This is a genomic window from Actinomadura latina NBRC 106108, assembly GCF_001552195.1.
GTDB lineage: Bacteria > Actinomycetota > Actinomycetes > Streptosporangiales > Streptosporangiaceae > Spirillospora > Spirillospora latina.
In genome coordinates, this window is sequence record NZ_BCQS01000026.1 from 1 (window position 1) to 112,982 (window position 112,982).

At 69.5% G+C, this 112,982-nt stretch carries 112 protein-coding genes, 1 tRNA gene, 5 CRISPR repeat arrays and 1 riboswitch (1 of these 119 running past the window's edge); of the genes, 51 read left to right on the forward strand and 62 right to left on the reverse strand.

From position 1 onward, the window contains the following. Positions 1-118 precede the first annotated feature (118 nt). Positions 119-436: direct repeats of the CRISPR family, unit length 36 nt; unit sequence GTCGCAGCCCGCCACAAAACCGCATCGGATTGAAAC. Between the two features lie 284 nt (positions 437-720). Continuing rightward, positions 721-1,770 carry a hypothetical protein gene (locus AL2_RS27020; RefSeq protein WP_067638379.1) on the forward strand — a complete coding sequence of 350 codons (1,050 nt, stop codon included), beginning with the start codon at positions 721-723 and terminating at the stop codon, positions 1,768-1,770. Positions 1,771-1,818: 48 nt separating this feature from the next. On the opposite strand, the gene AL2_RS27025 is transcribed toward AL2_RS27020, so the two are convergent. The 10 genes from AL2_RS27025 to AL2_RS27070 all read right to left on the reverse strand — a co-directional run bounded on the left by AL2_RS27025 (position 1,819) and on the right by AL2_RS27070 (position 10,300). Continuing rightward, positions 1,819-2,244, reverse strand: coding sequence for a hypothetical protein (locus AL2_RS27025; protein WP_157438396.1), 426 nt, complete (start codon positions 2,242-2,244; stop codon positions 1,819-1,821). Further along, complete coding sequence (gene cas6 / locus AL2_RS27030; protein ID WP_067638383.1) at positions 2,241-3,044, reverse strand: CRISPR system precrRNA processing endoribonuclease RAMP protein Cas6; 804 nt, start codon at positions 3,042-3,044, stop codon at positions 2,241-2,243. Before cas6 ends, AL2_RS27025 begins: the two co-directional genes overlap by 4 nt. Before the next feature lie 64 nt (positions 3,045-3,108). Continuing rightward, complete coding sequence (locus AL2_RS27035; protein WP_067638385.1) at positions 3,109-3,396, reverse strand: hypothetical protein; 288 nt, start codon at positions 3,394-3,396, stop codon at positions 3,109-3,111. After that, the gene (locus AL2_RS27040; protein ID WP_067638386.1) at positions 3,393-3,674 is read right to left on the reverse strand and encodes a CRISPR-associated endonuclease Cas2; all 282 of its coding nucleotides are present in this window, start codon (positions 3,672-3,674) and stop codon (positions 3,393-3,395) included. Before AL2_RS27040 ends, AL2_RS27035 begins: the two co-directional genes overlap by 4 nt. 4 nt (positions 3,675-3,678) lie before the next feature. Next, positions 3,679-4,692 (reverse strand): CRISPR-associated endonuclease Cas1, encoded by a 1,014-nt coding sequence (gene cas1, locus AL2_RS36780; protein WP_168444553.1) that lies wholly within the window; start codon positions 4,690-4,692, stop codon positions 3,679-3,681. A gap of 1 nt (position 4,693) precedes the next feature. Then, on the reverse strand, positions 4,694-5,452 hold the full coding sequence (locus AL2_RS27050) for a reverse transcriptase domain-containing protein (protein WP_168444554.1): 759 nt from the start codon (positions 5,450-5,452) through the stop codon (positions 4,694-4,696). Positions 5,453-5,785: 333 nt separating this feature from the next. Further along, positions 5,786-6,746: direct repeats of the CRISPR family, unit length 36 nt; unit sequence GTCGCAGCGCTCAACAAAACCGCATCGGATTGAAAC. A 50-nt stretch (positions 6,747-6,796) separates the two neighbouring features. Continuing rightward, positions 6,797-7,693, reverse strand: a complete 897-nt coding sequence (locus AL2_RS27055; protein ID WP_168444555.1) for a HesA/MoeB/ThiF family protein — start codon at positions 7,691-7,693, stop codon at positions 6,797-6,799. Beyond that, positions 7,690-8,214: a hypothetical protein gene (locus AL2_RS27060; RefSeq protein ID WP_157438398.1), complete on the reverse strand. Its 525-nt coding sequence runs from the start codon at positions 8,212-8,214 to the stop codon at positions 7,690-7,692. The genes AL2_RS27055 and AL2_RS27060 overlap by 4 nt, the downstream gene beginning before the upstream one ends. After that, a complete protein-coding gene (locus tag AL2_RS27065; protein WP_067638395.1) occupies positions 8,214-8,828 on the reverse strand; it encodes an E2/UBC family protein in 615 nt (204 codons plus the stop codon). Before AL2_RS27065 ends, AL2_RS27060 begins: the two co-directional genes overlap by 1 nt. A gap of 878 nt (positions 8,829-9,706) precedes the next feature. Further along, positions 9,707-10,300 (reverse strand): hypothetical protein, encoded by a 594-nt coding sequence (locus tag AL2_RS27070; protein ID WP_067638397.1) that lies wholly within the window; start codon positions 10,298-10,300, stop codon positions 9,707-9,709. A gap of 280 nt (positions 10,301-10,580) precedes the next feature. Between AL2_RS27070 and AL2_RS27075 the strand changes: the two genes are divergently transcribed. The 3 genes from AL2_RS27075 to AL2_RS27085 all read left to right on the forward strand — a co-directional run bounded on the left by AL2_RS27075 (position 10,581) and on the right by AL2_RS27085 (position 14,773). Continuing rightward, positions 10,581-11,579 carry a helix-turn-helix transcriptional regulator gene (locus AL2_RS27075; RefSeq protein ID WP_157438399.1) on the forward strand — a complete coding sequence of 333 codons (999 nt, stop codon included), beginning with the start codon at positions 10,581-10,583 and terminating at the stop codon, positions 11,577-11,579. A gap of 30 nt (positions 11,580-11,609) precedes the next feature. Further along, positions 11,610-13,403, forward strand: a complete 1,794-nt coding sequence (locus AL2_RS27080) for a S9 family peptidase (RefSeq protein ID WP_067638401.1) — start codon at positions 11,610-11,612, stop codon at positions 13,401-13,403. Positions 13,404-13,516: 113 nt separating this feature from the next. Continuing rightward, positions 13,517-14,773, forward strand: coding sequence for an MFS transporter (locus tag AL2_RS27085; RefSeq protein ID WP_083946951.1), 1,257 nt, complete (start codon positions 13,517-13,519; stop codon positions 14,771-14,773). A 54-nt stretch (positions 14,774-14,827) separates the two neighbouring features. On the opposite strand, the gene AL2_RS27090 is transcribed toward AL2_RS27085, so the two are convergent. Next, positions 14,828-15,223: a VOC family protein gene (locus AL2_RS27090; RefSeq protein ID WP_067638405.1), complete on the reverse strand. Its 396-nt coding sequence runs from the start codon at positions 15,221-15,223 to the stop codon at positions 14,828-14,830. Between the two features lie 66 nt (positions 15,224-15,289). Then, on the reverse strand, positions 15,290-15,811 hold the full coding sequence (locus AL2_RS27095) for a DUF6933 domain-containing protein (RefSeq protein ID WP_210747767.1): 522 nt from the start codon (positions 15,809-15,811) through the stop codon (positions 15,290-15,292). 162 nt (positions 15,812-15,973) lie between these two features. On the opposite strand from AL2_RS27095, the gene AL2_RS27100 reads away from it, so the two are divergent. Continuing rightward, the gene (locus AL2_RS27100; protein WP_067638407.1) at positions 15,974-16,537 is read left to right on the forward strand and encodes a hypothetical protein; all 564 of its coding nucleotides are present in this window, start codon (positions 15,974-15,976) and stop codon (positions 16,535-16,537) included. Between the two features lie 44 nt (positions 16,538-16,581). On the opposite strand, the gene AL2_RS27105 is transcribed toward AL2_RS27100, so the two are convergent. Both AL2_RS27105 and AL2_RS27110 read right to left on the reverse strand, forming a co-directional pair. Next, complete coding sequence (locus tag AL2_RS27105; RefSeq protein ID WP_067638409.1) at positions 16,582-16,791, reverse strand: helix-hairpin-helix domain-containing protein; 210 nt, start codon at positions 16,789-16,791, stop codon at positions 16,582-16,584. Then, the gene (locus AL2_RS27110; protein WP_067638411.1) at positions 16,781-17,038 is read right to left on the reverse strand and encodes a hypothetical protein; all 258 of its coding nucleotides are present in this window, start codon (positions 17,036-17,038) and stop codon (positions 16,781-16,783) included. The genes AL2_RS27105 and AL2_RS27110 overlap by 11 nt, the downstream gene beginning before the upstream one ends. 279 nt (positions 17,039-17,317) lie before the next feature. Between AL2_RS27110 and AL2_RS27115 the strand changes: the two genes are divergently transcribed. From AL2_RS27115 to AL2_RS27150, 8 genes are all read left to right on the forward strand, one after another. Continuing rightward, complete coding sequence (locus AL2_RS27115) at positions 17,318-17,650, forward strand: hypothetical protein (protein ID WP_067638413.1); 333 nt, start codon at positions 17,318-17,320, stop codon at positions 17,648-17,650. 45 nt (positions 17,651-17,695) lie between these two features. Beyond that, positions 17,696-19,459 carry a relaxase/mobilization nuclease domain-containing protein gene (locus AL2_RS27120; RefSeq protein WP_067638415.1) on the forward strand — a complete coding sequence of 588 codons (1,764 nt, stop codon included), beginning with the start codon at positions 17,696-17,698 and terminating at the stop codon, positions 19,457-19,459. Between the two features lie 133 nt (positions 19,460-19,592). Next, positions 19,593-19,886 carry a hypothetical protein gene (locus AL2_RS38160; protein ID WP_067638417.1) on the forward strand — a complete coding sequence of 98 codons (294 nt, stop codon included), beginning with the start codon at positions 19,593-19,595 and terminating at the stop codon, positions 19,884-19,886. Between the two features lie 80 nt (positions 19,887-19,966). After that, positions 19,967-20,800: a DUF2637 domain-containing protein gene (locus tag AL2_RS27130; RefSeq protein ID WP_168444557.1), complete on the forward strand. Its 834-nt coding sequence runs from the start codon at positions 19,967-19,969 to the stop codon at positions 20,798-20,800. Then, complete coding sequence (locus AL2_RS27135; protein ID WP_067638421.1) at positions 20,797-22,785, forward strand: toprim domain-containing protein; 1,989 nt, start codon at positions 20,797-20,799, stop codon at positions 22,783-22,785. The genes AL2_RS27130 and AL2_RS27135 overlap by 4 nt, the downstream gene beginning before the upstream one ends. After that, entirely contained in the window at positions 22,782-23,663 is an 882-nt protein-coding gene (locus tag AL2_RS27140) for a hypothetical protein (RefSeq protein WP_067638423.1), read from the forward strand. The genes AL2_RS27135 and AL2_RS27140 overlap by 4 nt, the downstream gene beginning before the upstream one ends. A gap of 18 nt (positions 23,664-23,681) precedes the next feature. After that, the gene (locus AL2_RS27145) at positions 23,682-23,963 is read left to right on the forward strand and encodes a superinfection immunity protein (RefSeq protein ID WP_067638425.1); all 282 of its coding nucleotides are present in this window, start codon (positions 23,682-23,684) and stop codon (positions 23,961-23,963) included. 748 nt (positions 23,964-24,711) lie between these two features. After that, on the forward strand, positions 24,712-25,161 hold the full coding sequence (locus AL2_RS27150; protein ID WP_067638427.1) for a hypothetical protein: 450 nt from the start codon (positions 24,712-24,714) through the stop codon (positions 25,159-25,161). A 259-nt stretch (positions 25,162-25,420) separates the two neighbouring features. Here the strand turns inward: AL2_RS27150 and AL2_RS27155 are convergent, their stop codons facing one another. Further along, positions 25,421-25,624: a DUF397 domain-containing protein gene (locus AL2_RS27155; protein WP_067638429.1), complete on the reverse strand. Its 204-nt coding sequence runs from the start codon at positions 25,622-25,624 to the stop codon at positions 25,421-25,423. Continuing rightward, a complete protein-coding gene (locus AL2_RS27160; RefSeq protein WP_067638431.1) occupies positions 25,621-26,487 on the reverse strand; it encodes a helix-turn-helix domain-containing protein in 867 nt (288 codons plus the stop codon). Before AL2_RS27160 ends, AL2_RS27155 begins: the two co-directional genes overlap by 4 nt. A gap of 822 nt (positions 26,488-27,309) precedes the next feature. Between AL2_RS27160 and AL2_RS27165 the strand changes: the two genes are divergently transcribed. Next, positions 27,310-28,041, forward strand: a complete 732-nt coding sequence (locus AL2_RS27165) for an ATP-binding protein (protein ID WP_157438401.1) — start codon at positions 27,310-27,312, stop codon at positions 28,039-28,041. A 146-nt stretch (positions 28,042-28,187) separates the two neighbouring features. Next, a complete protein-coding gene (locus AL2_RS27170) occupies positions 28,188-28,745 on the forward strand; it encodes an SUKH-4 family immunity protein (protein ID WP_157438402.1) in 558 nt (185 codons plus the stop codon). A 123-nt stretch (positions 28,746-28,868) separates the two neighbouring features. Continuing rightward, positions 28,869-29,754: a CRISPR direct-repeat array (repeat unit 30 nt; unit sequence GTTGCGAACCCTCGCAGGGGCGATGAGGAC). Between the two features lie 350 nt (positions 29,755-30,104). On the opposite strand, the gene AL2_RS27175 is transcribed toward AL2_RS27170, so the two are convergent. From AL2_RS27175 to AL2_RS27270, 20 genes are all read right to left on the reverse strand, one after another. Further along, complete coding sequence (locus AL2_RS27175) at positions 30,105-30,344, reverse strand: hypothetical protein (protein ID WP_067638438.1); 240 nt, start codon at positions 30,342-30,344, stop codon at positions 30,105-30,107. Positions 30,345-30,774: 430 nt separating this feature from the next. After that, positions 30,775-31,269, reverse strand: a complete 495-nt coding sequence (locus tag AL2_RS37725; protein ID WP_067638440.1) for a hypothetical protein — start codon at positions 31,267-31,269, stop codon at positions 30,775-30,777. A 3-nt stretch (positions 31,270-31,272) separates the two neighbouring features. Continuing rightward, positions 31,273-32,076: a phosphotransferase family protein gene (locus AL2_RS27185; protein ID WP_067638445.1), complete on the reverse strand. Its 804-nt coding sequence runs from the start codon at positions 32,074-32,076 to the stop codon at positions 31,273-31,275. 18 nt (positions 32,077-32,094) lie between these two features. Then, entirely contained in the window at positions 32,095-32,649 is a 555-nt protein-coding gene (locus AL2_RS27190) for a glycine-rich domain-containing protein (protein WP_067638447.1), read from the reverse strand. A 121-nt stretch (positions 32,650-32,770) separates the two neighbouring features. Further along, complete coding sequence (locus AL2_RS27195) at positions 32,771-33,649, reverse strand: carbon-nitrogen hydrolase family protein (RefSeq protein WP_083946953.1); 879 nt, start codon at positions 33,647-33,649, stop codon at positions 32,771-32,773. Continuing rightward, the gene (locus AL2_RS27200; protein WP_067638451.1) at positions 33,577-35,991 is read right to left on the reverse strand and encodes a site-specific integrase; all 2,415 of its coding nucleotides are present in this window, start codon (positions 35,989-35,991) and stop codon (positions 33,577-33,579) included. The genes AL2_RS27195 and AL2_RS27200 overlap by 73 nt, the downstream gene beginning before the upstream one ends. Further along, entirely contained in the window at positions 35,988-36,317 is a 330-nt protein-coding gene (locus AL2_RS27205; protein ID WP_067638453.1) for a helix-turn-helix domain-containing protein, read from the reverse strand. The genes AL2_RS27200 and AL2_RS27205 overlap by 4 nt, the downstream gene beginning before the upstream one ends. Then, the gene (locus tag AL2_RS27210; RefSeq protein ID WP_245666971.1) at positions 36,314-37,363 is read right to left on the reverse strand and encodes a tyrosine-type recombinase/integrase; all 1,050 of its coding nucleotides are present in this window, start codon (positions 37,361-37,363) and stop codon (positions 36,314-36,316) included. Before AL2_RS27210 ends, AL2_RS27205 begins: the two co-directional genes overlap by 4 nt. A gap of 251 nt (positions 37,364-37,614) precedes the next feature. Beyond that, positions 37,615-38,550, reverse strand: coding sequence for an endonuclease/exonuclease/phosphatase family protein (locus AL2_RS27215; RefSeq protein WP_067638455.1), 936 nt, complete (start codon positions 38,548-38,550; stop codon positions 37,615-37,617). Positions 38,551-38,651: 101 nt separating this feature from the next. Continuing rightward, complete coding sequence (locus AL2_RS36790; protein ID WP_083946954.1) at positions 38,652-40,043, reverse strand: BldC family transcriptional regulator; 1,392 nt, start codon at positions 40,041-40,043, stop codon at positions 38,652-38,654. Continuing rightward, positions 40,040-41,404 carry an acyl-CoA dehydrogenase family protein gene (locus tag AL2_RS27225; protein ID WP_245666973.1) on the reverse strand — a complete coding sequence of 455 codons (1,365 nt, stop codon included), beginning with the start codon at positions 41,402-41,404 and terminating at the stop codon, positions 40,040-40,042. Before AL2_RS27225 ends, AL2_RS36790 begins: the two co-directional genes overlap by 4 nt. 83 nt (positions 41,405-41,487) lie before the next feature. After that, complete coding sequence (locus tag AL2_RS27230; RefSeq protein WP_067638459.1) at positions 41,488-42,069, reverse strand: GAF domain-containing protein; 582 nt, start codon at positions 42,067-42,069, stop codon at positions 41,488-41,490. After that, positions 42,066-42,707 (reverse strand): GTP-binding protein, encoded by a 642-nt coding sequence (locus tag AL2_RS27235; protein WP_067638461.1) that lies wholly within the window; start codon positions 42,705-42,707, stop codon positions 42,066-42,068. The genes AL2_RS27230 and AL2_RS27235 overlap by 4 nt, the downstream gene beginning before the upstream one ends. After that, positions 42,697-43,101 (reverse strand): DUF742 domain-containing protein, encoded by a 405-nt coding sequence (locus AL2_RS27240; RefSeq protein ID WP_083946956.1) that lies wholly within the window; start codon positions 43,099-43,101, stop codon positions 42,697-42,699. The genes AL2_RS27235 and AL2_RS27240 overlap by 11 nt, the downstream gene beginning before the upstream one ends. A gap of 29 nt (positions 43,102-43,130) precedes the next feature. After that, the gene (locus AL2_RS27245) at positions 43,131-43,565 is read right to left on the reverse strand and encodes a roadblock/LC7 domain-containing protein (RefSeq protein WP_168444558.1); all 435 of its coding nucleotides are present in this window, start codon (positions 43,563-43,565) and stop codon (positions 43,131-43,133) included. A 108-nt stretch (positions 43,566-43,673) separates the two neighbouring features. Beyond that, the gene (locus AL2_RS39875) at positions 43,674-45,170 is read right to left on the reverse strand and encodes a sensor histidine kinase (RefSeq protein ID WP_157438403.1); all 1,497 of its coding nucleotides are present in this window, start codon (positions 45,168-45,170) and stop codon (positions 43,674-43,676) included. Then, on the reverse strand, positions 45,167-45,997 hold the full coding sequence (locus AL2_RS27255) for an SAM-dependent methyltransferase (protein WP_067638467.1): 831 nt from the start codon (positions 45,995-45,997) through the stop codon (positions 45,167-45,169). Before AL2_RS27255 ends, AL2_RS39875 begins: the two co-directional genes overlap by 4 nt. Then, a complete protein-coding gene (locus AL2_RS27260) occupies positions 45,994-46,830 on the reverse strand; it encodes an SAM-dependent methyltransferase (protein ID WP_067638468.1) in 837 nt (278 codons plus the stop codon). The genes AL2_RS27255 and AL2_RS27260 overlap by 4 nt, the downstream gene beginning before the upstream one ends. Next, entirely contained in the window at positions 46,827-47,045 is a 219-nt protein-coding gene (locus AL2_RS37735) for a hypothetical protein (protein ID WP_157438404.1), read from the reverse strand. The genes AL2_RS27260 and AL2_RS37735 overlap by 4 nt, the downstream gene beginning before the upstream one ends. A 215-nt stretch (positions 47,046-47,260) precedes the next feature. Beyond that, positions 47,261-47,509 (reverse strand): hypothetical protein, encoded by a 249-nt coding sequence (locus AL2_RS27270; RefSeq protein ID WP_067638470.1) that lies wholly within the window; start codon positions 47,507-47,509, stop codon positions 47,261-47,263. A 67-nt stretch (positions 47,510-47,576) separates the two neighbouring features. Here AL2_RS27270 and AL2_RS27275 point away from each other — a divergent pair, with 67 nt between their 5' ends. Both AL2_RS27275 and AL2_RS27280 read left to right on the forward strand, forming a co-directional pair. Next, positions 47,577-48,032: a hypothetical protein gene (locus AL2_RS27275; RefSeq protein WP_067638697.1), complete on the forward strand. Its 456-nt coding sequence runs from the start codon at positions 47,577-47,579 to the stop codon at positions 48,030-48,032. A 24-nt stretch (positions 48,033-48,056) separates the two neighbouring features. Beyond that, positions 48,057-49,406, forward strand: a complete 1,350-nt coding sequence (locus tag AL2_RS27280) for an NsdA family TPR-like regulatory protein (protein WP_210747768.1) — start codon at positions 48,057-48,059, stop codon at positions 49,404-49,406. A 129-nt stretch (positions 49,407-49,535) separates the two neighbouring features. On the opposite strand, the gene AL2_RS27285 is transcribed toward AL2_RS27280, so the two are convergent. Continuing rightward, entirely contained in the window at positions 49,536-50,111 is a 576-nt protein-coding gene (locus tag AL2_RS27285; protein WP_245666975.1) for an NUDIX hydrolase, read from the reverse strand. A 537-nt stretch (positions 50,112-50,648) separates the two neighbouring features. Further along, a CRISPR array of direct repeats spans positions 50,649-51,673; the repeat unit is 30 nt; unit sequence GTTGCGAACCCTCGTAGGGGCGATGAGGAC. Positions 51,674-52,400: 727 nt separating this feature from the next. Between AL2_RS27285 and AL2_RS27290 the strand changes: the two genes are divergently transcribed. The 8 genes from AL2_RS27290 to cas2 all read left to right on the forward strand — a co-directional run bounded on the left by AL2_RS27290 (position 52,401) and on the right by cas2 (position 60,344). Next, positions 52,401-52,901 carry a CRISPR-associated endoribonuclease Cas6 gene (locus AL2_RS27290; RefSeq protein ID WP_245666977.1) on the forward strand — a complete coding sequence of 167 codons (501 nt, stop codon included), beginning with the start codon at positions 52,401-52,403 and terminating at the stop codon, positions 52,899-52,901. A 58-nt stretch (positions 52,902-52,959) separates the two neighbouring features. After that, entirely contained in the window at positions 52,960-54,381 is a 1,422-nt protein-coding gene (locus AL2_RS27295; protein WP_067638475.1) for a hypothetical protein, read from the forward strand. Then, positions 54,378-55,433, forward strand: a complete 1,056-nt coding sequence (gene cas7i / locus AL2_RS27300) for a type I-B CRISPR-associated protein Cas7/Cst2/DevR (RefSeq protein WP_067638477.1) — start codon at positions 54,378-54,380, stop codon at positions 55,431-55,433. The genes AL2_RS27295 and cas7i overlap by 4 nt, the downstream gene beginning before the upstream one ends. Positions 55,434-55,517: 84 nt before the next feature. After that, positions 55,518-56,171, forward strand: a complete 654-nt coding sequence (gene cas5, locus AL2_RS27305) for a CRISPR-associated protein Cas5 (RefSeq protein ID WP_067638479.1) — start codon at positions 55,518-55,520, stop codon at positions 56,169-56,171. 17 nt (positions 56,172-56,188) lie between these two features. Continuing rightward, positions 56,189-58,594 carry a CRISPR-associated helicase Cas3' gene (gene cas3, locus AL2_RS27310; RefSeq protein WP_210747770.1) on the forward strand — a complete coding sequence of 802 codons (2,406 nt, stop codon included), beginning with the start codon at positions 56,189-56,191 and terminating at the stop codon, positions 58,592-58,594. Then, complete coding sequence (locus tag AL2_RS36795; RefSeq protein ID WP_083946957.1) at positions 58,591-59,088, forward strand: CRISPR-associated protein Cas4; 498 nt, start codon at positions 58,591-58,593, stop codon at positions 59,086-59,088. The genes cas3 and AL2_RS36795 overlap by 4 nt, the downstream gene beginning before the upstream one ends. A gap of 1 nt (position 59,089) precedes the next feature. Beyond that, complete coding sequence (cas1, locus tag AL2_RS27315; RefSeq protein WP_067638483.1) at positions 59,090-60,070, forward strand: CRISPR-associated endonuclease Cas1; 981 nt, start codon at positions 59,090-59,092, stop codon at positions 60,068-60,070. Between the two features lie 10 nt (positions 60,071-60,080). Next, entirely contained in the window at positions 60,081-60,344 is a 264-nt protein-coding gene (cas2, locus tag AL2_RS27320) for a CRISPR-associated endonuclease Cas2 (protein WP_067638485.1), read from the forward strand. Between the two features lie 150 nt (positions 60,345-60,494). Next, positions 60,495-61,987: direct repeats of the CRISPR family, unit length 30 nt; unit sequence GTCCTCATCGCCCCTACGAGGGTTCGCAAC. A gap of 66 nt (positions 61,988-62,053) precedes the next feature. Here the strand turns inward: cas2 and AL2_RS27325 are convergent. From AL2_RS27325 to AL2_RS27395, 15 genes are all read right to left on the reverse strand, one after another. Next, positions 62,054-63,526: a hypothetical protein gene (locus tag AL2_RS27325; RefSeq protein WP_157438405.1), complete on the reverse strand. Its 1,473-nt coding sequence runs from the start codon at positions 63,524-63,526 to the stop codon at positions 62,054-62,056. 24 nt (positions 63,527-63,550) lie between these two features. After that, the gene (locus AL2_RS27330) at positions 63,551-63,934 is read right to left on the reverse strand and encodes a hypothetical protein (RefSeq protein ID WP_067638489.1); all 384 of its coding nucleotides are present in this window, start codon (positions 63,932-63,934) and stop codon (positions 63,551-63,553) included. 120 nt (positions 63,935-64,054) lie between these two features. Beyond that, entirely contained in the window at positions 64,055-64,819 is a 765-nt protein-coding gene (locus AL2_RS27335; protein WP_067638491.1) for a hypothetical protein, read from the reverse strand. Positions 64,820-64,824: 5 nt separating this feature from the next. After that, positions 64,825-65,136 carry a hypothetical protein gene (locus tag AL2_RS27340; protein WP_067638493.1) on the reverse strand — a complete coding sequence of 104 codons (312 nt, stop codon included), beginning with the start codon at positions 65,134-65,136 and terminating at the stop codon, positions 64,825-64,827. Between the two features lie 234 nt (positions 65,137-65,370). Beyond that, positions 65,371-66,219, reverse strand: a complete 849-nt coding sequence (locus AL2_RS27345; RefSeq protein ID WP_067638495.1) for a hypothetical protein — start codon at positions 66,217-66,219, stop codon at positions 65,371-65,373. 55 nt (positions 66,220-66,274) lie between these two features. Beyond that, positions 66,275-67,099, reverse strand: a complete 825-nt coding sequence (locus AL2_RS27350; protein ID WP_067638497.1) for a hypothetical protein — start codon at positions 67,097-67,099, stop codon at positions 66,275-66,277. 44 nt (positions 67,100-67,143) lie between these two features. Beyond that, complete coding sequence (locus tag AL2_RS27355) at positions 67,144-67,941, reverse strand: hypothetical protein (RefSeq protein WP_067638499.1); 798 nt, start codon at positions 67,939-67,941, stop codon at positions 67,144-67,146. Then, on the reverse strand, positions 67,938-68,351 hold the full coding sequence (locus tag AL2_RS27360) for a DUF4913 domain-containing protein (RefSeq protein WP_067638501.1): 414 nt from the start codon (positions 68,349-68,351) through the stop codon (positions 67,938-67,940). The genes AL2_RS27355 and AL2_RS27360 overlap by 4 nt, the downstream gene beginning before the upstream one ends. Before the next feature lie 78 nt (positions 68,352-68,429). Beyond that, positions 68,430-70,235 (reverse strand): type IV secretory system conjugative DNA transfer family protein, encoded by a 1,806-nt coding sequence (locus AL2_RS27365; protein WP_067638503.1) that lies wholly within the window; start codon positions 70,233-70,235, stop codon positions 68,430-68,432. Next, a complete protein-coding gene (locus tag AL2_RS27370; protein ID WP_245666979.1) occupies positions 70,232-71,677 on the reverse strand; it encodes a putative type IV secretion/conjugal transfer ATPase in 1,446 nt (481 codons plus the stop codon). The genes AL2_RS27365 and AL2_RS27370 overlap by 4 nt, the downstream gene beginning before the upstream one ends. A 14-nt stretch (positions 71,678-71,691) precedes the next feature. Beyond that, on the reverse strand, positions 71,692-73,167 hold the full coding sequence (locus AL2_RS27375; protein WP_067638505.1) for an SCO6880 family protein: 1,476 nt from the start codon (positions 73,165-73,167) through the stop codon (positions 71,692-71,694). After that, on the reverse strand, positions 73,157-74,623 hold the full coding sequence (locus AL2_RS27380; protein WP_168444559.1) for a TrbL/VirB6 family protein: 1,467 nt from the start codon (positions 74,621-74,623) through the stop codon (positions 73,157-73,159). Before AL2_RS27380 ends, AL2_RS27375 begins: the two co-directional genes overlap by 11 nt. Next, entirely contained in the window at positions 74,554-75,294 is a 741-nt protein-coding gene (locus AL2_RS27385; RefSeq protein ID WP_157438406.1) for a DUF8175 domain-containg protein, read from the reverse strand. Before AL2_RS27385 ends, AL2_RS27380 begins: the two co-directional genes overlap by 70 nt. Next, positions 75,291-75,626, reverse strand: a complete 336-nt coding sequence (locus AL2_RS27390) for a hypothetical protein (RefSeq protein WP_210747771.1) — start codon at positions 75,624-75,626, stop codon at positions 75,291-75,293. Before AL2_RS27390 ends, AL2_RS27385 begins: the two co-directional genes overlap by 4 nt. Beyond that, on the reverse strand, positions 75,626-76,114 hold the full coding sequence (locus tag AL2_RS27395) for a hypothetical protein (protein ID WP_083946958.1): 489 nt from the start codon (positions 76,112-76,114) through the stop codon (positions 75,626-75,628). The genes AL2_RS27390 and AL2_RS27395 overlap by 1 nt, the downstream gene beginning before the upstream one ends. A 219-nt stretch (positions 76,115-76,333) precedes the next feature. On the opposite strand from AL2_RS27395, the gene AL2_RS27400 reads away from it, so the two are divergent. The 6 genes from AL2_RS27400 (at position 76,334) to AL2_RS27420 (ending at position 80,416) form a co-directional block, all read left to right on the forward strand. Beyond that, positions 76,334-76,624 carry a helix-turn-helix domain-containing protein gene (locus AL2_RS27400; protein ID WP_067638514.1) on the forward strand — a complete coding sequence of 97 codons (291 nt, stop codon included), beginning with the start codon at positions 76,334-76,336 and terminating at the stop codon, positions 76,622-76,624. A gap of 30 nt (positions 76,625-76,654) precedes the next feature. After that, on the forward strand, positions 76,655-77,632 hold the full coding sequence (locus tag AL2_RS27405) for a C40 family peptidase (protein ID WP_157438407.1): 978 nt from the start codon (positions 76,655-76,657) through the stop codon (positions 77,630-77,632). A 15-nt stretch (positions 77,633-77,647) separates the two neighbouring features. Further along, a complete protein-coding gene (locus AL2_RS27410; RefSeq protein ID WP_210747772.1) occupies positions 77,648-78,586 on the forward strand; it encodes a phosphoadenosine phosphosulfate reductase in 939 nt (312 codons plus the stop codon). 65 nt (positions 78,587-78,651) lie between these two features. Next, positions 78,652-78,933 carry a helix-turn-helix domain-containing protein gene (locus tag AL2_RS27415; protein WP_210747773.1) on the forward strand — a complete coding sequence of 94 codons (282 nt, stop codon included), beginning with the start codon at positions 78,652-78,654 and terminating at the stop codon, positions 78,931-78,933. Between the two features lie 147 nt (positions 78,934-79,080). Next, positions 79,081-79,257 carry a CopG family ribbon-helix-helix protein gene (locus AL2_RS40165; RefSeq protein ID WP_083946961.1) on the forward strand — a complete coding sequence of 59 codons (177 nt, stop codon included), beginning with the start codon at positions 79,081-79,083 and terminating at the stop codon, positions 79,255-79,257. After that, positions 79,235-80,416 (forward strand): site-specific integrase, encoded by a 1,182-nt coding sequence (locus AL2_RS27420; protein ID WP_067638516.1) that lies wholly within the window; start codon positions 79,235-79,237, stop codon positions 80,414-80,416. The genes AL2_RS40165 and AL2_RS27420 overlap by 23 nt, the downstream gene beginning before the upstream one ends. Positions 80,417-80,518: 102 nt before the next feature. Here AL2_RS27420 and AL2_RS27425 read toward each other — a convergent pair. Further along, a tRNA-Pro gene (locus AL2_RS27425) sits at positions 80,519-80,592 on the reverse strand. 309 nt (positions 80,593-80,901) lie between these two features. Here AL2_RS27425 and AL2_RS27430 point away from each other — a divergent pair. From AL2_RS27430 to AL2_RS27475, 10 genes are all read left to right on the forward strand, one after another. Next, a complete protein-coding gene (locus AL2_RS27430; protein ID WP_174550887.1) occupies positions 80,902-81,570 on the forward strand; it encodes a hypothetical protein in 669 nt (222 codons plus the stop codon). Between the two features lie 209 nt (positions 81,571-81,779). Then, positions 81,780-83,639 carry a PP2C family protein-serine/threonine phosphatase gene (locus tag AL2_RS27435; RefSeq protein WP_245666981.1) on the forward strand — a complete coding sequence of 620 codons (1,860 nt, stop codon included), beginning with the start codon at positions 81,780-81,782 and terminating at the stop codon, positions 83,637-83,639. A gap of 452 nt (positions 83,640-84,091) precedes the next feature. Continuing rightward, positions 84,092-84,247, forward strand: a riboswitch (cyclic di-AMP (ydaO/yuaA leader). A gap of 12 nt (positions 84,248-84,259) precedes the next feature. After that, positions 84,260-85,006: a CHAP domain-containing protein gene (locus AL2_RS27440; RefSeq protein WP_067638521.1), complete on the forward strand. Its 747-nt coding sequence runs from the start codon at positions 84,260-84,262 to the stop codon at positions 85,004-85,006. Positions 85,007-85,230: 224 nt separating this feature from the next. After that, complete coding sequence (locus AL2_RS27445; RefSeq protein ID WP_067638523.1) at positions 85,231-88,152, forward strand: bifunctional glycosyltransferase/CDP-glycerol:glycerophosphate glycerophosphotransferase; 2,922 nt, start codon at positions 85,231-85,233, stop codon at positions 88,150-88,152. Next, a complete protein-coding gene (locus AL2_RS27450; RefSeq protein WP_067638525.1) occupies positions 88,136-89,368 on the forward strand; it encodes a glycosyltransferase in 1,233 nt (410 codons plus the stop codon). Before AL2_RS27445 ends, AL2_RS27450 begins: the two co-directional genes overlap by 17 nt. 24 nt (positions 89,369-89,392) lie before the next feature. Next, positions 89,393-90,649, forward strand: coding sequence for an acyl-CoA dehydrogenase family protein (locus AL2_RS27455; protein WP_067638527.1), 1,257 nt, complete (start codon positions 89,393-89,395; stop codon positions 90,647-90,649). Then, positions 90,646-91,425, forward strand: coding sequence for an SDR family oxidoreductase (locus AL2_RS27460; protein ID WP_067638529.1), 780 nt, complete (start codon positions 90,646-90,648; stop codon positions 91,423-91,425). Before AL2_RS27455 ends, AL2_RS27460 begins: the two co-directional genes overlap by 4 nt. A gap of 26 nt (positions 91,426-91,451) precedes the next feature. Further along, positions 91,452-92,069 (forward strand): TetR/AcrR family transcriptional regulator, encoded by a 618-nt coding sequence (locus tag AL2_RS27465; protein WP_067638531.1) that lies wholly within the window; start codon positions 91,452-91,454, stop codon positions 92,067-92,069. 38 nt (positions 92,070-92,107) lie between these two features. Further along, positions 92,108-93,262, forward strand: a complete 1,155-nt coding sequence (locus AL2_RS27470; RefSeq protein WP_067638533.1) for an acetyl-CoA C-acetyltransferase — start codon at positions 92,108-92,110, stop codon at positions 93,260-93,262. 50 nt (positions 93,263-93,312) lie between these two features. Continuing rightward, a complete protein-coding gene (locus tag AL2_RS27475; protein WP_218003715.1) occupies positions 93,313-94,473 on the forward strand; it encodes an NADH:flavin oxidoreductase in 1,161 nt (386 codons plus the stop codon). 70 nt (positions 94,474-94,543) lie between these two features. Here the strand turns inward: AL2_RS27475 and AL2_RS27480 are convergent, their stop codons facing one another. From AL2_RS27480 to AL2_RS27490, 3 genes are all read right to left on the reverse strand, one after another. Next, positions 94,544-96,196, reverse strand: a complete 1,653-nt coding sequence (locus AL2_RS27480; protein ID WP_067638535.1) for a glycerol-3-phosphate dehydrogenase/oxidase — start codon at positions 96,194-96,196, stop codon at positions 94,544-94,546. A 73-nt stretch (positions 96,197-96,269) separates the two neighbouring features. Then, on the reverse strand, positions 96,270-97,787 hold the full coding sequence (gene glpK, locus AL2_RS27485) for a glycerol kinase GlpK (protein WP_067638537.1): 1,518 nt from the start codon (positions 97,785-97,787) through the stop codon (positions 96,270-96,272). Between the two features lie 37 nt (positions 97,788-97,824). Further along, positions 97,825-98,088: a hypothetical protein gene (locus tag AL2_RS27490; protein ID WP_067638539.1), complete on the reverse strand. Its 264-nt coding sequence runs from the start codon at positions 98,086-98,088 to the stop codon at positions 97,825-97,827. Positions 98,089-98,228: 140 nt separating this feature from the next. On the opposite strand from AL2_RS27490, the gene AL2_RS27495 reads away from it, so the two are divergent. Continuing rightward, positions 98,229-98,996, forward strand: a complete 768-nt coding sequence (locus AL2_RS27495; RefSeq protein ID WP_067638541.1) for an IclR family transcriptional regulator — start codon at positions 98,229-98,231, stop codon at positions 98,994-98,996. A gap of 39 nt (positions 98,997-99,035) precedes the next feature. Beyond that, on the forward strand, positions 99,036-100,562 hold the full coding sequence (glpK, locus tag AL2_RS27500; protein WP_067638543.1) for a glycerol kinase GlpK: 1,527 nt from the start codon (positions 99,036-99,038) through the stop codon (positions 100,560-100,562). Here glpK (AL2_RS27500) and AL2_RS27505 read toward each other — a convergent pair. Beyond that, positions 100,559-101,704: an acyl-CoA dehydrogenase family protein gene (locus AL2_RS27505; protein ID WP_067638717.1), complete on the reverse strand. Its 1,146-nt coding sequence runs from the start codon at positions 101,702-101,704 to the stop codon at positions 100,559-100,561. The genes glpK (AL2_RS27500) and AL2_RS27505 overlap by 4 nt on opposite strands. Before the next feature lie 90 nt (positions 101,705-101,794). On the opposite strand from AL2_RS27505, the gene AL2_RS27510 reads away from it, so the two are divergent. The 6 genes from AL2_RS27510 (at position 101,795) to AL2_RS27535 (ending at position 107,767) form a co-directional block, all read left to right on the forward strand. Further along, positions 101,795-102,493 carry a GntR family transcriptional regulator gene (locus tag AL2_RS27510; protein WP_067638721.1) on the forward strand — a complete coding sequence of 233 codons (699 nt, stop codon included), beginning with the start codon at positions 101,795-101,797 and terminating at the stop codon, positions 102,491-102,493. A 48-nt stretch (positions 102,494-102,541) separates the two neighbouring features. Beyond that, positions 102,542-103,318, forward strand: a complete 777-nt coding sequence (locus AL2_RS27515; RefSeq protein WP_067638545.1) for an enoyl-CoA hydratase/isomerase family protein — start codon at positions 102,542-102,544, stop codon at positions 103,316-103,318. Positions 103,319-103,330: 12 nt separating this feature from the next. Further along, positions 103,331-104,506 carry an acyl-CoA dehydrogenase family protein gene (locus tag AL2_RS27520; RefSeq protein ID WP_067638547.1) on the forward strand — a complete coding sequence of 392 codons (1,176 nt, stop codon included), beginning with the start codon at positions 103,331-103,333 and terminating at the stop codon, positions 104,504-104,506. Positions 104,507-104,509: 3 nt separating this feature from the next. Continuing rightward, positions 104,510-105,772, forward strand: a complete 1,263-nt coding sequence (locus AL2_RS27525) for a CaiB/BaiF CoA transferase family protein (protein WP_083946963.1) — start codon at positions 104,510-104,512, stop codon at positions 105,770-105,772. A 25-nt stretch (positions 105,773-105,797) separates the two neighbouring features. After that, positions 105,798-106,649 (forward strand): helix-turn-helix transcriptional regulator, encoded by an 852-nt coding sequence (locus AL2_RS27530; RefSeq protein ID WP_067638549.1) that lies wholly within the window; start codon positions 105,798-105,800, stop codon positions 106,647-106,649. 107 nt (positions 106,650-106,756) lie between these two features. Continuing rightward, the gene (locus AL2_RS27535) at positions 106,757-107,767 is read left to right on the forward strand and encodes an aldo/keto reductase (protein WP_067638551.1); all 1,011 of its coding nucleotides are present in this window, start codon (positions 106,757-106,759) and stop codon (positions 107,765-107,767) included. A 20-nt stretch (positions 107,768-107,787) separates the two neighbouring features. On the opposite strand, the gene AL2_RS27540 is transcribed toward AL2_RS27535, so the two are convergent. Next, the gene (locus AL2_RS27540; RefSeq protein ID WP_067638553.1) at positions 107,788-108,360 is read right to left on the reverse strand and encodes a peroxiredoxin-like family protein; all 573 of its coding nucleotides are present in this window, start codon (positions 108,358-108,360) and stop codon (positions 107,788-107,790) included. A 68-nt stretch (positions 108,361-108,428) separates the two neighbouring features. Here AL2_RS27540 and AL2_RS27545 point away from each other — a divergent pair, with 68 nt between their 5' ends. Then, on the forward strand, positions 108,429-109,049 hold the full coding sequence (locus AL2_RS27545) for a TetR/AcrR family transcriptional regulator (RefSeq protein ID WP_067638555.1): 621 nt from the start codon (positions 108,429-108,431) through the stop codon (positions 109,047-109,049). Here AL2_RS27545 and AL2_RS27550 read toward each other — a convergent pair. From AL2_RS27550 to AL2_RS27565, 4 genes are read right to left on the reverse strand one after another with little or no spacing between them, the layout of a single operon-like run. Further along, entirely contained in the window at positions 109,046-110,107 is a 1,062-nt protein-coding gene (locus AL2_RS27550) for an NAD(P)H-dependent flavin oxidoreductase (RefSeq protein ID WP_067638557.1), read from the reverse strand. The genes AL2_RS27545 and AL2_RS27550 overlap by 4 nt on opposite strands. Further along, positions 110,107-110,838, reverse strand: coding sequence for a CoA-transferase subunit beta (locus AL2_RS27555; protein WP_067638559.1), 732 nt, complete (start codon positions 110,836-110,838; stop codon positions 110,107-110,109). The genes AL2_RS27550 and AL2_RS27555 overlap by 1 nt, the downstream gene beginning before the upstream one ends. Then, positions 110,835-111,698 carry a CoA transferase subunit A gene (locus tag AL2_RS27560; RefSeq protein ID WP_067638561.1) on the reverse strand — a complete coding sequence of 288 codons (864 nt, stop codon included), beginning with the start codon at positions 111,696-111,698 and terminating at the stop codon, positions 110,835-110,837. Before AL2_RS27560 ends, AL2_RS27555 begins: the two co-directional genes overlap by 4 nt. Beyond that, positions 111,695-112,441, reverse strand: a complete 747-nt coding sequence (locus AL2_RS27565; RefSeq protein WP_067638564.1) for an enoyl-CoA hydratase family protein — start codon at positions 112,439-112,441, stop codon at positions 111,695-111,697. The genes AL2_RS27560 and AL2_RS27565 overlap by 4 nt, the downstream gene beginning before the upstream one ends. Before the next feature lie 54 nt (positions 112,442-112,495). On the opposite strand from AL2_RS27565, the gene AL2_RS27570 reads away from it, so the two are divergent. Further along, on the forward strand, positions 112,496-112,982 hold the 5' portion of the coding sequence (locus AL2_RS27570) for an SDR family oxidoreductase (RefSeq protein WP_067638566.1). Its footprint extends 287 nt past the window's final position; the window shows 487 of its 774 coding nt (coding positions 1-487); the start codon lies at positions 112,496-112,498; the stop codon falls past the right edge of the window.

The following is a 112,982-nucleotide window of genomic DNA, read 5'->3' on the forward strand; positions in this document are numbered from 1 at the left end:
TGACCTGCAAGAACAGCGCTGTAGTGATCGTTAATGCCCCTCGTGACGGAGGTCTTGCGGAGAGGTTGGCGCATGATCTTGCAAACCCGCAGCTCAGAGGCACGTAATCAGAGGTACTGTCGCAGCCCGCCACAAAACCGCATCGGATTGAAACTCAATGTGTTCCGGACTCAGTCCCATTGTTTTCCGTCGCAGCCCGCCACAAAACCGCATCGGATTGAAACGCTGTCGCGAATGCCGATGGTCGGCGCTTCCGCGAGTCGCAGCCCGCCACAAAACCGCATCGGATTGAAACCATCATGGCGAGCACTTCCTGGACCGGAGGTGAAAGTCGCAGCCCGCCACAAAACCGCATCGGATTGAAACCTGGTGTCCCATGGTCACTCCCGACTTTGAGGATGTCGCAGCCTGCCGCAAAACCGCATCGGATTGAAACCTGTCGACCTTGTCCTTGCACCCGTTCGCGAAGTGCCGCAGCCGCCACAAAACCGCATCGGATTAATAGGGACGTCGGTGAACGCCGGGCCTTGGATTCACTGACCGCCGAGGGGGGCGGTGGGAAGGGGTTGACGTGGACGGAGGGGGCCTCCGATACTGGTGAGCGTTCGACGGCTGCGGCCGAAGAGCGTTTCGAGGCCTTGTGCCTCCTGAGGAAGACCGGGTCTCCGGGTTTCACACCTGTGGGACGGACGGTCTGTTCGGACTACCTCAGGAGGCTTCGTGCGGCCCATCTCCCATTTGGTCGACCGTGATGACGCGATCGCGTTCGCGGCGTTCCACACGCTCGTTTCTCCGGCGTTGCGCGTCGCTGCGCGCGGACCGCTGGATCGGGCCAGGCACGCCGGTCGGGTTTGTAGCGCGCCGGCTGGTCAGGGATGGTGCGCCGAGTGCGAGGCGGCGGCCGACGACCTGCTTCTGGAGAGCTTCGGTCGGCTGCGCGGCGCGATCGGCGGGGCGATGCTGGTGACCAGTTCGGGGCAGCCTGTCCGCGAGATGGTCCTGGTGTGCGAGCACTTGGCGTCGCCGGGTGCGCGGGACGAGGACGCCGCTGCCTGGGCGCCCAGGCTGCGGGGTTCAAAGGGCGGCGACGAGCCCGCCTGGTTGCGGGCCGCTCGCGCGCAGCTCGTCCACTACCCGTTGCGGCATCTGGAGGAGCGGACGAGGCGCGCGGACGCGGTGCGGCGGGGTGCGTCGGCGCGTCCGGACCGGGACCTGCGGCAGGCGGCCTGGGCTGCTTCGCTGCGGGACGATCCCGCGGGTCTGGAGATGCTCATTCTGGTGGTGTTCCGGATGCGGCGAAGGGTCTCCGATCCGTTTCAGGTGCCGGACGACCTGCGCGAACGCCATGGGTTGACGCGGGTGGAGGCGTCCCGGCGTATGGGGGCGGCGTTGGCGGCGCTGCGGGCGGTCAATCCGGGCTTCTTCGCCGCCAACATCGACGAGCCGGTGGACGGCTCCGGTGCCGTGCCGGCGGCGGATCCGCTGCACGGCCTTGTAACGGCTGCGGAACGGGATCAGGCTCGCGTGACTTTGGGCCGTCTGCTCAGGGTCCGTGCGGATGAGCCCGAGCCACGTGCGATCCGCCGGGAAACGTACCGGAGGATCGTCGCCGCCATATGCGCGGTCGGCGGCGGACGGTGCGCAAATCCGGTCGCTCTGGCCGTCCACGAGTTCGGCATTGCGCCGGAGCAAGCCGAGCGGATGGTGCGGCGCTTCGCGGTCCTGGTGGCCACGGCGGGGGTGGAGTGGGCGGATCGGGTGGCGGCGTAGCGCCCGCCGACGCGGTCGGGCGGTGACCGGGGCCGCGCGCCGCGATCATCACGCGCTCGTCCACCGGCGGATCTCCGCGGCGATCCGCCCGGCATCGCCCGCGCTGAGCGCCACATCCACCATTCGGGCGTCCGTACTCAGTGTTAGGCACGCGCCCCCCGCCGCCGGCTCCACCGCGAGCTGCCGGACGACGACCGAGCCGTCCTCAGTGATCGCTTGCTCCCCGACCAGCCGTTCGGGGCGGGGCAGGCATGCGGCGCCCCCGTCTGCGGCAGCGGTGAACAAGTCGAGGAGGTCGACACCGACCGAGGGGACGTTCAGGTCGGCGCGGACGGTCATGGTGGCCGACTCGCCGGTGAAGGTCAGCACGGCGAACGGGCCGTGCAACCAGGCAGCGATGCTGCCCGCCACTATCTCGCGTGGCCCGTAGGGTCGGGTGCGGACGCGCTGCGCATACGACTCGGGACCGGTCATCGGCCTGACGGGAGGACGTATCCCATGCCGATGCCGGTGCGGTCTCCGATACCGCCGTAGGCGCTGAACCGAACCAGGGCGTCCAGGCTCGCCTGCGCCTCCGCCGAGCATTGCCGGGAGTCGGCGACGCGGTAGATGATCTCGCCGACACTGCCACGGGCCGGCGGGACGTTGGCTTTGAACAGGTGTTCGGCCGTCGTCAGGCGGTAGTCGGCGACTTCGAGGTTCTGCGTGATGGCCTGGCTCGCCGTTTCGTCCAATGCGGTGTCCGGGGCGAAGGCGTTCCACTTGCGGTACAGGTCGGAGAAGGCCCATTCGGGCTCGGGGAAAGGGCGGGCGCGGCGTACGCCTTCTTCTCGGGCGGTGAAGAAGGCGACGGGTGTGACGATCTGGAAGGTCCATTGTTCGACGGGACGGCCTGCTGCGAGCAGTTCCGGATAGGGCGCGGCTCCGGCCACCTCGACGGACGCGACCTCGTAGAGGCAGCGCGCCACCCGCACGGTGGCAGTAGTCGCCAGCGCCTGCAGGACGGGCGCGGTGAGCGAGTCGACCAGGACCCCGGCCTCGAACCGCACCAGGCGGCTGGACGCGCTGACGCGCCGGTTCCGCTCGTCCAGCAGCGGTGTGAGCGCATACGGTTTCGGCGGTCGCGTGTCGTGGAGTGCCGCCGACAGGTCGCCTTCGTCGGAATCGCGAAGCGCTGCCAGGAAGGCGGCGTTGACGGCCGGGCCGGTGTGCGGCGGGGGGATCGGCGGGCGTGTGCCGGCGGGCTCGAGGTGGACGATGATGCGAGCGGGCATGCGGGCCTCGGCCTCCGTGTCGTCGGGCGTGTGGGGGAACCTTAGTGAGAGCGTGCGCCGATGATCAGCGGGCGACCCATACCGGTCGGACGAGGTGACGCTCGGCGGGTTCCGGGGCCGTTCGCAGGCGTCGTGCGCACGAGGGGCAGGGCGCGTAGATCCGCAGCCGGTCGACCGGTGCCAACAATCCTTCCAGGGCGGCGGCGGCGCGGTGGGCGTCCAGGCCGGCCGCGTCGGGGATCAGCCAGCCGCTCTGCTGGAACCGGTCGGCGACCTCGTCCAGCGCGGCCCGTAGCCGGTCGCGGCGGCCGTCGTCGAACACGTCGTAACAGACCAGTACCGGCCCCTTCATGGCACGACCCAGCCCAGCGGGCTGACCTGCTCGGCCGTTCCACCGCGATGCGCCGCCCGGCAGCGAGGGCAGTTCGGGAGCGCCAGTAGGTGGTCGCCTGGCCGCAGATGCTCGCTCGCCTGCTTGACGATCTCGTCCAGTTCGGCAGCGTCGGCACCGATCTCGTAGACGGTGAACAGGACGCGGGGGCCGTATCCGGCCAGCGGCCGGTTCACCGCGCGGCGTCCGGCGTCGGAGGAGACGTCGAAGGTCACGGTCCAGGATGTGCGGTCGGTCATCAGGTCATCTCCAGGTGAACGGTTCGTACGATTCGGTTTCGCCGAGGATCCAGGCGCGCAGGGCGACACATTGGGCGCGGAGTTGGTCGGCGTAGCTGCGGCGCGCGGGTGGCGCCGGCCAGCCGCGCGCCGGGGCGGCGAGCCTGGCGTGGAAGCGCGTGATGATCTGGCTGCGGGCCTGCGGTGACAGCCACGGCCCGTCCGGGCCGTCCTCCAAGTCCTCGGTCGTGACCGCGCGCAGTCCCGTGAGCGCCAGGACGGTGGAGTCCAGCAGGATCGGCCGCCATTCCTCCATGAGGTCGAACGCCAAGGTCGGGCGTCCGCGCGCCGGGGTGTGCAGGAATGACACGTACGGATCCAGGCCCGCGGCGAGCAGGCCGGAGGTAACGGTCTCGCGCAGGAGGGCCGAGCAGTAGTTGGTGAGGGCGTTCACCACGTCCGCGCTGCGCCGGTCGCGTCCGGTGAACCCCAGACCGGGGTCGAGGACGGAAGAGAAGGCACGGTAGTAGACACCGGACGCACCGCCCTCCACCCCCATGACCTGCGCGACATCACCGCACTCGGCGACCCTGACCTCCAGCGCCGACAGCCGTGCCGCTGCCTGCCACACCAGTTCGGGATCGCGCGCACGCCGGGCGCGGCGGCGCAGCAGCACATGCTGGTTGCGGATCTTCCCCGCCACCAGAGCACGTGACAGCTCCACTCTGTCGGATACGACAGCGTGCCGCTCCAACTGCCGGCGGCGGGCGAGCACATGCCCCGCGCTGGGCGGTTCCATTCTTCCCAGCGGCCTGCCCGTCCCTGAAAGCAGCACAAGAGGGATATCGCGGGACAGCAGCGCATGCATGGCCTGGGTGGAGATTCCCACCTGCCCCGACAGCACCACCTCGGAAATTTGCGTCAGCGGTGCCGAGGCCCGCAGTTCTCCGTCCTTCAGCGCCACCAGCCGTCCGCCCCTGCGGCGCACCACGCACCCGGTACCCACGACATGGAACGGTCGGCCGTGAATCAGCACCACCTCAACGACCTCCCTCTTCCGTTCCGGCGGGCTGCGCTGTCGTGCCGACGAAACGCCAGCCCAGCAGGGTGAACCCGAAGTCGAAATCGGCGATGTAGGTTTTGTCGGGGTTGATGCGCAGCCCGCGCGCCGTCAGGGCCCGATCGACCTCGGTGAGAGCCGCCATCGCCTCGTCCGGTCCTTGGCACAGGACGGTCAGGTCGTCGGCGTAGCGGACCAGGCGCCCTGATCTCCCGTCCACTTCACGGTCGAAATCGGCGAGGAAGAACTCCGCGAGCGCCGGGCTGATCGGCGCGCCCTCCGGCAATCCCCGGCGGCGATCCACCACCCCTTCGGGCATCAGCCATGGCGCGCACACCCACGAACGGACGAGTTCGGCGGCGTAGGGATCGTGTATCCGCCCTGCGACCTGTTCCAGCAGCAATCGGTGGCCGACCTCAGCGAAGAAGTCGGCGATGTCGGTCCGCAGAACCCACGTCAGCCCAGAATCGCGATGCCGCTGCACTTGCTCGAGCGCGTTGAGCCATGACCGTCCGGGACGGTATGAGAAACTTACCGGGTTGGCGGGATTCAACCGAGTCCCGTGAATGTTCAGGAAGGCTCGCTGGACGATGCGGTCACAGATGGTCGGCAACCCCCGCGTCCGGGGCTTGCCGCCGCGCATCAGCCGGACCGGCCGGAGTGGCTGTGCCTGGTACCGCTGTTCTCGCAGCAGCGTAGCCAGGGTCGTCAGCCGGGGTCCGACCTCGCGGCCGAACACGGCCGCCGTGACTCCGTCCGCCCCGGCCATGCCACTGCCGGCGGCCACCCGCGACCAGGCGGCCCATAGCACTCGATCGCTAGCCAGCCGCTCAGCCAGCCGCGCCCCTGCCCTCGTCTGCTCGTGTGTCCTCATGCCCACAACCGATGGACGAGCAGTTTTCGTGCCATTCACAGAATTGCCAGGAGGTTGGCGCACACCTCGAAAATCACCTCTGACCTGCACAAACGCCTGTTTGAAGATCGTCTGCGACACCTCTTCAAGATCGCTCGCGGGGAGGTTGGCGCATGATCTTGCAAACCTGCAGGTCAGACCCCCATAATCTGAGGTACTGTCGCAGCGCTCAACAAAACCGCATCGGATTGAAACCGGTCGTAGAAGCAGGCGCCCTTCACGTTGTAGAGTCGCAGCGCTCAACAAAACCGCATCGGATTGAAACTTCAACGAGCACGACCTGGACTGCATCAGGAGTGTCGCAGCGCTCAACAAAACCGCATCGGATTGAAACCTTCTTCTTCGCCCCGGCGAGCTGGAGTTCGGTCATGGTCGCAGCGCTCAACAAAACCGCATCGGATTGAAACCTGTCGGTGTGAGTCATGGTGACGTGTCACCCTTCAGTCGCAGCGCTCAACAAAACCGCATCGGATTGAAACCAGACATACCCCGCCTCTCGTCAGTTTTGCGCGATCGTCGCAGCGCTCAACAAAACCGCATCGGATTGAAACCCCTGGTTGGCGCTCTGCTAGGCGCCCCAGTAGGTCGCAGCGCTCAACAAAACCGCATCGGATTGAAACCTCTGGCACCGGCCATAGCGCCCCCCGATGAAAAAGGTCGCAGCGCTCAACAAAACCGCATCGGATTGAAACCTAGCAGGTACACTTTGTACCCGTCTGTCTCGGTCGCAGCGCTCAACAAAACCGCATCGGATTGAAACTCATGACAAGAGCGTCATGACCCGGGTCCCCCGAAAGGTATAGTCGCAGCGCTCAACAAAACCGCATCGGATTGAAACCGACCGACTAGTGTCAGCCGTTGGCGACGTTGGGAGTCGCAGCGCTCAACAAAACCGCATCGGATTGAAACTCGCCCGGCCCTCTGTGGTTACCTCTGTCGATTGGGTCGCAGCGCTCAACAAAACCGCATCGGATTGAAACTGTCACCCATGATCGACTGGCCGTTCTTGGTGAAGTCGCAGCGCTCAACAAAACCGCAGCGGATTGAAACGTCGACGGGCGCGTGCCTGCGAGAGACCCTTGTAGTCGCAGCGCTCGACAAAACCGCATCGGATCAATTGAAAACGCGCGGTCCCGTGACGGGGCCGCGCGTTTGGTGTGGGTGATGCGGTCAGGGGCGTGGGGGTGGAGTGGGTGTTGAGAAGTGGGGTGGCGGTGTGGCGTCGCCTTCGCCGCGGGGTGATTCGAGGCCGCAGGCGGGGCAGTCGGGTTGGGGGTCGGCATCGATGGCGGTGAGTGCGGGGCCGGCCAGATCGATGAGGGTGTACGGGCGTGGGCGTGGGCGGTGCCAGCCGGTGAGGAGGTTGAGGGCCTCGCCGAGGGCGATGCCGGCGATGGCCTGGTTGAGGAAGATGACGCTCGGGGTTGGTTCGTCGGGTGCGTCGTGAAGGTATCCGGCGCTGCGCTTCGCGGTGGTGAGGACCGGGTCGAGTTCCATGGAGGCGGCTGTCGGATCGTAGCCGGACAGGCATAGCAGGCAGGGCCCGCCCGGCGTCACGGTCGCGACGTGTCCGGAGACGTCGAGCGGGTTGGACCCGTTCGTGGTGATCTCGGCGCCGGTGTCGATGTAGGGGCGGGCGTACTGCACGGCGAGTGAGTTGAGTGCCCAACGTGGTGCGTGGCCGTCAACGGCGCCGAATATCAGGTCGGCGCAGCGCAGAGACATCCACACGTCAGTGTCGAGGATGCTGTCTTGCAGAGCGTGGACGGGGATGTTCGGGTCGATGCGTTCGACGGCGCGGGCCGCGACCTCGACTTTGGACGTGCCGTCGCATACGTCGGTCGGCGTGGCACCGGTGAGGCGGTTGAGGTTGGTGGCTTCGACGTGGTCGGGATCCACGATGATCAGCCGTCCGATGCCGAGATGGGCAAGTCCTTGGACGAGCAGTGAGCCAATCCCGCCGACGCCGACGACGGCCGCGGTGGCAGAGCGCAATTTGTGCTGCCCGTCCTGGCCGAAAGCACGAACTTGACGGTCGTGCCTATCGGCATCGAGGGCCTCGGTCATGGTGTGCACAGCGGGACCTCGTTCAGGGTGTCGTCCAGCAGGTGGCATGTGTCAAGCGGCGCGAGTCGACGCGGTTGCGGAGACCAGGCGCCGGCCAGTCCACCTGGGCCGAGGACGAGGGAGGCGGCGATGGCCGGCGGTTCGTCCGGCATGGTCGCGGCGAACTCGGCGTGAGTAAGGCGCATGTTGTGCTCGTCGTGGCTGGAGAACCAGACCGGTCCGTCGCCGAATGGATGTGTGTGGACGTCCACCAGCGACATCCCGGTCTCGTAGCAGGCCAGGAGGACCTGCCGGGTGAAGGCGGGGTCGACCTCGACGCGCACCGGGGATTGCACGTGCAGCGCCGTGTCCGGGATGAGCAGTGCCTGCCTGACGAGCAGATCTGTCGTGTGTCGGCCCCACGGGTCCGTCCAGGTGCTGGCGCGGGCCAGCAGGTAGGCCATACGTTCGGACGGGCATGCCAGCAGGTGCTCTTCGGCCGGGCGCCACACGCGAGTGGGCAGGCGTAGGACGCAGCGCATCAGTCCGCCGTCCCGAGATAGGTGCGGATCGCTTCGACGAAGGTGATCAGGGAGTCTTGGTCGGCTCGCCAGCGGCGGTCGGGGTCCTCCAGGCAGTACCAGTGGTAGCCGAGGTGGGCGTAGGGGTTGTGGTAGTCGCGGAAGTAGTGCCCCGGTGTGACGAGCCGTCCGCTCTTGCGGCGCTGCAGTTTCGCGCTGAGGTAGAACCCGTCGGGCGCGCACTCGGGGTAGGCGGCGGGCGGCGTGATCAGGACGTTGGTCCGGTCGGGTACCCAGCCGGCGGGAAGTCGGAAACCGCCGATGAACACGTACGACTCGTCGTCGGCGATCTTCAGCCCGGGGTAGGCCGCCGCGAGCGTCGCGGCCTCCATACGCAGCCGCGCGGTGCGGCGGGTGACCGAACGGGCCTTGGAGTGCCGGGCGTGGTGGGTGAAGGTGTCGTTATCGGCGACGCGCAGCCGCTTGGCGTCCGGGACGATGACGTTGCGGTCCCGTTCCTGTCGCACCAGCACCCGGTCGGCGTCGATCCCGGCGAGCCGCTTGATCTCCTCCCCGTTCAGCTGGTCGGCGATCACCGGCACGTCCACCCCGTTGATCCGGATCGTCTTCCCCATCTGCTTGCTCCTCCGTCGCCCGGTGTGTCACCCATCTCCGATGGACGAGCCGTCCCGGCACCACCGGGCGTACTCTGGACGAGTTCGATGGCGCGGCCGTTTGGAGGAGGGATCAGATGCAGACCTCCCAGCTCAGCGCCCTTTGTAGCCGGCGACTTCGACCACTCACGTCACGCGCCCCGTGGGCCGCGACCGTCTTGTGGAACTGTTCTCAGGCGATTGTTAAACGACAAGAGGTTGGCGCACACCCGAAAACCCGCCCTGACCAGCACAGACGCCGCGACGAAGATCATCTAGGTTTCTCTCCTCAAGATCGTTTGCAGGGGTTGGTGCATGATCTTGCAAACCCGCAGGTCAGACCCCCATGATTTGAGGTACTGTCGCAGCGATCAACAAAACCGCATCGGATTGAAACTTCAGGGCGGCGTTGCCCAGGTTGAACACCGGCAGAGTCGCAGCGATCAACAAAACCGCATCGGATGAACGGGAACTTCTCGGGCGCATGTCCCAGCCGGGCGGTGTGTCGCAGCAAAACTGCAGTGGCATTGATATGCTCGATTCAGTTCGCGGTTTGCATTGACGACCCTTTGTCCAGTTTCTTATGGCCTGGTGACCGTGCGCGTTCGATCGCCAATACTCGTCGGGGGAAGCCCCGGGCGGGCTCCGTCCTTGGCGCAGTTCCTGTCTCGCATCATCTCCGGGCGAGGGCGTTGAGTTTGAGTGACTCCCTTGGCTTGGTTTCTGCTGCCGCCACATGGTCAATGGGTTCTGGAACGCTGAATTGCCTTGTCCTGGCGGCCCATCGGCACTCGTCCGGACGTCCGTGGAGGGCAGGGGGGCCAGGGTGAGTGCCCCAGCCCCTGTGAGCCTGACAGTCGTTAACGCGTGTCAGGGACGTGGAGGCTGGCGACCGCCTGGTTGCGGGACACCAGGGTGAGGTCTCGGGCGGGTAGTTGCCTTGGGCCGTCCGTGTCGATGAGGTGCGTGGGGCCGTACGGCCATGGGCCCTTGAAGAGTGCGATGATGCTGGCCGTCGGCAGGTGTTCCAGCGTCTGGTGGACGACGTCGGCGTCGGGTCCTGGAGTCGCCAGCCATAGAGTCGCCGGCCGTGGAGTGGTTCCGGCAATGCCGAGCCGGGGATGCCTGCTCTCCAGGTGTTCGATCGTGTCTTCCAAGGTCTCGGCGACGTGCAGAGCCGAGGCGAATCGGCCGGACGGTAGGGATGATGTGTCGCCGAGCAGCTGCTCCAGGTCGGACAGCGCGATGACGACGTTGAGTCTTTCGGAGCCGTTCGTCAGGGCGTCGACGAGCACCGTACGAAGTAGGCGCTCGGCGCCGGGGCCGATCATGCCGGCGCCTCCCGGGTACATGAAGGACTGGGCAAGGGGCTGAGGCGGCCGGGTAAGGCGGCCGCGGGCGATGACGCGGCGTGCGATCAGGCGGCGGAGGGTGGAGATGGATGTGCTACCCATGAGCGCTCCTGTTCGGTGGTCGTTGGAGCGCTGATCAAACAGCGAAATCCCTGGTCAGTGCCCTGAGTGAAACTCGTCATGGCCAGAAGTGATCACCGTGCGCGCGCTCGCGGAACGCTGAAGGAAGGTGATCCGTCCGTCAGCGCCAAGGCTGCGGCGCCGCGGCCGCAGCCTTGGCAGGGCGGTGATGACTTCTGCTCATTGACCCGAAACACTCACCCTCCAACCCCGTGACGCTCCCGAGCCATATCGCTACTGTCTGTGCCTGGAGGTGGTGTGCTTGGGAACCACAGCGGAGCAGACGGCGAAGCAGCTTCTGGAGGGGATCGTCTCCGATGAGCTGCTGGTCCCGTATACCGTGCTGCTCGCGCGGGCTGGATGCCTGCTCGAAGAGGCGGAGGAGCTGCTCGGCGGCCCCGAACGGGTCAAAGCGCTCACTGACTCGGGCATGGCCCACATTCGGGGCGGGGGACCGGCGTTGCCTCCGCAGGTGATGCCCACTCCACCGAACCTGGCCCTGCAGGGAGCGCTGGCCAACCTGGCGCGGCGGCTGACGACCGAGCACGAGCGTCTGCTGGACGGACACAAGCGGATGCTGGACGCGCATCCGTCCAGTTCGGTGGTGACGGGCGGTGGCGCGGAGCGGCTGGTGCAGATCGTCACCGACCGGGACGAGATCACCGATCTGTCCCGCTCGTTGATCAGTACGGCCCGGCGCGACTGGATGTCCCTGGACAACTACGTCTTGGAGGCGTCGGTCGACGAGTTCATCACCCTCTCCCCACCGCCTTCGCACGAGGGCGAAGTGAGGTGCCGGGCCATCTACGAGATGCGGTGTGCCGAGCATCCAGTCGGCGCGAGGGCGATCGAGGTCGCCGTTGCGGCCGGTGAGGAGGCGCGGTTGCTGCCTCGGATCGGCATGAAGATGCAGATCGTCGACGAGGCCATCGCGCTTCTTCCGCTGACACCGACGGGCCTGTCGGGGGCGTTGCTGGTCCGCTCCTCGGTCATCGTCGAGGCGTTGCGGGAGTACTTCGAGCTCCTGTGGGAGCGTGCGATCCCGTTCGGCGCCGCGCGAGCCGACAGTCCGCTGTCTCCTCTCCAGCAGAAGATCCTCAGCATGATGGCCGAGGGCCTGACGGATGAGGGCATCTCCCGGCGTGCCGGTGTGAGCCTGTCCACGGTGCGGCGGCATTCCGCTGTCATCAGGGAGAAACTCGGTTTCGAGAGCCGCTTCGCCGCCGGCGTCGCGGCGGTCCGGCGCGGCTGGCTGGGTTGAAGTCGTCACCACAGACTGAGAGGCATCTCCATGCCCAAATTCCGAGATTTCGTTCCGCACCAGCGGATCCGCCCGAGCCTTGCGCTGTCGCCGGACGGGAGCACGGTCGCGTACTCCAGCAACGCCGGAGGCAATTTCGATCTCTGGGTGCTCTCAATCGGTACCCGTGAGGCCCGGCAGCTGACCGAACTCGTCGACCAAGCCGTGCGGCAGATCGCGTGGGTACCGGACGGAAAGTCCCTGGTGTTCTCCGCAGATCGCCAGGGTGATGAGCAATTCCGCCTGTACCGGGTCGACATCGACGGGACGGGCCTCACCGAGATCAGTTCCGGTAGAGACTGCCAGCGGCTACTCGCGACGGCGCCCTTCGATGCCGCCGGACGGTACCTTGCCTATGCCGCCAATGATCGCGACGAGACTGTTCAGGACCTCATCGTCCGAGACCTCGCCGACGACACCGAGCGCCGCATCGTCCCTCCACCGGAGGTCGGCTTCGAGCCGGCGGGCATATCGCCCGACGGGAAATGGCTGCTGACGGCCGGCTTCCGCTCCAATACCGACGTCGGTATCTACCTCATCGACCTGGAAACCGACGGCGAGCCTGTATGCGTCACCGCCGAGTACGGCGAGGGTGTGTTCGAGCCGGGACCTTGGATGGCGGATTCATCCGGCTTCTACCTGCTCACCGACTTGTGGGGCGAGTTCACGGCCGCGGCCCGCTACCACCTCGACGGGACCTTGGAGCCAGTCGCACACCATGAGTGGGACGTCGAGCTCCTCGACGCGACCGGCGACACGATCGCCTGGTCAGTCAACGCAGCGGGACGCTCCACCCTGCACGCCTTGCAGGCTCACAGCGCGATCGACCTGCCGGAAACGCCGCCGGGGGTCGTCACCTCTCTCACGCTTGCGCCGCATGGACAGGCCGCGGTCGTGCTGATCGATGCCGCCACTCGTCCGGTCGAGATCGCCGTACTCGACCAGAAGCGCGGCTTTCGGTATCTGACCGATGGCCGGCCGCCCGCACTCCACGTGGTCGAGCCGGTCGCACCCGAGTCGATCACCTATCCCGCCGCCGTCGGCCGGCAGGTCCAAGGCCTGCTCTACCGGCCTCACCGGGAGGGGCCGCACCCAGTCCTGTTGTCCATTCACGGTGGTCCCGAGGAGCAGGAGCGCCCGCGCTACGCCTTCTCCGGGCTCTATCAGCACCTGCTCGACCAAGGAATCGCGGTCTTCGCGCCCAATATCGCCGGATCCACCGGATACGGGTCCGCGCACCAGAAGCTCATCTACCGCGACTGGGGCGGCGTCGACCTCGACGATCTCGATCATGCGGTTCGCTATCTGCAGGCCGCAACCGATCTCGATACCGGCCGCATGGCGGCCATGGGCGCGTCCTACGGAGGCTTTGCCGCCCTGTCCTGCCTGTCCAGGCTCCCCTACCAGTGGGCCGCCGGCGTTTCCCTGTGCGGCCCCACCAACCTGGTCACCCTTGCCGAAGCGTGCCCTCCGACCTGGAAGACCTTCGTGGCCACCGTGCTCGGCGACCCCGAAAAGGACACGAAGTACCTGACCGAACGATCCCCGGTCACCTACGCCGACGCCATCGAGGCCCCCCTGCTCATACTCCAGGGAGCCCGTGATCCCCGCGTCCCGCGCGCCGAGTCCGACCAGCTCGTGGAGCGTCTGCGTGACCGGGGAGTGCACGTCGCCTATGAGGTCTTCGATGACGAAGGACACGGATTCAGTCGCCGAAAGAACGAACTTCGGGCATATGAAGACATCGCGCAGTTCCTGACCCGACATCTATTGTTCAGGGGTTGATCTAGGCGTACCGAGTGACGATGTAGACGGAATGCAAGGATTCCGTGGGCTGTCAGTAGGGTGCGAGGAAAGTGTCGAAATAATTGACCGTGCGTGCTCTACCGTCATCGAGCATGTCCGCTTTCCTCGCTCCACTGGCGCTGTTCAGAGCTCCCGCAGTTGCCCCATTGTTCATCTCGCGACTCGTCTCCAGTGCAGGTGTCGGGTTCGGACAGGTGGCGCTCGCCTGGGGCGTCATGAACCTGGGGTACGGCCCTGCCGAACTCTCCCTGGTGATGGCCTGCAAAGCGGCACCCGCCATACTCATGGTCTTCACCGGAGTCGTCGGCGACTGGTTTCCGCGTCACCGCGTGCTGGTATCGGCCGAGCTCCTCGCCGCCGCGGCTTGGCTGGGGCTGGGCACATGCTTCCTGACCGAGACGGCCCCGCTTGCGCTGCTGTGCGGACTCGCCTGCCTTTCGGGAGTGGCGACGGCGATGTTCCTCCCGGCGATCCGGGGAATCGTGGCGGACCTGCTGACGGGCCGAGGCCGCCCGGCCGGTAACGCGCTGGTCAGCCAGACCGAATCGCTCGGGCTGCTCATCGGCCTGGCGACGTCCGGGGTGGTGGTCAGCACCGTGGGCGCCGGATGGGCGGCCTCGGCTCGGGGCGTGCTGTGCGCGGTCAGCGCGATCCTGCTGAGCCTGCTCAGAACCGCGCGCCATGACCGCGGATCCGGGATGCTTCGGGACCTTCGCGCAGGCTGGAAAGAGTTCGCCGCGCACAGATGGGTCTGGACGATGGCGTTGCAGTTCACGGCGCTCATCGGCGCCGTCGCCTGGTTCACAGACGTCATCGGGCCGATGTACATGAAACAAGGCCACGGCGGTGCGCGGGGATGGGGGATCATCGCCGCATGTGAAGCCTTCGGGGCCCTGGCGGGGGCACTGGTCGGTGCACGCGTTAGGACGTCCAAACCGGTCGTCCTCGCCACGGCGCTTCCCGCTTCCGCGGCCATCCCCATGATCGTCGTGTGGAGCGGCGTTCCCTGGGGGGGCATCGCCCTGGTGATCTTCGTTCCGGGTGTCTGCCAGGCCGCGTACTACGTCCTCTGGACGACCGCCCTGCAGGACCATTTCGCGAGGGACGTGCTGGTCCGGGTCAACAGCTGGAGCATCGTCACCAGTTACCTGCTCACCCCCTTCGTCCTGGTCGCGGTGGGGCCCTTGATCGGCTACATCGGCCCCAAGAACGCGGCATTGAGCGCCGGGTTCCTCATCCTCTTCGCGACTGCGATGGCGCTCTGGTCAGTTCGGTCGGCCGCCGTCACCAGCTCGAAGGGTGCCGGTGCACGCCAGGTCGAGCCGATACCGCATGCCGAGCCGATCTAGGAGATCTGACACCAACCGGAGGCGGCCGGAGTGCGGGCGTCCCGGGCGTGGTGATCAGTCGGCGGGGCCGAGTAGGTCCCACCGGTTGCCGGAGATGTCGAGGAACACGGCGACCTGTCCGTAGGGTTCGGTGCGGGGCGGGGTGACGAACTCGACACCGGCGGCGGTCATGCGCTGGTGGGCGGCGTCGAAGTCGTCCACGCGCAGGAAGAACCCGACCCGGCCGGCGACCTGGTTCCCGATGGCGGCGGTCTGGCGTTGGCCGTCGGCGCGGGCGAGGAGGATGCCGGTCTGGGCGCCCGGTGGCCGCACGACGACCCATCTTTTGGGACGGCCGTCGTTGGTGAGCGAGGGTGAGTCTTCCACCAGGTCGAATCCCAGGGCGCCGGTGAAGAACTCGATGGCCGGGTCGTAGTCGTCCACCGCGATGGTGATCAGGTCGAGCCGCACCTCCGCGAGCCTAGTAGGGCCTCCAGGCGGCGACCTCGTCGCGATGGGGTCTTGACATGGCTCGCGTCAGGAGTCGTGGATGTTCTCCGGCGGCGGAACCGCGTGCAGCAGGGCGGCCAGTTCGCGGTCGGGGCTGACGTGGCGGGAGTAGAGAGGGCCGCACGGGGTGGTCGCCAGACGCAGGGAGAAGTCGAGGAGATCGGGTGCCGAGGTCCTTGAACGGTGCACGTCGGCCAGGTAGGTGAACTCGTTCATCACCCCGACGACGCTGCGATTGGCGGTCTTGGCCAGGCAGCTCTCGCCCATTTGCGCAAGCTCGCGGTCGATGATCTCTGCGGGGGTGCCGTGTGCGGTGAGCACGTCCGCGAGGTGGGTGGGGAAACGGTCCAGCAGCGTCGAGGCAGGGGCCAGCGGCATCAGCAAAGGAAGCAGTGTGCGTTCGTTGACGAACAGCGCGACCTGGGGTTTCCAGAACAGTGCCGTGGCGTACCAGGGGCCGAGCAAGGTGGTGGACTCCGCAGCGGGGCCGGGACGACCCACGCGGTCGAGCAGCTTCTTGGTCGCGTGCACGGTGAACATCTGCTCCATCCTGCCCTTCCCGAGATGCGACACGCCGCTGAGGACACTCGCGGCGCTTACCTTTAGTTGACAGCATGCAGAGTGAAGCGCATAAAAGCTTCCGGCCGAGTGCCGCTCGAAGAGAGGAGTGCTGCATGGACCAAGCCCCATCGATGTTGGAGAGCACCCCACGTGACCGAACCCCAAACCCCGACCAACGATGACATCGAGCGACTCGCAGGCGAGCTGCATGAGCGCGTCCGAGCCCTCAACCACCTGACGCAAGGCCCGCCGGGACTCACCGAGCCGGCCGCCGCGTACACGGTGCTGGGGAACCTGGCCCAGACGGCCTTCCGCCTGGCGCAGACGGCCGAGCAGATCGACCAGTTCCTGACCCGGGAACTCGACGCCGGCAGGCTCGGGCATGATCGCGGCGACGATCCTGTCGAGGCCGTGACCGCCGTCCACAATGCGCTCGGGCAGGTGACCGGGCAGGCCGCCGACCTCGGCGAGAGCTTCCGGCGAGCGGCCGGCGCACTCGCCCCGATCCACGCCGTGGACGACAGCCCAGAGCCGCCCCCAGACCGGCGCACAGTGGTGAACCTGGCCGACCGGGACGACGCCCAGGTGGGGCCCGCCGGTGAGGACTTCCCCCGGACGATCAGCGAGGTCCTTCCGGGCCCGGCCGTCGCCGACGACATCCCGCCGGAGCTTCGCTCACCACCCCAACCGCCGTATCCACGTCGCGGCCGGTAAGTCCACGGCCGGTCAGTCGGGGCCGTCCCGGACGTCCGGCTGAGTCATGTGTGGTCGGCGTGGAATGACAGGCCGCGTGCGTGGAGGGCCTGGCGCAGTGTCTTCACCGCGTTCGGGCCCATCCCGTGCAGTGCTGCGATGTCGGCTTCCCTGGCCTGGGCGAGTTGTTCGAGGCTGCTGTAGCCGGCGGCTGCGAGCGCTCGCCTGGCCGGGGCGGCGAGCTTGGGCAGGTCGCTTTCGTCGTCACTGGTCATCGGCTGACTCTTCCAGGTCGTCGGGTAGCAGGCGTCGGCGTGCGGCGGCGAGCCGTTCGGCGTAGTCAGGGGCGAAGATCCATGGCAGCGCGTTGTCGAGCGTCCCGGCGATCCGGTGCAGCGGCGCCCAGACGGCTGGGTCATCGACGATGCGGCTGAGGTCGGTCATCTGTACGGGCTCCAGCCAATCCGACAGCACCAGGGCCTCGTCGGCGGTGAGCTTGATGACGAACTCGTCCTGCTCCATGACCACAACGTAGCTGCGCCTGCATGGAGGCGGCGCAGTGTCCTGCGCCGACGTAGTCGTCCACCGGGCGCGAGTCGTCCGCCGGGGCGCGGCGGGCGCGGAGCAAGAAATGGAAATCCTAAGGATTTGCGGCGTGGACCGAGCGCGGTCCACACGCCGAGACGGGATCGAGCGCGATCTGAGTGGAGGCCGATGACGGAGAACGCGAGGGGCTCCTCGCCCAAGAGAGCGACCACACGGAACCGAAGGGCACACCGTACGCCGCGGCGTGGTCGGGCGGTGTACGTCGCGTTGTCCGATGATGAGCACGCCTTGCTGGTGGCGGCCGCGGGACGGGAGCGGCTGGCGACGGGGGCCTGGGCGGCACAGGTGCTGCTTGCGGCGGCGCGCGGTACGGAGCGGCCCGAGTACGTCCAACTGCGGGAGGCGCTGGCGAAGGTGATGCATGCGGCGGGTCAGGCGCAGCGGATCGGGGTGAACCTCAACCAGGCGGTCGCGGCGTTGCATTCCGGCCACGTGCCGCCGCAGTTGCGGTGGTACGCCGAGGCGGCGGCGCGGACTGTCGAGAAGCTGGACGACCTGGCTGACGAGCTGCGGCGGCGGCTTCCTTAGCGTGGCCGGCGCGCGTTGATCGGGAAGGTGGTGCGGGGTAAGCGGGTGCAGGGCCTGGTCCGGTACCTGTACGGGCCTGGACGGTGTGAGGAGCACCGTGATCCGCACATCGTGGCGGGGTTCCGGAGCCCGGCGGAGCTGGAGCCGGCGCTGCGTGCGGATGGCCGTCAGGATTTTCGTCGCCTCGACGGCTTGCTCACGCAGCCGCTGGCTCTGCTTGGGGAGCGGAACTACCGCAAGCCGGTGTGGCATGTGTCGGTGCGGGCCGCGCCGGAAGACCCGATCCTGAGCGATCGCCAGTGGGCCGAGGTTGCGCGGGAGGTGATGTCGCGAACGGGCCTGGCGGGGGAGGATGACGCGGAGGGCGTCCGGTGGGTCGCGGTCCGGCATGCCGATGACCACATCCACATCGTGGCCACGCTGGCGCGGGTGGACGGGGTGCGGCCGGAGGTGTGGAACGACGGGTACCGGATCCGGGACGCGTGCCGGGAGGTGGAGCGGCGGTTCGGGCTGCGGCGGACGGCTCCGGCGGACCGGACGGCGGCGCGGCGGCCCAAGCGCGGCGAGACCGAGAAGGCCGCGCGGGCGGGGCGTGGAGACTCGGCTCGCGGCGTGCTGCGGCGGCACGTCGCCGTGGCCGCGGCGGGGGCGCGGACGGAGGCCGAATTCTTCGCGGCGTTAAGGGCTGAGGGGGTTCTGGTCCGTGAGCGTCACAGCACCCGAACGCCAGGCCAGGTCACCGGTTACGCTGTCGCGCTGGCCGATGACTGCGACGCGTCCGGACGGCCGGTGTGGTTCGGCGGCGGGAAGCTGGCCGCCGACCTGACGCTGCCCAGAATGCGGCGCCGATGGACCTCGGACGACGCTGCTCGTCCGGGGCCTCGTCCGCTGTCTGGACGGCACATGTCGGCGCGGACGGCTCGGGCGGTATTGCGGACGGCCGTCCGCCGCGCGGCGGACGACACCCGGACGGCCGCCGAGTTCCTCAACCGCCTGGAACAGGACGGGCTGCTGGTCCGGCTGCGCTACAGCAAGACCGACCCGGATGAGATCACCGGCTATGCCGTCGCGCTGCCCGACCAGACCGAACCTCTCTGGTGCAGCGGCGGCCAGCTCGCTGACGATCTCACCCTGCCGCGCCTACGCCGACGATGGGACGGCTCGGCCCGGGACGGGGGCCTGTCGTACGGCGACTTGACGTACGAGGAGCGCCAGGCGTTCTACGACGACGCCGCCAGGGCTGCCGCCTACGCCACGTCCCAGATCCGCCGGTACCTGGCCACCGATCCCTATACCGCCGAGGACGCCTGCTGGGCGGCGTCGGACGCACTGCACGCGGCCGGCAAGGCCACCGGCAATCGCCACCTGCGCCGGGCTGCCGACGTCTATGACCGTGCTGCCCGCGCGCCGTACGGTCGCATCCCGCGTCCCACCTCAGCGGGGAATGCGCTGCGTACGGCGGCGTGGCTGCTGACCCTGGCCGGTGTCCGGGACCGAACCACGATCTCCGTCCTCCTGCTGGTCAGCCGCCTGCTCACGTTGCTGGAGACCATCGCGCAGGTCCGTCTGCTTCAGCAGCGGCAGGCGCAGGCGGATGCCGCCCGCCGTGCGCGCCACCACCTTGAGCAGGCGCAGACCCCCGCGGGCTCGCAGCCCGAGACTCAACGAGACCCACATCAGGTGCCGTCGCAGGTCCGCTTGGCCATGGCCGCGTTCCCCAACCCTTGGGCTCCCGGCCCTGGCGTTGGCCCAGCGACTCTGCCGCGCAGCGCAGGACACTCGCCAAGCCCTCGCCGCCGCACCCCGTGAGAACGCTCCTAAGTAACAACACGCCGAGTCGCACTCTGTAGTTGACCAATCTCTCAATGTGATGCATCTTCCTGATCAAGGACTTTAGTTGATGGACGTTTCGCGGCCATCGGCTGACGACACCGGGGGAACGATGACGACGCAGGGGACCACCACACAGGATGAGCTGGCGGAACGGCGTGCCCGTCTCCTCCGGCTCCACTACGAGCTGCGGCGCATCGGCGTCAGCGTCCGGGCCCGCAGACCGCGCAACGGACGCTGGCGCCTGCGCATCCGCCACAACGGATGGTCCGAGACCGTCCTGTGCGCCGGCGCCGAGGGTGCCTACGCCTACGTCACCGCCCATGGCCGGCTGCTCGGCACCGCCGACGAGCCCCGGTACGTCGCTCGCCTGCTGCTCTGGATGGTGGAAAGGCGCACTCGATGACCCCCGCCCACCCGCTCCCGGCGCCAGCCCCACCGACCAGTGGAGAGCAGCGGACACCGCAGCCCGTGGTCGTCAAATGGGTGACCGCCGCAGTCGTCCCGCTGATCGCGTCGCTGGGCGTCCTCGGCGGACTCGGATCGTTCACCACCATCCGTCAGCTGGCCGAGCCGCACTTCGGTGGCCTGGCGTGGATCGTTCCGGTCGGCATGGACGTCGGCATCTTGATCCTGCTGGCCTGGGACCTGCTGATGGAGTACCTCGACCTGCCCTGGCCGGTGCTGCGCTGGGTCGCCTGGGTCTATATCGCCGGCACCGTCCTGGTGAACGTGTCCGCCGCGCACGGGAGCCTGGTCGGCAGCGTGATGCACGCGGCCATGCCCGTCCTGTTCATCACGGTGGTCGAAGGCGTCCGGCACCTGATCCGCCGATGGGTCGGGCTCACCTCCGCCGACCGCATCGAACGCATCCCGTCCGCCCGGTGGCTCCTTGCGCCGGTCTCCAGCCTGCTGCTGTGGCGACGCATGATCCTGTGGCACATCACCGAATACCGGCAGGGCCTCGACCTGGAACATCAGCACCTCTTGGCCGTCTCCCAACTCCAGCAGGACTACGGCCGGTGGTCATGGCGATGGCGCGCCCCGCTGGCCGACCGGCTCGCCCTCAGCCGGCTGCCCGCCCAGCCCTTCCCGAGGCCGCCCGCTGACTCCGACACCGCCGAGGAGGCCCGGCAGGACGAGCAGATGATGGCCATCGCCCGGCAACTCCAACACGAGGTCGAACGCGAAGGAGGCCGGCTCAGGCGGGACCGGCTCGGCCGCCGCCTGCGCGAGTCGGGCTTCACGATCGCCAACTATCGGCTCACCCAGATGATCGCTGCTGTCCGCGCAGAGTCGGCCAGACGGAATTCGTCATGACGCCCTCATTCAAAGACGAGCAACTCGCCCAGGCGGAGGGCCAACGACGCCGGCTCGGCATCCTCCTCGGGATCGCCGACCACGCCGTGACGCGCCTAGCCGACGGACGTACGCGATGGGACACCTGGCTGGAGCACGCTGGCCACCACGGACGCTACGGATTCACCAACACGCTGCTGATCCCGGCCCAACGTCCGTCAGCGACCGACGTCCGCTCCTACGACGCATGGCAGAAGAAGGGACGGCAGGTTCGCCGTGGTGTGATCGGCGTCCGCATCATCTCCACGCGCGGAAAGCCGCGCACCGTCTTCGACATCGACCAGACCGACGGCCAAGCGATCAAGAAGAACGCCTGTACTCCGGCCGAGGGTCTCCAGCGCCTTTCCCGGCTCGCTGCCGACCTCGACTTCTACGTCGACCGCGGGCACGGCTGGACCTACCTCGGACGCCCGAGCCGACGCATTCACGTTGCTCCAGAACTGGACGACACCACGGCGGCGACTCTCCTCGCTCACCAGCTCGCGCACGCGCTCCTTCACGGCGGACACGTCGACACGGTCAGCTCCCACTTCGCCCCATGCCATGGCGCCCGACGGGTAGTGGCCGACTCGGTTGCCTACCTCGTCCTCACCGAGCTGGGACTACAGGTCACGCATCTGACGTTCACGCCGGCGCCGCAGTGGGCTGGGACGGACGTCCGCGCTAATCCATCCGCCGTGATTCGCGCTGTCGGAGACCAGATCGTCCGGACGAGCACACAGATCGGACGGCGCCTCGCAGAGACCGTCGCGAGCAGCAGCCAACCGACAACCGTCCGAGGCGACTCCCCACCCGCCAGAACCGGGCAACAGCACCCGAACGTCTCGACGTCGAGCCTTCAGCGGGCGCTGGCGGACGCGCACCGCTTCTTCCAACGGACCCTGCCGGGCAGCTGGGGAGCCCACTACCTCTCAGGTCGCGGCTTCACCCCGCCGATGCAGGAGCAGTGGGAGATAGGGCTCGCGCCTCGCGGTCGCCAGACCCTGCTCCGGCATCTGCGAGAGCGGGGCCATCGCGATCAGGTACTGATCGAAGCCGGCCTGGCCAAGCAGAACGACACCGGAGAACCCTTCGACCTCTTCCGGAACCGAGTCGTCTTCCCGCTCCGCGACAAAGCCGGAGCGATCACCGGCTTCATCGGCCGCCGGCGCGACGATGCCCCCGGCCCTAAGTACCTCAACAGCCCCGAGAGCGAGCTTTTCCACAAGGGCGACGTCCTCTTCGGCCTCCTCGAGGCACGCGATCAACTCATGCGAACAGCACGGCCGCTGCTGGTCGAAGGGCCCCTCGACGCGATCGCCGTCAATGCCATCCTCCCCGAGACCTACGCCGCCGTCGCGCCCTGCGGGACCGCGATCACTGCCTCCCATATCGAGGCGATCGCCGCCCACGCCGACCTCGCGACGTCCGGGCTGGCCATCGCCCTCGACGGCGACCCCGCCGGACGAGCCGGAGCCGTCAGAGCATGGCGAACGCTTCGCAACATCACCGGGCCACTCCACGCAGCCGTCCTGCCCCAAGGCATGGACCCCGCTGACCTCCTGACCACCACGGGACACTCCAGTGTCCGCGACTCGCTACTTTCTGTGACTCCCCTCGCTGACCTGCTGGTAGATGAGAGGATCCAGAGGTTCGGGGGAGCGCTGGAGTTCGTCGAATCCCGGATCACCGCCGCCCGAGCGGCCGCCGCGCTGATCGCCGAACTCCAGCCCGACCAGATCGGCCGCCAGGTCACTCGTGTCGCCGCCCGCACCGGCATGGACGCCGCCGAGATCACCACCCTCGTCGCCTCAGCGATCAGCCCGGATCCGGCCCCGACCACGGCCCCCGTCCCGGACATCTCGTTACCCGCGCCCTCTGCCCACCCGCAGCAGGCACCCGACGTCCGCGACACCCGTGACGACGGACCTTCCCAACGCCCCAACACCCATCGGAGGACGCCATGAGCCAGCAACACCCGGACCCGATCGCCGAAGGCCTCCAGCACAGCGGGCAGCGACTCGTCCAGATCGTGTCCGCAGCCGTCGGTGTGCAGCAGACCTTCGCCCAGCGCAGAAACCGGATGAAGGCCATTCAGCAGGACCGGGACGAGAAAGCCGACCGAGCCCAAGCCCAACTCCGGCGGGCGGCACTGGCCGAAGCCCGCTCGCGCTGGAACCGCGCCCACGACCGCAAGTGGCTGCGTGACGCACCCCTGCTGGACGTCGCCGAAGCGTGGGGAGCGGCCGTCCCGTACGCCGACGGCAACGCCTCCGCGGCCCTCGCCGTCCGCCGATGCGAAGAGCGGCTCCGCCGCCTTCACCCGCACGCGATGAGCCACTACGACCGGCTCCGCACCGAAGGCACGGACGCACTCCAGGCGATGAAGCAGGCCGCGCCGTTCTTCACCCGGGACCCCAACGTCCGCACCGGTGACCCGGCCCCCGGACGCGCCGAACTGCACGAAGGAGCCGGCGCCGAATGGGCGGCGCGCGTCCACGGCCCGGACCGCGCCGAATGGGAAGAGGCCCGCCAGGAACACCGTGCCGCGCAGATCGCCGGCGAACTACGCGCCAAGCTCCGCTCGCAAGGCCGTGACCCGCAGCCGGAGGAGCTGCGGATGGTCCTGGAAATCACCACGAACCTGCCCGAGCACGTCATTACGAAAGCCGTCCCGGCAGACCCGCGCCCTCGTCCCACCCGAGACGTAGAGCGGGCCGCCGAGGACTTCCCGCTCTCCATCGACGAAGCGCTGGAGATGAGTGCGAAGCAGTCCTTCGAGCCGTCGACCCCGCGACGGACGTCGCCTCAAGTCCCCGACCGCAACCGCCGACGCAACCGCTGAACGAAGGGCACCGAAAACATGCATGGCATCCAGAACAGCCCGTTCTTCCTGCTCGCCCTCCTCGGCCTGCTGGCCATCCTCGCGGTACTGCCGACGCTCATCGCGCTCGCCCGCGGCGCCGACGACATCGGGTACCTCATCCTGGTCAACGTGATCTGCTGCGCCACCGTCTTCGGCTGGCCCATCGCACTGATCGCCGCCATCGCATGGCCCCGCCGCCATCCCCCCAGTACCTGGAGCCCCGCACTGCCGCCGCCTCCGCACTGGAACCGCTCCGATCGGGGAGGCCCCTATGCCTGACCGGTGGGGGCCCCTCTTCGTCAACTCCGCCCTGCTCCTCGGCGCCATCACCTTGCCGAACGTCGCCGCGGAGGACGACAAGGGCCCGATCGCCGTTCGCAACATCGCGGCCTGCGCGCCCATCGGGCCGGTCGCCAGCCAGTACGTCGGCAGGAGGAAGCTCTGCCGCCGTGCCCGCAAGGAGGTCTTGAAGAGCCTGCGGACAGGCCGCGACCCCGAGTGGGACGACGTCATCCGCGACTCCATGCCCAAGGAGCCGAAGCGTCTTCACCAATCCCCGCCCTCAAGACGCGACCTCCAACATCCGAAGAGGCACGACACCAACCCGGCGGCGCCACCCAGCGCGTCCTCCGCGACCCCGCGTGCCCGATCAGCAGGCCAACCCGAAACACGACCATCGCCAGGGCTGCCGCCTCCCAGCGCGCCGGCGATACCGAAGACTTCCCAGCACGTCCCGACGTCTCACCCCCGCCCGTCCGACCGCACACCGTGGCCGACCCCGTGGGTAGAGGCCGTCGCGCTGGCCCTGCTCGCAGCCGTCGTCTACCTGGGGAAACGCCGCCAATCCATCATCGCTGGGACGACCTCGTTGCTCAGCGTTCTGAGAGGAGGCCGATACCCGAGGACTCGAACGACGCCCCCGACGACTACCGGCACTGCGTCCAGCACACTCTCCATCGCCTCCGTCCTCGCGAAGGGCGCCTCACTGGCCGGTCCAGGAGCCGAAGACGCCGCCCGCCACATAGCCATGAAGATCCTCAGCAGCCGGCAAGGCGTCCCGGCCGAACTCGTCCTGAACCGTCCGGACGCCTGGCGGTTGTTCGGCATGGACATTGGCACCCTGCGAGAGGATCGGATCCCCGGCCTGATCCTCACCGACGACCATGAGCAGACACGCGCTTTCCTGGCCCTGCAGACCTCGTCCCGGCGGCTCCTCGTCACCTACGGCAACGAAGGCGAAGGCCTCTCCCGCGGTCGAGGCTATGTTCTCGTGGTATCCATATCGGCTCGCAACCAGGGGAGCACGAAGATTTCAGCCGACGGCGAGGTCACACGCACCGCCGACCCGTCCGTAACCGGCCGTCTGCCGCTGCTGACGAGGGACGAGGCCTTCAACCGGCTCATGTCGATGCCGACGCGCGCTCGGCGTTGTGAAGAGGGAACCGGCGTGGACGAGCACGCGCCCCATGGCCTGTAGTGCCGAGCGGAGACCCGGTTCGGTTGAGAGGCGCGCATCCCTGCCCTGTCAGTTAGGACGCCGCCCTATCGGACACGTCCCGTCCCATCTCGGATGGCGCCGACGAATTGGGCGAGTTCCTCGGGGCCGGGGGCAGGGCGGCTGGTCGGGGTCGGATCGCCGGTGCAGCAGGTTCGCCAGGTCGGTTGGAGCAGACGATCCGGGAGGACGCCAGGTCGCGTCCGGGCACCTACACAGCAGCCCCAGATGTGACAGCTGCTCAGAGATCGAGTTCGCCGCTGCCCACCTGGTCGGCCAGGTGCAGCCATGCAGCACGTCCGAACAGCAGCATCGGGCCGTTGGGGTCCTTGGAGTCCCGGACGGCGACCAGCCCGGGGAGCGGTGCCACCTCGACACAACCCTGGCTGCCCTGACTGGCCGTCGCCTTGCGCCAGTTCAGGGTGGAGGGGGACGGGTCGGTCATTGCATCTCCTCTTTGATACCGTGCAGGAAGGACGCCGTCTCGCGGGGGTCGAGCGCCGAAGCGACCAGCAGGTTGAACTTGGTGTTCATCCGGCTCACCTGGTGCGGTTGCTCCAGGTAGGCGTTACCGGCCTGACTTTCGACGTACACGACGTCCGGGTCGGTGGGCTCGGGGAAGCCGAGCAGCGAGAACGGTCCGTCGAGCCCAACGTGTGCACCCTTACTGAAGGGTAGAACCTGCACGGTGATGTTGGGAGTGTCGATCGCTTCGAGCAGGTGCCGTACCTGCTCGCGCATCACTTGAGCCTCCCCGATCGCCCTGCGGAGCACGTTCTCGTCCAAGATGACCCAAAGGGAGAACGGCGAGGTCTTCCGCTCGAGGATCTTTTGCCGGGCGAGGCGGAGTTCCAGCAGGCGGTCGATCGTCTTCGGCGCCTCGCTGGGCAATGTCGTGCGCAGCACCTCACGCGCGTACTCGGGAGTCTGCAGCAACCCGTGGACGAGCTGGTTGTCGAAGTGCCGGAGCTCGGCGGCCTCGCTCTCCAGCCCGATGTAGGAGCCGAAGTGCGGCGGGAAGACGTCCTGGAACTCGTTGTACCAGCCGGGCCGTGCCGCCTCCCTGGCCAGTTGCAGGAGAGTATCCCGGACGCGCTCGTCGGCTATGCCGAACAACTCCAGCAGATCCCGAAGCTCACGCTGCTTGGGCGGCTGCGCCTTGCCTGTCTCGATGCGGCTCACCCGTGACGGCGAGCACTCCAGGTGCTCGGCGACCTGCTCGATCGTGTAGCCGGCACCTTCCCTCAGCTTGCGGAGCTCCGAGCCAAGGCGGCGCATCCGGACCGTTGTGACCCGCGGTTGCGGCATCAAATCCCCCTTTCATGCTTGGCACAAGTTACCCCGCACAAGTCCCGCTGGCCGACAAAGGCGCGTTTTCCGTCCTTGCCTGCGCAGACATTTCCGGCAAACCGGCTGCATTTCCTATCATCTGATGTCGCACACTTGTGCCGCACAGATTCGCGGTGCATGCTGACCTGTGTTCGCTTGGACGCTGAAAGCCACTGAGCGGTACTTGATCAGCGGAATCCGCCGCTCTCCACCAGGCAACCCAGCCAGAGCGGCCCCCGAAAGAACGAAGCGGCCCCGGACGCGGTGCGCCAACACCGGCCGGGACCTTGATCGGAAACCGGAGTTCCGACCCATGCGTGATCGTACGGATCCGTCACCTCTCCGGGTGATGGCACCCACCACCAGCCGAGCGCCCTTCCACGGATGGGAGCCAGACCGACCCCCACCACGCCCGTCAAAGAGGCCCGCACCGTGGACGATAGGCGTGCTCGACCCTGAAGAGGCCGTCGCCGAACTCGGTAATCAGTTCCCTCACGCCACGATCTGGTTCGGCGATTTCACGGGCAGCTACTGGGCTCTGATCCGTGCGGAGGACGGCACCGCCCGACTGATCGAAGGCACCACCCCGGCGTACCTGAGCCGACGGATCGACTCCCTCCAGAGAAGCACACCGCGGCACTACCAGCCGCAGGCTCCTTCACCCGCAGAAGCACACCGGAGAACCTCTAGGCCAACGCCATGCCCGGTCGGGCAGTCCCGATCCATTCGCAGGATCTCCCGAAGGCGCGGCAGGTCCCGCGGACGCCACACCATGCCAAGGACGCTGGGCAGGAGCGGCCGATGCTGACCGCCAACCCCGCCGGTATCCCCACCGGCGGAGCCTGCGCCTTCCAACTCCCAGGCGATCTGAGCACCCCCTCTCACGCACGCTTCCTCGTCACCACGACGATGTGCCAGTTGGGCTTCGCCCCCCACCCGGTCGAGGACGCCAAGCTCGCGGTCTCCGAACTCGCCACCAACGCGCTTACGCACGCGTCCTCGACGACGGCGCGGCCCGAACTGTGGATGTGGGCGCGCACTCACCCAAGCCCGGAACTGGTCATCTCGATCTTCGACATCCACCGTGACGCCTGGCCGACCATCCGCAACGGCGATCTGCTCGATGAGCATGGCAAAGGGCTGTCCATCGTCATGGCCCTCTCCGTCAGCGCTGGTACGCATCCGACTCGCTCCCGCCTGAACGCAGCACCGGGCAAGTGCGTCTGGTTCACCCTCGGGCTACCAAGCTCATGGCCGGAGGCATTCCGGGGCAGCGTCCGCAGCGCTCCCAGGACAGCAGCCGACCGGCTGCATGCCGCACTCAACGCCCGCGGAGTCCCCACAACCCGTCACAGCGATGACAGCGGCGTCTCCGTCCTCACCACCGGAACGCTGAACATCTGGGTCGACCGCAAGGCGTTCTCCTGGCGCGACGGTCAGCGCTACACCCGCCAGCCACTGATCGACCTCCAAGAAACCGCCGAACGCGTCATCAGCCACCACGAGACGCACGCATCGACAACAGCGCCCTGACGAACCACCCGGCTATAGCCGGGGCCTCCGTCCCGGGGACGCGGTGTCACCTCCCCGCCCACTGCGTCCCCGGCCCCGCCTCCCACCTATAGGACGAGACCATGCACCCCGCCGGTGACCGCCACGCTCACCTCCTTCCAGGGATCATGAACATTCGTACGCTCGCAGAACGAGCCGACCGCAATGCCATCGACCGCCTTCTCACCCAACCGTCCGTTACCAGCCACCTCGATGACCACACCCTGGACTTCCTCCGCCACGCCCAAGACCTGCTCTTCATCACCACACAGACCCTGACCACAGTGCTCCAAGCCGAAGGCTCGTCCGGCACGCACTGCTGCCAGAAAGACGAAGGCCTCAACCCTGAGGCCCACCCCGCCCACGGCTCGCCGCTCACCCCGAACCGCTCCGTCTCCCTCGACGCCGCCGAGGCTTGGCGCCGCGCTCGCCAATACCTACCCGACCGCCAGGAAGACCCGATCGTGCTCCACCTCCAGGAGTTCGAGGACGGCTACCAGGCCATCCCGATCCTGGTCTCCATCCCCGATCCACCCCCAGTCCCCACAGTCGAAGCCGTCACCACTCTGGTCATCGACAAGACAACCGGCCTCGTCACTCGATGGCCCCTGCTTCCACTCGACGCCCTGGCTAAGCAATACCGCCGCTACAAGCGCGATGAACCTATGACTTTCGACATCGCTTGATGTGGAAAAACAGGGTAGAGCCGACTCGCCCTGTCGCTGGTCCTCGTCCGCGATCACGGCTTGCGAACCGCCGTCGAGACGGCGAACCCCGAGGCTGCCCCGGCGGCAGACGCCGAAGATGCGTTTGAGATCCCTCGCAGGGGCGATGAGGACGCGGTCTCGGGCAGGCCATGATCACGCACACCATGGCGTTGCGAACCCTCGCAGGGGCGATGAGGACCGAACTGCCGCGGCGAGGATCTCGCCCTGTTCTTCGGGTTGCGAACCCTCGCAGGGGCGATGAGGACAGGCCAAGTGGCGGGCGGTGTGCGCGGTGCTGGGGTTGCGAACCCTCGCAGGGGCGATGAGGACGCTGGCCCTCGCGAACGACCTGGCCCGGCAGGTGTTGCGAACCCTCGCAGGGGCGATGAGGACCGGTGACCTGCTGTACGCCGTCCTGCCCGCCGCCGGGTTGCGAACCCTCGCAGGGGCGATGAGGACCAGGAACTCGGCCTGGTTGTCGTCGCCTGCGACAAGCCGTTGCGAACCCTCGCAGGGGCGATGAGGACCCCCCCAAAACCTCGACCTCGTCACCGCCCGCCTGTTGCGAACCCTCGCAGGGGCGATGAGGACCGCGACCTGGACCGAAACACTGACCGGCAGCTTCGCGTTGCGAACCCTCGCAGGGGCGATGAGGACCGGGGCCTGTCGTGGGAACCGGCGCTGGGCGACACGTTGCGAACCCTCGCAGGGGCGATGAGGACGACGTAGTAGGTCTGCGACGCGGCGCGGGCGGCCGGTTGCGAACCCTCGCAGGGGCGATGAGGACGGGTCGGCGCGCCGGCGTCGTCCTCGGGCGGCGCGCGTTGCGAACCCTCGCAGGGGCGATGAGGACCCTCATGGGCTCGGACCCCCGTGCGGTCCGAGCGCACGTTGCGAACCCTCGCAGGGGCGATGAGGACATCTGCCGGATGCTGGGCGCCGACCCGGACGACGTCCGGTTGCGAACCCTCGCAGGGGCGATGAGGACCCCATGGTAAAGCCGCAGGTCGCGCGTGGCGTAGGAGCGGCCATGTTGGTCGATTTTTCAGCGACCCTCCGGTCGTGCAGTTGAGCCCGGGGTGTCGCTGAAATCGGGACTGAACGGTGCCTGTCAGTGCCCATTCGCGGGTCCCCCGGGTGGACGCCCTCCAGGCCGCCGCTGACGTTGGCTTGGTAGTCCTCGACGAGCGTCGTGATCAGGACAAGTGCGCACGGTCCGAGCGTAGGGACGGCCGGAAGACTTCGTCAGGCAGGGGCAGAATCTCGTTACGAGGAGAAGCACGGCGTGCTGCGGGCCTGAACACAGGGGTCGTCTTGATCTTGCTCTTGATAAGGGCACTATCCGGCGCCCTCGGCTGCATCAGGGCCGCGGAGATCAGCGAGGTTGACGTATTCGGCCACTTCTTCGATGTCGCGGCAGTACGCCACGAGGCGTCCTCGCTGAGTCACTACGAACCAGGTTTGGCCGGCGCGGGCGTCGCGGTGGTGAGCCTGGGCGAGGGCCAGGTCGCCGTCGCCGAGCGTGACCACCTCGACCCGTATCCCGTCTGGCCCCAGCAGGTGCCGCGCGTTGGCCATGGCTCGCAGTGTGCACCTGTTGAGGGCGCGGGTCCATAGACCTTCGTGCGTAAGGCGGCGGCTGGCAAGGCGTGGGGCACGCTGCTCGCCCGCTTGCAGATCCGCTAGGTAGCGCAGGCATACTAGAACGCATGTTCGATCGACCAATGGTCTGACGTGCGGATTCCGCCCGTCGTCACCTATCGGGCCATCGGTGGTCCTGCGTATCTGCTTGCCTGGGAGCAGCATCCAGACCGCACGTGGTGGGCTCGTCTTCTCTGGCTTGAGATCCGTCGGGACGGCCAGGTGGGTCGTCATGCACGTGTGGCGGCCGGTGAGGTCGCTCCGATTGCCGGGCAGGACTACAGCAGGGTCCCGCGCGAGCGGCTGGAATCACGGCATCGTCCGCCCAGCGACCCCACTGATCCTCGCGACCCGGTCAACCGGGCCATCAGCCGGAATCGAGGGCAGGAGCGGTTTCGGCAGGCGGTTGAGCGGGGTCTCCGTCGGCGGCCGGAGCCGGATTTCTGACAATGTCTTCTTGCGCCCGCGCTAGGAGCGTGGCGGCCACGGCGATCTGGTGCCGCGGGAAGGTGATCGAGGTCCAGAAGTCCGGGTCTCGGTCCTTGACCACCGGGGACAGCTTCCAGTCGCCTGTGCTGGTCACCTCGACCAAGGCGTCCAAAAGGCGTGGGGCCTGGTCGGCTCGGACGATCAGCCATGCGCGCCCCATGGTGCGCGCGGCGATGCGCGGACGGTCGGCTTCGGGTGCCCGGGTGCCGCCTTGCAGTACGGCTTCGCCTGCGTCCTGGCAGGCCACCTTGGTCTGGAATCCGAGTCGCCATAGCTGTTGGACGAGCGGGACCATCTCCACGTCGATGCCGACCCGCTGGCCGTCCGGCGTGGTGAGGGGCTCGGTGGGGTGGAATTGCGTCCAGGCGGTCATGGGCTAACTCCTCAGCCGGTAGTTCGCCCAGCGTTGGGTCAGGTCGGCGTGCTGCCGGACCCAGGAGTCGTCGCGTTCCTCGCTGGTGGTGCGCCACTGCTGGGCGAATGCGGCGGTGAACATGTCGATGTCCGCTGCTGGGGCTTCGGCCCAGGAGGGGAACTGGGAGACCCACTGGTCGGCGGCTTGGGGCGTGTGGCCGGCCTTGAGTAGCCACGGGACCAGCAGCGCCAGTTCGAGCCAGGCGGTTCCGCGTGAGACGAACGCCCAGTCGACCAGGTAGGCGCGGCCGTCCGGGGTGATGATGAAGTTGTCTTCGTTCAGGTCGGTGTGGAGCAGCGCGTTGCCCGCCAGCCGGGTCGCATCGTCGGCGTACCTTTGCCAGCGTCGTTCGCCTAGCAGCCGCAGGGTGTCGGGGCAGGGGGCGTTCTGGATGGCGTGGATGGTCTTGGCCAGCATCTCCAGGTCGGGTGATCCTGGGGTGAAGTCGGCGGGGCGTCCCTGGATGTGGTCGAATCCGAGTGCGAGCCACTCCCCGGCTTCGGCCTGCCATAGGAGCCGGGGAGCGAACTCGGACACCACGGGGTTGACGGAGGCTTCGCGGCGCAGCGACATGACCTCGGGACCGTCCCTGTCCGCCAGCTTGCGGGCGGCCTTCACGAAGACCGGTCCGCCGGCGGTGTGCAGGGTGGAGGCGATGTCCGCATGGTTTCCGGTGCGGGCGGGTTCGATGCGGCTGATCGGGCCGGTGTTTGCCTCGATCTGGGTTCGCAGGTCACCGGGCAGGTCGGTCCAGGCGGTACGCACGCGCGCCCCTTTCCTCTGTCAGATGCGGATGGTGAGCGGGGTGTCGTTCGGCAGGAAGCCGTTCCAGTCCAGCAGGGCGCGCCAGTCTCGTCCGCCCTGGTCGTTGCATTCGGGCGGGCAGCAGCTGGTGCCGGCCTCGCCCTCCCAGAACTGCGGGTCGACGTAGTAGCCGGTGGCGTGGAGCTGCGGGATGGTGCGGGCCAGGGCGGCGCCGGACCGGATGTCGTCGTCCATGACCGGCCGGTGGTGGATGAACGAGTCGGCGAGCAGATAGCTCATGGGAACGTACACCTCGGTGCGCTGCAGGCTCAGGTGCCACGCCTGGTCCACCGGCGGGGTCGGGACGATGCGAACGTAGTTGCGCGGGTCCTTGCGCTCGGCGCGACGGACGTTGCCGACGGCCTTGAGGAACAGGAGGTTCTGGCCGACGACGCGCTGGCAGTAGTCGTGGGTGGCGTGCGTGGTCTTGCGGACGTCGTCCACCAGCAGCGCGAACGCTGCGGCGGGGATCAGTTCGCGTGGGTCTCGGCCGATCTGCTCGACCTGGACCGGCCTTTCGGGAGTGATGGTCATGGTGACCTCCATGGCGCGCCTGATGAGTGTGGTCCGACGCCCCGGTCCTGCGCGCCTGTCAGCGGGGGCGTGGAGCTTTGGTGAGGTGCTGCGACCCTCGACCTAACGGCACCGTTGGGTATCAGAACTCTCCGAATGCCTGCCGCGTGGTGCGGCCTTGGTAGCGGAGGTGGATGATGTCGCGTCGTCGCTGACCGAGATACCAGGTGCTGGCATCGTCGGGATCGATGGTCGTTTTGAGCAGGCCGGTCTGGTTGGGGGGTAGTTCAGCGAGGGTCTGTCCTCGTGGGGAGATGATTGTGGTGGGGCAGTGCTGGTTGGGGTCGGCGATGTTGGCGGCGAGGACGAACCGCTGGTTCTCGGCTGCGCGGCTGATGAGGTGGCTTTGCCAGACTCCGGGGGGTTCGATGGGGTTGGCGGCGTTGGTGAGGTAGATGAAGGCTTGTGCTCCTGCGTCGGCCAGGTGCTGCCACTGCTCGGGGAAGCGGATCTCTCGGCAGATCTGGACACCGACGATGAGAGGGCCGTCGGCCAGCTCGAGGCGGAGCGGGGTCAGTTCGCCGCCGGCTGCCAGGCGGCTCCGCTCATTCATTGCCAGGTTGATCTTCCGGTAGGTCCATCTGGTGCCATGCGGTGAGAAGTAGAGGGCGGTGTTCCACCAGGCACCGTGTTCAAAGAGCAGGGAGCCGCAGAACAGGTGGATGGCTCGTTGGCGTGCCAGATCGGTGAGATGGTCGATGGCGTATCCGAGAGCAGCGAGATCGAGATGGTCGAGGACGGAGAGATCGGAGCCGTAGCCGGATAGGGCGCCTTCGGGAATAACGACGATCTCGTCGGGCATGGTCTCAGTGAGGATTGTGGCGATGGCCGATAGGTTCCGTTCGATGTCCCAGGTGATAGGGAATTGTGCGACTGCTATCGACGCTTTCACGGGTGCTGCTTTCGGAGGCTGACGTCGGCGGCGTAGGTCATCCAGTCGCCGGCGGAAGCGCGCTGCCATCGGACGGCGACTTGGATGTGGATGCCGAGCATGCGGGCGAGTATCGCGGCGGGTAGTTGGGTGGCCAGGGTGAACAGGGCGGTGGAACGGGCGCGGGTGGGTTGGATGCCGATGGTGATCAGGCGTTGGCGCAGTTGTCCCGCGCTGATGGGGTGACCGTGTCGTCGGCCGGGGAATAGCCAGCGCGGCGCGTTGGGCGCATCGATGAGGGTGCCCGGTCGGCGGTCGTTGACCAGGTCCAGGACGAGATCGCCGACTGGTTCGGGCAGCACGATCGGGACGGCGCCCAGGCGAAGAGTAACGCTGTCGCCTTGGGTGTCGACGTCCTCGGTGGTGAGTCGGCTGATGGTGCTCAGGTGCTGGGCATAGAGCAGGAGCAGCAGACCAGCGACGCGGTCGCGGGTGGTCAGGTTGTCGTCGCGCAGGAGCCGACGCGCGTCGTCCCAGCGTTTGTCGATGTCGTGGGGGCCTCGTGGTCCTGCCCACCCGGTGGTGGGGAGCGCCAGACTGGCGGAGTGCCGGTGAGTGACGGCCCAACGGATAAAGTGGGCGGTCTGGTCTCGATAGGTGACCTGACCGGATGCCCATCGGTCAAGGTCGAGTTGGGTGCATCCGGCGAGGCTGAGGTTGTGTTCGGTCAGCCAGTCCAGGAAGTTGATGGCGGCGATGAGATGGCCGCGGATGCTGAGTTCCTGGTTGCGGGTGGTGTGGGCCGCCGTTCCCAGCCGTTGCCTTAGCCGCCTGAGATGGTGCCAGATCGCGTATCCGTGCAGGATGCGCCGCTGGTCGCGGTCTTGGCGGGAGGCCAGCGCCGTTGCGATCCAGTGCTCCAGCTTTATGAGCCTTTCATCACGGCCGGGCAGCGTGCCGGTGGCGACCAGGGCGCTGCGGATGTGGGCGAGGGTCTTGCTGGCCGGTAGTTCGTCCAGGATCTCGTGTGTGAGTTGGCGGGAGTCGAGACCCAGTTCAGTGAGGATCGCGCTGACCTGGGGACGGCTGATCCATAGCATGACGATGTCGGGGCGTTGGACGTCTTGGAGTGCTTTGTGCAGTGGGGCCAGGGCGGCCCGGACCTGGCCGGTGCCGCCACCAAGGAGTTCGCGTGCTCGCTGGTCAAGAGTGCAGCGTTGGCAAGGGCGCGTGTTCAACTGCCAGGTCTGCTGGCAGCTCGGGCAGCAAACCCAGAAATCGGGGTCGGGGTTGACGCATCTGGCGCACAATGGCGCCTTGAGTGTGCCGCCGCGCAGAGGGCCGACGACCCGGCAGGCGCTGCACCGGATCCATCGCTGCTTGCACCGTGTGCACCACGGCTGACCGGTGGCCCGGGATGTCTCGCATTGTGCCTGCCGTCCGCAGATTCCGCAGGCCGTGACGTGCCGGATCCGGCATGTCGAGCACCGTGGGCCTTCCGGTGTGCGAATCGCGACCGGCCGGCGGCGGCCGCAGGCAGAGCATTCCTCGGCGTTGATCGGGTCGCTGGTCAGGCACTTGGCGCACAGGGCTGCGCCGTCGGCATCGCGGGTGGCGGGTTCCCGGACATCGCCGCAACGTGAGCAGGCGATGGCAACGGCCTGTGCGTAGCAGGCCCGGCAGACCCGCCGTCCTGTGAGCCGTGCCGGCAGCGCCTTCACGTGGCCGCATCGTGGACAGGCCGGCCGCACGATTTTGGTAGCGCCGGCGGCGAAGAGTTCGGCTATGAACCGCAGCACCGCCGGGGTGGGGGCGTCGGCGCCGGCTCCGGTGAGAAGAGCGGGGTTGGCCTCGATGGCCCAGGCCAGACGGCGCTGCCCGCCAGGGTGGACCAGGGTCCGCTGGACAGCGGAGGCGATCGTGTCCGCGCTCAGCTCGGGATCGATCGTGCTGACGATGCGCGTCAGTGTCTCTATCGGGTCACCATCGGTGTCGGGACAGCTCTCGCATCGTGGCCGGCCGTGCCGGTCACGAGTGACCGCGGGCCGGCTCTTGCCGCAGCCACCGCAGACCTGCGGTCTGACCGAACACGGCGAACAGCCCCAGAGCCCGCCGCCCAGACTGCGCAGCGACCGCAGCTGCCGACCGCACCCTCCACACACCGGCGCGGCAACATCGCGGGCGCCGGCAACCCGCAACGCCAGCAGCAACTCGCCCGCCGACCGCGGTGCTGGAGATGCGCCGCTGGTCAGGACGTGCGGGTTCTCGACGAGGAAACGCGCGAGACGTCGGCGTTTGGCGCGTCCTCCCGCAACCGCGGTGACCACCTGGCAGATCCGGTCGGCGTCCAGACCACGCTCGATGGTGGACACCAGATCGACGATGACCTCGATCGGGTCATCGACGACTTCGTCGTCCAGGGCAGTGCTCATTCTCCGACCGGGGTGATGCGGGCGCGTCTGGGCCGAAGGCTTCCGACCCCGGTACCGCCACCGGCCGCTCTACTCTTCTTGACCGTGCCGGCGGCAGCGGTGGGTTCGATGAGGTCCTCCATCGTGCAGTCCAGAATGTCCAGCAGAGCCATCAGGATCTTCAGGCTGAGCCGCTCGGGCCGTTCCACGACCAGCCGGTAGACCTGACTGGACGACAACGTGATGCCCCGCTCCGCGAGCGGTTCGAGCAGATCGGTGGTCGAGAACATGTCACGGGTCGCCATGACCTGCCGCAGGTGCCACCGGTAGTCGAGTTTGCCTGTCATCGACGTCCTTCCTGTCCGGCCCTGCTTTCCTTGCGGGTGTCGAATGCGGGAGCCAGGGCACGTTTGAGTGCGGTGTTCATGAAGTCGTCGCTGACGTGGGTGTAGATGGCAGTGGAACTGTCGCACTCATGGCCGACTTGCTGCTGGATAAAGCGCCGATCGACAGCATCCTCAGTCAGATGCGTGACGTATGAGTGCCTTAAGGAATGAGGAACGAGACTTCTCGGCAGCTTCAATGCGTCCCGGTAAGTGATGAACCGGGCGTTGATCTCGGCAGGTTTGACCCGGCCACCCCGCTCAGTCAGCCACAACGCCGGATGGCCTTCATAGCCGAACCGCGGCCGAACGTTCTCAACGTAGTCGGCAACTGCCTCCACTGCCCATTCCATCACCGACAAGACGTTCCGGCGTCGCGGAGCCTGCCCCTTCTTCGCCTTCCCGTAGCGAACGTTGAGCATGCCGTACGGGCCGAACTGTGCTGCTTGGGGGTTCCGCCCGAAGTCGACCACATCTAGCTTGGAGGTCTCGGTTCGACGAAGGCCCCACCCATAAACGACCTTGAACAGGGTAGCGTCACGATAGGCGGCAAGCGCTCCCTTGCGCTTTGCTCGGACCGCACGTTCAACCTGGTCATCGGCATAGTCCAGGAAACGCTGCAGTTCCTGCCGGGTGAAGGGTCTTGCTTCGGGGTTGCCCTCGTAGTCGTTGAGGTGGGCGATGGTGTTCCACTCGTGACAGATCGCCACCGGATGAGTGCCAAAGGCTTTCTCGCATGCGGGGCCCCAACCGTAACGGCCATCGACCAGAAACTCGGTGAACAGACGCACATCGCCCTGGTAACTGCGGATGGTGGAGGGCGCCAGATGCCGCTCGCTTGTGAGGTAGACCGACCACTCGTCCATGTGCACCGGGGACCACTGCCATGGGTACTCGTTCACCCATGCGTGGAAGCGACGAATCAGCTTTTCGCGGTCGGCGACCGTATCGTCCTTCAAGCCTCGTGCTTTCTGCTGAGACCGCCACCCTCTCAGCATCGCGTCGAACATAGTGTCCTCGGGTCGTAGCTGCGTCACCCCGGAGACGAGCTCCAAACGAGCCGCTCCGGCAAGGGTCATCTTCCGCTGTTGCGCCACTCCAGGCCATCCCTTCTGGAGGGCTGATCATGCATCAGACGGGATGGACCTGGCAAACCTCCTGTTCAATCAGGTAGACGTAGACGCCTTCAGGCCAGTCCCGTACCGGCTGCGAACTGCCGACCTGCGACTTCTCGCCCATCTGATGCAATTCCCGAGCTTCGTCAGATGTCGACCGTGACGCTGATGCGTTTGTGGTCGGAGTCGGGATGCTCGGGGTCGCGGAAGTCGTGGACGTGGTAGGAGCCGGGCACGTAGGCGTCGGCGAGGGGGTCGTTGAGGAGGATGCCGTCGATCGCCAGGCACTGGTGGCCGTTGGGCCGCTCGATCTGGGTCGGGGTGTAGTCCTTGGCCATGTCGGCGACATGGTGGAAGCCGATGCCGCCCTCCCGCTGCTGCGTGGCGGGGTTCCACCATCCGCAAAGCGCGTCCAGGGCGCGGGTGTCGTAGACGTGCGGGCCCGCCTGTTCGGGGCCGCCTTTCCACTGGACGCGGTAGTTGATCGCGCGCGGGTTGTGGAGACCGGGCTTGTTCATGTCGGTGGGCTCGAAGTGGGGGCCTGAGGGGACGGTGTTCCAGTCGCCCAGCAGCGCGCACGGGATCGCCGGGTCGGCGAGCCGGTCGAAGCGCCGGTTGTCGGCGAGGCGGGTGTCGCCGGAGTAGATGTCGCCGTGCGTGGCGGCGATCCGGATGGGATCGGTGCGTCCGGGGAGGGTGAACAGCAGCAGGTTGCGGTTGCGGGAGGCGAAGTCGGGCAGCCGGTGGGAGTAGAACCGGCGGACCACAACCTTTTGCGGGTTGACGTAGATGACGGGGGCGAACATGCCCCATTCGCGGGGCAGTGAGCATGGGTGTGGGACATAGGCGGGTCCGCCCGCGTCCCGCAGCGCGGCGGCGGCCTCGTAGGCGCCTTCCATGCCGTTGAGTTCGTAGCGGTCGCCTTCGCCGATGACGAGGATGTCGGGCCAGTCCCCGTCGTGCAGCATCCCGGTGACCCGGTCGTAGTCGTAGGGGCCGCCGTCGCCGGAGTAGGCCGAGTAGCCGGTGGTTGTGCGTCCGCCGTGTTCGATGTTGACGTAGCTGAGCCGCAGGTGCGTCATCGGTGGAGCTCCCTTCGTAAGAGTGAGGCCGGGTCGGCTGGTCGTGGGGGTCCAGCCGGGCTCATGTCGCGATCGCGCGGGACGCTGCGGGGATGGGGCCATCACGTCCTGGCGACTGCGCATCGTGCGTCGGTCTTGGTGGGGTCCTGCGGGGAGGGGCCGGGTCGCCAGAGTGCGGGCGGTACCAGACCTGGCTGGACGGGCACCAGGCCGGTGAAGAATTCCGCGATCCGCGCCGGGCTGCGAAGCCGGTACGGAGTGGCGCTGGTGGCGTTGTAGGTCTCTTGAGCCCAGGTGAGTGCGGTGCTGGTGGTGGTCGCGTCGCTGAGCGCCAGGTAGCTGCCCGGTGGCAGGTCGGCCATCAAGCGGCGCACGACCGCGTGCGCGTCGTCGGTGTTGTCGATGTGCCCCATCACCCCGATCAGCAGGAGGGCGACCGGCTTGCCGAGGTCCAGATGGCGGGCGGCGCCGGCCAGGACGGTTTCGGTGTCGGCGACGTCGGCGCGGACATGGCCGACCCCACAGCCCGGTTCGCTGTTCAGCAGCGCCCGGATGCGGGTACTCACGAGCGGGTCGTTGTCTACGTAGACGGTCCTGGCGTAGGGGGATGCCGCGCCTGCGGCAAGGTGGGTGTTGGTGGTACCGGTACGGTGACCGGTCGCCGGGAGGCCGCAGCCGATGTCGATGAACTGCCGCACTCCTTGGTCAGCGAGGTATTGGATCGCCCGGTGCTTGAAGCCGCGCTGCGCCGCCACCAGATGCGCGAGGTTGGGATAGAGCTCCTGGAAGGTGTCGGCGGCCTTCCGGTCGGCCTCGTAGTGATCGATGCCGCCCAGGAGGTAGTCCCAGACTCGCGCTGAATGCGGTACCGACCTGTTGACGTCGTCCAAGCTGGAAGCCGGAACGTCAGAGCTCGACGATGCTTGCGATGTGGCAGGCGCGTCGCAGCCCCCTTCACTGACTACGACGCCGCCGACGTCGGTGTCCTGGTCACCTCGGGCCGTGTCCGGAAGCGGCGGTAGTTCGGAGGCAGTCGTGTCCGGGCGCAGGAGCCCTGCGGTGCTCAGCACCGCGGAGGCGTAGTCGAGCAGTTGCGCGGCGCATGCCTGGTGGATCGCGCGGCCGAAGCCCCCGAGTTCCGCGGCGATGCGTTTCCACTCGATGTCGGTCAGGTCGCGTCGCGCGAACCGGGTGAACCATGCGCGGTCCAGGACGGCGACGGCGAGGCCGTACCGGTCGGCCATTTCCAGCAGTGCGCGGGTGGCATCGCCGTCGTAGTAGGTGTCGACCAGCGTCTCCAGCCGGGTGTGCCGACTGGAGCACCTCTCGGCGCTGAGCAGCTCGTAGACCTCGCTCGCGCGGTAGCGGCGGTGGCCGCCCACCGTCTGGATCGAGGAAAGCTTCTTCTGCCTTGCCCAGCGGGTGACGGTCTTGGCGTCCACTCGGAACAGGGCGGCGACCTCGGCGGGCGTGAGCAGCTCAGGTGAAGTCATGGGACCGGTTTCGACGAAGGGAAGGGGGCGCGGTGCGGCCCCGGACTCGGGGGCCTGATGACGGTTCCGGGAGCCGCACCGCAGGTCAGGGAACAGGGCGTCGTCATTGCTGGGATGGTGCCCACCACGCGGTCATGCGGCGGGCTCTCGTGCGGCGGCGGGTGGGGGGACGGAGGGCGCAAGGCCGTCACGTGGGCCAGGCGAACCGACCACTGGCCCTTGCCGGTGCCCAAGGCGGACTCGGCCAGACGCCGCAACTGGATGTCGCCGGTCCCGGCTGGAGCATCCATGTGGAAAGCGTCCCGGACGAGGCGCTCGATGGGACGGTCACGCCGCAGCCCGGCCGCCGCGTGAATCTTCATCGCCGCCAGGGCCGACTCCCACAGCGACTCCACGCCCCGGTACTTGGCGCTGATCAGTTCGTCATCGCAGGGCTGCCCGAGATCGAGCATGGCGACGGCCTGGTAGGCCAGTGCGCGAGCGGTCATCAGCCGCTGCTTGATCTGCCCGATCCGCTGCCCAACCGTGGCCAGCTTGGCCAGCGGCTCGCCGCGGCGATCGCGCTGTGCGGCGAAGGCGACGGTCTCGTCCAACAGCGCCTGATGGATGCCGAGCGCGACCGCGGTTAGGTTCGGCCGTCCGTACAGGACGGACGAGCTGTAGGCGACATCCAGCCCCTCACCTTCAGCGCCGATCATGTTGGCCGTCGGCACCCGGACGTCCCGCATGACCAGGTCACCGAAGCTGAACCCGTGCAGTCCCAAGCACGGCTCGTACGGGACGAGCCGCACGCCGGGCCGGTCGTGTTCGACCAGGAACGCCGACAGGCTCCGGGAACGACCCTCCGGCGGGCCGGTGCGGACAACGACGCCGTGGACATGTCCCACATGCGAATTGCCGACGTAGAGTTTCCGACCGTTGAGCACCCATTCGTCGCCGTCGCGGTGGGCGCTGGCCTGCATGTCCAGCACGTTCCCGCCCGATCCTTCTTCGGTCACCGCGATGGTCGGCAGGCACTCGCCCGCAGCGATCGGCGGCAGCCACCGCCGCTTCTGCCGCTCGGTACCGAAGTGCAAGATCTTGGCGGCGCCGAGCTGGGACGCCTGGACCATGGCACCCATCGCCCCCGACACCCGTGCCAGCTCCTCGATCACGATGGTCTTGGCGAGATGACCGGCGCCCATACCGCCGTACTCGCGAGGGATGGTCACCCCGATCCACCCCTGCCGGGCGATCAACGCGGACGTCTCGACATCGACGGCTTGGGCGGACTCCATGCTGGCCACACGCGGCGCGATCTCGTGGGCGGCGAAAGCCCGGACGGTTTCGCGAAGCTGGTGATGGTCGTCGGTCTCGAACACGGTCACATCCCCTTTCACATGGTTGGGGTCGCTGCCGGATGATCGGCCCCGGCAGCCGCCTCGCTGCGGCTGGTGGTCGGCCGTTAACGGGAGCCGGCGCGGTCACCGCCTGCGCCAGCGCGCTGCGGGAGCAACTCCATGAGTGCGTCGCGGTGTCGTTTGATGAGGGCGAGCGAGGTTTGGCCGGTGTCCTTGGGGAGGGGATCGGCGCCGATGACGCAGACGGTGCCCAGCACCGTGCCGGTGGGTTCGTGGATGAGCGGAGCGCCGGCGTAGGTGCGGACACCGAGCTTGTCGACCACCGGGTTGGACGCGAAGTGCGGGTTGGCGCACACGTCGGTCAAGATGAGGGCCTTGGTGCGGTCGAGCATCTCGGGGCAGAACCCGTGGTCGGGGCGCATGGTCCGGTCCACCGCGCGCATGCCGGGCGGGTTGTGCAGCCCGACGAACGTCTGCTCCTCACGCAGGAACAGGTTCACCATCGCGTACAGGTTCTGGCCGCGGTCGCCGAGTTCGTCGGCGAAGGCATCGGAGATCTGGGCGGCGAACTGGTCGAACCCGGCGTCCGGTGCGCCCACGCCAAGTTCCGCCAGCAGCTTCAGGCGCTGCTCGGCGGTGTCGTGCCAGGTGGGGACGGGCAGGCCGGCGTCGGCGTCATACCTCATGCGGATGCTCCGTGGGCGAGTGGCTGGTGCGGCTGCTCGGGCCGCGGCGGGTGGGTGAGCGCGTGGTCGATCAGGGCGAGCAGCACGGTGATGGCCGAGCGCGCATCGCGCGCGTCGCAGCGCACGACCGGCACGTGGCCGGGGACGTCGAGGGCATGGCGGACCTCGGCGCGCGAGTAGCAGTGCGGGGCGTCGGCGAACTCGTTGATCGCGATGACGAACGGGATGCCGCGCTGCTCGAAGTAGCCGACCGGCCCGAAGCTGTCGCTCAGCCGGCGGGTGTCGACCAGCAGCACGGCTCCGACCGCGCCGACGACCAGGTCGTCCCAGGTGAACCAGAAGCGGTCCTGGCCGGGCGTGCCGAACAGGTAGAGCACCATCTGCTGCTGGTCGAAGGTGAGGCGGCCGAAGTCCAGCGCGACGGTGGTGGTGGTCTTCTCATCGACCCCCACCAGGGAGTCGATCCCGTCGCTGACCACGGTCAGGCACTCCTCGGTGGCGAGCGGCTCGATCTCGCTGACCGCGCCGATCAAGGTGGTCTTGCCGACCCCGAACCCGCCACTGACGATGATCTTCACGGCGGAAGGCGCGGGGTTCCTCCGGCCGGGACCGGAGGGCTGGGCGCGGTCAGGCGACATCGGACAGCCTCGTTTCCAGTCCGGAACGCAACGCCTCCAGCAGTTGCAGGTGGTCGGACGACCCGGGTCCGGGAGCGGCCATAACCAGTGCGCCACGGTCGATCAGATCGGACAGGACGATCTTGGTTGCCTGGACCGGGAGGCCGAGGCGGGCGGCGATCTCGGCGACCGGGCAGGGCCGCTCCCGGCACAACTCGACCGCCCGGGAAGACTCAGGGCCCAGTCCTTGGACGCGTGCGGTGTCCGCCGCCTCCAGCAGCGTCACCAGCCGCATCGAATGCTGCGGGCGGGTCCGGCCGCCGGTGATCGCATACGGACGCACCTCCTCGGCGTCATAGGTCTGCCAGGCCTGGTCCCACTCGACGGAACTGGACGGACCCGTCACCGCCGCCATGCCGTCGGGATCTGCCGGCCTGGGCGTGTTCATCGGTCCCCGCCGGTGCGCCGGCCGCCGCGGGTCGCGGTGACCAAGTGCTCGGCCACGCTCTTGACCAGCAGACTCATCTCGTAGCCGACAACGCCGGGGTCGGCGTCCGGTTCGGCCAGGACTCCAAGCACGCTCCCGACGAGCCCGGATTCGGCGCCCGGCCCGGCAACGACGGCGTGATCGGCGCTCACGATGAACACCAGGACGCTGTTGTCCTCGATGATGATCTGCCGGAACACGCCGTCCTGGGTCCCCGCGACAGTGGCGGCGGACCGGGCCAGCGAGTGCAGGCTGGACATCCACGCGGCCGCCCGGTCGACCCCGGCGGCGTCCAAGCCCGACACCGCCATCTGCAGCCCGTCCCGCGACACCAGCACGGCGCCGGTGACACCGGCGACTCGGTCGGCGAACTCCTGAAGAAGCCAACTCAAGCCCTCGGCCGCCGGAACTGGTGCAGGCGGAAGCGGCGGGGGCGCGGGCGTTGTCATCTATGCCTCTCCGATATGTCGTGGAACGGTCGTGTCCAGGGGGTGGTGGGGTCAGTCCGGCTCTGGCTCGTCGGTGCGGTCGGGGATCTGCGCCTCCTGGCCGCGCCGGACACCGGTGGCGAATCGGGCTAGCAACTCCGGCGTCGGCGGCCGAGCCGCCACTGGTGCCGCAGCGGATGCCTCGTCGTCCGGCTGCGGCACGCTTCCGCCGACAGCACGCGCCCTGGTACGCCGGGGGAGTGGAGGCCGACCGCCTTCTGACGGCGCCGTCAGAGAGGCGGGTACCACCGAGGCTGGCGGCATGGAGCGATCAACCGCCGACCGGCCGTCCAGGACGGCGGCGCCCGTCGGGGACGAAGTGGGCAAAGACGGAGCCGGTGCCAGGGAGCCCGAGCTGGCGGCCGGAAGGGGAACGCGGCGGCGCGGCGACGCCTGCCGTAGCGCAGCAGCGGAGGCCGACAGCGTCAGCAGCGTGCGCGGCAGGACGACCAGAGCGCGCATCCCAGGCGCCTGCGGATGCAACTCGATCTCGATGCCGTGCCGCGCGGCCAGCCGGGCCGCAACAAGAAGACCCACCTGTCCCTGCCTGACCTGCTCACGCGAGCTGATCTGGAAAGGGGCGGCCAGGATCCGCCGCAGCCCGTCCAGCTTGTCCGCCGACAGCGCCAGGTCGCCCTGGTCACGGACTTCCACACCCAGCCCGCCGGGCGCCTCGACCGTCACCATCCGCACCGTGGTGTCCGGACGGGAGAACCGGGTGGCGTTCTCCACCAGCTCCGCCAGGATGTGGATCACGTCCGGGCCCGCATACCCCGGGACCTCCACATCGTCATCGGGCAGCGTCAGCCGGACCCGCTGGAACGCCTCGACCTCGGCCATCGCCTGCCGCAGCACCGTCGAGATCGGCATCGGCGCAGAGGCACGGCGGGCCGTACGGCCCCCGAGCACGGCCATCCGCTCGGCCGCACGGCGCAACTGCGTCGCCAGATGGTCGATCCCGTACAGGTCGTCGAGAAGATCGGGATCTTCCAGGTTCCTCTCCGTGGCCTTCAGCTGCACCAGCATCCGGCTCACCAGCGAATGCACCCGGTGCCCGACATAGACCAGAACCTCACTGTCGGGTTCCTCCGCAGCGCCCGGCCGGGTGACCGGCGCGTGCACTAGGCGGGCACGGGCCCGCAGGTCCGCCGTGATGGCCGCGACGATCTGCTCCGCGGTGTCGTCGTAGGCGCCGGCCGGGCGGAACGGCTGAAACCAGCGAGCCCCGACCTGCGGGTGACCGGAGAAGGGCCGTTGCCAATGCCAGTACAGGCCGTCCAACCCTGCGGCAGGCAGCAGGAACACCGTCCGGCCGGCATACGGGTGGACGTCCACACGCTGGGCCGTCACCGCCATCACACCCACCGGGACACCGGCGTTCGGCGCCGCCGACGCACGCAGCCCGCGCGCGGTGAGGCGACCGACCAGCTCGCGTGCGTGCTCACAGGCCTGCGCAGACAGTTCCTCGCCGCCGATTAGAGCCGGTGCCCGAAACGGTGGAGTCGTCATGGCAACACCCCGACCCCGCACCACAGATCGACCGAAGTGGGAACCGGCCACGGCCCAAGATCCGGCCGCCACGCCGGTGCCGACACCAGCCCCGGCGGCATCACGGCCATCCCGGCGCAGAACGTCTCAAGAGCTGCCGGGCTGCGGACGCACGGCGGGCCGGGGCTGATACCGGCGCACATGCTCCCGAGCGCGGCGAGGCCACGGTCGTGCTCGGCGGTCAGGTGACAGAACGCGATGTGGCTACCGGCCGTCAACGCCGTCCGGAATGCGGTGACGGCCGCGACCGCCTGCGGATCGCCAAGGACGTCCAAGCTGTTGAGCAGCAGCACGGCCACCGGCCGATCCAAGTCCAAGGTCTCGGCAGCGCCCTCCAGTACCGCGCGGGGATCACTCAGCCCCGCCTTCACGAACCCGCAGGCACCGCCAACGTCGTTGCTGAAGAAGACGTTGGCGTAAAGCATCACGAGCTCGTCGGCATCGGCGTACACCACACGGGTGCCCAGGTTGATCGACTGGGCGATGGTGTGGACCTCGTTGTGCATCGGCATGTCGACGCCGACGATGAGCACCTGATCAAGGCCGAACTCACCGACCAGGGCCCGCACCACCCGAGCCCGGAACGCTAGCCGGTGCCGGGCCAGCGAAGTGATCTGCGGGAACCGCGCCTCCACCGCCTCGCCGACGGCGCGATCGGCCGGGTTGAAATCTTTCCCGCCACCCCAGAACGCCCACAGCCGCGCCATCGCCGCGCGGTCGGAGTCGTATCCGCCGCTGAGCTCACGCTCTGCGGCGCGCCAGTCGTATGCCATTTCGCCGCCGCTCACCGGTCACCACCCGATGCGAGACACGACCGGCGACGGGGAAGCACAGCGGCCATCCCGACGACGCGGACGGTCTCGTAAGAGGGACCCTCGTAGCTGCCGTCGACCGACCAGTGCTGGACGGGGACCAGGCCGGGCGGAGTGACGATGTCCCATCCGCGCGCCAGTGCCCGGATCTCCTCGTCCGACCGGAAGATGATTTGGCTGGACGCCCCCTGGTACGCCTTGGTCATCCCGCTGATACGGGCACCTTCGGTCTTCGTCGAGGTCGCATGCGAAACGACCACGACGCTGCCGGGGGCAAGACGCTCCCGCAGACCAGCCATGACCGCGTCGGCACCCGGCACGAAATGCAGGACAGCAGCCAGGACCACCACCATCGGCTCGGACATGACGATGAGGTCGGCGACTTCGGGGTGAGCGAAGATGCCGTCGAGGTCGGTGACATCGCCGCGCAGAACACCGCCGTAACCGGTCCGGAGCGCTCGCGCGTGCGCGAGGACGACCTCGTCATGGTCGAACGCCAGGACGGTCGCGCCGCCAACCGCGGCCAGGACGCACGTCTCCACCGAAGGGATCGGAACGTCGTCAACGATGCCCACCCCGATGTCGACGACCTGCCGGATCTTGTGTGTTGTGACGGCCCAGGCTGCGGCACGGCCGGCGAATCGCAGGTTCTCCCGCGCAACGGCCGGTGCGTCCGGCGCCGACCGGATGACCTTCAGCGCGGCCTCCCGATCCACGTCCGACCAGGCCTTGCCGCCGAGGAAGTAGTTGTAGACGCGAGCCGTGGACGCGCGGCGGTAGTCCAGGCCCGGACTGTCGGTCCCGGTCACGGCTTCACCAGCTCGATCAGCTTGGCGCGGAGCTCGGCAGCGGTGTCGGCGTCAATCAGGTTCGGCTCGTTGAACAGCTCGCGAGGCACCGGGAACAGTTGCGCCCACCAACGGCCATCAGTGGAGCAGATGATGTTCCAACCAGGGAACTCCCCCTTCAGTTCGGCCTTGGCCTCCTCGTTGGGGACGGTGCGGGCGTGCGATGTCGTGGTCATCGGGATCTTCCTGGCGGGGGTGGCGAAGGTGTAAGCGGTGGCGAAGACCCGGTGCGTGGCTTGCAGTTCCCGGCCGCTTCCGCTGTGCGTAGGGAAGATGTGGCTGCTCCGCCTGGCCCCAATACGCCTTGACCAAGCGGTGACCCAGTAGGCCCCAGCCGCTTCCGAGGAGGCCAAGCTGGTGTTCCGACGGACGGCCAGTGATCCGAGCGCGGTCATCGTGGGCCTCCGATCGGCACGCTCATCAGGAACGCGAGCCGGTCAGCGGTTGCATGCTCGTCTTCCGGCCGGCCGATCTCATATCCCCAGCCGGTCACATAGCAGCCGGCGGTACTGCAGGTGATGACCTCCTGCTGGGCACGCGAAAGCGGAGTGCTCACCCGCAGCGGTCCGTCGGGCGCCTGCAGCGCCGTTGCCAGCCCGCGCTCCCGCAAGAGGCTGGCAAGCTGAGTCAGCCTCACCATGCGATCGAGTGAACCGGGCTCGCCAAGGCGTGCGACAGATGACATTTGGTGACACATGGAGTGCGAGATGCCGCAAGCTGTGACGATCACCGGTACACGTTCGACCGGCCACCGAAACCTGGCCGAGTACCGGGAGCTCTTTGAGGACTACGTGCGTCCCTTCGCGCAACCTGGTGTGCGTTTCCATCTCGGCGGTGCGTCGGGGATCGACTCGCTCGCCCTGCTCTGGCTAGCGGGTGAGACGGACACCGAACTGGTGGTCGCAGTCCCAGCGAAATTGGCCGACCAACCCGCTGACGCGCGCCACGCCGTCGAAACCGCTCGCGTGGCCGACCGGCTGACCGACCTTGTCGAACTCGGAGGCCAGACTCGCACCGCCGGTTACCACGCACGCAACCGCTGGATGGTGGACCGGTCGCAGCTGACGATCGGATTTCCGCACACCGCCTCGGGCGGCGGCACCTGGTACACCCTCGACTACACCGCCAGCCAGGACAAACCCCGGTTGATAGTGCCAGTGTGAGGGCTCGGATGCTCTACTGCGTGTGTGGACACCCAACGGAAAGTCGGCGCACAAGCTTTGCGACGACTTCGGGTGTCACGCGGATGGTCCTGGTCGGACCTCGCCACCCAGCTGCGCGCCCTGGCCCGCACGTTGCGCATCACCCGGATCGCGACCATCCAGCCGTCCAGCATCCGCCGCAGCATCGCCCGCTGGGAATCGGGCGCCAGCACCCCCGATGAGCAGTACCGGCTGCTCCTCGGCCACGCCTACGCCCGCACCCCACTCGGCACGGTGGCGCTCGGCCCTGGCTCGGACTTCTGTGAACTGCTGGACGCACTCGCTCAGTTCGGCCTGCCCGACGAGCAGCTCGCCGACCTAGCGGACACAGTGAGATCTGCGGCGAGCAGCTCGGGCATGAACCTGCTGGCATTCGTGAATGGAACACTGCGCGCCGATCTGGCCGCCGCGCTGGCCCGCCCCGAGGGCGCCAGTCCGGAGTTGCTGGCCAGCCTGGAGGCGGCCATCGACACCGTCGACGCTCAGATCGGCGCCGTGCCTTTCGCCCGGCTCCACCTCGCCCAGGCCGTGATCGTGGACGCCTGCCGATACTTATGGCAAGGCGAACACCCCGCCCCGCTCCAAGCGAAGCTGCGCGCAGTCACCGCCCGGACATACGCCCTGGCCGGCAGACTCGCCTTCGAGACCCACGACGATGCCACGGCGCTCGCGTTCTACGACGAGGCGGTGACGGCCGCAGGTGGAGCCGATCTGTCCCGACGAGCCCTCATCCGCTCCAGCCAAACGATGGTCGTCTATTACGCCACCGGTGACATCCAGCAGGCCCGCCGTATCGCTGACGCCGCTGTCCAGGACGCTCGCGGTGGCGACAGCGTCCTGATGCGCGCACGCGCCCACGCCCTGCAAGCCGAAATGGCCGCTCGCCACACCCAACACCGCCACGCCCAGGTGGCGCTACACCTGGCCTGGCACGACCTGGACGCCGACACCACCGACGACCCGATGACCGGTGTGTTCTCCCGCGGCAGACTCCGCGGCTTCGAAGGCATCTGCGGCATCTTCCTCGGCCGAGCCGAATCCGCCGAGCGCCAACTGGCCACGTCCGCCCGAACCCTCACCGGCTCGCGGCACGCCGTCCAACGCGCGATCGTGCTCACCGACCGAGCACTTGCACGCCTGCGCGCGGGCGATGCCGGCGCACCAGAAACCGCAGCAGAGCAACTCCACGAATGCGTCGACCTGACCGCCACCACCCGCGGCCGAGTACCGGCACAGCGACTACGCCAGGCACGCCTGGAACTACGCCCCTGGCGAAGTGAACCATTTGTCGCCGACCTCGACGACCACATCCACACCGCCCTGATCGGCATATGACCACGGGACCGGCCTCCCGGGACCGCACAAAAAATCGCCGTGCTGGCAATAGGGCTGGCCACACCGTTACATCCGTGACCTGGTTCGCACGCTCCATCCCCTACGAATCCGAACAGGCCGTGCGTGAACTCATGGACCATGCGGAGGAACGCCTGCCCGCGCTGCGAGTCCGTTGAGAACGGCCATTACGGTCGCGGCCCCCAGAATCTCGCCGCGCTGTATCCGCTGGTGGGCCTCATCAAGCGGCATCCAGCGGACGGCCTCCGCTTCGTCCACGTGGGGCTCCCCGACGAGCTCGGCGCCGCGGGCAAGGTACAAGTCCTGCGGGGCGTCCGCAGAACCGATCATGGGCTGGAACGAGAAGAGGAACTGCAGGTTCTTCGGCCGCCACCCGGTCTCTTCCTCCGCCTCCCGAGCCGCAGTGGCAGCCGGATCCTCACCGGGCTCGGCGTACCCGCCCGGCACCTCCCAGTCCCACTGATCGATGATGAACCGGTGCCGCCAGATCAGGAGGATGTTGTCGCCTTCGTCATCAAGGACGGCCGTCATGACGCATCGGGGCACACGGAAGACGTACTGCTCGAACAGCACACCGTTGGGCAGTTCGACGTTGGCGATCGAGACCTGAATGTGGCGGTTCGCGTCCACGACCCGTTCGCCGTGGACGATCCACTTGGTCCGTTCGGTGGTGCTCTTACGCGTCACCGGCACGACGGTAGCAACCATCCCCAACCGACCAGTGTGATGGAGTCGTCCCCTCACTATGCTCAGACGCTTCTCACGGCCGCCAGGTATAAGTCACCGGACGTAGGCGCTGAGCCCTTGGCCTGGAGACGCCGGGGCAGGTATTCATGGCAGACCATCGCGGGGTCGATGAGGACTGACTACGTCCGACGGGGTGGTGGGGTGCACGTGCGGGTTGTGAGCCCTCGCAGGAGCGATGGGCATGCCATGTCCCTCGTCGAGCAGGCCGGCGGCCGCCGCGATGACGTCGCGAACCCCTCGCAGGGGCGATGAGGACGGGCGCGGCGGCGTATTGCGGGTCGAAGGCCACGCTGTTGCGAACCCTCACAGGGGCGATGAGGAAGCGATCATGGAAACCGGCGCAACCCCCGTCTTCTGGTTGCGAACCCTCACAGGGGCGATGAGGAACGCGAGTGGTACCACCAGGGACCGGTTGCGAACCCTCGTAGGGCGATGAGGACGGCAGGAGTCCTCGGCCCGGTAGGTCCGCGGCACCGCGTTGCGAACCCTCGTAGGGGCGATGAGGACTCAAGGGCCTGCCCGCCACCTGACCACCCCTTCTGCGCGTTGCGAACCCTCGTAGGGGCGATGAGGACATGCGGATGTTCCTCGACCGGCGCGAGGAGTTCGCGTTGCGAACCCTCGTAGGGGCGATGAGGACTGGGTCCTGACGTCGAAGGAATGGCACCGCACCGAGTTGCGAACCCTCGTAGGGGCGATGAGGACGACCGCCTCCATAGGCGAGGTCATGCCCGCCGCGCTGTTGCGAACCCTCGTAGGGGCGATGAGGACGATCGCCGCGGCGTACACGGCGGCCAGGACCGCGCGTTGCGAACCCTCGTAGGGGCGATGAGGACCAGCAAGGCGCGGCGGGCCCTTGTCCCGCCAGCAGGACATGTTGCGAACCCTCGTAGGGGCGATGAGGACGCCGCCGACGCCCGCGACGGCCGCGCCCACGAATGCCGGTTGCGAACCCTCGTAGGGGCGATGAGGACCTGCTCGACGAGCAGGACGGAGACGCCGATGAGTGACCGTTGCGAACCCTCGTAGGGGCGATGAGGACCCCTGCCCGCATGGGCGCAGGTGCCGCCGCAGCCGTTGCGAACCCTCGTAGGGGCGATGAGGACTCGGGAACGTGCCGTTCGCGAACGTGACGGTCAGGTTGCGAACCCTCGTAGGGGCGATGAGGACGGATGTGGCGGCCGGCAGCGCGTTCATCTTCGGCGAGTTGCGAACCCTCGTAGGGGCGATGAGGACAGGTTGTTCTGCATGTCCTGCAGCGAGCGGGCGCCGTGTTGCGAACCCTCGTAGGGGCGATGAGGACACCGCGACGTGGAGGATGGGCGCGTCCCAGAACACTTGTTGCGAACCCTCGTAGGGGCGATGAGGACACCGAGGCCGGGAGCTCCCCGCGCGACCGAGCGCTCCGTTGCGAACCCTCGTAGGGGCGATGAGGACCGGCTCGTTGAACGGCCCGACCCGGCCGGGCCCGCGTTGCGAACCCTCGTAGGGGCGATGAGGACCCCATGGTAAAGCCGCAGGTGGGGCATGGCTCATGAGCCGTGGTTTCGGCCGATTCTTCAGCGACCCTCCGGTTGTGCAGTTGGGCCCGGTGTGTCGCTGAAATCGCGGGCAGAGCGGTACCCGATATCTGGGACTTTGGCCAGTTCGAACAGTCCTGGCGATGAACCCCTCGTAGGGGCGATGAGGGCGGGTTTGCGGAATGCGTCCAGCAAGGAACCCAACCAGTTGCGACTCCCCACGGGTAGCGCCTGGCAAGGCGATCTTGCTCAGCATAGCTCTGAGTGGAGCCAGGGCCACATGCGGACAGGGTTACTCGTGGTTAGCTTCTTTGCTTTTGAAGGTCTCTGAGGCGATTGCCGTGTAGCGTCCGGGACCGGGCGAGAAGCTGCGACTCACGTTCGCAGGCAGGTCTGACAAGAACCGTCCATCGGAACCATGTGAAGGCCGGGTCTTCGGCCGGTACCGAGGACGAGGAAAGGACGGGGCGCAGTGCGGTTACAGGTGAATTTCCACACGGGGGCTCGTGAGCTGGAATGGGACGAGGTGTTGGCTCCGGGGCGGGCCCTGTCCTACGCGCTGCTGGAGCGAGGGGCGCCCGAGCTGGGGCGGACCCTGCACCAGTCGGGCTGGGGGCCGCACGGATTGGTCCCATTCGGCTATGGGGCGCCGGTCTTTCCGGCGGCGAAGCGGCGTCGCGGTGTCTACGCCGCTGAGGGTCCGGGAGTTGTGGAGTTCGGAAGTCCGCTGCTCGCCGTGGTCGAGGGATGGGCCAAGGCGCTGGCGTCGATGCCGGTGCTGGCGTGGGGCGCGACCGCCTTCATCGTCGACAACGTCGAGCCGGTGGAGGCTCCGGAGTTCCCGTCCGGGAAGGCGGTGTTCCGGACGGTGACGCCGGTGGTGATGAAAGGCGCGGGACGCGACGAGTCGGGGGTCCGCACTCGCCGGCAGGCGTGGTGCCTTCCGGGGGAGCCGGAGTGGGACGCCTACGTGCAGGGCAACCTGCGGCGCAAAGCGGTGACCATGGGCCTGGACCCAGAGGTCACGCTGGAGAACGTCGGGTGGATCGGCCCGAAGCGCTCGTTCTCGGTGGGGAGTGGAGGGGGCGGAAAGAAGCCGGGCGCCTGCGTTGAAGTCATGGTGTCCGGTGCCCCCGAGACGCTTTCTGCTCTGCACTCATGGGGTCTGGGGCAGGCCAACAGCGCCGGGATGGGCTGGATCGGTGCCTGACTCCACGCCGGACGTCTTAGGAACCGCGCCGATTGGGGCACCCCGGAGGTCGTCGGGTATGGCTGATGATTCGGCTGACCCCCGGTCCCTGGTGCTGACCGCGAGCCCGTTGCAGCGCGTGGGGGCGTTCGCGCTGGCGGAGCTCGCCGAGGTGAGTCATCCGCAGGACCTGACGGGGCAGACCCTCGCCGACGTCGTGGCGTTGATGACCAGGCATCTTCTGGAGACGGTCAAGGTCGCGAAGGCTGCAGACCCCGGCGGTTTCTGGTTGGGGGCGAGTTATCTGCTCTGGCCCAACTCGAAGCTGAATCCGACCGCGCGCGGGAAACAGTCCCCTGCGGAGCGGGAGAAGCTGATCCGTGAGTGGCGGGCTTGGCCTGACTCCGCCGGCTGGCCAGGCGTGCCGTGTGCGTATTGCGGACGTGCGGCCTGTGACTGGTACGGGAAGGTCGACATTCCGCTCGGGGCGAGCGTCGCGCATCGCAACACCACCGCGCCGGGCCAGGAGGGCACGCCGCTGTGTTATCCGTGTGTGGCCAGTCTCTGGGCGTTCCCCTATGGGGCATCGCTGTCGGGTGGCCGTGCGGCACTGATGCACTCCTGGGACGACGCATTCCTGGAAAGAATGACCAGGACAACGGTCGTCCGAACCTTGCAGCAGGCCGCCGCAGGGCCGTCCAAAGGGGAGAAGCCGGGCCCGTACGCGCGTGAGTTGTGGGTCCTCCGTGCCGTGCGCGCCTACAGCCAGCGGATCACCTCCGGCGTGGAACTGCTCGTCCTGTCCAACTCCAACAAGGAACAGTTGCTCGCGACCCACGAGTTGACCCAGCCCGTCGCGGAATGGCTGCGCTCCACGAACAAGGACTCTGAGCGCCGCGCTGGATACACGACCTTGGTCGCGACTCAGGGAACCAAGCAGGTCCCGGGTGAGGCGTTCCTGGCCAAGCGGGCGTTCACCCGGCCCGCTCAAGTCGTGGACTTCGCCATCGGTCATGTCCTGGGCCAGATCTCGCCGACGGTACTCATTCCGGCTGAGACCAGAATCCTGGCCCCGCTCCTGTACTCCTACTGCCACGAGGTGCTGACCATGGACGACAAGGACGTCGAACGGATCAAGGAACTGGCGGGTCGGCTGGCCGCGCTGCTGGGGCAGGACAACCGCCCGGGGCCGTTCCGCGACTTCATCCGCGCGAACAGCAAGGGCGGCAACCTGTACGGCTGGTTCCGCTCGAAGGGTGTCGACTGGCTGCTGTTCCCGCGTCCCGAGGGCACCTCGCCGGTGCTGCTCCCGGTGCAGGACTACCGGTTGCTGTTCGAGGACGAGCGGTCCTGGTCCTGGCGGCGGCTGCTGGTGTTCGCCGTCCTGGAGGCGCTGGCCGAGGCGGGTTGGGAGCCCAAGGGCTCGCAGGAGGAACTCCAAGAGATCAAGGACCTGGCCGACGCCGCCGGCGGCGACCAGGAGGAAGGGGCGGAACAGTGACGTTCCTGGTGGGGCAGCAGATTCTGGAGATCAAGGCCGGAGCGCCGAACAACGGCCGCGGCGAGGACAACCGCGGCATGGTCAAGCAGTTCGCGGTCGGCCGGGGGGACAAGTACCCGTACGTGTCGGCGCAGGCGGGCCGACGGTGGCTTCGCGACAGCCTGCCCGCCGGTGAGCCGACCTCGCCGGTGATCCGCAGCGGTGAAGGCAAGAAGCAGCAGGCCTACACCCGTGGCCGCCCCGACCTGTACCTGGACGACGACCTGTTCGGCTACATGATCGCGGTCAAGGCGGACGAGGCCGGGGCGAAGAAGGGCGAGTCGAAGACGTTCATGCGCGACACCGTCCTGGCCACCGGCACCCTGGTGTCGGTCGTGCCCAGCAGGCCGGTCATGGACTTCGGGACGATGAGCCGGGACTTCGAGCCCGGCACCCACCCCGTCATCCACGAGCACGAGATGTACACCGCGGACCTGGCTGGCGACCTGCTTCTGGACCTGCCGCGCGTCGGGACGTTCGAAACCGGCGGCAGGACGACCAAGGCCGCGCTGCCCCATTGGTTGGCAGACGAGGTCATCGAGAAAGGCGGCAGCGAGGTCGTCCTGCGCGGCGTGCAGTGCGTGCGGCTGCCGATCGACGAACGGCGCCGCCGCGTGGCGGTGCTGCTGCGGACGATGGCGATGGTCAAGGGCGGCGCCAAGCAGTCGGCCCACTACGGCGACCGCACGCCGGGCCTGGTGATCCTGGCTCCGATCAAGGGCGGTACCAACCCGTTCACCAGGGTCGTCCGCGAGCGAGAGAAGACGACGTACTTCGACGCCGACGTCCTGCGCGAGGAGATCGGGGCGTGGTCGGACGAACTGGACGGCCCGGTGCGGATCGGATGGGCGCCGGGTTTCCTGGGCACCCAGCGTGACCGGGCGAGCAGTGATCTCGCCGACCTGGTCAAGGACGAGAAGCTGGTCCTGGGCCACCCGCGCACGGTACTGAACACCCTGGCCGGCGAGATCGAGGCCGGGGATCACGACTCCTGGTTCGACGACCCGGCGTAGGCGCGGGCGCGTCGATCATCGGCCCTTCGAGGGGAGCCTTCGCCGTCCACATCGTGCCGTCCAAGCCCATGCAAGGAGCAGACCATGCTCGAGGCTCTGGAGCTGACCGTCACCGCTCCGGTCGTCAGTTTCCGTAACCCTCTCTACGACGGGCTACAGGTCGGGCTGCCCTGTCCGCCGCCGTCCACGGTCGGCGGGATGCTCGCCGCCGCGGCCGGAGGCTGGGACCGGGTCCCCCGCAACACCCGTTTCGGGATGACCTTCCGCGCCGCCGGCTCGGGCACCGACCTGGAGACCTACCATCCCCTCGGCAGCCCCGGCACCTCGACCAACGTCACCATCAAGGACCGCGACTTCCTCGCCCACGTGACGCTGACCGTATGGCTCACCGAAGACATCGGCCTGTGGACGGGTGCGATCCGCCGCCCGGTCTGGCCGCTGCGCCTTGGCCGCAGCCAGGACCTGGTCACGGCCACCACCCGGCACGTCGAACTGGCTGCGTCCGCCGGCCGTCAGGGACATGCCGTCGTCCCCTTCGACGTACCGGACGCGGTCGGCACGGCGATGCGGTTGACGACCGTCATCTCCGATGACCGCGCCCGCTTCAAATGGGACAGCTACCGATACGCGCCATCGGGAGCCCGCACCGACATCGACACCGGTCTGGCCACCGAGCAGGGACAGGCCGTCGCGATGCTCCCTCCCGTCCATCCGGACCACTTGGCCCCCGTCGTCTGAAGTTCTTGGAGCAGTCCGTGAGGAATCTGCGCGCGAAGAGCTCCACCAAGCCGGGCGTGCCCGGCGAACTGCTGACCAGTCACCTGCTCAACACCCTGGAAGCCGTCGAGGCGATCCGGGCGCGGATCGGTGGTATCCCTGGCCTGCCCGCCGAGTTCTGGACCTGGGCGGCGCTCGCCGCGCTCCTTCACGACACCGGGAAACTGCCGGACGGCTTCCAGCGGATGATCGGCAACACCCGCCAGGAGCCGGCGGCCTGGGGTGAACGGCACGAGGTGCTCTCCCTGGGATTCGTGGAGCTTCTGCTCAAGGGCCTTCCCGATGAACAACGCGACTGGGTCGCGGCCGCAGTGGCAGGCCATCACCGTCCGTTCACCTCGGGTCTCGATGCACCGCCCAAACTGCCCCTGATCACCCAGTACGGCGACGATCAAGCCGAGGACTTCGCCCGCCGCTTCGCTCCGGCCGACCAGAGCCAGCTGGCCGATCTCTTGGAGTGGTTGCATGCCACCGGCCTCCGCCACCATTTACCGGTCGCCGGATCCGTCCCACGCGCGGACTTACGGCAACTGACAGGCGCCGCCCACCGCCTTTTCCAGAAGCTCGCGGACCGGTGGGATCTGGCTCTCCCAGCCGGTGACGTCAGCGGGCGGACGGCCGTCCTGCTGCTGGGCGTGGTCACCATGGCCGACCACCTTTCATCAGCGCACTCTCCCCTGGAGACCAGACACCCGCTGGACGGGACCTATCTCCGTCGGCTGACGGAACGATTCGCCGCACAAGGCCACACGCTCCGGCCCCAACAGCGCCAAGCCGCCGAGGTCGCCGGCAACCTCCTCCTCCGTTCGTGGACGGGAAGCGGCAAAACCGAAGCCGTCCTGCTTTGGGCGACGACCCAAATCGACGACCTGGCGGCTCGCAACGACTGCAACCCCCGCGTGTTCTACCTGCTGCCCTACCTGGCCAGCATCAACGCGATGACCGTCCGCCTACGCGAAGACCTGAACGCACCCGACGTGATCGGCGTGGCTCATTCGAAGGCGGCCTCGTACCATCTCGCGCAGTCTCTCGCCGACGGCTGCCCTGGCGACGACACCGACCCGGTCGACGCCGCGTCAAAGGCCCATTCCCGCGCGGAAGCGACGAAGAACTTCCGTGAACTCCTGCGCGTCGGCACCCCCTACCAGCTCCTCCGGGGCGCACTGGCCGGCCCCGTCCACTCCGGCATCCTGGCCGACAGCGCCAACTCGATCTTCATCCTGGACGAGCTGCACGCCTACGACGCACGCCGTCTCGGCATGATCCTCGCCATCATGAGCCTCTGGCAGGACCTCGGCGGACGCATCGCCGTGCTCTCCGCGACCCTGCCCACCGCCCTGGCAGAACTGGTGTCCAAGACGCTCGGCGGGCACACGACCCTGGTCGAGCCGCCTGCCGCAAGCCCACCGCCGATCCGCCACCGGCTTCACATTCGCCATGATCACCTCACAGGGGAAGCCTCCCTGGAGGAGATACGCGGACGTCTTGCCGATGGCCAGTCCGTCCTGGTCGTGGCCAACAACATTCGGGACGCGATCACTCTTTACGAGAACCTCCGGCCCCACTGCGTCGAACTCCATGGCGAGGGCTCTGTGCATCTTCTGCACTCGCGGTACCGCCGGATGGACCGAACCGTCATCGAAGCAGCCATCCAGGAACGCTTCGCCAGCGGAAAAGCGCGCCAGCCGGGTCTGCTGGTCGGGACCCAAGCGCTCGAGGTCTCTCTCGATCTCGACCTCGATGCCTGCCACACTTCCGCCGCGGACCTGGAAGCCCTCGTTCAGCGCTTCGGCCGAGTCAACCGGCTCGCCACTCTGGCCCCCGCTCCGGTCATCGTCCACCAGCCCGCATACAACCCCCGACGCGGCGGCGGAGACGAACTGTGGGCCGACGGCGTCTACGAGGCCGAACCCACCGGGCTCGGCTGGGACATCCTCACCAGCCATGACGGACAGACGATCGATGAACAAGTCATCACCAAGTGGCTCGACGAAATCTACGCCAGCCCTTGGGGAGGAAAATGGTCCGAAGAAGTCAGCTATCACCGAGAGAGCTTTGAGAAGTCATTTCTGAGATTCCGTCAGCCTTTCGATGACCGCTCTGGTCTTGCGGAGGCCTTCGACGCACAGTTCGACGGAACCGAAGCAATACTGAAAGAAGACCACGAGAACTATCGGGCCGCGCTGGAGAGGGGGGCGAGGAAGACCGGCCGTCTCTACGCAGACCAGTACCTCATTCCATTGCCTTCATGGGCAGTAAGACTCGGTTCCTACGACAAGCGCCTCAAAGTTCACATCATCGACGCTGAATATGATTCCGAGCTGGGATTGCGGGACATCCGCGATGACCCGCAACAGGTATATCAAGCGGGTGAGATCCTTTGATCGGTGCCGACGATGTTGGTGGCGTCCACATCAAGTACCTCTACCACTGTCCTCGACAACTGTGGCTCTATGTCCGCGGCGTCCGTCCCGAGCACCTGAGCGGAAGCGTCCAACTCGGCGAAGCCGTGCACGATACCTCCTACACCCGCAGCAGCCCCATCGACCTGGGCGCGGCCAAACTCGACTTCATCGACGGCCAAAGCTGGGTTCACGAAGTCAAATCATCGACCAGACCGACTCCAGCGGACGAAGCACAGGGACGCCACTACTGCCACCGCCTCGAACAGGTCGGCATCGACGCCAAAGGTGCGATCTTGCATTACCCAAAGACTCGTCGCACTCACCGTTACCCCTACACGCCGGAAGCCGCCCAGCAGGCACAAGCCGACATCGCCGACGTCCTCGCGGTTGCCGCAGCACCCTTGTCTCCCGAGCGACTCTCGCGTTCCGCCTGCAGGGGATGCAGCTTCACCGACTACTGCTGGACGGAATGACATGCCCGCCGCCGCACGTACCTACTGGCTCACCAGTCCATGCCGAATTCGCCGCAAGGACGAATCACTCGTCATCGAGCGCGAGTCGGCCGGCAAGGTCCACATCCCCATCACGGACGTCCGCGACATCGTCGCCTGCGCTGAAACCGACATCAACACCTCCGTCGTCGCACTCCTGAACCGCCACCGGATCAACGTTCACCTCCTGAGCTACTACGGCGACTACGCCGGATCGCTCCTCACCTCCGACACAAGCACGTCCGGTGAAACCGTCCTGGCCCAGGCCCGACTCGCCGAGGACCCCGAAGCGGCTCTCCACGTCGCCCGCGCCATCGTGGACTCCGCGGCCTTCAACGTCCGTCGGGTCATCGACCGGAACCTACTCGCGCGGCCATACGCCGTACTGCAGGAGAACCTCGAATCAGCAGTGAGTCCCGCCCACCTCATGGGCATCGAAGGAACGTTCCGCCGATCAGCATGGGAGGTCCTCGACACCAAGCTCCCCGACTGGCTACAGCTCGGCGGGCGCAGCCGACGCCCGCCGAAGAACGCCGGCAACGCATTCATCAGCTACGTCAACGGCATCACCTATGCACGCATACTGACGGCCCTGCGCCTCACACCTCTCCACACGGGCATCGCCTTCCTGCACAGCAGCATGGAGCGCCAGCGCCACTCCCTGGTCCTCGACCTTTCAGAAATGTTCAAACCGCTGTTCGCTGAACGGCTACTCCTGCGGATGGCCACACGCAACCAGCTCAAAGAGCACCACTTCGACAGCGAAGCCAACCAGGCCATGCTGAGCGAAAGCGGCCGCAAGCTCGTCGTCCAAGCCGTCCGTGACGAACTCGCCGTCACCGTCACCCACCGTGCCCTCGGCCGCCCAGCCGCCTACGACGAACTGCTCTACCTCGACGCACTCGCGCTCACCCGACGATGCCTCGAAGGAACCCCGTACAAACCGTTCAGGATCTGGTGGTGAAGGACGCGCCGTGCACGTCATCGTGGTCTACGACACCGCAGCCGAACGGAACCCCCGCATCCTGCGGACCTGCCGCAAGTACCTGCACCACGTCCAGCGCAGCGTCTTCGAAGGCCAGGTCAGCGCAGCCCAACTACGACGCTTCCAAGCAGAAGTCGAGACCCTCCTGGACCTCAGCTACGACAACGTCATCGTGTACACCTTCCCGCCCGGGACGACCCCCATCCGGCACGCATGGGGCGCTGCTGAACCAGCCCCGACCGACGTCCTGTAGTCCCACTGCGGTACCCCGAACGCACCGGAGTCGATCAAGGAAATTTCAGCGACACGCCGGGCTCAACTGCACGACCGGAGGGTCGCTGAAGAATCGACCGAAAACGCGCCTCATAAGCCACGTCCCACCTGCAGCTTTACCATGGGGCCGGTCCTCATCGCCCCTACGAGGGTTCGCAACAGCGCGACGGCGCGCGGCAGGAAGTGGCCTGCGGGTCCTCATCGCCCCTACGAGGGTTCGCAACAGCCGCCCGTGGTTGGCGAGGACCTGCAGGACCAGGGGTCCTCATCGCCCCTACGAGGGTTCGCAACGTGTGCTGTGTCCCGCCGGTGGCGGCGTTCCAGAATGGTCCTCATCGCCCCTACGAGGGTTCGCAACCCGATGTTCTGGCTCGTCGCGGTCGGCACCCTGACGCGTCCTCATCGCCCCTACGAGGGTTCGCAACGCGACGACCGTCCCGGCGCCGTCGGCGAGCTGGAAAGGTCCTCATCGCCCCTACGAGGGTTCGCAACGGCCTTTTGTCCATGGTGATGGTGCCGACGGGGGTCCTCATCGCCCCTACGAGGGTTCGCAACCGGCTTCGAGGCCGGCGCCGTGATTGCGTCCCTCGTCCTCATCGCCCCTACGAGGGTTCGCAACGGCGTACACGGTGAACCGGGCGGTGGCGTGGTGCCCGGGTCCTCATCGCCCCTACGAGGGTTCGCAACTACCAGCCCGCCGCCGCTGGGATGCCCGCGTCGTGGGGTCCTCATCGCCCCTACGAGGGTTCGCAACGCGCCGCTCACCTTGGACACGGCGCGGTGGGACGGGCGGTCCTCATCGCCCCTACGAGGGTTCGCAACATCCGCCACTCGTCCTGGTAGCCGGGGCGGTCGGCGTCCTCATCGCCCCTACGAGGGTTCGCAACAGCGGCCTGCCGGGGTCACCGGGGAAGCCCGGCCCGTGTCCTCATCGCCCCTACGAGGGTTCGCAACCCGGTCTGGTCGCCGCGGGCCGCAAGACCGGGTGGCGCCGGTCCTCATCGCCCCTACGAGGGTTCGCAACGCGTGAACCTGATGCGCCTGTCGCACCTGACCGGTGTGTCCTCATCGCCCCTACGAGGGTTCGCAACATTCCTGCTGCTGCGAGTAGACGGTTCAGGGCGGCGAGTCCTCATCGCCCCTACGAGGGTTCGCAACACAAGGCCGCGAAGGGCGAGGACGCCCCGATCAAGGCGTCCTCATCGCCCCTACGAGGGTTCGCAACCGGATCCCGCCGTCGGCGGCACCGGCCTGGCCGGGGGCGTCCTCATCGCCCCTACGAGGGTTCGCAACACCGGGCATGGGTCGAGGAGACGATCCGCGAGCACGGCGTCCTCATCGCCCCTACGAGGGTTCGCAACTGGTCGTGGATCACCACCCCCCTACTCACCGTTCACGTCCTCATCGCCCCTACGAGGGTTCGCAACTTCACTTTCCCCCCTTGCGTCGGGTGGCGCGCAGTGGTCCTCATCGCCCCTACGAGGGTTCGCAACCCGAACGGTTCGGGCTCCCCTCCCTCGCCCCCGACGCGTCCTCATCGCCCCTACGAGGGTTCGCAACATGGCGTCGCAGTACGGCGGCGTGCAGGGCCCGGTCCTCATCGCCCCTACGAGGGTTCGCAACACGTGGAACGGGATGCCGGGCCGTCCTCCGACCTTGGTCCTCATCGCCTCGTCGGACGTACTCTCTTTATTTGTTGCGCTTGATATATTGGCGGTGGTCGCTTATGGGTGCTGTGGTGGGAATATTGGACACGGAACTGCTGGCGGTGGGCGGAAACTCGGTTGCGGCCAGATATGCTTGATATTGTTCGGTTCCTGCTGTTGCTCGAAGGCTAATTAGGTTTACCTCTTCCTGCACGGGATGGGAGAGGCCGGCCAGATGGTGGATGGCCTGGCTGAGGGTGGTGATGGCTTGGCGGCCGTTGGTTTGAGCTGTGTTGTAGCGGGTTGAGAGTTTGCGGGCTGATGCTGGTACGCGTGGTCGGTGGGTGGGGTATTTCTTCTGGCGGTTGAGGGTGCCGATTGCTGCTGCGTCGTTGATGGCGGCGTGGTGGTGGGTGGCGAGGTTGTTGCAGGCTTCGATGGTTTTGAGGGTGATGGTGGCGATTCTTGCTGCGTGGGCGAGGGTGGGGGCAAGTTGGTGGGGTGGTTTGAGGCGGCTGGAGGCGCGGGGGCTTGGGGTCCATGCGGGGTCGGTGTGGATGAGGCGGCCGAGCCGAATGATGAGGTCGCTTGCGTCGGTTGCGGGGCCGTTGGCGGGGTGGCCGTAGTGTCCGATGTGCTCGTCCCAGTGCCGGACGATGCTTCTCCAGGTGATGCCGACGTATTTCAGGTCGGTCGCCGCCTGTTTGAGTGCCGATAGGTGGTCGGGTTCGTTGAGTTCGTTGGCGCGATGGATCAGTTGGCGGATGGTTTTGGTGTTGAGGTCGCAGATGATGGCGGCTGCTCGGGCGAGGTAGCGCCAGGTGGTGATCGATGTGGGTGACGCGGGATTGCTGAGCCGGTAGATGCTGGCGTTGATGCCGGCCAGGGCTTGCTCGTTGGTTTCGCCGACCTTGGGCGGGATGCGGTCGGGGGTGTGGTGAACCGGGATGGCGGTGATAGGTGGCGGGTTCTGGTCTTCGCTGTAGATGCGGGCGATGACCGCAGCTTTCAGTAGAAGTGGTCCGGCCTGATCGGCGGGTGCGGGGATGCGGTAGGCGAGGCGGCCGAGGGTGGCGGTATGGACGCTGAGTTGGCGCAGCAGGGAGCGGGCGGTGTCGGGTGCGGCGATCAAAGCGGCGTTCGCTGATATCGCTTGGTCGGAGGTGGTGGGGAAGTGGGTGGACAGTAGATCCAGACCGCAGCCCAGGGCGATGGAGGCGGCGCGGAGTTTCTGGGCCAGTGGCGACCGTGGGAGTTCGGTGTCTGCGGGTGGGCCGAGAAGGTGTTCGGCTTGCTGGACGAGGATGCCGGCGCGGTGGGCGCCGTCCCGGACTCGGGTTGCGCTGGGGTGCGGGGCACCGAAACCGTTGGCGATCTGGTCGTGGTAGCGGGCGATGACGTGGGTGAGGCGGGCGAGTTCCGGTGTGGTGGCGCGGTCACTGAGGTCGCGGCTGAGGTGTTGGGTGAGGAGTTGCTGTTGCAGGTCGGTGAGGTGCTGGTCGGCGAGCGCGGTCATCTCTCCGAAGGTGGCCATGGGCGCCTACCGGAGGGTGTCGCGGAGGCGTCCGGCGTGCAGGGCGGCTTGGAGGCAGGCCATCTTGTCGTCGGGGTCGCCGGCGAGTTCGGCGGCTCGGACCAGGCTTTGGGAGACCTTGCTTGCGAGGTCGAATAGGGCGTCGGCGGTGGCGTTCTGCTCGGTGTGGTCGTCGGGGAGGGTGGCGTGCAGGGATGGTGCTTGGCGGAGGGCTTGGTGGGCTTGGACGGCTTCGCCTTCGGCCATGCCCCAGGTGATGAAGCCGTCGGGTTGCTGGGTGGCGTAGGAGGTGATGACGCGTTCGGCGTGGGCGAGGTCGTTGAGGGCGTTGTTGAGGATTTCGGTGAACCAGTTGTGTCGGATGTCGTGGTGGTGGCGTTCGTGCGTCATCGCGGTGTCCTCCGGTCTGGACGGCATGGGTGGTCGTGGGCATTGCCGGTCCAGACAGACTGGCGCGCGTCCGGACGTGGTGATGGTCGGGCGTGGTGTTGTGGACAAGTGCAGACCGGGTCAGGTGGGTGTCGGGCTTGAGCCGGGAGATGGTGGTGGCTGATCGTGGTCGTGGGGGTGCGGCGCTGCTGCTGCTGGGAGTCTCTGGTCGATGTCGGTGGGGAAGTCCGCGGCGGCTGCCTTGGTGTCGGCCGGTTGATGTCTGCTGGACGGGCGGCGTGGGGTGAGTTCGTCGTGGAGGCGGGTTTGGGGGATGCCACTCCAGGACGACAGTGCGGCCAGGAGGCGCCTGCGGTCGTGTTCGAGGGTGTGCCGGGCCGGTTCTAGTGCGTCCGCGAGCCGGGTGGTGATGGAGATGTAGAGCTGTTCAGCCTGGTCGGCGTGGTGGACGGTGCCCAGGAGCGTCTGGGTGGGCGGGAAGGCGGGTGCGGACGCCAGGTGGGCGGCGGGTTCGGCGTAGATGAAGGGGATGCCGGGGACGGCGACCAGGAAGGACACCTCGGTGTCGGGGCTGGTGGTCTGCCAGCCGATGACGGTGCCGCAGCGGTCGTGCTGGCGGATGAGGCGGACCTGGTCGCCGACCTTGTACGGGGCGTCCTCGGCGACTTCCAAAGCGTTCAGGGCGCGGCCAGTGCTTATCGCGGAGGCGAAGTTGATGCCGTGGTGGTGGGCGTAGTGCTCCAGGTCGCAGACCAGCGCCGCCAGCAGGGCTTCGGCGTAGAAGGCGTCCCGCCGCAGGAGCGAGGGCTTGCCGGGGAAGGCGTCCCGTTCGTAGGCGGTCAGCGCGTTGGTGGCGCGGTCGATGCGCCTGGTGGTGCCAGGCATGGCGCTCACCTCATGGCCGCGGCGACGTTGCCGGTGTGGTGGACCGCTCGCAGGCACGCCACCCGGTCGGCGGGATCGGTGGACTTGGACGCGACGTTGAGGATCGCTTCGGCGACCACCATCACCAGGCCCGTGATGGCCTCGGCGAACTCCTGGACCTCGCCGTCCGGCATGCAGTGCTCGGGCCAGGCGAGGGTGGGCGCCTCAACGAGCGCCCACCAGGCGTCGGACGCTTCGACGAGCGCGGCCTGGTAGGCCTCTTCGGGTGCGTGTTGGGCCAGGACGGTGGTGGCGCGCTCGATCAACTCCAGCCCCATGAAGGCGGCGGCGAGGAGAGCGGGCAGGGATTCGGCGGTCTTGATCTGGCGGGTGGCGTAGTCGAAGAAGTGCTTCAGCGGAACCTCCGTGGGTGTCCGACGCCCTGGCCTTGTTAGGCAAGGCAGTCGAAATCTGATGACTAGGATTGATGGCCGCCAGCTTCGTTGATCGAGGTACGTGCATGCAGTGTGGTGATGCGCGTGTCGCGGTGAGTTTCTGCAGGTAAAGCTGGCTTAGCGGTGGCGGTGGCGGTGGCGGTGGTGGCGTGTGTCGGGAGAACCCGTGAGGCGCTGTGGCTGTGGCGAGTCGGGTAGGCGTTCGGCGAGCCCTTGGTTGAGCGGGACGGGAAAGGCCTGCGCGGCGAGCTGAGCCGGTCCCAGCCGCGTGCCCGCTTCTGGGGGCTTGGGTTGCGAGGCGGTGAGGCGTGGTTCCACCTTGGCCAAGAGCAGGTCGGTGACGTCGTGGGTGTCCATGCCGTTCCACGTCACCAGGGCGTCCAGCAGGACGCGGCGGTCGTCGAGATCTTGCTGCTGGGGTTGGATGCCGCTGAGGTCGGCTCGGCCGATGCGGGTCATGGTCTCGGCGAGCGTCTCCTCGGCTTGGAGCGGATCGTTGATGACGCCTTGCGTGGTGGACGTGGCGGGGAAGGGCGGGGCCGGTTCCAGGTCGGCGGCGATGATGGTGCGGCTGCTGGTCTGGCCGAGGAAGCGGACGTCGTACTCGGTCGGGCCGTCGTGGGGGACGAGGAGTCCGGTGACGGTGCCGCGGGTCGGTGCGCCGAGCAGGATCGCCTCGTCGGCGGCCGGCCCGTCGAGCTGGACGGTCGCGCCGATGGCGAGGACGTCGGGGCTGCTGTGTTCGCTGAGGTAGTAGCCGTTGGCCTGGGCGAGGATGTCGTTGAACTCCAGGCCGCGGTGGTCGGCGTAGTGCATCAGGTCGATCAGTAGATCGCCGAGGAGTTCGCGGGCGTGGGTGTTGTTGCTGCGGTGGTCGAGGTGCTCGGTCTCCTCGAAGAGCGCTTGGAAGGAGTCCAGGGCGGCGGCTCCGAACTCGGCGAACTCTGCGGCGCTGGCTTCGGCCATGCAACCTCCATGGGTGTCGGTTTCCCGGTTGTGCGGTGGGCGGGAAGCTGGACGGTCAGGGGCGGTGCCTGCGCGGACGTGGCGGGTCGTCCGGCTTGCGCCTGGTGCTGGCTGGTGAGTCTTGAGCGGGGAGGGGGCCTGGTCCCTGGGGGAACTCGGTGGCGGCCAACCGGGCCGCCGCATCGGGGCCGGGAGGGTGCTTCGCCGGTTTCTGGGCGGCGTCGATGATGCGGTCGTAGAGGTGGCGCATGATGGCGTCGGGTCGGCCGCCGGACCAGGCGCCCAGCCGCAGCGTCAGCTGCGCCAGGTCGGTCAGCGCCTGCTCATCGGGCACCAGGCCGTTGTTGGCGGCGCGCTTGAGCCGGACGGCGATGTCGATGATCGTCGATTCGGCGTCCCGGGCGTCGGACACGACTCCGGCCGTCCGGGTGGGCAGGGGCAGCAGCGAGTCGGCCGGTTCCAGTTCGGACGCGCTGACGTGCAGGCCTTCGTTGATGCCGGGGATGCGGACCGTGCATTGGGGTTCGCCGTCGGGTGCGGTGGCCAGGGCGGTGAGGAACCCGCGCCACAGCGGATAACGCGGCTTGGCGCCAGTGGCAGTGCGTTCCTGCCGGAACTGGACCTCGGTGCCGAGCCGGAAGCTGTAGCTGGGGTCATGGTCGGGCCCGTCGCGGTCGAGCCGCTGCTGGTGCAGTTCGGCGAAGGTGCCGTGGACGTCGAGGGCGCGGCCGTCGGCGTAGCGGGCCAGTTGCTCGATGAGCGAGGTGATGAGCGGTTCGGCCAGGGTCGGGTCGGACCGGTGGCTATGGACGTGGTCGGGCAGTAGTTGGTGCTGGTAGGCGTCGAGTGTGGCGGCGACGGCCTCATCGTGGTCGGACATTGCTGTACCTCCGAAAGCTGAGCCGGGGAACGCAGGGGTGGTGGTCACATCTGCCGGGGATGCGGGTTCGCGCGCGGGGGATCTGGGCGGCTGGACGACGACGATGCGGCGGGCTGTTCGCCGGCCAGGAGGGCGGCGATGTCGTTGGGGAAGCCGGCCGCGGCACGTCGGGCGGTCGAGGACCAGTCGTCGGGGGCGCGGTGGATCTGGCCTGCCCGGTAGCGAAGGTGCTGCAGCACGTGCTCGGGCTTGGTGCCCGACCAGGTGGCCAGTGCGGTGGACAACTCGGCCAGGTCCGCCAGCACGCGCGGGTCGGCGTCGGCTTCGCGGTGCCCGGCCGGTAGGCGGGTGAGCAGGTCGGTGATGGTGTCTTCGGCGGCACTGGCGCTGAACACGGTCCCGGCGGTGCGGGTCGACAGCGGCACCATGCGGGTCGCCGGCACCAGCGCTGAGGTGCCGGTGTGCTGCGGGTCGATGATCCCCGGGATTCGCAGCACGCCTTCGGCGTCCTGCCCGGGACCGGAGGATCTCAGTTCGGTGATGAACCCCCGATAGGGCTCGGCGTCGTGGTCGCGGAACTGGACCTCGGCGTCCAGACGAAAGCTGTAGCGGGGGTTGGTGATGGCGCCGCCGCGGTCGATGCGGGCCTGGACGAGGGCGTCCAGCAGGTCGACCACGTCCAGGTGGTTGCCGTCGCCATAGTTGATCAGGTCGACGACCAGGGAGTGCAGGAGTCCTTCGGCTTCGGCGCGGTCGCTGCGATGCCCGTTGGCCAGGTCGCCGAACAAGTACTGCTCGTAGGCGTCCAGTGCCAGTGCGGCGGCCTCCATCCGCTCGATCATGCGTCCACCGCGCTCGGAGCCGGGGTCGTCTTGCCGGTGTCGGGGCCGAGCCATCCGGCCGGGACGGCCACGACGCGGGCCTCGTGCGGGGTCAGGTGTTCGTTCTCGGTGCACTGGTAGAAGGGGCCGCGTGGCCCGAGCAGGACGGGGATCTGGTGGTCGAGGTGGTCGCGGTACCACAGGGCCATGCCGGTGGCGCCCTGCAGGCGCATCGCCTCCCAGGCGAACCACAGCGCGGTGAGGCGGGAGATGGCTTCGCCGTGCCGCCACCATTGGGCGCACCAGCGGAACTCGCCGCCGAGGGTGCGGCGATACATCGGGACGAAGTGTCCGCTCACCCAGGCGGTGACATCCGGGTACAGCGACTCGGGGCGCTTGCTGTCGGTCGCGGACGGAGCAGGGTCGGGCATGAAGCCTCCAAAGCGGTGGATGTGTGCATGTGAAGGCCCCCTTCTGTGTGGACGTGCGGATGCGTGGTGGTTGTGCGGTTACGGCGTGGATAGGTCGTCCGGGCGGTTGTGGTGGCGGCGGGCGGCCTCGGCGATCGCGGCGTCGGCAGTGGTGATGGCGTTGCTGATGGCGGCGGCGTGCGGGCCGCTGTACCAGGGGCGTAGCTGGATGAGGGCGGGTTTGGTGCCGGTGGCCAGCAGCAGCGCGGTCCCGGCGGGGAGGGCGCGGATGTCGGCTGCTTCGAGGATTTCCTGGCGGCGCAGGGAGATCTGTTCGCTGGCGCGCCCGTCGCTGTAGGTGATGGACCGGACCGGGACGTCGTGCTGTCCGATGAGGGTGGCCAGGTCGCGTACCAGGCGGGGGGAGTCGATGCCGGCGCCGATGAGTTTGCGGGTGGCGGCGCCCCACAGTGCGGCCATGCCGGGTTCGCCCCAGACGGTGACGCCCTGTTCGTAGCTTTGCAGGATGGTGACGGGGATGATGCCGCGTGAGCCGAGGTGGGAGTACAGCTGGGGCAGGTCGGCGATGCGGCAGATGTTGGCGGCCTCGTCCAGGGCGACGATCAGGGGCGGGTCGAGGCGTCCGCCGGCTTGTTCGGCGCGGCGTTCGGCGGCGCGCATGGTGGTGTCGGTGAGCGCGGCGATCAGCGGGGCGGCGGCCGACAGCGACTTCGACAGCAGGTACAGCGTGTCGCGGGAGCCGGCGAACGCGTGCGGGTCGAAGACGGGCAGGCCCCGGTTGGGGGTGACCCAGGCGAGGATCTCCTGGTCGCGCAGGGCTTTGGCGGCGGTGCGGGCGGTCTGGTAGATCCCGTCGCGGGTCTCTACCGCGCCGTTCTGCGTCCCCTTCAGCGACGAGGCCATGAGCTGGAACCCGGCCTGCTGGAGCAGTTCGATCGGGGTGGGGACGGCTGGCTCGTCCAGCCATTGCGCGACATGGTGCAGAGAGCGGCCGGAGGTCGCGGCGGCCAGGAACAGGGCGCACAGCAGGTCTTGGGCGGCCGGGCCCCACAGGTCCTTCTTCTGGCCGTCGTCGACGGTGAGGACGAAGTGCCCGGCCAGCCGGTGCGCGTCCTCGACGGTGGTCAGTCCGGCGAGGGGGTTCCACCACCATGATTGCGGCTGGTAGGTGATGTGCTGCGGGTCGAACAGCCAGCTGTTCCCGCCGGTGCGCTGGGCGCGGACGGTGGCGATGGCCGACCACAGGTCGGCTTTGTTGCTGGTGGCGATGACCGGGCCGGGCGCCGACAGCACGTGCGGGATCGACTGGGTGGTCGTCTTGCCCGAGCGCGGCGCCATGAACGCCACGACGGTGTCCTCGAATGAGGCGAACAACGTCGGGCCGCTGCGGTCACCGGGCAGCAGGACGTCGCCCAGGACGAGCCCGATGTCGTCCGGCTCCAAGTCCTCGGGGCGGGACTTGGCGAGGGAGCGTTGCAGCGCGATCGCCTTGCTGGCCGTCGCTTCCGGCTGGAGTGCGGTCAGGCCGGCGTTGTCGGCCAGCGCGGCAACGGGATCTCCAGGCTGTGGAAGACGTCGCGCGATCCGTGACCAGATCTCCCAGCCGCCGCGTACGAGCGCGCTGCCCAGAACGATGAGGATGAGCAGGATGAGCCGGGTTGGTGTGCCTGGCCAGGCCTGGTCGGTCCGTCCCTGGACGACGGCGACGGCGAAGTCGGTGCCGAACGGCATGACCGTCCCGCCCGCTGCGACCGTGCCCAGCTTCGCCGCCAGCCACACGGTCCACAGCCCGGCGATGGGCGTCCAGCAGGCGGCGAGCACGAGCCATCCGGCGCCGGCGTTGGAGTGCCACAGTGAGGCCCGCGGCCCAAGAGCCCGCGTCACACGCCCACCCGGATGGCCTGGTCGGTGTCGTAGAGGTCGGTCTCGGGACCGACGAGCGAGAGCTCGACGGGGATGCCCAGGCGTTCGCCGGTCTTGATGAGGTATTTGCCGCGTCCGGGGTGGCGGGCGCCGGGCTGCCAGGAGTCGGGCGCCGACCAGGAGGCGACGAGCTGCTGCTCGGGGCCGGTGAGCGGGGTGATCTGATGGACGCGGGCCAGTTCGCGGGGCGGGAGGCCGGCCAGGACGGTGATGGCGGAGCGGTCGGCGAATCCCTTGGCCTTGGCGCGGTCTTCCTCAGTGGCGAGGGCGTCGAGGTCGGCGAGGGAGTGGGTGATCATGATGGAGGCCATGCCTTTGGCGCGGTTGAGGCGGGTGAGGGCGTCGGCGTGCTCGACCAGGCCGGGGGCGCCGCGCAGCGCGCGCCACAACTCGTCCATGACACCGAGGTAGGAGCGGCGGGGGGCGGCGCCCAGGTCGGCGAGGGCGTTGGCGGCGTCGACCATGCCGAAGGCGTAGGCCCAGGTGCACAGCATCGCGGCGGTGAGGAGTTTGTCGCCGGCGGCGCGGACCTGGGAGATGTCGACGCTGATCGCGGGCGCGTCCAGGTTCAAGGGGCGGGTGGTGGCGGCGTCGAAGACGCCGGCCAGGGAGCCGGAGATGAGCAGGTCGAGGGTGAAGACCAGGTCGCGGGTTTGGGCCCGGTAGGTGCCGGCGGTGTCGGTGCGGGCTGCTCCCCGCAGCTCGTCAGGTCCTTCTTCGAGGACGCGTAGGACGTCCACGATGGTGGGTTCGCGGGGGAGGCGGTCGTCCAGTAGGTCGATGGCGCGGCCCAGGACGACCTCTTCGGCGTTGGTGATGCGAGCCTCGCGCACAAGGGTGGCCAGGGCGAGGAGGAGGGACAGGCGGCGGGAGCGCACTTCCCAGCGCAGGGTTTCGGCGTCGGCTCCCGGCAGGCGTCGGCGGGCTTGGTCGAGGGGGCCGGCGTCCAGGGGGTTGATGCGGTCGGCGCCGCGACCGACGCGGATGACCTGCCCGCCCAGATAGTCGACTAGGCGGGTGTAGTCGGGTTTGGTGTCGCCGAGGATGATCGGTGTGGTGCCGGTGGCCACCGCACCGGTGACCAGGCGTTTGACCAGGGTGGACTTGCCGGTGCCAGGTTGCCCCAGGACAAACATGCCGGGATTGGTGACCAGCCCCTCGCGCAGCCACGCCAGCGGATCCAGGCACACCACCTCGCCCCAGAGTTGGTGGCGTCCGACGGGAGTGCCGGCGGTGGGCGTGCCGGACCCGGCGGTGAACGGGTAGAGGCCGCAGACCTGGCTGGTGGTGGCCTGGTATTCGGGTGCGGGTTCGACGTGGGTGGCGCGTCCGGCACCGCGACCGCGCCACCCCCAGGGCGGGGCGAGCGGCTCGGACATGGCCAGGGTTTCGGCGTTCGGCAAGCTAGATCCTCCGGTCAATGGATGAGGCGGCGCGAGAGTACGGGTGGGCAGATGCCGCACGGCAGGGTGGTGGCGAAGCCGGCGGCCTGGCTTCCCCACAGGCGCCGCAGCCGGATCTTGGCCGAGTCGGCCGCCGCCTCCACATGAGCCACCGCGCGGCGCAGCTGCTCGGGATCGGTCGCGGTGACGGTGGCGTACAGCGAGACCAGGCACACCCCGGCGCCCATGGCCTCTTCGGCGGCGGCCTGGCGGGCGCGCGCCGAATCCCAGCTGTCCCGGGCGGTTTCGTCGCGGCCGGTGCGGCGCCGGAACTGCGCGCGGAACGCCGCCGCGTTGACCTCCTGCTGCAGGACCCGGCTGGCCGCGGCGGCCGGAAGTGCCCGGTACTGCAGGGTGATGCGCTTGGGGAACGGGCCTGGCGCCACCAGCCTTGCCAGCACGTCGGAGCGGACGTTCTGGCGGGGCGGCTCATGCCATCCCCAGCTGACGGAGACGCCGCCGTCGTGCTCGTAGTGGCCGGTGTGCTCGGTCGCGGCGACCGGGCCTGCATCACCCCAGCCCAGAACCTCGTGCGAGTCCGGACCGGCCAACAGCCGGTTGACCTCGCCGCGCGCATCGGGATCGAACGCGGTCCGCACGGCCCCGGCGATCTCTGCGGCCGTGGCGCGGCCGAGGACGGAGACGCCGCAGCCACCGAGCCGCGATGCCAACCCGTCCAAGGTGCGGCCCAGGTCGGCGACCGCCTCGTACAGGTCTTTCGGGCTCGCCGAGGACACACGCGGGTCGAAGGTGATGCAGACGCGGGTGTCGACGTCGGCGGCAGCGGCCGGGGCGGTGCGGACCAGGTCGCTCATGATGGTCCGCGCCGGGGCCGGCGCGGTGGGGACGACCGTCCGGTGGACGGCATCGGCGAGGGTGGAGCCAGGCTCGGGCGCGGTCTCCACCGTGACCGTCACCCACCGGACGGCGGGCATATGCCCGAGCGCGGCCAGCCATCCACCCCACCCCGCGACCCAGGCGTCGGCGTCTGTTTGGTCGGCCAGCCAGGTCGAGGTGGGGACGACACGGAGGGTGGCGGTGAGCAGGCCGGTGCGCCGGTCCCACACGATCCCGTACCGGCCGCCGTACCCGTCCTCGGCGCTGAGCAGCGTCAAGGGCGCCAGCACTCCCGGGAGCTGGAACGCGCGCGGGTGGTCGATGACGACCCCGGCCCGGTAGCGATGGTGTCCGCGCCACAGACCCCAGCGCCAGCGGCACCGCGCCAGCACCAGCCGCGCCACCGGCACACCGCCGACCCGCACCAGCCCCAGCCCGCCGCCGACCAACGCCGGTGGAAGCAGGTAGGCCAGCAGGTGCGGCGCAATGGCGGCGAGCAGGACCAGTAGCATCGCCGCGCCGAGCGCGAGGAACGTGGCGGTGGTGTCCAGACCGAGCAGGCCGATGCCGTGCCGGCGACGCCACCCGCCGTAGGTGCGAACGTCATGTCCCATGGCTGCCGCCCCCTTCACCGGCCGCGCCGGTCGGGCCACCGAAACTGCCGGTCGCGGCCCAGCGGACTGCGTCCTCGCCACGCTGACGTTCCCGTTCGGCCGTCCGGATGGTGGCGGGTCCGACCGGCTCCCCGTGACCGCCGTCCGGTGGCGCCCACCCGTGCCCGGCCGTCCCGGACGATGCAGCGTCGGGCTGGCCGCTCTCCGGCGGGGCGCTTGGTGCAGGAGGGTGGCCACCCGGTGCGGCTGGGGCACGCCGGTCGGATGGCGGCTCAGGCGGGGCAGGCGGCTGGTCTGGAGCATCGTCGCCCGGTGGGGTGGTGTCGGGGTCGCCGAGTTGCTGCTTGAGGTAGGTGGTGTGCTCGGTGGCCGAGCTGGACTGGCCGCCTCCCGAACCGCCGCCGCCGTAGGCGCGCAGTGCGCCGAGCGCGGTGGCGCTGCTCATCAGCGTGCCGAGCATGCCGCCGCCGGGGCTGGATTCGGTGCCGCCGGTGGTCCAGGTGAAGAACTTCAACAGAACCGGGAAGGCGATGAGGCTGATCAGCATCATCGTCAACCCCATCAGGACCGTGTGCAGGTCCCTGCCCTTGCCGACCAGCGTGAACGTGGTCGCATACACCGCCGCCGCGGCCGGTTTGTAGAAGGCCAGGGCCAGCATCCAGCCCGCCACGCGCGGGAACCACGCCTTGGTCGTCGTGGTGATCACTCCTGCGGCCGCGAGCGGAAGCAGCCCGGCCAAAATGACCAACGCCCCTGCACGGAACAGCAGCAAGATCGCCTGGAGGAGCCCGATCACCAGCGCGAACAGGCACAGGATGAGTACCAGCGCGCGCGGCGCCGCACTCGGGAACGTCACGACCTGGGTCATGCGGCGGGCGAAGTCTCCCTCGGAGGAGGCGTCCAGGACCCACCCGCACCACACATCGCCCCACTGCAGCAGCAGGTTCGGCACCACCGTCCCGATCACGGTGACCACCGCCAGCACGACCAGCCCGCGGCCGGCGTCCACCAGCGGCAGCGCCTTGCGCGACAACGCCATCCGCGCGGCAACCGCCAGCAGCGCCAGCACCGCCACCGCGACCGTCAACGGCCGCACCAGCAACTCCAGATAACCGACCGCCGGCGCCTGCTGCAGATCGGGGGAGGGGGTGTGCACCCACCAGGACGCGGTGTTGGAGATCAGCCACCCGGTCGCCGACTGGAACGACTCGGCCATCTCGTCCAGTACATGACCGCCGATCGCGCCCGGAATGTTCGGCAGCCGCGGCATCGTCGGAAGCCCGGGCAGCAGCGGGTTCCCGGCCGCGCCGCCGTCGTTGTCCACCGGCTGCACGCACGCCGGATCCAGCACCGGCGAACACGGATCGAGCGGAAGAAGAAGCGACATCAGCCGCTCCCGCTCGGGAAGCGGACGTAGCCGTCCAGCGACTTGATCGGGGCCGCGGTGCCCGCCCACGTCCCGCCGGGTGGGGCGACCACACGCCAGTCGCCGTCCTGCCAGCGCAGTTGAAGGCGGGTCACCGCTCGCACGGTCACATCGCTGTCCCCAGGACCGGCCGACAGCAGATCCAAGCTCGCCGCCTCGGGCGTGTAGCCCAGCCAGCGGAACCCCTCCAGGACGCCATAGCCGCGCCCGAGCGGTTCGCCGTCCTTCCGGTCGCCCCGGTGCTGTTCGTAGGCGTCGCGGGTGGAGTCGCGCAGGACGTCGGTGTCGGGACCGATGACCTGCTGCTCGATGGTCGGCTCGAACACCTTCGTGCCCCACTGCATGCTGGCCCGCACCGCGATATGGACCGCGGCCAGCAACGCCCCGCGCGGCGTCCGCGCGAACCCGGCCGCCAGATCCCCGCCGGTGTCGCGTGGCCCGTCCTGCGGGGAGTAGGGGAGCAGGATGCCGTGGTAGTCCCGCCACACCACTCCAGCGAACGACACCTGCGGCGCGGTCACCATCTGCTCGGCGCGTGTCGTCCGCAGGATCACCGGGGTGCCTTTCGAGGACGTCCGGAATGCCGGTGGGACGACCATGCCGACCAGCACTCCGCCACCGACCACCGCTACTGCGATGACCCAGCCGCGGCGCCGCCACGCGGCGCCGCCCGGCTGCTGTTCGTTGTGGGGTCGGCTCATCTGAAGAACACCCCGACGATCGGAGCCGCCGTCGCGGCCAGGCTCAACCCGCCCAGCACCCACGGGATGCCGGTGGCACCGTCGGCAGCGAACGTGGACCGGTTCTTGCGCCCGATCGCCATCTGGCCCGCGCAGATGAACAAGCCGGCGACGCCGCAGATCAGCACGCCCCACTTGCCCCACGCCAGCAGCGTCTCCATCTTCTGATCCAGCCCCGGCGGCGCGTCCGGAGGCGGGTCCGGGACCTTCACCGACGGACTCTCCCCGTCTTGGGGAGCCGACAGCAGCCACCCACGCTCCGCGACGGCGACCGCGCACCAGATCGGTGACATCACGACCCCTCACCGCCCGGCGCGGCGATCAAGCCGCGCAGATCGCTCAGCGCCTGCCGCGCCTTACCGGGAAGGACGACCGCGGCCGGGTCTTCCACCAGCCGCAGCGCCCGCACATGCGGAACCCGCACCACGCCCCCGACCCGACCATCCAGCAGCGCGAACCGCGCCGTGGCCTCCCGCGACTCCGGGCCGCCGTCACTGACGATCGCCAGCGCCGCCACCCCCTCCTCCCAGTCCCGCAACGCGCCGATCGCCGCGGTGGCGTCCTTGGCCGCCACTGCGGTGTTGCGGACCGCCAGCACCACCGGACGGCCCTTGGCACGCAGCGGCGACCGGCCGACCTCCAGCAGCGGACCGATCGAGCCCATGTCCCACACCGCCGGCAGCAGCGCGGCCAGCGTGGAGGTTCCGGCGCCACCGTGCGCGCCGGCCACCACCACGTCCAGGTCCTCACCCGCCTGGTCGCCTGCCTGGTCGGCCGGCATTGGTCTGGTTTGTCGAAGACTCACCCACATACCCCCGAATCGATGCACTGAGTTGCTGAACGATCACCGTACGTGGCATCATGGCAGAGCGCAAGCATCGTCAAAGAACTTCTAGAAACGTCAACGCGCCGAACAGCGCATCGAACAATGTGCTTCCGCAGCACCGATCCACCACACTTGGAAGGACGACCATTGACCGCCCACCCAGGAGCCCCACCGATGACCGAGACACCCGGCCGCGACCCCGACGTCCTCACCACCGCCGAACTCGCGACCAAACTCGGCCTCTCACCCCAGACCGTCCGCCGGATGGCCAACGCCGGGCAGATCCCCGCCCTCAAAACCGGCAAGGACTTCCGCTACTCCTGGCAAGCAGTCCGCGAGGTGCTGCGGCAGCCCCACCAGCAACCCGGGGAAGCCGCCCATGAACCAACCGACCCACCGAAGAAGGGCGCCGGGTACCGCGCCCAACGCCAAGCCCGCACCGGCGCCCACGACACCGCCGACTAACCACCCAGCCCCGGCCTGGCGGCCGGCCCGGTGAAGGCCGCCGCCATCGCATGCGCCGCCGCCCTCGCCCTCCCCCTCGCGCTGGTCACCCTGGTCGCCGGACGCGACTCGGCCGCAGGCACCAGCTCAGACCTGGCCGGCGCGCCCACCGCCGAGGCCCGGCGCGACATCCCGCCCGCCTACCTGCGCTGGTACCTCGACGCCGCCCAAACCTGCCCCGGCCTGCCCTGGAACGTGCTGGCCGCCATCGGCAAGATCGAATCCGACCACGGCCGATCCACCGCTTCCGGCGTCCACACCGGCCAGAACTCCGCCGGAGCCGGCGGCCCCATGCAATTTCTCGCCTCCACCTGGGCCGCCTACGGCATCGACGGCGACCACGACGGGCACAAAGACCGCTACAACCCCGCCGACTCCATCCACGGCGCCGCCCACTACCTATGCGCCAACGGCGCAGGGAAAGGCGGCAAGCACCTCTACCGGGCCATCTGGCACTACAACCACGCCGACTGGTACGTCCGCAAAGTCCTCGACCAAGCCGCCCGCTACGCCGCCCCCACCGCCACCGGACGCGGCGCCACCGCCGTCCGCGCAGCCCTGCGCTGGCTCGGCACCCCCTACGCCTGGGGCGGCGGCGGACCCTCCGGCCCCACCTACGGCATCGCCCGAGGCGCCGGCATCAAAGGCTTCGACTGCTCCGGCCTCACCCAATACGCCTGGGCCCAAGCCGGCATCCGCCTCCCCCGCGTTGCCGCCGACCAATACAACGCCGGCACCCACATCCCCAGAGCGCAACTCCAGCCCGGCGACCTGCTGTTCTTCGCCACCAACCCAAGCGTCCCCGCGACCATCCACCACGTCGGCATCTACTACGGCCACGGACGCATGATCCACGCCCCCCACACCGGCGACGTCGTCCGCATCACCCAATTCACTGGCAACCCCTACCGCGAACGCCAATACGTCGGCGCCACCCGCCCCACCCCACCGCGCTCCACCCGAACCTGACTGGAGGTCCTGCCCTTGCCCCACCACGCGAGCCCAAGCCCTGACCGACACCGTTTCGGCGACGTCCGCGCCCACACCCGCCCAACACCCAACCGCCAACATCCGAAGACGACGCCACCACACCCGAAGAAGACGAGGACTCCGCCGCTCTGCGGGCCGATACGCGCCTTCAGCTACGGCGGCGGCTGGCAATCCACCGCCGCCCTCGTCCTAGCCGCCCAAGGACGTATCGACTTCCAGACCTTCCTGTTCGCCAACGTCGGCTACGACTCCGAACACCCCGCCACCCTGGCCTACATCCGCGACCACGCGGCCCCCTACGCCGCCGCCCACGGCATCGACCTACGCGAACTGCACCGCATCCGCCGCGACGGCACCACCGAAACCCTCTACGGCCGCCTCATGCGCGAAGGCTCCCGCTCCATCCCCATCCCCGTCCGCATGAGCAACGGCGCCCCCGGCACCCGCTCCTGCACCGCCGACTTCAAAATCCGCGTCATCGGCCGCTGGCTCAAAGCCCACGGCGCCAGCGCCACAAACCCCGCCACCATCGCCATCGGCATCAGCCTCGACGAAATCCACCGCGCCAACACCCGCCGCCATGAGCCCTACGAACGCATCACCTACCCCCTCCTCGACCTCGGCATCCGCCGCACCGACTGCCCCCGCATCCTCCGCTCCGCCGGCCTGCCCGTCCCACCCAAATCCGCCTGCTGGTTCTGCCCCTTCCACCGCCTCACCACCTGGCAAGACATGCGCCGCGAACAACCCGCCCTCTTCACCAAGGCCTGCCACCTGGAGAACACCATCAACCAACGCCGCCATGCCCTCGGCAAAGACCCCGTCTACCTCACCCGCTTCAACGCCCCCCTCGCCGACGTCACCCCCACCGCCGACACCCTCCCCTTCGATGACGGCGACGGCACCTGCGACTCCGGCTGGTGCTTCACGTGACCACTCACGCGCGCTCTCAGGGGCCTACATGCGAATGCTGCGGCGCGCCCGCCTCATCGGGGGCGATGCGGGTGACCGACCATATGGCCGTGCCGGTTGCCGGCTCCGGCGGCCGGATGAGGAGGGACGGCGATGCGGCGGCCGATGAGTCCTCAGTGGATCAAGGGATTAGTGGAGGCGTCGTGTACACGGTCGAGCAGGTCGCCGAGATCCTGCAGATCGGCCGTGACAAGGTCTACATGCTGCTCCGGACCGGACGCCTCCGCAGCATCAAGATCGGTCGGCTACGGCGGATCACCGATCGGCAGCTCGCCGACTTCATTGCCTCAGTCGAAGATGTCAGGTAACTCACCGTGGTTAATGTGCTACATTGTGCTACGTATCGCCTCGGGTACTCCCTGTCGGGGAGGCCCGAGGGTCGCTTCTTGATAACTCCATCGACGCGAGCGCGCTCTCACCTCGGCATTTGCAACTGACGAGAGGAGAACGCACATATGGCCGACGATAGGACGACCCTGCCTGCGGTGCGCGTGGACACGGCGTTCAAGGAGCGCTTGTCCGCGTACGCGCAGTCACAGGAGCGCGATGTGTCATGGGTCATCAGGAAAGCGATCAAGGAGTATCTCGACCGATGCGAGGAGCGATCGATTGAGCAAGATCCTGATCGGTAAGTACGAAGGCACCATCTACTCGGAGAAAGGGGGCTACACCGGGGCCCTTGCTCTCGGCTTCGGGCCCGACGGCAAGCGCAGGCGGCTCAAGAGGAAGGGGAAGACCAAGAGCCAGGTCCTGGACAGGCTCAAGGAAGCGGTCGAGGACCTGGAAACGGGCATCAAGAGCCCGGCGAACTACACGGTCGGCGACTGCGTTGAGGACTGGCTCGCCAAGGGCCTCAAGGGACTCGACGACGACACGGTCGTCAACTACGGGAGCCTCGCCCGCAAGCATGTCATCCCGCTGATCGGCAAGCCGAAGCTCGGTGATCTGCGGGCCGACGATGTGGACGAGTGGCTGGACGGGCTCTCGGGCACGTTGTCGACCCGGAGCTTGCGGCTCGTGCACGCGATCCTCAAACGCGCGATCCGGCAGGCTCAAGCACGCGACATGGTCATGCGGAACGTGGCCGAACTGGTCAAGACCCCCAAGGGTACGGCCGGCCGTCCGAGCCGGGCTCTCACGCTCGACCAGGCGCAGGCCGTCCTGGAAGCGGCCCAGTCATCGCAATTGCACGCCTACGTCGTGGTCAGCCTGCTGACCGGCGTCCGCACAGAGGAAGCCCGCGCCCTGAAGTGGACACACGTCGTGGCGTGGATCGACGACGCGGCTGAATGGCGGCCGGTGACCCGGGCCGGCTTCGACCGCGACACCTTCGCCATCTACGTGTGGCGGTCGGTGCGCACGCACGGCGACACCAAGACCGGCAAGTCGCGCCGGACGCTGGAGCTCCCGCTGCGGGCCGCGGAGGCTCTGCGCGGGCATCACGCGCGCCAGGCCGCCCAGCGGCTCAGAGCGGGGCAGGCGTGGTGCGACAGCGGGCTGGTGTTCTGCTCGGCGACCGGGAGGCCGCTGGACGCCGCGAACGTGCGGCGGGCGTTCCGGCTCATCACCAGGAAGGCGGGGATCGGGGAGTCCTGGTCTCCGCGCGAACTGCGTCACTCGTTCGTCTCGATCATGAGTGACGGCGGGGTGCCCATCGAGGCGATCGCCGATCTGTGCGGGCACTCCTCCCCGGCGGTCACCGGGCAGGTGTACCGGCACCAACTCCGGCCGGTGATCACCCGGGGCGCACGGGTCGCCGACTCGGTGTTCGGTACGGGCGAGTCGGCGTAGGTCGGGTGACGGTGGCTCCCCTTTTGGCTCCCCATCGACTTTCAAGATCGAAAAAGGGCTCCGGAATGATCTCCGAAGCCCCTCTGAGCTGGTGTTTCTGTGTCGGGACGGCGGGATTTGAACCCACGACCCCTTGACCCCCAGTCAAGTGCGCTACCAAACTGCGCCACGTCCCGGTGCCCGTTGGAGCGGGCTCGATTACTCTAGCGCAGTCCGCGGGGTCGTGCGTACCGGGTTGCGGGGGCGTTGATCTCTGGTAGGCAAGGCGGATGGTGTCTTTGCGGGCCGTGTTCGCCGGGGTCGTGTGCGCGGGTCTGGTGTGCGGGTGCGGGGGCGGGGGAGGGACGCGGCCGGTGGGCGGGAGTTCTGAGGCGCCGAGGGTGCCGGAGGGGACCAAGGCGACGGAGTCGGCCGGGTCCGTGGTCCGGGTGCCGGCGGGGGTTCGGGCGTCTTATGCGGTCTTTGATCGGCGGGCGGGGCGGGTCGTGCTGGAGCGGGGGGCGCGGCGGACGTTCCGGTCGGCTTCGGTGGTGAAGATCCTCATCGCGCTGGACTACCTGGAGCGGCATCGGGCGTCGGCGGCGGACCGGGCGCTGCTGGAGTCGATGCTGCGGTCCAGTGATGATCAGGCGGCCACGGAGTTCTGGCGGCGGGGCGGGCAGGGGAAGATCATCGAGCGGATGGTGGGGCGGGCGGGGCTGGCGGAGACCGCGCCGCCGCCCGCGGAGAAGCCCGGGTTCTGGGGGTATACGGCGTTGAGTGCGCGGGATGTGGTGAAGACCTACCGGTATCTGCTGGAGAAGGTGCCGGAGGGGCGGCGGGAGTTCGTGCTGGGGCAGTTGCGGAAGTCGACGCCGTGCGCGAAGGACGGGTTCGACCAGACGTTCGGGATTCCGCGGGCGGTGAAGCGGCCGTGGGCCGTGAAGCAGGGGTGGTCGGGGTTCGGGGACGTGCCGGCGGAGCCGTGCGGGCGGGGGGCGCGGCCGGCGGCGTGGCGGCCGGATCTGGGGCTTGGGCGGCCGGTCCTGCATACGACCGGGGTGGTGGGGGACAAGATCGTCGTGGTGCTGACGCTGCAGCCGGCCGGGTCGTCGTTCCGGGCGGCGGCGGCGCGGATCACGACGTTGACCAGGGACGTCTACCGGGCGGCGTGACGGGCGTCACAGGGTCGGGCAGGGTTCCGTCCGGAGTGGGTCATCGGAAGCGGTGGGGTCCGGGCGGGAACGGAAAACCGGGGCAAAGATCTGGACTGTTTAGCAGGTTGTGGGCGAATAGTCCTTCGCTGGCGTATGTAGCTTTTTTCTCCCAGGGGCAGGCCGAACGGGGGACAGGGTTGGCGGAAGCGGAGGGCATCCAGCCCGGGGTGCACGTTGCGGACCTGGCGGACCTGCGGGGCGCCGCGCATGACCGCGCGGTGCTGTCCGAGGCGCGGGTCGTGCTGGCCCGGCGGCTCGGCGTCCCGCCTGGGGAGGCCCTGCAGCATCTGATCTGGCTCGCGCGCGATCTGGACATCGACCTCGCCGAGGCGGCGGCGCTGCTGGTCAAGGACGGCGGCGGCGGGCCGGTGGGGGCCGTGATCGCGGACCGCCGGGCGCCGCGGGCCGAGGGCGGCGCGGCGGAGCGCCAGGCCGTCCTGTCGGAGGCCGAGGACGTCCTGCGCCGGGTGACGGCCGAGGACACCTCGGGCGACGCCGAGGTCCTCGCCGGGGCGGGCGACGACCCGGTGGCGCGGGCGCTGCTGGACGGGACGCTCGACTCCTGCACCCACCTGGTGCCGGTCAGGGGCCCCGACGGCGCCGTGGCCGACTTCCTCTACGCCGACCTCAGCGACGCCGCGCGGGACATGTTCGGGCGCGGCCGGGAGGAGCTGACCGGGCGGCGGCTGCTGCGGACGGATCCGGGTGCGGTGCTCAGCGGGCTCTTCGACGGGTACGTCGAGGTGCTGGAGACGGGGGCGCCGCTGGAGCGCGACTCGATCATGTACTCGACCGCCCAGCGCGGCCTGTCCAGGTCGTCCCGGATGAGCGTCCGGTGCGTCCGGGTGCCGACCGGGGTGTGCGTCACGTGGCGGTACCACTTCGCCGAGGACCGGGTGGCGCGGCGGCTGGAGCGGGTGGAGCGGCTGGCGCTGATCGGGTTCGGCGAGTGGGACCTGGCGACCGGCGAGGCGGACTGGACGCCGCAGATGCGCGCCAACTACGGCGTCGGCCCCGACGAGGTGCCGCCGATGCCGCACGACCTGCCGAAAGCCGTGGCGGACGACGATCTCCCGCTGGTGGAGGAGGCCGTCCAGACGATGTTCTCGCGCCGGGAGCCGGTGGAGGCCGAGCACCGGGTGATCGGGCCGGACGGGACGCCCCGGCACCTGTGGGTGTTCGCCGAGCCGGTGCTGGGCGACTCGGGGCTGCCGATCTCGATCAACATCGTCTCGCAGGACATCACCCGGCGGCGGGGCGTGGAGCGGGCGCTCGCCGAGACCCGCCGGCAGATGCTGAAGCAGCAGGCGCGGACGGCGCAGGAGCGGAAGGTGGCGGTGACGCTGCGCCGCGCGATCCTGCCGGACGAGGACGAGGTGGAGCAGCTGCCCGGCCTCGCCGTGGCGGTCCGCAGCCTGGCGGCGGAGAGCACCGCCCGCATCGGCGGGGACTGGTTCGCGACCCGGGTGCTGCCGGACGGTCGGGCGGTGTTCGCCATCGGGGACGCGGCCGGGCACGGGCTGCCGGCGGCGGCGGCGATGGCGCGGACCCGGAACGGGCTGCTCGGCCTGGCCTGCACGGAGGAGCCGGCGGGACGGCTGGTGGGCTGGCTGAACGAGCTGGTCGGCACCATGGACCCGCCCGCGACGGGCACCGCGATCGTCGCGCATTACGACCCGTCCCGCCGGGTGCTTGCGTGGACGTGCGCGGGCCATCCGCCGCCGATCCTGGTCCGGGAGGGGCGGGCCTCGCCGCTGGAGGTGGTCCGGGACCCGATGCTCGGCGCCATGCCCTGGCAGTACACGACGATCACCACCGACCTGCGTCCCGGGGACATGCTGTTCCTCTACACCGACGGCCTTGTGGAGCGCAGGGACGCGGACCTGGACGAGCGCATCGGCCGCCTCACCGAGATCCTGCAGGACTCCTCGCTGCGCCCGGATCTGGCCCTGGACGACGTGCTGGCGCGGATGGAGTTCGACCGGGCGGCGGACGACACCACGCTGTTCGCCCTGCTCGTCGAGTGACCGGCCGCACGCCCGTCCCGCGACCGGCACATCATGTGAGGTAGGACTCAGCTGGACCGGCGATGAGGGCCCGGCACGCGCCGGACGGCCGCGTGCCGGGCCCGTCCGCCGGCCGTTCTTTACCCTTTGGTCATAGGCCGGTAAGCCCCATGGGCAAAGGGCTGAGGGGCAGTCGGGGAAAGATCGGGAACACCAGGCGGCCGGACGCTGTTGGTGAATCCTTGGAAGGGCATTGAGCGGGCATAACCGAGGTTTGTGTCTGGTTTGCTTTTCTTGAGAAGGTTGCTACCTTCTATTCGAATCCCGCAGCGCACCCCATGCGTTGCCGCCGGCCGTGCCACGTACGGCCGAGGATCGCGGAGCGGTATCCGCACGCGATGCGCGCCACACGATGCGCGCACCCTCACCGAGATCAGTCGCTGAGATATATCCGAAAAAGTCTGCACCGCTTCCGCGGTGCGAGGCCGAGTCCGTCCCGGTCGACACGACCGGACGGAGCCGGGGACCCAACGTTCCAGGGGTGAATCGGCGCGCCGAAGAGCCGCGCCGTAGGGCTGCTTCCATGCCCGAATCCGTCAGCTAACCCGGTAGGCGCCATGGAAGACAAGGAGATTCCCCGCATGACCGGTCGTTTCGATCGACTTTCGCTCAACCGCTTCTCGTCCGAGGACAAGGCCGTCGGCGTCGCCGTCAGCGCGGTCCTCGCCGGCGCCGTCGGGCTCGCCGTCCTGAACCCCCTCGCCGGGGGCAGCGCCGCGGCCGAGACCCCGGCCCAGGCCGCCGCCGGGAAGGGCGCCGCAGCGGCGCAGACATCCAACCGGATGACCGTCACGAAGGCCCGCGAGGCCGGCTACAAGGTGCCGCCGCGCGAGGTCCAGGCCACCGAGGTCATCAAGCTGGCCGAGAAGCAGATCGGCATCAGCGAGGGCAAGGGCGGACAGACCAAGTTCCACCAGTGGTACGTCTCGACCCCGCACGCCAAGGCCACCGCGCAGCGCGACGGCGGCTTCTCGGTCAAGGCCTACAACGGTGCCCAGTGGTGCGACATGTTCGTGTCCTGGCTCGGCGCCCAGACCGGCGTGAAGAACATGGGCTGGGACGCCTACACCGTCCAGCACGCCAGCTGGTTCAAGAAGACCGACCGCTGGGGTGAGAAGGCCAAGCCGGGCGCCGTCGTGTTCTTCGACTGGCAGAACGGCTCCGGTGGCAGCATCGGTGACATCGACCACGTCGGGCTCGTCGTGAAGGACAACGGCGACGGCACGGTCAAGACCATCGAAGGCAACAGCAACAACGAGGTGGAGAAGAAGACCCGCGACAAGGCCGAGATCGTGGGCTACGGCTACCCCGACTACGCCGCCTCCTGACCCATCCGCAGATCCGAAGGCGCCCGGCCCCGGTCGGGCGCCTTCTGGCGTTCCCGGGTGTTCTGCCCTCATGTCTCCGCTGAAGTCGGGTAATGCGAAGCGTTGACAGCCTTTGATCCATCTTGGACCTCACTGGTGCGTTGCGGGATAGGAATCACAAGCAACGCGTCCGAGCCGGAGCCTGCCGGGCCGGCCCGGTCCCAGCGGAACGGGAGGGGACGCCCATGCGGCTGCGGCCGGATGTCAGCGTGGTCGTGATCGCCTACAACGACGCCCGGCGGCTTCCGCGGGCGGTCGCCTCGTCGCTGGCGCAGTCGCTCGGCGGCGTCGAGACCCTGATCGTCGACGACGCCAGCACCGACGGCACCGGGGAGGTCGCCGACCGGCTCGCCGCCGCCCATCCGGGACGCGTCCGGGCCGTCCACCTGCCGGCCAACTCCGGCGGCTGCGGCCGGCCCCGCAACGCCGGGATCGACGCGTCGGCGGGCCGGTACCTGATGTTCCTCGACAGCGACGACCTGCTGGACCGGCACGCCTGCCTCAACCTGCTCGCCGCCGCCGAGAACACCGGCGCCGACCTGGTCTCCGGGCTGTGCGACCGGATCTTCCTGGACGTCCCCGAGGGCGCGAAGGGACGGGTCCGCCCCTGGTATCCGTGGCTCTACCGGAACAGCGCCGTGTACGGGTCGCTGACCGAGAACCCCGATCTCCTCTACGACACCCTCTCGACCAACAAGGCGTACCGGCGCGGCTTCCTGGAGGAGCGCGGGCTGCGGTTCGTCGAGCGGCTGCACTACGAGGACCTGCTGTTCACCGCCGAGGCGTACCTGGCGGCGGAACGGACCGCGCTGATCCCGCACCGCGTCTACAACTGGCTCGTCCGGGAGCGGGCGTCGGCGCCGTCGATCTCCAACCGGCGGGCCGAGCTGGCCAACTTCGCCGACCGGCTGGAGATCCACCGGCGCATCGACACGCTGTTCACGATGCGCGGCGCGCACGACCTGCGGCTCGCCAAGGACGTGAAGTTCGTCAACCACGATCTGGTCCTCTACCTGCGCGAGCTGCGCGACCGCGACGCCGGCTACCGGGACCGGTTCCTCGACCTCGCGGCCGGGTACCTGGCCGGGCTGGACCCCAGCGTCTTCGAGCTGGCCAGCCCGATGCCCGCGATCGCCGCGTACCTGATCCGCGAGGGCGACCACGCGGGGGCGCTCGCCGCCGCCGAGTACCGGCCCGCCGAGCGGCCCGAACTGCGCGCGCGGCTGGTGGAGCGGGACGGGCGGGTCTACTGGGGCGCGGGCCGGCCGCGCGGGAGCCTCGGCCGCCGGATCCTGGACGTGACGGGCTTCGGCTTCCACGTCCGGCCGCTGAAGGACCTGCGCCCCGCCAACACGGTGACGCGGCTGGAGATGCGCGGCGGCCGCGTCCACCTGGCCGGGCACGTGCTGAACCCGCTCGGCCGGATCCCGCCGGACGCCGACCTGGCCGGCACGCTGGAGTTCTGCGACCGGCGCCGCCGCGCGCGCAGGGCGCGGGCCCGCGCCACCGTCCGGCACGAGGGGGACCGGCTGGCGTGGCGGTCGGAGTTCGACCCGGCCCGCCGGATCAGGCCGGTCGGGTTCATCGACCCGGTGTGGGACGTGCGGCTGCGCGTCCGGGTGGACGGCGAGGAGATGGTCACCCGCCTCGGCGAGGGCCGCGGATCGCCGTCGCTGGCGGGCGTCGCGCTGCCCGTCCGGCCTCGGCTGACCCGGATCGCCGCGGACCGGCTCCGGTCCTACGTCACCGACGGCGGGCACCTGGCGTTCGCGCTGGAGGCGGCGAGCCCGTGGGCGCGCCTCGCGGGGGCCGCCGCGCTGCGCGCCGCCCGCTCCCCGGCGGGACGGCTCGCCTGGCGCCGGGCGCGGGGGCTGGGGACGACGGCCCGCCGCCGGCTGACGGCCCGCGAGACCAAGATCGCCGTGTTCAACCGGGTGCTGTCCCGGCTGCCCGTCCGGCCCGGCCTGGCGGTCTTCGAGAGCCACCTCGGCCGGCACTACTCGGACAATCCCAAGTACATCTACCGGGAGCTGCGCAGGACGGGCCGGCCGGTGACGGCGGTGTGGGCGTACGCGTCGTCCCCGAAGGGGTTCCCGGACGACGCCGCGCTGGTCAGGCGCGGTTCGTGGGCGTACTTCCTGGCGCTGGCGCGCGCGCAGTTCTGGGTCGACAACCAGGGCTATCCGGAGGGCCTTCGCAAGCGCCCCGAGACCACCTACATCCAGACCTGGCACGGCTCGGCGTTCAAGCTGATGGGCCTCGACCAGCCGCGCCTCAAGCGCGGTCCCGCCGCCGAGCGGGCCCGGCTGCGCCGGATGGTGGAGCGCTACGACTGCTTCCTGGTGCGTTCCGCGCATGACGCCGAGACGCTCTGCGCGGGCCTCGGGGTCTGCTCCGAGCTGCTCCCGGCCGGCTATCCCCGCAACGATCCCCTGATCAACGGGGTGGACGGCGATCCCGAACTGGCCGCCGAGGTGGCCTCGCTCCGCGCGTCCCTCGGCCTCGGCGACGGGCGCCGCGCCGTCCTGTACGCGCCGACGTTCACCACCGGGCCGAAGGGGCGCCCCGGCAAGCTGCTCGACCCGCCCGTCGACCCGGAGGTGTTCGCGCGGGAGCTGGGGGAGGAGTACGTGCTCCTCGTCCGGCCGCACTACCTGTGCCGGGCCAACGTCCCGCCCGGCGCCCGCGCGGTCATGCGGGACGTCGGCGCCGTGCCCGACGTCACCCCGCTGCTGCTGCTCGCGGACGCGCTGATCACCGACCACTCCTCGATCATGTTCGACTTCGCGCTGCTGGACCGGCCGATCATCCTGCACCTCCCGGACGGCCGGGACCTCACCGCCGGCTACTTCGACCTGGACCTGCACGGGCCCGGGCCGATCACCCGCACGGAGGAGGAGCTCGTCGCCGCGCTCGCCGGCCTGGACGCGGCGGAGGGCCGCCACGCGGCACGGCGCCGGGCCTTCGCCGAGCGCTTCGGCGAGCACGACCGCGGTACCGCCGCCCGGACGGTCGCGGACCGCTACTTCCCGGCCGCACGGCCGCTGGACCGGGGCAACAGGCTGGACCGGGGCAACAGGGGGGAACGCAATGGCCGCACCGCGTGACGTCTTCATCGTGTGCAACAACGCCGACGACATGGGCGGGCTCCAGCGCTGGGCGCACCACATGGCGCGGCTGCTGGCCGGACGCGGCGACCGCGTCACGCTCGTCGGGATCACCCGGGGCCCGGAGCCCTACCGGCACGGCCGCGACGGCTCCTACGCCGTGGAGGTGCTGCACCGGGAATGGCGGGCGCCGGTGCTGGCGTGGCGGCCGAAGAAGCCCTTGCAGCACCTGAACGCGGCTGCGCGCGGGCGGGAGCTGCGCCGGGGGGCGGCCCAGCGGCGCGGCGCCGCCCGGCTGTCGGAGCTGTTCGCCGCGGCCCGGCCGGGATCGGTGGTCATCGTGGCGCAGGTGTGGGCGATGGAGTGGGTGCGGCTGGCCGACACGTCCGGGCTGCGGGTCGTGGCGATGAGCCATGAGTCCTACGCGGCGACCCGCAAGTCGACGCGGTACCGGCGGGTCAGGGAGCACTACGCGGACGCCGACCGGATGCTGGTCCTGACCGCCGAGGACGCCGACGCCTGGGCCAGGAACGGCATGACCAACGTGGACTACATCCCGAACCCTCTGCACGTCACGCCGTCCGCCCATCCCACGCTGGACCTTCCCGTGGTCGCCTGCGTCGGGCGCCTTTCGTACGAGAAGGGCATGGACCTGATGCTGGAGGCGTGGGAGCGCGTCTCCGCGCGCCACCCGGAGTGGCGCCTCCATGTCTACGGCAGCGGCCCGGACGAGGAGGAGCTGCGCGCGCAGGCGGCCGGCGTGGCCGGTTCCGTCGAGTTCCGGGGGGTGGTCGCCGACGTCGAGGAGGCGCTCGTCGAGGCGTCGGTCTTCGCGCTGCCGTCACGGGCGGAGGGCTTCCCGATGTCGGTGCTGGAGGCCATGGCGTACGGGCTGCCGACGGTGGCGTTCGACTGCGCGCCGGGCGTCCGTACGCTGATCGGGGACGGCCGCGGCGGCGTCCTGGTCGAGCCGGGCGACACGGTCGCGTTCGCCGCGGCGCTGGAACGGCTCATCGGGGACCCGGAGGCGCGGCGCGCGCTGGGGGCCGAGGCCCGCGCCTCGGTGCTGCGGTTCCACCCGGACGCCGTCCTCGCCCGCTGGGACAGGCTGTTCGACCTGCTCCACCGGGAGCTGCCGGCGGCCGTGCCGGAGCGTCCGCCCGCGCCGCTCCCGGAGCGGGCGGCCGAACCCGCGCTGGGGGGTGATTCTTTCTAACAACTGTTTGGTAGAGTCCATGGCGTGAACCAGAACGAGTCGCCGGCGGACCGCGCCTTCCGCGCCGAGGTCCGCGACTGGCTCCGGGCGAACCTGCAGGGCGAGTTCGCGCACGCCCGCGGGCTCGGCGGGCCCGGCCGCGAGCACGAGGCGTTCGAGGAGCGGCTGGCCTGGGAACGGCACATGGCCGCCGCCGGCTGGACGTGCGTCGGCTGGCCGGCGGAGTACGGCGGCCGCGGCGCCACCGTCGAGCAGCAGGTCATCTTCCACGAGGAGTACGCGCTCGCCGACGGCCCCGCCCGCGTGAACCACATCGGCGAGAACCTGCTCGGCCCCACGATCATCGCGTTCGGCACCGACGAGCAGCGCGCCCGCTTCCTCCCGCCGATCGTGGCGGTGGAGGAGCTGTGGTGCCAGGGATACTCCGAGCCCGACGCCGGCTCCGACCTCGCGAACGTCCAGACCCGCGCCGAACTCGCCGGCGACCACTGGACGATCAGCGGCCAGAAGGTGTGGACGTCCCTCGCCCTCGAATCGGACTGGTGCTTCGCCGTCTGCCGCACCGAGCCCGGCTCGTCCCGCCACAAGGGCCTGTCGTACCTGCTCGTCCCGATGAAGCAGGACGGCGTGGACATCCGGCCGATCATCCAGCTCACCGGCACCTCCGAGTTCAACGAGGTGTTCTTCGACGGCGCCCGCACCGACGCCGGCAACATCGTCGGCGCCCCCGGCGAGGGCTGGAAGATCGCGATGGCGACGCTCGGGTTCGAGCGCGGCGTCGCGACCCTCGGCCAGCAGGTCGGGTTCGCCCGCGAGTTCGAGGGCGTCGCCGACCTCGCCCGCCGCACCGGCGCCATCGGCGACCCGCTGCTGCGCGACCGGCTGACCCGCTCGTACATGGGCCTGGAGGTCATGCGGCTGAACGCCGTGCGGACCATGGCGGGCGTCGCGGCCGGCGCGCCCGGCCCCGAGTCGTCCATCTCCAAGCTCGTCTGGGGCACCTGGCACCGCGAGCTGGGCGAACTGGCCATGGACGTCCTCGGCGCGGCCGGCCTGGTCGCCGACGGCGAGCCCTGCGACCGCACTTCGGGCGAAGCCCAGGGGGTCCGGGAGTCCGCCCCCGGGGGGAGCTACGACCTGAACGACTGGCAGCGGCTGTTCCTGTTCTCCCGCTCCGACACGATCTACGCCGGGTCGAACGAGATCCAGCGCAACATCATCGCCGAGCGCGTGCTCGGCCTGCCCCGTGAACCGACCGCAAGCAGAGAGGCACGCGGATGACGCCGCCCCCCTACGTCCCCGGGCACGGCCTCCTCAAGGACCGGGCCGTCGTGATCACCGCGGCGGCCGGGGCCGGGATCGGCGGCGCCACCGCCCGCCGCTGCCTGGAGGAGGGCGCCCGCGTCCTGATCTCCGACACCCATGAGCGGCGGCTGACCGCGTCCGCGCGGGAACTGGAGAAGGAGTTCGGCGCCGACCGCGTCGCGTCGCTGCCCTGCGACGTCACGTCCGAGGAGCAGGTGCAGGCCCTCTACGACCTCGCCGCGGAGCGCTTCGGGCGCATCGACGTCGCCGTCAACAACGCCGGGCTCGGCGGGACGGCCGACCTCGTCGACATGGCGGACGAGCAGTGGGACCGCGTGATCGACATCACCCTCAACGGCACCATGCGCTGCACCCGCGCCGCACTGCGCCTCATGCGCGGCCAGGGCGCGGGCGTCATCGTCAACAACGCCTCGGTGATCGGGTGGCGGGCGCAGAAGGGCCAGTCCCACTACGCCGCCGCGAAGGCCGGCGTCATGGCGCTGACCCGCTGCTCCGCCCTGGAGGCCGCCGACCACGGCGTCCGGGTCAACGCGGTCTCGCCGTCCCTCGCCATGCACCCGCACCTGGTCAAGGTGACGTCCGAGGAGCTGCTGGACGAGCTGACGCGCCGGGAGGCGTTCGGCCGCTACGCCGAGCCGTGGGAGGTGGCCAACGTGATCGTCTTCCTGGCCAGCGACTACTCCTCGTACATGACGGGCGAGGTCGTCTCCGTCTCCTCCCAGCACGCCTAGGAAGAACCTGCGATGAGGAACGACACATGAGTCCACGACGGCGCGACGCCGAGGGCACCGCCGCCGCCCGCGCGGAGCGGCGGGCCGAGCTGCTCGCCACGGCCGCCGAGGTGTTCGCCTCCCAGGGCTACTCCGCCACCACCGTCCGGAAGGTCGCCGACGCCGCCGGCATCCTCGGCGGCAGCCTGTACTACCACTTCGACTCCAAGGAGTCGATGGCCGACGAGATCCTCCGGACGTTCCTGGACGAGATGTGGGCCGGGTACGACCGCGTCCTGGAGGCCGGGCTCAGCGCCCGCGACACCATGGAGGCCATCGTCGCCGAGTCGTTCCGCTCGATCGACCGGCACCGGCCCGCCGTCGTCCTCTACCAGAACGAGTCCAAGCACCTCGCGGCCGGCGAGCGGTTCCACTACCTCCTCGACTCGCAGCGCCGGTTCGAGGAGATGTGGCTGTCCCTGCTCGACCGGGGCGTCAAGGAGGGCGCGTTCCGCGCCGACCTCGACCCGACCCTCGTGTACCGCTTCATCCGCGACACCGTCTGGGTCGCGGCCAACTGGTACCAGCACGGCGGGCGGCTGTCCGCCGACGACATCGCCAAGCAGTACCTCGCCATGTTCCTCGAAGGCATCCAGGCGAGCTAGTCCCCTGTACGACGGACCTGTACGAAGGAGAAGACCCCATGGCCGAGGCATACATCGTCGACGCCGTCCGCGCCCCCGTCGGACGGCGCAACGGCGGGCTCGCCGGCGTGCACCCCGCCGACCTCGGCGCGCACGTCCTCACCGCGCTGATGGACCGGACGAAGGTCGACCCGTCCGCCGTCGAGGACGTCGTGTTCGGCTGCGTCGACACCATCGGCCCGCAGGCCGGCGACATCGCCCGCACCTGCTGGCTCGCCGCCGGGCTCCCCGAGGAGGTCCCGGGCGTCACCATCGACCGGCAGTGCGGCTCCTCCCAGCAGGCCGTGTCGTTCGCGGCGCAGGCCGTCCTGTCCGGGACGTCCGACCTGGTCGTGGCGGGCGGCGTGCAGAACATGTCGCAGATCCCGATCGCGTCGGCGATGACCGCGGCCGCGCAGCTCGGCTTCACCGAGGGCCCCTTCGCCGGCTCCAAGGGCTGGACGCGCCGCTACGGCGACCGGGAGGTCTCCCAGTTCCACGGCGCCGAGATGATCGCCCGCGACTGGGACCTGTCCCGCGAGGACATGGAGCGGTTCGCCTACGAGTCGCACCAGCGCGCCATCCGCGCCATCGACGAGGGCCGCTTCGAACGCGAGATCGCCCCCTACGAGGACGTCGCCGCCGACGAGGGGCCGCGCCGCGACACCACGCTGGAGAAGATGGCCGGCCTGAAGACCCTCGTGGACGGCGGGCGCCTCACCGCGGCCGTCTCGTCCCAGATCTCCGACGGCTCCGCCGCGCTGCTCATCGCGTCCGAGCAGGCGGTCAAGGACCACGGCCTCACCCCGCGCGCCCGCATCCACCACATCTCCGCGCGCGGCGAGGACCCGATCCGGATGCTGTCCGCGCCGATCCCCGCGACCGCGTACGCGCTGAAGAAGACCGGCATGACGATCGGCGACATCGACGCCGTCGAGATCAACGAGGCGTTCGCGTCCGTCGTCCTGGCCTGGCTGAAGGAGACCGGCGCCGACCCGGCGACGACCAACCCCAACGGCGGCGCCATCGCCCTCGGCCACCCGCTCGGCGCCACCGGCGCCCGCCTCATGACGACGCTCCTGCACGAACTGGACCGCACCGGCGGCCGCTACGGCCTGCAGACCATGTGCGAGGGCGGCGGCCAGGCCAACGTCACGATCATCGAACGCCTCTGATCCGCCGGGCCCGCGGCCGTGCCGCGGGCCCCTACCCCTCGGAGTCCATCGTGGACGTGTTCGAACCGGCCCGGCTCGGGCCGCTGACGCTGCGCAACCGTGTGATCAAGGCCGCGACGTTCGAGGGGATGACCCCGGACGCGGTGGTGACCGACGACCTGATCGAGTACCACCGGCGGCCCGCCGCCGGCGGAGTGGGCATGACGACCGTCGCGTACTGCGCGGTCGCGCCCGAGGGGCGGACGGAGCGCGGGCAGATCTGGATGCGGCCCGACGCCGTCCCCGGGCTGCGCCGCCTCACCGACGCCGTGCACAATGAGGGCGCCGCCGCGTCCGCCCAGATCGGGCACGCCGGGCCCGTCGCCGACTCCAGCTCCAACAAGATGCCCGGCATCTCGGCCGGACGGTTCTTCAACCCGCTCGGCATGGCGTTCACCAAGCCCGCCACGGCCGGGGACATCGAGCGCATCACCCGCGCGCACGCCGGCGCCGCCCGGCTGGCGATCGAGTCCGGCTTCGACGCCGTGGAGATCCACTTCGGGCACAACTACCTGGCCAGCTCGTTCCTCAGCCCCCGGCTCAACCGGCGCAAGGACGCCTACGGCGGCCCGATCGAGAACCGCGCCAAGGTCGCCCTCGGCATCGCCCGCGCCGTCCGCGACGAGGTCGGCGACCGCATCGCGATCACCGGCAAGCTCAACATGCGCGACGGCGTTCGCGGCGGCCTGGAGATCGACGACAGCCTCTACGTCGCCCGGAAGCTCCAGGAGGAGGGCACGGTCGACGCGCTGGAGCTGACCGCGGGCAGCTCCCTGCTCAACCCGATGTACCTGTTCCGCGGCCCGATGCCCATCCCCGAGTTCGCGGCGAGCTACAAGCTCCCCCTGCGCGTCGGCATGCGCCTGTTCGGCAAGAGGTTCCTGCGCGTCTACCCCTACCAGGACGCCTATCTCCTGGAGCACGCCCGCAGGTTCCGGGCCGAACTCGACCTCCCGCTCATCCTGCTGGGCGGCATCACCACCCGCGAGACCATGGACAAGGCGATGGCGGAGGGCTTCCAGTTCGTCGCCATGGCCCGGGCGCTGCTCCGCGAACCCGACCTGGTGAACCGCATCGCCGCCGACCCGTCCACCCCGTCCCTGTGCACCCACTGCAACCACTGCGTACCCACCATCTACAAGGGCACCCACTGCCCCCTCATCCCGACCTGACGGATCGCTTCCGGACGAGGAGCACTCGGTCGCCGCGCTGCTCCGGGACGGCGACGACCGCGCAGTCGGGTCAGGCGGCCTCCGTGATCGCCGCGCCGCCGCGGCGTTCTTCGGTGGTCCGGCGGGCGTACCGCTTGATCTCGTCGGCGGTCTCCTCCCCGTCCCAGCCCAGGACGGGGGCGATCAGCCCGGCGACGCGGGTCGCCGCGGCCACACCGCCGTCCCACTCCTCGATCGCGACGCGCAGCCGCCGGGCGAGGACGTCCTCCAGGTGCAGGGCGCCCTCGTGCGTCACCGCGTAGACGGCCTCCGCGCACAGGTAGTCCTCGGCGCCGGAGATGGGGGCGCCGAGCGCCGGGCTGTCGGCGATCAGGGCCAGCACCTCGGGGGTGCATGAGCCGTAGCGGCGCAGCAGGTGCTCGACGCGCGCGACGTGCAGGCCGGACTCGGCGGCGAGGCGGCGGCGCTCGTTCCACAGCACCTCGAACCCGTTCGCGCCGAGGACCGGCAGCCGGGCGGTGACCGACTCGGGGATCGCGTCGTCCAAGCCCTCGGCCACGACGTCGATCGCGTCCTCCGCCATCACCCGGTAGGTGGTGAACTTGCCGCCGGTGACGACGACCAGGCCCGGCACCGGTTCGGCGACCGCGTGCTCGCGCGACAGGCGGGTGGTGTCGTCCATCTCGCCGGACAGCAGCGGGCGCAGCCCCGCGTAGACGCCCTCGATGTCGTCGTGGGTGAGCGGGGTCCGCAGGACGGCGTTGGCCTGGTCGAGGAGGTAGCCGATGTCGGTGTGGTCGGCGACGGGCTCGTCCGGCCCGTCGTCGTGCGGGGTGTCGGTGGTGCCGACGAGCCAGTGCCGCCCCCACGGGATGATGAACAGCACGCTCTTCGGCGTCCGGGTGATGAGGCCGGTCTCCATCGGGATCCGGTCGCGTGGGACCACGAAGTGGACGCCCTTGGAGGCCCGCACGCCGAACGCGGCCCGGGACCCGGTCATCGCCTGCGCGCCGTCCGTCCACACGCCGGTCGCGCACACCACGCGCCGGGCACGCACGCTGATCTCCCGTCCGCCCTCCAGGTCGAGGACGGTGGCGCCGGTGACCCGTTCGCCCTCGCGCAGGAACCCGGTGACCTCGGCGCGGGTGGCGACCTTCGCGCCGTACTGGGCGGCGGTCCGGGCGACCATCATCGTGTACCGGGCGTCGTCCACCTGCGCGTCGTAGTACTGGACGGCGCCGACCAGCGCGTCCGGCCGCAGCGCCGGGGCCTGCCGCAGCGCGCCGCGCCGGGTCAGCTGCCGGTGCCTTGGAAGCGCGCGCGAGCCGCCCATCGTGTCGTACAGGGTGACGCCCGCGCTGACGTAGGCGCGCTCCCACACGCGGTTGCGCAGCGGATACAGGAACCGGACGGGACGCACCAGGTGCGGCGCGAGCCGGTGCAGGAGCAGGCCGCGTTCCCGCAGCGCCTCCCGCACCAGCCCGAAGTCGCGCTGTTCCAGGTACCGCAGCCCGCCGTGGATCAGCTTGCTGGAGCGGCTGGACGTCCCGGCCGCCCAGTCCCGCGCCTCCACGAGGGCGACCGACAGCCCCCGCGAGATCGCATCGAGGGCCGCGCCGGCGCCGACGATGCCGCCGCCGACGACCAGGACGTCGAACTCGGTCTCGGCGAGGCCGCCCAGGGTCTCCTCGCGATACCGCGGACCGAGCGCTACGGATGTCACTGCATGCTCCCGAAAAGAGGTCGGTGAAACGCCTTGGACGGTGGTGGGCGGGGGGTGGAGGACGGGGGCCAGGTCAGGTGAGGTCGACCCAGTCAAGGGTCCGGTCGACGGCCTTCTTCCAGCCGGCGTAGCCGGTCTGGCGCTGGTCGTCGGTCCAGGTGGGTTCCCAGCGCTTGTCCTCGTTCCAGTTCTGGCGGAGTTCGTCGGTGGTGTTCCAGAATCCGACGGCCAGGCCGGCGGCGTAGGCGGCGCCGAGCGCGGTGGTCTCGGCGACGACCGGGCGGGAGACCGGGACGCCCAGGATGTCGGCCTGCATCTGCATGCACAGCTCGTTGGCCGTGACGCCGCCGTCGACCTTGAGGACGTCCAGGGAGACGCCGGAGTCCTCGCGCATCGCCTCGACGACGTCGCGGGACTGGTAGCAGATGGCTTCGAGGGTGGCGCGGGCCACGTGGGCGTTGGTGTTGAACCGCGACAGCCCGACGATGGCGCCGCGCGCGTCCGACCGCCAGTACGGGGCGAACAGGCCCGAGAACGCCGGGACGAAGTAGACGCCGCCGTTGTCGTCGACCTGCCGGGCCAGCGACTCGCTCTGCGCGGCGCCGGAGATGATGCCCAGCTGGTCGCGCAGCCACTGCACCGCCGACCCCGTCACCGCGATCGATCCTTCGAGCGCGTAGACGGGCTTCTCGGACCCGAACTGGTAGCAGACGGTCGTCAGCAGGCCGCTCTTCGACCGGACGAGCTCGTTCCCCGTGTTGAGCAGCAGGAAGTTGCCGGTGCCGTAGGTGTTCTTGGCCTCGCCGGGCGCGAAGCACACCTGCCCGACCGTCGCGGCCTGCTGGTCGCCGAGCGCGGCGGTCAGCGGCACCTCGCCGCCGAACGGGCCGTCCGGACGCGTCAGCCCGTAGGCGTCGGACGCCGAGGACGGCCTGATCTCCGGCAGCATCGAGCGGGGGATGCCGAAGAACGACAGGAGCTGGTCGTCCCAGTCGAGGGTCTCCAGGTCCATCAGCATGGTGCGGCTGGCGTTGGTCGGGTCCGTGACGTGGACGCCGCCGTCGCGTCCGCCGGTGAGGTTCCACAGCACCCACGAGTCGGTGGTGCCGAAGATGGCGTCGCCGTTCTCGGCGGCCTCCCGGACTCCGTCGACGTTCTCCAGGATCCACTGGACCTTGCCGGCGGAGAAGTAGGTCGCCGGCGGCAGCCCGGCCTTGCGGCGGATGACGTCGCCCCTGCCGTCCCGGTCCAGGGCGGCGGCGATGCGGTCGGTGCGGGTGTCCTGCCAGACGATCGCGTTGTAGTACGGGCGTCCGGTGCGCCGGTTCCACACCACGGCCGTCTCGCGCTGGTTGGTGATGCCGACCGCGGCGAGATCGGCGTGGCCCAGGTTCGCCTTGTTCAGCGTGCTCTGGATGACGGCGCGGGTCCGCTCCCAGATCTCGGTCGGGTCGTGCTCGACCCAGCCGGCGCGCGGCAGGATCTGCTCGTGCTCCAGCTGGTGGCGGGCCACCTCGTTGCCGCCGTGGTCGAAGATCATGAAGCGGGTGCTGGTGGTGCCCTGGTCGAGGGCCCCGGCGAAGTCGGCCATGCGTGCGGTCTCCTGGGACGTGGGGGGATGGGACGGGTCAGGCCGTCTCGTACTGCGGTTCGGGCTCGGCGATCTCCCGGGGCAGCTCCTCCGCGGCGGGCAGGAACCGTCCGATCAGGACCTTGTAGAGCCCGGCGCCGAGGACGCCGCCGATGAGCGGGGGATTTTGGGTCGTTCCGCGGTGCGTTCCGTCATGGGCACTCCTCGGCAGGGGGGTGGGCGCGAGCCCCGTGAGGCTGGCCAGGACGCTAAGCCGGGATGGAACCGGCGACAACGGGACGCTGCCGACAATGTCGAACACTTTCCCCGATGCCCGGCGCCGGTTACCCTCCAGTCTGTGCACGAGATCACGGAATCCGGGCAGTTCGGGGCACTAACGACGACAATTACGACGACTGCCGACATTGTCGGCACCCTGCCGGGCCAACTACGATCGGATTCATGCCCGGACCCGTGCAGTCGATCGAGCGCGCCGCCGCGATCCTGCGGCTGCTCGCCGCGAGTTCGGGCCGGCTCGGGGTCGGCGAGATCGCCAGTTCGCTGGGCCTCGCCCGGGGCACCGCGCACGGCATCCTGCGCACCCTGGAGCGCGTCGGCTTCGTCGAGCAGGACGGCGGCACCGGCAAGTACCAGCTCGGCGCCGCGCTGCTGCACCTCGGCACCAGCTACCTGGACGTCAACGAGCTGCGGTCCCGCGCCATCAACTGGGCCGACGCGCTCGCCTCGCGCAGCGGCGAGGCCGTCCGGATCGGGACCCTGCTGGAGGGCAGGGTCCTCGTCGTGCACCACGTGTTCCGCCCGGACGACACGCTCCAGGCGATGGACGTCGGCTCCCTGCTCCCGCTGCACGCGACCGCGCTCGGCAAGGCGCTGCTCGCCCACGACGCCAACGCGGCCGCGTCCATCCGCGACACCGCCCTGGAGTCGTACTGCCGCCGCACCATCACCGATCCGCGCGAGCTCGCACGGGCCGCCACCCGGGTGCGGGAGAACGGCTGGGCCGCCGAGATCGAGGAGCTGTCCATCGGCGACGCCGGCGTCGCCGCGCCGATCCGCGGGTACGGGGGGCTCGTCGTCGGCGCCATCGGCATCTCCGGCGCGGTCGAGCGGATCTGCGACTCCCGCCGCGTCCCCGAGCCGAGGCTCGTCGCCTACGTGCGGGACGCGGCGCGCGCCGTCTCCCGCGACCTCGGCGGCTCGCGCTGGTGACGCTCGCGCCGGTGACGCTCGTGGGGGAGGCGGTCGAGCGTGACCGAACGGTACGTGATGTCGATCGACCAGGGCACGACGTCCACCCGGTGCATCCTGTTCGACCACGGCGGCCGGCTGGTGTCGGTCGCGCAGCGTGAGCACCGCCAGCACTTCCCGAGGCCCGGCTGGGTCGAGCACGACCCGATGGAGATCTGGCGCAACCTGGAGCGGATCGCCCCGGAGGCGCTCGCCCAGGCGGGCGCGACCGCGGCCCAGGTCGCGGCGGTCGGCATCGCCAACCAGCGGGAGACGACCGTCCTGTGGGACCGGGTGACCGGCGTCCCGATCGGCCGCGCCATCGTGTGGCAGGACATGCGCACCGGCGCGCTCGTGGACGAGCTGGCCCGCGCCCCCGGCGCCGCGATGGTCACCGAGCGCAGCGGGCTGCCGCTCGCCACCTACTTCTCCGCCCCGCGCATCCGCTGGCTGCTCGACCACACGCCCGGCCTGCGCGAGCGCGCCGAACGCGGCGAGGTGCTGTTCGGCACGATGGAGAGCTGGCTGATCTGGAACCTGTCCGGCGGCGTCGACGGCGGCGTCCACGTCACGGACGTGACCAACGCCGGCCGCACCCTGCTGATGGACCTGCACACCCTTGCCTGGGACGACGGCCTGCTCGACTTCTTCGGCGTCCCGAAGGCCATGCTGCCGGAGATCAGGTCGTCCACCGAGACCTACGGGACGGCCCGCCGCGTGTTCCCGGGCGTGCTCATCGGCGCCGCCCTCGGCGACCAGCAGGCCGCCCTGTTCGGGCAGGCCTGCTTCGCCCCAGGCGAGACCAAGTGCACTTACGGGACGGGCGCGTTCCTGCTGATGAACACCGGCACCGTGCCGGTGAAGTCGGACAACGGCCTGCTCACCACCGTCGGCTACAAGATCGGCGACGAGCCGGCCGTGTACGCGCTGGAGGGGTCGATCGCGATCACCGGCGCGCTCGTCCAGTGGTTCCGCGACGGCCTCGGGCTGATCACCACCGCGCCGGAGATCGAGACGCTCGCCCGGTCGGTCGACGACAACGGCGGCTGCTACATCGTCCCCGCGTTCTCCGGCCTGTTCGCCCCGCACTGGCGCAGCGAGGCGCGCGGCATCATCGTCGGTCTCACGTCCTACATCACGAAGGGGCACCTGGCGCGGTCCGTTCTGGAGGCGACCGCCTGGCAGACCCGCGAGGTGGTGGACGCGATGAACGCCGACTCCGGGCTCGGCCTGAAGGAGCTGAAGGCCGACGGCGGCATGACGTCCGACAACCTCGTCATGCAGATGGTCGCGGACGTGCTGAACGTGCCGGTGGAGCGGCCGATGGTGGTCGAGACGGTGTCCCTCGGCGCCGCCTACGCCGCCGGGCTCGCGGTCGGCTACTGGGCGGGGCTCGAAGGGCTGCGGCGCAACTGGCATCGCGCCGCCCGGTGGGTCCCGGCCATGGAGCCGGCGCGGCGCGCCGCCGAGTACGACAACTGGAGGCGCGCCGTGGAGCGGACGTTCGACTGGATCCGCGCCGGCGAGGACCCCGCCACGGCGCCCTAGATCCGGTTCCGCTCGATGAGCTGCTTGACGATCACGTTGCGCTGGATCTCGTTGGTCCCCTCGCCGACGATCATCAGCGGAGCGTCCCGGAAGTAGCGCTCGACGTCGAACTCGGTGGAGTAGCCGGCCGCGCCGTGGATGCGGACCGCGTTCAGCGCGATCTGCATCGCCGCCTCCGACGCGTAGAGCTTGGCCATGCCCGCCTCCATGTCGCAGCGCTCGCCGGCGTCCAGGCGGCGGGCGGCGTCGAGGGTGAGCAGCCGGGCCGCCCGCAGCTGCGTGGCCATGTCGGCGAGGTAGTTGCCGATCGACTGGTGCCGCCAGATCGGCTTGCCGAACGCCTCGCGCTCCTGCGCGTATCGCAGGGAGTCCTCCAGGGCGGCGCGCCCGACGCCGAGCGCCCGTGCCGCGACCTGGATGCGGCCCACCTCGAGCCCGCGCATCATCTGGGCGAACCCGCGCCCCTCCGCGCCGCCGAGCAGCGCGCCGAGCGGCGCCTCGTAGCCGTCGAACGCCAGCTCGCAGCTCTCCACGCCCTTGTAGCCGAGCTTCGGCAGGTCTCGGGAGACGGTCAGGCCAGGGCCCTTCTCCACCAGCAGGATGCTGATGCCCCTGTGGCGCGGGGACGCGTCCGGGTCGGTCTTGCACAGCAGCGCGATGAGGCCCGACATCCGGGCGTTGGTGATCCACATCTTGGCGCCGTCGATCACGTACCGGTCGCCGTCCCGGCGCGCGGTCGTGCTCATCGCCTGCAGGTCGGAGCCGCCGGACGGCTCGGTGAGCGCCATGGTGGCGCGCAGCTCGCCGGTCGCCATCCGGGGCAGGTAGCGGGCCTTCTGCTCGTCGGTGCCGAACACGCCGAGCAGGTGCGAGACGACCGTGTGCCCGCCGAACGCGCCCGCCAGGGTCATCCAGCCGCGCGCCAGCTCCTCGGTGACGAGCGCGTAGCAGGCCTTGGACACGCTGACGTCGCCGTACGGCTCGGGCACGGCGAGCCCGTACACGCCGAGTTCCTTCATCCGGTCGATGAGGCGGGCGGGGTAGGCGCCCGCGTGCTCCAGGTCCCGGGCGACCGGGCGGACCTCCTTGTCGACGAAGTCCGCGACGACCTCGACGATGGCGCGCTCCTCGTCGCTGAGCATGAACACGGCGCAGTCCTCCCGCACGGGGGCCGATCTCTCATATATTTGATGTGAAAATACACCCACCCGCGCAGCCGTATGGGGGAGACGATGACCGTTGCCCGTCCCGGCGACCGGGCGCTCGGCAGGCGCCGCCAGCTGAGCGACGAGGTGGCCGCCTACGTCCGCGACCTCATCATGTCGGGCCAGGTCGGGCACGGGGAGTTCCTCCGCCTGGAGCGGATCGCCGAGGACCTCGGGATCAGCGTCACGCCCGTCCGGGAGGCGCTGCTGTCGCTGCGCGGCGAGGGCTTCGTGACGCTGGAGCCCCGGCGCGGGTTCATGCCGGCGCCGCTGACCCGGCAGGACGTCCAGGACCTGTTCGAGGCGCAGGCGTACTTCGCCGGAGAGCTGGCCGCCCGCGCCGCCGCCGGACGCGTCGCCGAGCCGGAGCTGGCCTCGCTCGACCGGTTCCAGGCGCAGCTCGAGGCGGCGTTCGCGGCGGGGGACTCGGCGGGCATCGAGCGCGCCAACCACGAGTTCCACCGGCTGATCAACCTGTCCGCCGGGTCGCCGAAGACGGCCTGGCTGCTGCGGACCGTCGTCCGGTACGCGCCGCGCCGCTTCTACGCCAGCATCGACGGCTGGACGCGGGCGTCGGTCGACGACCACCAGCTCGTCCTCGCCGCGCTGCGCGCCGGGGACGCCGACGCCGCGCGGCAGGCGATGCGCGCCCACATCCGGCACGCGGGCACCCTGCTGGTCGTCCACCTGGAGGCGCAGGGCTTCTGGGAGGCCGGCCCGGAGTGACGACGCCCTTCGCGCCGCCGTATCGTATAAAAAATTTCAGGAGGGCTGATGGACGACGGGGTGGTCACGGTCACCGGCCACGGCGCGGCGCGCGTGCTCACGCTGAACCGGCCGGAGGCCCGCAACGCGATCGACATCCCGATGCGCGAGCGGCTCCTGGAGGAACTGCGGCGCGCGGACGGCGACCCGGCGGTCCGGGCGATCGTGCTGACCGGCGCGGGCGGGACGTTCTCGGCGGGCGGCGACATCCGGTCGATGGAGGGCGCGAGCCCCGACGCGGTGCGGGACCGGCTCGCGCCCGTGCACAAGGCCGTCCGGCTCATCGCGGCCTGCGGGACGCCGGTGATCGCGGCCGTCGAGGGCGCCGCCGCCGGGCTCGGCGTGTCCCTCGCCGCCGTCTGCGACCACGTGGTCGCCGCCGAGGACGCCCGGTTCGTCGCCGCGTTCGGCAAGGTCGGCCTCGTCGCCGACGGCGGCCTCCTCTGGACGCTCCCGCAGCGCGTCGGCATGGGCCGCGCCAAGGAGATGCTCGTCTTCGGGCGGACGGTCCCCGCGTCCCGCGCCTACGAGATCGGCCTCGCCGACTCCCTCGCGCCGCCCGGCCGGGCCCTGGACGCCGCGCTCGGACTGGCCGCCGAGGCCGCCGCGCTGGCCCCGCTGTCGGTGGCCGCCGCCAAGCGGCTGCTGGCCCGCGCCGACCACAGCCTGGAGCGGCTGCTGGAGTCCGAGCGCGAGGAGCAGGCGGCCCTGTTCGGCAGCGCCGACTTCGCCGAGGGCCGCGCCGCGTTCGCCGGGCGCCGCCCGCCGCGCTTCGAAGGCCGCTAGGGAGGAGCACGAGTGAGCAGGCTGCAGCAGACCCACGGGCTGACGGACGAGCAGCGCGAGATCATCGCGACCGTCCGGGCGTTCGTCGACAAGGAGATCCTCCCGGTCGCCGCCGCCCTGGAGCACGCCGACGAGTACCCGCAGTCGATCGTGGACGGCATGAAGGACCTCGGGCTCTTCGGGCTGATGATCGGCGAGGAGCACGGCGGGCTCGGCGAGTCGCTGCTCACGTACGCGCTCGTCGTGGAGGAGCTCTCGCGCGGCTGGATGAGCGTCTCCGGCATCGTCAACACCCACTTCATCGTCGCCTGGATGATCGCTCAGCACGGGACGGCCGGGCAGAAGGCGCACTACCTGCCGAAGATGGCGACCGGCGAGATCCGCGGCGCGTTCTCGATGTCGGAGCCGGGCTGCGGCTCGGACGTCTCCGCCATCACGACCCGCGCCGTCCCGGACGGCGGCGACCACCTGATCAGCGGCCAGAAGATGTGGCTGACGAACGGCGGCTCGGCCAACCTCGTCGCGACGCTCGTCAAGACCGACCCGGACGCCGGCCACCGGGGCATGACCACGTTCCTCATCGACAAGACCCCCGGCTTCGGCGAGGTCGCGCCGGGCCTGACCGTCCCCGGCAAGATCGAGAAGATGGGCTACAAGGGCGTCGACACCACCGAGCTGATCTTCGACGGGTACCGCGTGCCGTCGTCCCAGATCCTCGGCGGGACGCCGGGCCGCGGCTTCTACCAGATGATGGACGGCGTCGAGGTGGGCCGCGTCAACGTGGCGGCGCGCGGCTGCGGCGTCGCCAAGCGCGCCTACGAACTGGCCCTCGGCTACGCGCGGCAGCGTGAGACGTTCGGCAGGCCGATCGCCGAGCATCAGGCCGTCCTGTTCCGCCTCGCCGAGATGGCGACCAAGGTGGAGGCCGCGCACCAGATGATGGTGATGGCGGCGCGCCGCAAGGACTCCGGCGAGCGCAACGACCTTGAGGCGGGCATGGCGAAGTACCTGGCCAGCGAGTACTGCAAGGAGGTCGTGGAGGACGCGTTCCGCATCCACGGCGGCTACGCCTACTCCACGGAGTACGAGATCGAGCGCCTCTACCGGGAGGCGCCGATGCTGCTGATCGGCGAGGGCACCGCCGACATCCAGAAAATGATCATCGGCCGCCGGCTGCTGGAGGACTGACCGGTGACCGCGGCGGAGCGAGGATCACCGGTCAGTCCACCGCCGGGCCCCGCGGGGCGTCCCCCGGAGGGCACTGATCCCCCGCTGCCGCTGGAGGGGATCACGGTCGTCGCGCTGGAGCAGGCGGTGGCGGCGCCGTTCGCCACGCGGCAACTCGCCGACCAGGGCGCGCGCGTCATCAAGGTGGAGCGGGTCGACGGCGGCGACTTCGCCCGCGCCTACGACTCGGCGGTGCGCGGCGGGCTCGGCACGCACTTCGCCTGGCTCAACCGCTCCAAGGAGTCCGTCGCGCTCGACCTGAAGCAGGCCGAGGGCCGCGCGATCCTCGCCGACCTGGTCGCGGACGCCGACGTGTTCCTGCAGAACCTCGCGCCCGGCGCGGCGGCGCGGCTCGGCTTCGGCGCGGACGCGCTCCGGGCCCGCGACCCCCGCCTCATCGTGGTCGACATGTCCGGATACGGGACGAGCGGCCCGTACCGGGACAAGCGCGCCTACGACATGCTCGTCCAGGCCGAGGCCGGGCTGATCTCCGTCACCGGTACCCCGGAGACGCCCGTGAAGGCGGGGTCGCCGCTGGCCGACATCGCCGCCGGCATGTACGCCTTCTCCGGCGTGCTCGCCGCGCTCGTCCGGCGCGGCAACACCGGGCGGGGCGCGTCGATCGAGATCACGATGTTCGACGCGGTCGCCGAGTGGATGAGCCAGGCGATGTACACGACGCTCTACACCGGGTCCGCGCCGCCGCGCACCCGGCTGAGCCACCCGGTGATCGCCCCCTACGACGCCTATCCGACCGCCGACGGAGTGGACGTGGTCATCGGCGTGCAGAACGACCGCGGCTGGGCCGCCCTGGCCACCGGCGTCCTGGACCGGCCCGGCCTGGTCACCGACCCCGAGTACGCGACCAACCGGGCACGCGTCCGCAACCGGGAGAAGGTGGACGCGATCGTCGCCGGCGTCACCTCCCGCATGGGCCGGGACGAACTGCTGAGGCGGCTCGATGAGGCGGGCGTCGCCAACGCGTCCCTCAACGACGGGCACGGCCTGATCGCCCACCCGCAACTGGCCGAGCGGGACCGCTGGCGCGAGGTCGGCTCCCCGGTCGGCGCCGTCCGGGCGCTCCTGCCGCCGATCACGTTCGCGGACGCCGAGCCCCGCATGGACCCGATCCCGGCCTTGGGCGAGCACACCGACGCCGTCCTGCGCGAACTGGGCCGCACCGACGCCGCGATCGCCGCGCTCCGCGCCGCGGGAACCATCGCCTGATCAAGGCGCCGGATATCGTGACGGTATGGCAAGCCCGAGTCACGCCCCCGGCCGCCGCGACGAGCTCCGCGACTTCCTGCGCACGCGCCGCGCCCGGCTCACCCCCGCCGACGTCGGCATGCCGGACGGGGGGCGGCGCCGTACGCCGGGCCTGCGCCGCGAGGAGGTCGCCGTCCTCGCGGGGGTCGGCGTGTCCTGGTACACGTGGCTGGAGCAGGGCCGCGACATCACGGTGTCCGGCGACGTGCTGGACGCGATCGTCCGCGCCCTGCACCTGGACGCCGCCGAACGCGAGCACCTCTACCTGCTCGCCGGCCTGAACCCGCCGCGCGCGGACGCGGCCCCGGCCGTCCCGGTGACGCCCGAACTGCAGCGGGTGCTGGACGCCTGGTCGCCGCGCCCCGCCTACGTCCGCGACCGGCACTGGAACTTCATCGCGATCAACGACGCGGCCCGCGAGGTGTTCGGCTACGGCGACACCGACCACAACTGCCTGGTCACGTTCTTCACCAACGTCAGATACCGGTCGATGAACACGCACTGGGCCGTGACGGCGCCCGATGTCGTCGCGCGGTTCCGCGCCGACGTCGCACGCCACCCGGAGGACCCGGAGTTCGGCCGGATCATCGCGGACATGCTGGCCGTCAGCCCGGAGTTCGCCGAGCTGTGGCCGCGCCACGACGTGAGCGCGAACACGCAGGCCGTGAAGGGGATCCGGCATCCGGACGCGGGCGACCTGATCTTCGAGGGGACGCTGCTTCCGCTCGCCGACCGCCCGGGCTGCAATCTCGTGCTGTACAACCCGCGGCCCGGCACCGGCACGCAGGAGCGGCTCGAAGGGCTGATGGCGCGCCCCGGGATGGCGGCCGCGAGCTGAGCCGGCCCAGAGGGTGGTGGTGCCACACCCATGATGAGCGGAGTCTGTTGAGACCCTGACCCGTCCCGCATGATCGTCCTCGTAGCGAGAACCATCGAGGAGGATTCATGAGGACGCGCGAATTCGCTGGGACGCAGGTCGGCGCGGTCGGGCTCGGATGCATGGGGATGAGCTGGGCCTACACCGAGTCGGAGCGGGACGACGACGCGTCGGTGACGCTGATCCGCGAGGCCGTCGACCTCGGCGTCACATTCCTGGACACCGCCCAGCCCTACGGCGACGGCCACAACGAGACGATCGTCGGCCGTGCGCTGAAGGGACGCCGGGACGAGGCGGTCCTGGCGACGAAGACGGGACTGGTCGTCGAGGACGAGGCGTCCTGGAACCTCGTCCGGAACGGGACGCCCGCGCATGTCAAGGCGTCCGCCGAGGACAGCCTGCGCCGCCTCGGGACCGATGTGATCGACCTGTACTACCTGCACAGGGTCGACCCGGACGTGCCGCTGGCCGAGAGCTGGGGTGCGATGGCCGAGCTGGTCGCCGAGGGGAAGGTCCGCAGGCTCGGCCTGTCGGAGGTCACCGTCGCGCAGGCCGCGGAGGCGCACGCGATCCACCCGGTCGCGGCGATCCAGTCGGAACTGTCGCTGTGGACGCGCGACGCGCTGGGCGCGCCGGGCGGGATCGCCGGCACGGCGCCGGGCCACGCCGCGGGAACCGGGGAAGGTCCGGGCGACGTGGTGGCCTGGTGCGCCGCCAACGGTGCCGCGTTCGTGCCCTACTCGCCGCTCGGGCGGGGCTTCCTCACGGGGGCGGTCACATCGGCGGACTTCGAGGACACCGACTTCCGCGGCGTCAACCCGCGCTTCCAGGAGGACGCGCTGAAGGCCAACCTGCGCATCGTGGACGTGGTCAGGTCAGTCGCCGGACGGCGCGGCGCCACGCCCGCGCAGGTCGCCATCGCCTGGACGCTGGCCCAGGGCGAGCACGTCATCCCGATCCCCGGCACCAAGAAGCAGCGCTACCTCCACGACAACGCCGGTGCCGCCGACCTGGACCTCACCGAAGGCGACCTGGCCGAGCTGGACGACGTCCCCGCCGCCGTCGGCGGACGCTACTGATACGGGCCGTCGCGCCGCGCTCACCGCGGCGTCTGGGCCGGGGTCCCGGCGGCCAGGGCGAGGAGGTCGTCGACGCTCCACTGGTCGCCGGCGTGCTCGCCGTACTTGGCGGCCAGGAGGCGGCCGTCGGTCCCGATGAGGAAGTCGGCGGGCAGGCCGAGGCGCCCGCCGTCCGGGCGGGACTTCGGCGCCCGCGCGCGGCCCCGCGCGACCTGCCACGTGCCGGCGGCGACGGCCCGCAAAATCGTCCACCAGACGCGCGGGTCCAGCAGCGCGCGGCGGGCGGACTCCACGCCGAACTCGGCGTACAGCCGCTTCTCCGGGTCGCCGATCACGGCGTACGGGAGGTCGGCGACATGCTCGCGCAGTTCTTCGGCGGACGAGTGGAACACGACGACCTCGCGGATCCCGGCGGCCTCGATCTCGTCGTGCCGGACGGTGAACGAGCGCAGGTGCAGGTTGCAGATGGGGCAGCCCGCGAACCGGCGGAACTGCAGGTGGACGAGGCGGCCGGGGTCGGGCACGGTCAGCGGCGCGCCGCTGACCGGGGCGAGTTCGCGTGCCGGGACGTCGGAGCCGGGTGCGAGGTGCATGAGCGTCCTCCATAGGTGTATGGCGTACGCCTACGATCGTAAGCGTATGTCGTACGCTGTCAAGCGCCATGCCTCGACCACGTTCGCTCAGCACCGAGAGGCTCGCCGGAGCCGCGCTCGCCGTCATCGACCGGGACGGGCTCGCCGGGCTGTCCATGCGCGCCGTCGCCAAGGAGCTCGGGACGAGCACCATGGCGCTCTACCGCTACGTGCGCGACCGGGAGGAGCTGGAAGGGCTCGTCGTCGACCTGGTCTACGCCGAGGTCGACCCGACGCCGCCGTCCGAGGGGCCCTGGGACGCGCGGATCGAGGCCATGGCGCTGCGGCTGCGGGACGCGTTCGGCGCCCACGCCGCGATCGTGCCGCTGACGCTCACCCACCGGCACGCCTCGGCGGGCTCGCTGTGCTGGGGGGAGGCGGTCGCCTCGATCCTCGCCGAGGCGGGCATCACCGGGCCGCGCGCGGCCATCGCGCTGCGCGCCCTGATCGCCTACATCATCGGCGCGATCCAGCTGGAGCACCTGGGCGCGCTGTCGGGCGAGGGGACCGCGGTCATCGCCGCGCTGCCCGCCGGCCAGTTCCCCGCATTGACGGAGACCGCGCGGCACGCCCGCCATCTCGGCCCCGGCGAGGAGTTCCGCGGGGGACTGGCGGCCGTGCTGCGCGGCCTCGGCGCCGCAGGCGTCTAGCGCACCAGGAGCGACTGCTGGGCGGCGATCGACTCGGCGGCCCGCCGCACGATGCCGTCGATCAGCTCACCGCAGGTGGGCAGGTCGTCGATGACGCCGACGACCTGGCCGGACGCCATCACGCCCAGGTCGGGGCGGCCGTCCACCATCGCCGCCTTCAGCAGCATCGGCGTGTTCGCGGCCATCAGCACCTGCGACCACGACAGGTCCTTGCCGTGCTTCATCGCCTTCCCGTCGGCGATCATCGCGCGCCACGACATCCCGGACAGCTTCTTGAACCGGGCGCCGTTGCGCACGGCCCGCACCAGGCCGCCGACCCGTCCGGACCTCTCGAGCGTGTCGACCAGCTCACTGCGCAGCACCCGGTGCGGCATGCCGTCCACCTGCCGCGTCACCACGGTCTCGCCGGTCTCCAGGTACACCTGCTTGACCGCGTCCGGCACCGAGCTGTCGGACGTCAGCAGGAACCGGGTCCCCATCGCGACGCCCGCCGCCCCGTAGGCCAGGGCGGCGGCGAGGCCGCGCCCGTCGAAGAAGCCGCCGGCCGCGATGACCGGGATGTCGACCGCGTCCACGACCTGCGGCAGCAGCAGGGTGGTCGCGACGGCGCCGGTGTGGCCGCCGCCCTCGCCGCCCTGGACGAGCACGGCGTCCGCGCCCCAGCCGGCCACCTTCTCCGCGTGCCGCCGCGCGCCGACGGACGGGATCACCACGAGCCCGGCGTCCTTCAGCTTGGCGATCAGCTCCTTCTTCGGGGCGAGCGCGAACGACGCGACCTTCACGCCCTCCTTGATCAGGAGGTCGATGCGGTCGCCCGCGTCGCCGGCGTCCGCCCGCAGGTTGACGCCGAACGGCGCGTCCGTGCGGTCCTTGACCTCGCGGATCGCCTCGGCGAGCTGGTCGAGCGTCATCGTCGCCGACGCCAGGATCCCGAGGCCGCCCGCGTTCGCCGTGGCCGTGACGAGCTTCGGCCCCGCGACCCAGCCCATGCCGGTCTGGACGACGGGGTGCCGCACGCCGGCCAGCCGGGTCAGCGGGGTATCGAGCAGCTGCTCCATCAAGCCGGGACCTCCCGCTCGCGCCAACCCTTCGGGTCGAGGACCTCGCGCATGATCCGCAGTTCCTCGCCGTCCGGCAGCCGCGTCTCGGGCACCTCGGCCGGGACGGCCAGCTCGAAGCCGGTGGCCGCCACCACGTCCCCGACGCTCACGCCCGGGTGGACGGACCGCAGCCGCATCCGCTTCTCCGGCGTGTCGAAGTCGAGCACCGCGAGGTTGGTCACGACGGCGCGGATCTCGTGCGCGCCCCGGTCCCAGCCGACGCCGCTCACCATGTCGACCTTCTCGGTGAACACGCGCGTCGAGTGCTTCGGCACCCAGTAGCTCGTCGGATTCAGCAGCGTGTTGCCGGGCCCGCCGCGCACCCCGAGGAGCTGCCGGGCCGGACGCTCCCAGTCGCCGATGCACGAGATGTTGGTGTTGCCGTGCGCGTCGATCTGGCTCGGCCCCATCACCACGTGCCGCCGCCCGTTCAGGACGAGCCACAGGTGGTCGCGGAACGGCAGCCAGCCCTCGACCGTCTCGGCCGTCCCGCCGAGGGGGACGGGCTCGGCGCTCAGCGACGGCCCGCCGTCCGTGGTCAGCAGGCCGGGCGCGAACGTGGCCCGCGCCAGCCGGGATCCCAGCATCGGCACGAACCCGGCCACCGCCGCCGCGACGATCTCCCCGTCGCCCCGGAACAGGTCGGCGCAGGCCGCCGCGCACACCTCGGCGCGCGTCACATCACTCATCGAGACTCCTCCCGCCAGATCCGGACGGCGTCCTGGTAGGCGGCCTCGTCGCCGGACAGGAACCGCTCGCTGAACTCGGCCCACTTCTCCGGATCGGCCGCCGACTGCGCGTAGAGCCTCTGGAACCTCTCGTCCCGCCCGGAGTCGGGCGCGCAGTCGGTGAAGTGCGCCCCGTTCGGCGTCTCCACCACGCCCGCCACGTGCGACCGGCTGATCAGCATCGACTGCACCGGCCCCTCCTTGGCGAACTCGGCCGTGTCGACGAGCCGCTCGCACGACACGTACGTGCGGTCGGCGGCCTTGGCGAACAGGTCGTCCATGTACGGGTCGGGGCCGAGGTACTGGGCGTTGCCGCGCGCGTCGGCGCGGTTCATGTGCACCAGTGCGACGTCCGTCTTGAGGGCCGGGACGGCGACGAGCTCGGTCGCGTCCTCGTACGGCGACCGGATCGTCTTCAGCTCCGGGTTCACCTTCAGGACGTCCGAGCCGAGCCCGACGGGGGTGGGCAGGAACGGCAGCCGGTGCGCCGCCGCGTACAGCCCGAACATGAACATGCCCTCGTCGTACTCGGTCAGCTCGATCGCCCCGGACTGGCGCGCCTGCCGGAAGTGCGGCTCCAGCGGGATCGAGTCCATCGTCACGAACGCGGTGACCAGCCGGCGGACCTTGCCGGCCGCGCACAGCAGCCCGACGTCCGGCCCCCCGTACGTCACCACCGTCAGGTCGGTGACGGGCGAGCGCAGGATCGCCCGGACGAGCGCCATCGGCTTGCGCCGCGACCCCCAGCCGCCGATCCCGACGGTCATGCCGCTCTCCAGCGACGCGGCGACCTCGTCGGCCGACATCACCTTGGAACTCATTTCGCCCCCTTGCCCACGAACGCGTCGCGGTGCTCGTCGCCCGCGCCGACGAGGTTCAGCTCGAACGTGAAGCCCTGTTCGAAGCGGTAGCTGCGCTTCACGTCGACCGGGTCGATGCCGTTCAGCGACTCCTTGGCGCGCCGGATGACGTACTTGTCCTTCGCGGCGATGTCCGCGGCGACCTCCATGGCCTTGGCGCGCAGTTCGTCCGCCGGGACGACCTCCAGCACCGAGCCGTGGTGGTGCAGCTCCTCCGCCGTGACGTTGCGGCACGTGTAGACCATCGCGCGCATCAGGTGCTGCGGGACGAGACGGGCCAGGTGCGTCGCGGCGCCGAGCGCGCCCCGGTCGACCTCCGGCAGCCCGAAGTAGGCGTCCTGCGAGGCGACCACGATGTCGGCGTTGCCGGCGAGGCCGACCCCGCCGCCCAGGCAGAAGCCGTTGACGGCCGCGACGACCGGGACCTCGCAGTCGTAGACGGCCGCGAACGCCGCGTAGCAGCCGCGGTTCGCGCCGACGAGGGCGGTGTGGCCCTCGGTGCTCTGCATCTCCTTGATGTCGACGCCCGCGTTGAAGCCCCGGCCCTCGGCCCGGAGCACGACGGCGCCGACGTCCGGGTCGCGGCCGGCCGCGGTGACCGCGTCGGCCAGCTCGTACCAGCCCGCGACGGTCAGGGCGTTGACCGGCGGCGCGTCCACGACGATCTCGGCGACCCCGTCCAGGGTCGTGGTGGAGACTCCCATGCGCTACCTTTCCACCAAACATTTGTTAGAACAGAAGGTAGCAGAGGAGGCGGAATGTCACTGACCCTCGACCTGGGCGGCCGGACCGCCGTGGTCACGGGCGGCGTGCGCGGGGTCGGCGCCGGGATCAGCCGCGCCCTCCTGGAGGCGGGCGCCGACGTCGTCGCGGTCGCCCGGCGCGAGCCGGAGACGCTGCCCGAAGCGGGCGGCCGGACGGCGCGGTTCGTCTCCCTGGACGTCCGCGACGCGGACGCCGTGCAGGCGTTCGCCGACGGCGCCGACCGCGTCGACGTCCTGGTCAACAACGCGGGCGGCGCCCCGTTCCTGCCGGTCGCCGACGGGAGCCTGCGCACCCACGTGAAGATCATCGAGCTGAACCTGACGTCGGCGCTGATCATGGCGCGGGCGCTGCAGCCGAAGATCATGGAGGCGGGCGGCGGCTCGGTCATCAACATCGGCAGCGTGAGCGGGGCGCGGCCGTCGCCCGGAACCGCCGCCTACGGCGCCGCCAAGGCCGGTCTGCACAGCCTCACGACGTCGC

What these genes read in the sequence shown, in the direction of transcription:
- AL2_RS27025 (WP_157438396.1), bottom strand. Translation starts at nt 2,244, where the DNA reads ATGACCGGTCCCGAGTCGTATGCGCAGCGCGTCCGCACCCGACCCTAC.
- cas6 (WP_067638383.1), bottom strand. Translation starts at nt 3,044, where the DNA reads ATGCCCGCTCGCATCATCGTCCACCTCGAGCCCGCCGGCACACGCCCG.
- AL2_RS27035 (WP_067638385.1), bottom strand. Translation starts at nt 3,396, where the DNA reads ATGAAGGGGCCGGTACTGGTCTGTTACGACGTGTTCGACGACGGCCGC.
- AL2_RS27040 (WP_067638386.1), bottom strand. Translation starts at nt 3,674, where the DNA reads ATGACCGACCGCACATCCTGGACCGTGACCTTCGACGTCTCCTCCGAC.
- AL2_RS27055 (WP_168444555.1), bottom strand. Translation starts at nt 7,693, where the DNA reads ATGACCGAGGCCCTCGATGCCGATAGGCACGACCGTCAAGTTCGTGCT.
- AL2_RS27060 (WP_157438398.1), bottom strand. Translation starts at nt 8,214, where the DNA reads ATGCGCTGCGTCCTACGCCTGCCCACTCGCGTGTGGCGCCCGGCCGAA.
- AL2_RS27065 (WP_067638395.1), bottom strand. Translation starts at nt 8,828, where the DNA reads ATGGGGAAGACGATCCGGATCAACGGGGTGGACGTGCCGGTGATCGCC.
- AL2_RS27070 (WP_067638397.1), bottom strand. Translation starts at nt 10,300, where the DNA reads ATGGGTAGCACATCCATCTCCACCCTCCGCCGCCTGATCGCACGCCGC.
- AL2_RS27080 (WP_067638401.1), top strand. Translation starts at nt 11,610, where the DNA reads ATGCCCAAATTCCGAGATTTCGTTCCGCACCAGCGGATCCGCCCGAGC.
- AL2_RS27085 (WP_083946951.1), top strand. Translation starts at nt 13,517, where the DNA reads ATGTCCGCTTTCCTCGCTCCACTGGCGCTGTTCAGAGCTCCCGCAGTT.
- AL2_RS27095 (WP_210747767.1), bottom strand. Translation starts at nt 15,811, where the DNA reads ATGGAGCAGATGTTCACCGTGCACGCGACCAAGAAGCTGCTCGACCGC.
- AL2_RS27105 (WP_067638409.1), bottom strand. Translation starts at nt 16,791, where the DNA reads ATGACCAGTGACGACGAAAGCGACCTGCCCAAGCTCGCCGCCCCGGCC.
- AL2_RS27110 (WP_067638411.1), bottom strand. Translation starts at nt 17,038, where the DNA reads ATGGAGCAGGACGAGTTCGTCATCAAGCTCACCGCCGACGAGGCCCTG.
- AL2_RS38160 (WP_067638417.1), top strand. Translation starts at nt 19,593, where the DNA reads ATGACGACGCAGGGGACCACCACACAGGATGAGCTGGCGGAACGGCGT.
- AL2_RS27135 (WP_067638421.1), top strand. Translation starts at nt 20,797, where the DNA reads ATGACGCCCTCATTCAAAGACGAGCAACTCGCCCAGGCGGAGGGCCAA.
- AL2_RS27140 (WP_067638423.1), top strand. Translation starts at nt 22,782, where the DNA reads ATGAGCCAGCAACACCCGGACCCGATCGCCGAAGGCCTCCAGCACAGC.
- AL2_RS27145 (WP_067638425.1), top strand. Translation starts at nt 23,682, where the DNA reads ATGCATGGCATCCAGAACAGCCCGTTCTTCCTGCTCGCCCTCCTCGGC.
- AL2_RS27150 (WP_067638427.1), top strand. Translation starts at nt 24,712, where the DNA reads ATGAAGATCCTCAGCAGCCGGCAAGGCGTCCCGGCCGAACTCGTCCTG.
- AL2_RS27155 (WP_067638429.1), bottom strand. Translation starts at nt 25,624, where the DNA reads ATGACCGACCCGTCCCCCTCCACCCTGAACTGGCGCAAGGCGACGGCC.
- AL2_RS27160 (WP_067638431.1), bottom strand. Translation starts at nt 26,487, where the DNA reads ATGCCGCAACCGCGGGTCACAACGGTCCGGATGCGCCGCCTTGGCTCG.
- AL2_RS27165 (WP_157438401.1), top strand. Translation starts at nt 27,310, where the DNA reads ATGCTGACCGCCAACCCCGCCGGTATCCCCACCGGCGGAGCCTGCGCC.
- AL2_RS27170 (WP_157438402.1), top strand. Translation starts at nt 28,188, where the DNA reads ATGAACATTCGTACGCTCGCAGAACGAGCCGACCGCAATGCCATCGAC.
- AL2_RS27175 (WP_067638438.1), bottom strand. Translation starts at nt 30,344, where the DNA reads ATGGCCAACGCGCGGCACCTGCTGGGGCCAGACGGGATACGGGTCGAG.
- AL2_RS37725 (WP_067638440.1), bottom strand. Translation starts at nt 31,269, where the DNA reads ATGACCGCCTGGACGCAATTCCACCCCACCGAGCCCCTCACCACGCCG.
- AL2_RS27190 (WP_067638447.1), bottom strand. Translation starts at nt 32,649, where the DNA reads ATGACCATCACTCCCGAAAGGCCGGTCCAGGTCGAGCAGATCGGCCGA.
- AL2_RS27195 (WP_083946953.1), bottom strand. Translation starts at nt 33,649, where the DNA reads ATGGCAGCGCGCTTCCGCCGGCGACTGGATGACCTACGCCGCCGACGT.
- AL2_RS27200 (WP_067638451.1), bottom strand. Translation starts at nt 35,991, where the DNA reads ATGAGCACTGCCCTGGACGACGAAGTCGTCGATGACCCGATCGAGGTC.
- AL2_RS27205 (WP_067638453.1), bottom strand. Translation starts at nt 36,317, where the DNA reads ATGACAGGCAAACTCGACTACCGGTGGCACCTGCGGCAGGTCATGGCG.
- AL2_RS27210 (WP_245666971.1), bottom strand. Translation starts at nt 37,363, where the DNA reads ATGTTCGACGCGATGCTGAGAGGGTGGCGGTCTCAGCAGAAAGCACGA.
- AL2_RS27215 (WP_067638455.1), bottom strand. Translation starts at nt 38,550, where the DNA reads ATGACGCACCTGCGGCTCAGCTACGTCAACATCGAACACGGCGGACGC.
- AL2_RS36790 (WP_083946954.1), bottom strand. Translation starts at nt 40,043, where the DNA reads ATGACTTCACCTGAGCTGCTCACGCCCGCCGAGGTCGCCGCCCTGTTC.
- AL2_RS27230 (WP_067638459.1), bottom strand. Translation starts at nt 42,069, where the DNA reads ATGAGGTATGACGCCGACGCCGGCCTGCCCGTCCCCACCTGGCACGAC.
- AL2_RS27235 (WP_067638461.1), bottom strand. Translation starts at nt 42,707, where the DNA reads ATGTCGCCTGACCGCGCCCAGCCCTCCGGTCCCGGCCGGAGGAACCCC.
- AL2_RS27240 (WP_083946956.1), bottom strand. Translation starts at nt 43,101, where the DNA reads ATGGCGGCGGTGACGGGTCCGTCCAGTTCCGTCGAGTGGGACCAGGCC.
- AL2_RS39875 (WP_157438403.1), bottom strand. Translation starts at nt 45,170, where the DNA reads ATGACGACTCCACCGTTTCGGGCACCGGCTCTAATCGGCGGCGAGGAA.
- AL2_RS37735 (WP_157438404.1), bottom strand. Translation starts at nt 47,045, where the DNA reads ATGACCACGACATCGCACGCCCGCACCGTCCCCAACGAGGAGGCCAAG.
- AL2_RS27270 (WP_067638470.1), bottom strand. Translation starts at nt 47,509, where the DNA reads ATGGTGAGGCTGACTCAGCTTGCCAGCCTCTTGCGGGAGCGCGGGCTG.
- AL2_RS27275 (WP_067638697.1), top strand. Translation starts at nt 47,577, where the DNA reads ATGCCGCAAGCTGTGACGATCACCGGTACACGTTCGACCGGCCACCGA.
- AL2_RS27295 (WP_067638475.1), top strand. Translation starts at nt 52,960, where the DNA reads ATGGCTGATGATTCGGCTGACCCCCGGTCCCTGGTGCTGACCGCGAGC.
- cas5 (WP_067638479.1), top strand. Translation starts at nt 55,518, where the DNA reads ATGCTCGAGGCTCTGGAGCTGACCGTCACCGCTCCGGTCGTCAGTTTC.
- cas1 (WP_067638483.1), top strand. Translation starts at nt 59,090, where the DNA reads ATGCCCGCCGCCGCACGTACCTACTGGCTCACCAGTCCATGCCGAATT.
- AL2_RS27325 (WP_157438405.1), bottom strand. Translation starts at nt 63,526, where the DNA reads ATGACCGCGCTCGCCGACCAGCACCTCACCGACCTGCAACAGCAACTC.
- AL2_RS27330 (WP_067638489.1), bottom strand. Translation starts at nt 63,934, where the DNA reads ATGACGCACGAACGCCACCACCACGACATCCGACACAACTGGTTCACC.
- AL2_RS27335 (WP_067638491.1), bottom strand. Translation starts at nt 64,819, where the DNA reads ATGCCTGGCACCACCAGGCGCATCGACCGCGCCACCAACGCGCTGACC.
- AL2_RS27340 (WP_067638493.1), bottom strand. Translation starts at nt 65,136, where the DNA reads ATGGGGCTGGAGTTGATCGAGCGCGCCACCACCGTCCTGGCCCAACAC.
- AL2_RS27345 (WP_067638495.1), bottom strand. Translation starts at nt 66,219, where the DNA reads ATGGCCGAAGCCAGCGCCGCAGAGTTCGCCGAGTTCGGAGCCGCCGCC.
- AL2_RS27350 (WP_067638497.1), bottom strand. Translation starts at nt 67,099, where the DNA reads ATGTCCGACCACGATGAGGCCGTCGCCGCCACACTCGACGCCTACCAG.
- AL2_RS27355 (WP_067638499.1), bottom strand. Translation starts at nt 67,941, where the DNA reads ATGATCGAGCGGATGGAGGCCGCCGCACTGGCACTGGACGCCTACGAG.
- AL2_RS27360 (WP_067638501.1), bottom strand. Translation starts at nt 68,351, where the DNA reads ATGCCCGACCCTGCTCCGTCCGCGACCGACAGCAAGCGCCCCGAGTCG.
- AL2_RS27375 (WP_067638505.1), bottom strand. Translation starts at nt 73,167, where the DNA reads ATGGGACATGACGTTCGCACCTACGGCGGGTGGCGTCGCCGGCACGGC.
- AL2_RS27385 (WP_157438406.1), bottom strand. Translation starts at nt 75,294, where the DNA reads ATGAGCCGACCCCACAACGAACAGCAGCCGGGCGGCGCCGCGTGGCGG.
- AL2_RS27390 (WP_210747771.1), bottom strand. Translation starts at nt 75,626, where the DNA reads ATGTCACCGATCTGGTGCGCGGTCGCCGTCGCGGAGCGTGGGTGGCTG.
- AL2_RS27395 (WP_083946958.1), bottom strand. Translation starts at nt 76,114, where the DNA reads ATGCCGGCCGACCAGGCAGGCGACCAGGCGGGTGAGGACCTGGACGTG.
- AL2_RS27400 (WP_067638514.1), top strand. Translation starts at nt 76,334, where the DNA reads ATGACCGAGACACCCGGCCGCGACCCCGACGTCCTCACCACCGCCGAA.
- AL2_RS27415 (WP_210747773.1), top strand. Translation starts at nt 78,652, where the DNA reads ATGCGGGTGACCGACCATATGGCCGTGCCGGTTGCCGGCTCCGGCGGC.
- AL2_RS40165 (WP_083946961.1), top strand. Translation starts at nt 79,081, where the DNA reads ATGGCCGACGATAGGACGACCCTGCCTGCGGTGCGCGTGGACACGGCG.
- AL2_RS27440 (WP_067638521.1), top strand. Translation starts at nt 84,260, where the DNA reads ATGACCGGTCGTTTCGATCGACTTTCGCTCAACCGCTTCTCGTCCGAG.
- AL2_RS27445 (WP_067638523.1), top strand. Translation starts at nt 85,231, where the DNA reads ATGCGGCTGCGGCCGGATGTCAGCGTGGTCGTGATCGCCTACAACGAC.
- AL2_RS27450 (WP_067638525.1), top strand. Translation starts at nt 88,136, where the DNA reads ATGGCCGCACCGCGTGACGTCTTCATCGTGTGCAACAACGCCGACGAC.
- AL2_RS27460 (WP_067638529.1), top strand. Translation starts at nt 90,646, where the DNA reads ATGACGCCGCCCCCCTACGTCCCCGGGCACGGCCTCCTCAAGGACCGG.
- AL2_RS27465 (WP_067638531.1), top strand. Translation starts at nt 91,452, where the DNA reads ATGAGTCCACGACGGCGCGACGCCGAGGGCACCGCCGCCGCCCGCGCG.
- AL2_RS27470 (WP_067638533.1), top strand. Translation starts at nt 92,108, where the DNA reads ATGGCCGAGGCATACATCGTCGACGCCGTCCGCGCCCCCGTCGGACGG.
- glpK (WP_067638537.1), bottom strand. Translation starts at nt 97,787, where the DNA reads ATGGCCGACTTCGCCGGGGCCCTCGACCAGGGCACCACCAGCACCCGC.
- AL2_RS27495 (WP_067638541.1), top strand. Translation starts at nt 98,229, where the DNA reads ATGCCCGGACCCGTGCAGTCGATCGAGCGCGCCGCCGCGATCCTGCGG.
- AL2_RS27505 (WP_067638717.1), bottom strand. Translation starts at nt 101,704, where the DNA reads ATGCTCAGCGACGAGGAGCGCGCCATCGTCGAGGTCGTCGCGGACTTC.
- AL2_RS27510 (WP_067638721.1), top strand. Translation starts at nt 101,795, where the DNA reads ATGACCGTTGCCCGTCCCGGCGACCGGGCGCTCGGCAGGCGCCGCCAG.
- AL2_RS27515 (WP_067638545.1), top strand. Translation starts at nt 102,542, where the DNA reads ATGGACGACGGGGTGGTCACGGTCACCGGCCACGGCGCGGCGCGCGTG.
- AL2_RS27530 (WP_067638549.1), top strand. Translation starts at nt 105,798, where the DNA reads ATGGCAAGCCCGAGTCACGCCCCCGGCCGCCGCGACGAGCTCCGCGAC.
- AL2_RS27535 (WP_067638551.1), top strand. Translation starts at nt 106,757, where the DNA reads ATGAGGACGCGCGAATTCGCTGGGACGCAGGTCGGCGCGGTCGGGCTC.
- AL2_RS27540 (WP_067638553.1), bottom strand. Translation starts at nt 108,360, where the DNA reads ATGCACCTCGCACCCGGCTCCGACGTCCCGGCACGCGAACTCGCCCCG.
- AL2_RS27545 (WP_067638555.1), top strand. Translation starts at nt 108,429, where the DNA reads ATGCCTCGACCACGTTCGCTCAGCACCGAGAGGCTCGCCGGAGCCGCG.
- AL2_RS27550 (WP_067638557.1), bottom strand. Translation starts at nt 110,107, where the DNA reads ATGGAGCAGCTGCTCGATACCCCGCTGACCCGGCTGGCCGGCGTGCGG.
- AL2_RS27555 (WP_067638559.1), bottom strand. Translation starts at nt 110,838, where the DNA reads ATGAGTGATGTGACGCGCGCCGAGGTGTGCGCGGCGGCCTGCGCCGAC.
- AL2_RS27560 (WP_067638561.1), bottom strand. Translation starts at nt 111,698, where the DNA reads ATGAGTTCCAAGGTGATGTCGGCCGACGAGGTCGCCGCGTCGCTGGAG.
- AL2_RS27565 (WP_067638564.1), bottom strand. Translation starts at nt 112,441, where the DNA reads ATGGGAGTCTCCACCACGACCCTGGACGGGGTCGCCGAGATCGTCGTG.